Origin of the sequence: Streptomyces sp. NPDC048479, from assembly GCF_040651435.1 — a bacterium.
In the GTDB taxonomy this organism is placed as follows: domain Bacteria; phylum Actinomycetota; class Actinomycetes; order Streptomycetales; family Streptomycetaceae; genus Streptomyces.
In genome coordinates, this window is the sequence record NZ_JBEZKA010000014.1 from 112,953 (window position 1) to 226,256 (window position 113,304).

104 protein-coding genes, 2 pseudogenes and 1 riboswitch (2 of these 107 running past the window's edge) are annotated in these 113,304 nt (G+C 70.3%); of the genes and pseudogenes, 58 read left to right on the top strand and 48 right to left on the bottom strand.

Annotated elements, in window-relative coordinates; genetic code table 11:
• Positions 1-336 carry the final stretch of an ABC transporter permease gene (locus AB0D12_RS22330; protein ID WP_362685483.1) on the top strand. Its footprint begins 651 nt before the window's first position, so 336 of the gene's 987 nt are visible here — the last part of the coding sequence; its start codon lies beyond the left edge, outside the window; its stop codon occupies positions 334-336.
• Between the two features lie 92 nt (positions 337-428).
• Here the strand turns inward: AB0D12_RS22330 and AB0D12_RS22335 are convergent, their stop codons facing one another.
• Positions 429-710: a type II toxin-antitoxin system Phd/YefM family antitoxin gene (locus tag AB0D12_RS22335; RefSeq protein WP_362685486.1), complete on the bottom strand. Its 282-nt coding sequence runs from the start codon at positions 708-710 to the stop codon at positions 429-431.
• A gap of 70 nt (positions 711-780) precedes the next feature.
• Between AB0D12_RS22335 and AB0D12_RS22340 the strand changes: the two genes are divergently transcribed.
• The 3 genes from AB0D12_RS22340 (at position 781) to AB0D12_RS22350 (ending at position 2,719) form a co-directional block, all read left to right on the top strand.
• The gene (locus tag AB0D12_RS22340) at positions 781-1,416 is read left to right on the top strand and encodes an ATP-dependent Clp protease proteolytic subunit (RefSeq protein ID WP_362685489.1); all 636 of its coding nucleotides are present in this window, start codon (positions 781-783) and stop codon (positions 1,414-1,416) included.
• A gap of 7 nt (positions 1,417-1,423) precedes the next feature.
• Positions 1,424-1,732, top strand: coding sequence for a hypothetical protein (locus tag AB0D12_RS22345; protein ID WP_362685492.1), 309 nt, complete (start codon positions 1,424-1,426; stop codon positions 1,730-1,732).
• Positions 1,733-2,048: 316 nt separating this feature from the next.
• A riboswitch (cyclic di-AMP (ydaO/yuaA leader) is annotated at positions 2,049-2,233 on the top strand.
• A 3-nt stretch (positions 2,234-2,236) separates the two neighbouring features.
• The gene (locus AB0D12_RS22350) at positions 2,237-2,719 is read left to right on the top strand and encodes a C40 family peptidase (protein ID WP_362685495.1); all 483 of its coding nucleotides are present in this window, start codon (positions 2,237-2,239) and stop codon (positions 2,717-2,719) included.
• A 105-nt stretch (positions 2,720-2,824) separates the two neighbouring features.
• Here the strand turns inward: AB0D12_RS22350 and AB0D12_RS22355 are convergent, their stop codons facing one another.
• Positions 2,825-3,454 carry a LysE family translocator gene (locus tag AB0D12_RS22355; protein ID WP_362685498.1) on the bottom strand — a complete coding sequence of 210 codons (630 nt, stop codon included), beginning with the start codon at positions 3,452-3,454 and terminating at the stop codon, positions 2,825-2,827.
• Positions 3,455-3,536: 82 nt separating this feature from the next.
• Between AB0D12_RS22355 and AB0D12_RS22360 the strand changes: the two genes are divergently transcribed.
• The gene (locus AB0D12_RS22360) at positions 3,537-4,448 is read left to right on the top strand and encodes a LysR family transcriptional regulator (RefSeq protein ID WP_362685501.1); all 912 of its coding nucleotides are present in this window, start codon (positions 3,537-3,539) and stop codon (positions 4,446-4,448) included.
• A gap of 17 nt (positions 4,449-4,465) precedes the next feature.
• Here the strand turns inward: AB0D12_RS22360 and AB0D12_RS22365 are convergent, their stop codons facing one another.
• A complete protein-coding gene (locus tag AB0D12_RS22365) occupies positions 4,466-4,897 on the bottom strand; it encodes an ATP-binding protein (protein ID WP_362685504.1) in 432 nt (143 codons plus the stop codon).
• Positions 4,898-5,175: 278 nt separating this feature from the next.
• Between AB0D12_RS22365 and AB0D12_RS22370 the strand changes: the two genes are divergently transcribed.
• Both AB0D12_RS22370 and AB0D12_RS22375 read left to right on the top strand, forming a co-directional pair.
• Positions 5,176-6,033 carry a helix-turn-helix transcriptional regulator gene (locus AB0D12_RS22370; protein WP_362685507.1) on the top strand — a complete coding sequence of 286 codons (858 nt, stop codon included), beginning with the start codon at positions 5,176-5,178 and terminating at the stop codon, positions 6,031-6,033.
• A 13-nt stretch (positions 6,034-6,046) separates the two neighbouring features.
• The gene (locus AB0D12_RS22375) at positions 6,047-6,253 is read left to right on the top strand and encodes a DUF397 domain-containing protein (protein WP_362685510.1); all 207 of its coding nucleotides are present in this window, start codon (positions 6,047-6,049) and stop codon (positions 6,251-6,253) included.
• Here AB0D12_RS22375 and AB0D12_RS22380 read toward each other — a convergent pair.
• Complete coding sequence (locus AB0D12_RS22380; protein WP_362685513.1) at positions 6,246-7,391, bottom strand: 8-amino-7-oxononanoate synthase; 1,146 nt, start codon at positions 7,389-7,391, stop codon at positions 6,246-6,248. The genes AB0D12_RS22375 and AB0D12_RS22380 overlap by 8 nt on opposite strands.
• A 145-nt stretch (positions 7,392-7,536) precedes the next feature.
• On the opposite strand from AB0D12_RS22380, the gene bioB reads away from it, so the two are divergent.
• From bioB to AB0D12_RS22405, 5 genes are all read left to right on the top strand, one after another.
• Positions 7,537-8,688 carry a biotin synthase BioB gene (gene bioB / locus AB0D12_RS22385; protein ID WP_362685516.1) on the top strand — a complete coding sequence of 384 codons (1,152 nt, stop codon included), beginning with the start codon at positions 7,537-7,539 and terminating at the stop codon, positions 8,686-8,688.
• Positions 8,681-9,976, top strand: coding sequence for an adenosylmethionine--8-amino-7-oxononanoate transaminase (locus AB0D12_RS22390; protein ID WP_362685519.1), 1,296 nt, complete (start codon positions 8,681-8,683; stop codon positions 9,974-9,976). The genes bioB and AB0D12_RS22390 overlap by 8 nt, the downstream gene beginning before the upstream one ends.
• A gap of 153 nt (positions 9,977-10,129) precedes the next feature.
• Positions 10,130-10,843: a dethiobiotin synthase gene (gene bioD / locus AB0D12_RS22395; protein ID WP_362685522.1), complete on the top strand. Its 714-nt coding sequence runs from the start codon at positions 10,130-10,132 to the stop codon at positions 10,841-10,843.
• Positions 10,844-10,847: 4 nt separating this feature from the next.
• The gene (locus AB0D12_RS22400; protein ID WP_362685525.1) at positions 10,848-11,201 is read left to right on the top strand and encodes a VOC family protein; all 354 of its coding nucleotides are present in this window, start codon (positions 10,848-10,850) and stop codon (positions 11,199-11,201) included.
• A 62-nt stretch (positions 11,202-11,263) separates the two neighbouring features.
• Complete coding sequence (locus AB0D12_RS22405) at positions 11,264-11,938, top strand: class I SAM-dependent methyltransferase (RefSeq protein WP_362685528.1); 675 nt, start codon at positions 11,264-11,266, stop codon at positions 11,936-11,938.
• A gap of 19 nt (positions 11,939-11,957) precedes the next feature.
• On the opposite strand, the gene AB0D12_RS22410 is transcribed toward AB0D12_RS22405, so the two are convergent.
• Positions 11,958-12,329: a fic family toxin-antitoxin system, toxin component gene (locus AB0D12_RS22410; protein WP_362685531.1), complete on the bottom strand. Its 372-nt coding sequence runs from the start codon at positions 12,327-12,329 to the stop codon at positions 11,958-11,960.
• A complete protein-coding gene (locus tag AB0D12_RS22415) occupies positions 12,326-12,610 on the bottom strand; it encodes an antitoxin (RefSeq protein WP_362685534.1) in 285 nt (94 codons plus the stop codon). The genes AB0D12_RS22410 and AB0D12_RS22415 overlap by 4 nt, the downstream gene beginning before the upstream one ends.
• A 164-nt stretch (positions 12,611-12,774) precedes the next feature.
• Between AB0D12_RS22415 and AB0D12_RS22420 the strand changes: the two genes are divergently transcribed.
• The 5 genes from AB0D12_RS22420 to AB0D12_RS22440 all read left to right on the top strand — a co-directional run bounded on the left by AB0D12_RS22420 (position 12,775) and on the right by AB0D12_RS22440 (position 19,199).
• Entirely contained in the window at positions 12,775-13,587 is an 813-nt protein-coding gene (locus AB0D12_RS22420; protein WP_362685537.1) for an ABC transporter ATP-binding protein, read from the top strand.
• Between the two features lie 7 nt (positions 13,588-13,594).
• Positions 13,595-16,159, top strand: a complete 2,565-nt coding sequence (locus tag AB0D12_RS22425; protein ID WP_362685540.1) for an FtsX-like permease family protein — start codon at positions 13,595-13,597, stop codon at positions 16,157-16,159.
• 109 nt (positions 16,160-16,268) lie between these two features.
• The gene (locus tag AB0D12_RS22430) at positions 16,269-16,691 is read left to right on the top strand and encodes a GNAT family N-acetyltransferase (protein WP_362685543.1); all 423 of its coding nucleotides are present in this window, start codon (positions 16,269-16,271) and stop codon (positions 16,689-16,691) included.
• A 160-nt stretch (positions 16,692-16,851) separates the two neighbouring features.
• Positions 16,852-18,189, top strand: a complete 1,338-nt coding sequence (locus AB0D12_RS22435; protein ID WP_362685546.1) for a hemolysin family protein — start codon at positions 16,852-16,854, stop codon at positions 18,187-18,189.
• On the top strand, positions 18,186-19,199 hold the full coding sequence (locus AB0D12_RS22440) for a hemolysin family protein (RefSeq protein ID WP_362685549.1): 1,014 nt from the start codon (positions 18,186-18,188) through the stop codon (positions 19,197-19,199). Before AB0D12_RS22435 ends, AB0D12_RS22440 begins: the two co-directional genes overlap by 4 nt.
• Here AB0D12_RS22440 and AB0D12_RS22445 read toward each other — a convergent pair.
• Together AB0D12_RS22445 and AB0D12_RS22450 are read right to left on the bottom strand one after the other, a co-directional pair.
• Positions 19,196-19,447, bottom strand: coding sequence for a holin (locus AB0D12_RS22445; RefSeq protein WP_362685552.1), 252 nt, complete (start codon positions 19,445-19,447; stop codon positions 19,196-19,198). The two genes, AB0D12_RS22440 and AB0D12_RS22445, sit on opposite strands and share 4 nt — an antisense overlap.
• 50 nt (positions 19,448-19,497) lie before the next feature.
• Complete coding sequence (locus AB0D12_RS22450; RefSeq protein WP_362685555.1) at positions 19,498-20,502, bottom strand: maleylpyruvate isomerase family mycothiol-dependent enzyme; 1,005 nt, start codon at positions 20,500-20,502, stop codon at positions 19,498-19,500.
• Between the two features lie 58 nt (positions 20,503-20,560).
• Between AB0D12_RS22450 and AB0D12_RS22455 the strand changes: the two genes are divergently transcribed.
• From AB0D12_RS22455 to mug, 3 genes are read left to right on the top strand one after another with little or no spacing between them, the layout of a single operon-like run.
• A complete protein-coding gene (locus tag AB0D12_RS22455; protein WP_362685558.1) occupies positions 20,561-21,340 on the top strand; it encodes an SGNH/GDSL hydrolase family protein in 780 nt (259 codons plus the stop codon).
• Positions 21,341-21,399: 59 nt separating this feature from the next.
• A complete protein-coding gene (gene purB, locus AB0D12_RS22460) occupies positions 21,400-22,842 on the top strand; it encodes an adenylosuccinate lyase (RefSeq protein ID WP_362685561.1) in 1,443 nt (480 codons plus the stop codon).
• The gene (gene mug / locus AB0D12_RS22465; RefSeq protein WP_362685784.1) at positions 22,839-23,387 is read left to right on the top strand and encodes a G/U mismatch-specific DNA glycosylase; all 549 of its coding nucleotides are present in this window, start codon (positions 22,839-22,841) and stop codon (positions 23,385-23,387) included. The genes purB and mug overlap by 4 nt, the downstream gene beginning before the upstream one ends.
• Position 23,388: 1 nt before the next feature.
• Here mug and AB0D12_RS22470 read toward each other — a convergent pair whose 3' ends face one another.
• On the bottom strand, positions 23,389-23,808 hold the full coding sequence (locus AB0D12_RS22470; protein WP_362685564.1) for a hypothetical protein: 420 nt from the start codon (positions 23,806-23,808) through the stop codon (positions 23,389-23,391).
• 209 nt (positions 23,809-24,017) lie between these two features.
• On the opposite strand from AB0D12_RS22470, the gene AB0D12_RS22475 reads away from it, so the two are divergent.
• Together AB0D12_RS22475 and AB0D12_RS22480 are read left to right on the top strand one after the other, a co-directional pair.
• Positions 24,018-25,307 carry a bifunctional GNAT family N-acetyltransferase/ATP-binding protein gene (locus AB0D12_RS22475; protein WP_362685567.1) on the top strand — a complete coding sequence of 430 codons (1,290 nt, stop codon included), beginning with the start codon at positions 24,018-24,020 and terminating at the stop codon, positions 25,305-25,307.
• Between the two features lie 91 nt (positions 25,308-25,398).
• Entirely contained in the window at positions 25,399-26,556 is a 1,158-nt protein-coding gene (locus tag AB0D12_RS22480; RefSeq protein ID WP_362685570.1) for an ROK family protein, read from the top strand.
• A gap of 85 nt (positions 26,557-26,641) precedes the next feature.
• On the opposite strand, the gene AB0D12_RS22485 is transcribed toward AB0D12_RS22480, so the two are convergent.
• Entirely contained in the window at positions 26,642-27,406 is a 765-nt protein-coding gene (locus AB0D12_RS22485) for a GntR family transcriptional regulator (RefSeq protein ID WP_362685573.1), read from the bottom strand.
• Between the two features lie 249 nt (positions 27,407-27,655).
• Entirely contained in the window at positions 27,656-28,540 is an 885-nt protein-coding gene (locus AB0D12_RS22490) for an RNA polymerase sigma-70 factor (RefSeq protein ID WP_362685576.1), read from the bottom strand.
• Between the two features lie 170 nt (positions 28,541-28,710).
• On the opposite strand from AB0D12_RS22490, the gene AB0D12_RS22495 reads away from it, so the two are divergent.
• The 6 genes and pseudogenes from AB0D12_RS22495 to AB0D12_RS22520 all read left to right on the top strand — a co-directional run bounded on the left by AB0D12_RS22495 (position 28,711) and on the right by AB0D12_RS22520 (position 34,350).
• Complete coding sequence (locus AB0D12_RS22495; protein WP_362685579.1) at positions 28,711-29,541, top strand: alpha/beta hydrolase; 831 nt, start codon at positions 28,711-28,713, stop codon at positions 29,539-29,541.
• 52 nt (positions 29,542-29,593) lie between these two features.
• Positions 29,594-29,917, top strand: a pseudogene (locus tag AB0D12_RS22500) (PLP-dependent aminotransferase family protein); the annotation flags it as partial.
• 139 nt (positions 29,918-30,056) lie between these two features.
• Positions 30,057-31,634, top strand: coding sequence for an alkaline phosphatase D family protein (locus AB0D12_RS22505; RefSeq protein WP_362685582.1), 1,578 nt, complete (start codon positions 30,057-30,059; stop codon positions 31,632-31,634).
• A gap of 56 nt (positions 31,635-31,690) precedes the next feature.
• Entirely contained in the window at positions 31,691-32,113 is a 423-nt protein-coding gene (locus AB0D12_RS22510) for a hypothetical protein (RefSeq protein WP_362685585.1), read from the top strand.
• Positions 32,110-32,466, top strand: coding sequence for a transcriptional regulator (locus AB0D12_RS22515; RefSeq protein WP_362685588.1), 357 nt, complete (start codon positions 32,110-32,112; stop codon positions 32,464-32,466). The genes AB0D12_RS22510 and AB0D12_RS22515 overlap by 4 nt, the downstream gene beginning before the upstream one ends.
• Positions 32,467-32,940: 474 nt before the next feature.
• Positions 32,941-34,350 (top strand): GNAT family N-acetyltransferase, encoded by a 1,410-nt coding sequence (locus AB0D12_RS22520; RefSeq protein WP_362685591.1) that lies wholly within the window; start codon positions 32,941-32,943, stop codon positions 34,348-34,350.
• On the opposite strand, the gene AB0D12_RS22525 is transcribed toward AB0D12_RS22520, so the two are convergent.
• On the bottom strand, positions 34,286-35,485 hold the full coding sequence (locus AB0D12_RS22525; RefSeq protein WP_362685594.1) for a PLP-dependent transferase: 1,200 nt from the start codon (positions 35,483-35,485) through the stop codon (positions 34,286-34,288). The two genes, AB0D12_RS22520 and AB0D12_RS22525, sit on opposite strands and share 65 nt — an antisense overlap.
• Positions 35,486-35,544: 59 nt before the next feature.
• Here AB0D12_RS22525 and AB0D12_RS22530 point away from each other — a divergent pair, with 59 nt between their 5' ends.
• Positions 35,545-36,039 carry an Lrp/AsnC family transcriptional regulator gene (locus AB0D12_RS22530; RefSeq protein ID WP_362685597.1) on the top strand — a complete coding sequence of 165 codons (495 nt, stop codon included), beginning with the start codon at positions 35,545-35,547 and terminating at the stop codon, positions 36,037-36,039.
• 81 nt (positions 36,040-36,120) lie between these two features.
• On the top strand, positions 36,121-37,803 hold the full coding sequence (locus AB0D12_RS22535) for a DUF885 domain-containing protein (protein ID WP_362685600.1): 1,683 nt from the start codon (positions 36,121-36,123) through the stop codon (positions 37,801-37,803).
• Between the two features lie 445 nt (positions 37,804-38,248).
• On the opposite strand, the gene AB0D12_RS22540 is transcribed toward AB0D12_RS22535, so the two are convergent.
• A complete protein-coding gene (locus AB0D12_RS22540) occupies positions 38,249-38,731 on the bottom strand; it encodes a rhodanese-like domain-containing protein (RefSeq protein ID WP_362685603.1) in 483 nt (160 codons plus the stop codon).
• A 94-nt stretch (positions 38,732-38,825) separates the two neighbouring features.
• On the opposite strand from AB0D12_RS22540, the gene AB0D12_RS22545 reads away from it, so the two are divergent.
• The gene (locus AB0D12_RS22545; RefSeq protein ID WP_362685606.1) at positions 38,826-39,272 is read left to right on the top strand and encodes an Lrp/AsnC family transcriptional regulator; all 447 of its coding nucleotides are present in this window, start codon (positions 38,826-38,828) and stop codon (positions 39,270-39,272) included.
• On the opposite strand, the gene AB0D12_RS22550 is transcribed toward AB0D12_RS22545, so the two are convergent.
• The 3 genes from AB0D12_RS22550 to AB0D12_RS22560 are packed head-to-tail and all read right to left on the bottom strand — an operon-like array spanning position 39,262 to position 44,348.
• Positions 39,262-42,516, bottom strand: a complete 3,255-nt coding sequence (locus AB0D12_RS22550) for an SMC family ATPase (RefSeq protein WP_362685609.1) — start codon at positions 42,514-42,516, stop codon at positions 39,262-39,264. The two genes, AB0D12_RS22545 and AB0D12_RS22550, sit on opposite strands and share 11 nt — an antisense overlap.
• The gene (locus tag AB0D12_RS22555; protein ID WP_362685612.1) at positions 42,513-43,679 is read right to left on the bottom strand and encodes an exonuclease SbcCD subunit D; all 1,167 of its coding nucleotides are present in this window, start codon (positions 43,677-43,679) and stop codon (positions 42,513-42,515) included. The genes AB0D12_RS22550 and AB0D12_RS22555 overlap by 4 nt, the downstream gene beginning before the upstream one ends.
• 42 nt (positions 43,680-43,721) lie before the next feature.
• Positions 43,722-44,348 carry a YigZ family protein gene (locus AB0D12_RS22560; RefSeq protein ID WP_362685615.1) on the bottom strand — a complete coding sequence of 209 codons (627 nt, stop codon included), beginning with the start codon at positions 44,346-44,348 and terminating at the stop codon, positions 43,722-43,724.
• A 62-nt stretch (positions 44,349-44,410) separates the two neighbouring features.
• Between AB0D12_RS22560 and AB0D12_RS22565 the strand changes: the two genes are divergently transcribed.
• Together AB0D12_RS22565 and AB0D12_RS22570 are read left to right on the top strand one after the other, a co-directional pair.
• The gene (locus AB0D12_RS22565; RefSeq protein ID WP_362685617.1) at positions 44,411-44,818 is read left to right on the top strand and encodes a CoA-binding protein; all 408 of its coding nucleotides are present in this window, start codon (positions 44,411-44,413) and stop codon (positions 44,816-44,818) included.
• A 26-nt stretch (positions 44,819-44,844) separates the two neighbouring features.
• Entirely contained in the window at positions 44,845-45,045 is a 201-nt protein-coding gene (locus tag AB0D12_RS22570; protein ID WP_362685619.1) for an AAC(3) family N-acetyltransferase, read from the top strand.
• 20 nt (positions 45,046-45,065) lie between these two features.
• Here AB0D12_RS22570 and AB0D12_RS22575 read toward each other — a convergent pair whose 3' ends face one another.
• Together AB0D12_RS22575 and AB0D12_RS22580 are read right to left on the bottom strand one after the other, a co-directional pair.
• A complete protein-coding gene (locus tag AB0D12_RS22575) occupies positions 45,066-45,629 on the bottom strand; it encodes a YbaK/EbsC family protein (RefSeq protein ID WP_362685621.1) in 564 nt (187 codons plus the stop codon).
• A gap of 44 nt (positions 45,630-45,673) precedes the next feature.
• Positions 45,674-46,246, bottom strand: a complete 573-nt coding sequence (locus AB0D12_RS22580) for an XRE family transcriptional regulator (protein WP_362685623.1) — start codon at positions 46,244-46,246, stop codon at positions 45,674-45,676.
• Between the two features lie 93 nt (positions 46,247-46,339).
• Between AB0D12_RS22580 and AB0D12_RS22585 the strand changes: the two genes are divergently transcribed.
• The gene (locus tag AB0D12_RS22585) at positions 46,340-47,206 is read left to right on the top strand and encodes a DMT family transporter (RefSeq protein WP_327322091.1); all 867 of its coding nucleotides are present in this window, start codon (positions 46,340-46,342) and stop codon (positions 47,204-47,206) included.
• A gap of 8 nt (positions 47,207-47,214) precedes the next feature.
• Here the strand turns inward: AB0D12_RS22585 and AB0D12_RS22590 are convergent, their stop codons facing one another.
• Positions 47,215-47,955, bottom strand: coding sequence for an acyltransferase (locus AB0D12_RS22590; protein ID WP_362685625.1), 741 nt, complete (start codon positions 47,953-47,955; stop codon positions 47,215-47,217).
• Between the two features lie 222 nt (positions 47,956-48,177).
• Here AB0D12_RS22590 and AB0D12_RS22595 point away from each other — a divergent pair, with 222 nt between their 5' ends.
• Complete coding sequence (locus AB0D12_RS22595) at positions 48,178-48,708, top strand: gamma carbonic anhydrase family protein (RefSeq protein WP_362685628.1); 531 nt, start codon at positions 48,178-48,180, stop codon at positions 48,706-48,708.
• Positions 48,709-48,730: 22 nt separating this feature from the next.
• Here AB0D12_RS22595 and AB0D12_RS22600 read toward each other — a convergent pair whose 3' ends face one another.
• Together AB0D12_RS22600 and AB0D12_RS22605 are read right to left on the bottom strand one after the other, a co-directional pair.
• On the bottom strand, positions 48,731-49,393 hold the full coding sequence (locus tag AB0D12_RS22600; RefSeq protein ID WP_362685631.1) for a DedA family protein: 663 nt from the start codon (positions 49,391-49,393) through the stop codon (positions 48,731-48,733).
• Between the two features lie 95 nt (positions 49,394-49,488).
• The gene (locus AB0D12_RS22605; RefSeq protein WP_327328217.1) at positions 49,489-49,926 is read right to left on the bottom strand and encodes a DUF4442 domain-containing protein; all 438 of its coding nucleotides are present in this window, start codon (positions 49,924-49,926) and stop codon (positions 49,489-49,491) included.
• A 110-nt stretch (positions 49,927-50,036) separates the two neighbouring features.
• Between AB0D12_RS22605 and AB0D12_RS22610 the strand changes: the two genes are divergently transcribed.
• A complete protein-coding gene (locus AB0D12_RS22610; protein ID WP_362685634.1) occupies positions 50,037-51,062 on the top strand; it encodes a hypothetical protein in 1,026 nt (341 codons plus the stop codon).
• Positions 51,063-51,188: 126 nt separating this feature from the next.
• Here AB0D12_RS22610 and AB0D12_RS22615 read toward each other — a convergent pair whose 3' ends face one another.
• The 5 genes from AB0D12_RS22615 to tuf form a co-directional block, all read right to left on the bottom strand.
• A complete protein-coding gene (locus tag AB0D12_RS22615) occupies positions 51,189-51,416 on the bottom strand; it encodes a hypothetical protein (protein WP_362685637.1) in 228 nt (75 codons plus the stop codon).
• A gap of 20 nt (positions 51,417-51,436) precedes the next feature.
• Positions 51,437-52,363: a trypsin-like peptidase domain-containing protein gene (locus tag AB0D12_RS22620; protein WP_362685640.1), complete on the bottom strand. Its 927-nt coding sequence runs from the start codon at positions 52,361-52,363 to the stop codon at positions 51,437-51,439.
• A 654-nt stretch (positions 52,364-53,017) separates the two neighbouring features.
• Positions 53,018-53,863, bottom strand: a complete 846-nt coding sequence (locus AB0D12_RS22625) for a fused MFS/spermidine synthase (protein WP_362685643.1) — start codon at positions 53,861-53,863, stop codon at positions 53,018-53,020.
• A 4-nt stretch (positions 53,864-53,867) separates the two neighbouring features.
• Positions 53,868-54,707 carry a patatin-like phospholipase family protein gene (locus tag AB0D12_RS22630; protein WP_362685646.1) on the bottom strand — a complete coding sequence of 280 codons (840 nt, stop codon included), beginning with the start codon at positions 54,705-54,707 and terminating at the stop codon, positions 53,868-53,870.
• A gap of 65 nt (positions 54,708-54,772) precedes the next feature.
• Entirely contained in the window at positions 54,773-55,942 is a 1,170-nt protein-coding gene (tuf, locus tag AB0D12_RS22635; RefSeq protein ID WP_362685649.1) for an elongation factor Tu, read from the bottom strand.
• Between the two features lie 532 nt (positions 55,943-56,474).
• On the opposite strand from tuf, the gene AB0D12_RS22640 reads away from it, so the two are divergent.
• The 5 genes from AB0D12_RS22640 (at position 56,475) to AB0D12_RS22660 (ending at position 59,955) form a co-directional block, all read left to right on the top strand.
• The gene (locus tag AB0D12_RS22640; protein WP_362685652.1) at positions 56,475-57,254 is read left to right on the top strand and encodes a TVP38/TMEM64 family protein; all 780 of its coding nucleotides are present in this window, start codon (positions 56,475-56,477) and stop codon (positions 57,252-57,254) included.
• Positions 57,255-57,392: 138 nt separating this feature from the next.
• Positions 57,393-58,268 carry an undecaprenyl-diphosphate phosphatase gene (locus tag AB0D12_RS22645; protein WP_362685655.1) on the top strand — a complete coding sequence of 292 codons (876 nt, stop codon included), beginning with the start codon at positions 57,393-57,395 and terminating at the stop codon, positions 58,266-58,268.
• 54 nt (positions 58,269-58,322) lie between these two features.
• Positions 58,323-58,496, top strand: a complete 174-nt coding sequence (locus AB0D12_RS22650; protein WP_362685658.1) for a hypothetical protein — start codon at positions 58,323-58,325, stop codon at positions 58,494-58,496.
• A gap of 57 nt (positions 58,497-58,553) precedes the next feature.
• A complete protein-coding gene (locus AB0D12_RS22655; RefSeq protein WP_362685661.1) occupies positions 58,554-58,769 on the top strand; it encodes a hypothetical protein in 216 nt (71 codons plus the stop codon).
• 28 nt (positions 58,770-58,797) lie between these two features.
• Positions 58,798-59,955: a methyltransferase gene (locus AB0D12_RS22660; protein WP_362685664.1), complete on the top strand. Its 1,158-nt coding sequence runs from the start codon at positions 58,798-58,800 to the stop codon at positions 59,953-59,955.
• A gap of 18 nt (positions 59,956-59,973) precedes the next feature.
• Here the strand turns inward: AB0D12_RS22660 and AB0D12_RS22665 are convergent, their stop codons facing one another.
• Positions 59,974-60,588: a flavin reductase family protein gene (locus AB0D12_RS22665; protein ID WP_362685667.1), complete on the bottom strand. Its 615-nt coding sequence runs from the start codon at positions 60,586-60,588 to the stop codon at positions 59,974-59,976.
• A gap of 145 nt (positions 60,589-60,733) precedes the next feature.
• Between AB0D12_RS22665 and AB0D12_RS22670 the strand changes: the two genes are divergently transcribed.
• Both AB0D12_RS22670 and lnt read left to right on the top strand, forming a co-directional pair.
• On the top strand, positions 60,734-61,192 hold the full coding sequence (locus AB0D12_RS22670) for a nuclear transport factor 2 family protein (RefSeq protein WP_327322130.1): 459 nt from the start codon (positions 60,734-60,736) through the stop codon (positions 61,190-61,192).
• Positions 61,193-61,286: 94 nt separating this feature from the next.
• On the top strand, positions 61,287-62,924 hold the full coding sequence (gene lnt, locus AB0D12_RS22675; RefSeq protein ID WP_362685669.1) for an apolipoprotein N-acyltransferase: 1,638 nt from the start codon (positions 61,287-61,289) through the stop codon (positions 62,922-62,924).
• Here the strand turns inward: lnt and AB0D12_RS22680 are convergent.
• Together AB0D12_RS22680 and AB0D12_RS22685 are read right to left on the bottom strand one after the other, a co-directional pair.
• Positions 62,848-63,753 (bottom strand): Gfo/Idh/MocA family oxidoreductase, encoded by a 906-nt coding sequence (locus AB0D12_RS22680; protein ID WP_362685672.1) that lies wholly within the window; start codon positions 63,751-63,753, stop codon positions 62,848-62,850. The two genes, lnt and AB0D12_RS22680, sit on opposite strands and share 77 nt — an antisense overlap.
• Entirely contained in the window at positions 63,750-64,199 is a 450-nt protein-coding gene (locus AB0D12_RS22685; protein ID WP_362685675.1) for an FAD-dependent oxidoreductase, read from the bottom strand. The genes AB0D12_RS22680 and AB0D12_RS22685 overlap by 4 nt, the downstream gene beginning before the upstream one ends.
• Positions 64,200-64,313: 114 nt before the next feature.
• Here AB0D12_RS22685 and AB0D12_RS22690 point away from each other — a divergent pair, with 114 nt between their 5' ends.
• The gene (locus tag AB0D12_RS22690) at positions 64,314-64,907 is read left to right on the top strand and encodes a TetR family transcriptional regulator (protein ID WP_362685678.1); all 594 of its coding nucleotides are present in this window, start codon (positions 64,314-64,316) and stop codon (positions 64,905-64,907) included.
• 40 nt (positions 64,908-64,947) lie between these two features.
• The gene (locus AB0D12_RS22695; protein WP_362685681.1) at positions 64,948-65,457 is read left to right on the top strand and encodes a DinB family protein; all 510 of its coding nucleotides are present in this window, start codon (positions 64,948-64,950) and stop codon (positions 65,455-65,457) included.
• A gap of 551 nt (positions 65,458-66,008) precedes the next feature.
• Here AB0D12_RS22695 and AB0D12_RS22700 read toward each other — a convergent pair.
• From AB0D12_RS22700 to AB0D12_RS22730, 7 genes are all read right to left on the bottom strand, one after another.
• Entirely contained in the window at positions 66,009-66,482 is a 474-nt protein-coding gene (locus AB0D12_RS22700; protein ID WP_362685684.1) for a hypothetical protein, read from the bottom strand.
• Positions 66,483-66,631: 149 nt separating this feature from the next.
• Positions 66,632-67,315, bottom strand: a complete 684-nt coding sequence (locus tag AB0D12_RS22705; RefSeq protein ID WP_362685687.1) for a uracil-DNA glycosylase — start codon at positions 67,313-67,315, stop codon at positions 66,632-66,634.
• A 68-nt stretch (positions 67,316-67,383) separates the two neighbouring features.
• Positions 67,384-68,964 carry an ABC transporter substrate-binding protein gene (locus AB0D12_RS22710; RefSeq protein ID WP_362685690.1) on the bottom strand — a complete coding sequence of 527 codons (1,581 nt, stop codon included), beginning with the start codon at positions 68,962-68,964 and terminating at the stop codon, positions 67,384-67,386.
• Between the two features lie 127 nt (positions 68,965-69,091).
• The gene (locus AB0D12_RS22715) at positions 69,092-69,853 is read right to left on the bottom strand and encodes an SDR family oxidoreductase (protein WP_362685693.1); all 762 of its coding nucleotides are present in this window, start codon (positions 69,851-69,853) and stop codon (positions 69,092-69,094) included.
• 17 nt (positions 69,854-69,870) lie between these two features.
• On the bottom strand, positions 69,871-70,632 hold the full coding sequence (fabG, locus tag AB0D12_RS22720; RefSeq protein WP_362685696.1) for a 3-oxoacyl-ACP reductase FabG: 762 nt from the start codon (positions 70,630-70,632) through the stop codon (positions 69,871-69,873).
• A 187-nt stretch (positions 70,633-70,819) separates the two neighbouring features.
• Complete coding sequence (locus AB0D12_RS22725; protein WP_362685699.1) at positions 70,820-71,203, bottom strand: DUF3037 domain-containing protein; 384 nt, start codon at positions 71,201-71,203, stop codon at positions 70,820-70,822.
• The gene (locus tag AB0D12_RS22730; protein ID WP_362685702.1) at positions 71,200-72,051 is read right to left on the bottom strand and encodes a HipA family kinase; all 852 of its coding nucleotides are present in this window, start codon (positions 72,049-72,051) and stop codon (positions 71,200-71,202) included. The genes AB0D12_RS22725 and AB0D12_RS22730 overlap by 4 nt, the downstream gene beginning before the upstream one ends.
• 558 nt (positions 72,052-72,609) lie before the next feature.
• Here AB0D12_RS22730 and AB0D12_RS22735 point away from each other — a divergent pair.
• The 5 genes from AB0D12_RS22735 (at position 72,610) to AB0D12_RS22755 (ending at position 77,590) form a co-directional block, all read left to right on the top strand.
• A complete protein-coding gene (locus AB0D12_RS22735) occupies positions 72,610-73,266 on the top strand; it encodes an isochorismatase family protein (RefSeq protein WP_362685705.1) in 657 nt (218 codons plus the stop codon).
• A gap of 67 nt (positions 73,267-73,333) precedes the next feature.
• On the top strand, positions 73,334-74,368 hold the full coding sequence (argC, locus tag AB0D12_RS22740) for an N-acetyl-gamma-glutamyl-phosphate reductase (protein ID WP_362685708.1): 1,035 nt from the start codon (positions 73,334-73,336) through the stop codon (positions 74,366-74,368).
• On the top strand, positions 74,365-75,516 hold the full coding sequence (gene argJ / locus AB0D12_RS22745; protein WP_362685711.1) for a bifunctional glutamate N-acetyltransferase/amino-acid acetyltransferase ArgJ: 1,152 nt from the start codon (positions 74,365-74,367) through the stop codon (positions 75,514-75,516). The genes argC and argJ overlap by 4 nt, the downstream gene beginning before the upstream one ends.
• A 29-nt stretch (positions 75,517-75,545) precedes the next feature.
• Entirely contained in the window at positions 75,546-76,409 is an 864-nt protein-coding gene (gene argB, locus AB0D12_RS22750; protein ID WP_362685714.1) for an acetylglutamate kinase, read from the top strand.
• Positions 76,406-77,590 (top strand): acetylornithine transaminase, encoded by a 1,185-nt coding sequence (locus tag AB0D12_RS22755; RefSeq protein WP_362685717.1) that lies wholly within the window; start codon positions 76,406-76,408, stop codon positions 77,588-77,590. The genes argB and AB0D12_RS22755 overlap by 4 nt, the downstream gene beginning before the upstream one ends.
• 66 nt (positions 77,591-77,656) lie before the next feature.
• On the opposite strand, the gene AB0D12_RS22760 is transcribed toward AB0D12_RS22755, so the two are convergent.
• The 6 genes from AB0D12_RS22760 to AB0D12_RS22785 form a co-directional block, all read right to left on the bottom strand.
• Positions 77,657-78,178 carry a GNAT family N-acetyltransferase gene (locus AB0D12_RS22760; RefSeq protein ID WP_362685787.1) on the bottom strand — a complete coding sequence of 174 codons (522 nt, stop codon included), beginning with the start codon at positions 78,176-78,178 and terminating at the stop codon, positions 77,657-77,659.
• A gap of 465 nt (positions 78,179-78,643) precedes the next feature.
• Complete coding sequence (locus AB0D12_RS22765) at positions 78,644-78,874, bottom strand: hypothetical protein (protein WP_362685720.1); 231 nt, start codon at positions 78,872-78,874, stop codon at positions 78,644-78,646.
• Positions 78,871-80,448 carry an amidohydrolase gene (locus AB0D12_RS22770; RefSeq protein ID WP_362685790.1) on the bottom strand — a complete coding sequence of 526 codons (1,578 nt, stop codon included), beginning with the start codon at positions 80,446-80,448 and terminating at the stop codon, positions 78,871-78,873. Before AB0D12_RS22770 ends, AB0D12_RS22765 begins: the two co-directional genes overlap by 4 nt.
• A 13-nt stretch (positions 80,449-80,461) precedes the next feature.
• Positions 80,462-81,307, bottom strand: coding sequence for an ABC transporter ATP-binding protein (locus AB0D12_RS22775; protein ID WP_362685723.1), 846 nt, complete (start codon positions 81,305-81,307; stop codon positions 80,462-80,464).
• Positions 81,304-82,272 carry an iron chelate uptake ABC transporter family permease subunit gene (locus AB0D12_RS22780; RefSeq protein ID WP_362685793.1) on the bottom strand — a complete coding sequence of 323 codons (969 nt, stop codon included), beginning with the start codon at positions 82,270-82,272 and terminating at the stop codon, positions 81,304-81,306. The genes AB0D12_RS22775 and AB0D12_RS22780 overlap by 4 nt, the downstream gene beginning before the upstream one ends.
• Before the next feature lie 185 nt (positions 82,273-82,457).
• On the bottom strand, positions 82,458-83,528 hold the full coding sequence (locus tag AB0D12_RS22785; RefSeq protein WP_362685796.1) for an iron chelate uptake ABC transporter family permease subunit: 1,071 nt from the start codon (positions 83,526-83,528) through the stop codon (positions 82,458-82,460).
• Positions 83,529-83,748: 220 nt separating this feature from the next.
• On the opposite strand from AB0D12_RS22785, the gene AB0D12_RS22790 reads away from it, so the two are divergent.
• Together AB0D12_RS22790 and AB0D12_RS22795 are read left to right on the top strand one after the other, a co-directional pair.
• The gene (locus AB0D12_RS22790) at positions 83,749-85,446 is read left to right on the top strand and encodes an ABC transporter ATP-binding protein (RefSeq protein WP_362685726.1); all 1,698 of its coding nucleotides are present in this window, start codon (positions 83,749-83,751) and stop codon (positions 85,444-85,446) included.
• A 56-nt stretch (positions 85,447-85,502) separates the two neighbouring features.
• Positions 85,503-87,311 carry an ABC transporter ATP-binding protein gene (locus AB0D12_RS22795; protein WP_362685729.1) on the top strand — a complete coding sequence of 603 codons (1,809 nt, stop codon included), beginning with the start codon at positions 85,503-85,505 and terminating at the stop codon, positions 87,309-87,311.
• Positions 87,312-87,779: 468 nt separating this feature from the next.
• Here the strand turns inward: AB0D12_RS22795 and AB0D12_RS22800 are convergent, their stop codons facing one another.
• The 4 genes from AB0D12_RS22800 to AB0D12_RS22815 all read right to left on the bottom strand — a co-directional run bounded on the left by AB0D12_RS22800 (position 87,780) and on the right by AB0D12_RS22815 (position 106,237).
• Positions 87,780-87,989 carry an MbtH family protein gene (locus tag AB0D12_RS22800; protein WP_362685732.1) on the bottom strand — a complete coding sequence of 70 codons (210 nt, stop codon included), beginning with the start codon at positions 87,987-87,989 and terminating at the stop codon, positions 87,780-87,782.
• Positions 87,986-103,522 carry an amino acid adenylation domain-containing protein gene (locus tag AB0D12_RS22805; protein ID WP_362685735.1) on the bottom strand — a complete coding sequence of 5,179 codons (15,537 nt, stop codon included), beginning with the start codon at positions 103,520-103,522 and terminating at the stop codon, positions 87,986-87,988. Before AB0D12_RS22805 ends, AB0D12_RS22800 begins: the two co-directional genes overlap by 4 nt.
• Before the next feature lie 232 nt (positions 103,523-103,754).
• Positions 103,755-104,792 (bottom strand): iron-siderophore ABC transporter substrate-binding protein, encoded by a 1,038-nt coding sequence (locus AB0D12_RS22810; protein WP_362685738.1) that lies wholly within the window; start codon positions 104,790-104,792, stop codon positions 103,755-103,757.
• A gap of 92 nt (positions 104,793-104,884) precedes the next feature.
• Positions 104,885-106,237 carry a lysine N(6)-hydroxylase/L-ornithine N(5)-oxygenase family protein gene (locus AB0D12_RS22815; RefSeq protein ID WP_362685741.1) on the bottom strand — a complete coding sequence of 451 codons (1,353 nt, stop codon included), beginning with the start codon at positions 106,235-106,237 and terminating at the stop codon, positions 104,885-104,887.
• A gap of 250 nt (positions 106,238-106,487) precedes the next feature.
• Between AB0D12_RS22815 and AB0D12_RS22820 the strand changes: the two genes are divergently transcribed.
• From AB0D12_RS22820 to AB0D12_RS22840, 5 genes and pseudogenes are all read left to right on the top strand, one after another.
• On the top strand, positions 106,488-107,435 hold the full coding sequence (locus tag AB0D12_RS22820) for a methionyl-tRNA formyltransferase (protein ID WP_362685743.1): 948 nt from the start codon (positions 106,488-106,490) through the stop codon (positions 107,433-107,435).
• Positions 107,436-107,463: 28 nt separating this feature from the next.
• A pseudogene (locus AB0D12_RS22825) lies at positions 107,464-107,910 on the top strand (amidinotransferase); the annotation flags it as partial.
• Between the two features lie 63 nt (positions 107,911-107,973).
• A complete protein-coding gene (locus AB0D12_RS22830; protein ID WP_362685799.1) occupies positions 107,974-108,498 on the top strand; it encodes a hypothetical protein in 525 nt (174 codons plus the stop codon).
• Between the two features lie 51 nt (positions 108,499-108,549).
• Positions 108,550-110,670 (top strand): prolyl oligopeptidase family serine peptidase, encoded by a 2,121-nt coding sequence (locus AB0D12_RS22835; RefSeq protein WP_362685746.1) that lies wholly within the window; start codon positions 108,550-108,552, stop codon positions 110,668-110,670.
• A gap of 71 nt (positions 110,671-110,741) precedes the next feature.
• A complete protein-coding gene (locus tag AB0D12_RS22840) occupies positions 110,742-111,191 on the top strand; it encodes a Rieske (2Fe-2S) protein (RefSeq protein WP_362685749.1) in 450 nt (149 codons plus the stop codon).
• Here the strand turns inward: AB0D12_RS22840 and AB0D12_RS22845 are convergent.
• Positions 111,178-111,828, bottom strand: a complete 651-nt coding sequence (locus AB0D12_RS22845; protein WP_362685751.1) for a cysteine hydrolase — start codon at positions 111,826-111,828, stop codon at positions 111,178-111,180. The genes AB0D12_RS22840 and AB0D12_RS22845 overlap by 14 nt on opposite strands.
• Before the next feature lie 137 nt (positions 111,829-111,965).
• On the opposite strand from AB0D12_RS22845, the gene AB0D12_RS22850 reads away from it, so the two are divergent.
• On the top strand, positions 111,966-112,433 hold the full coding sequence (locus AB0D12_RS22850; protein ID WP_362685754.1) for a pyridoxamine 5'-phosphate oxidase family protein: 468 nt from the start codon (positions 111,966-111,968) through the stop codon (positions 112,431-112,433).
• 63 nt (positions 112,434-112,496) lie between these two features.
• Here AB0D12_RS22850 and AB0D12_RS22855 read toward each other — a convergent pair whose 3' ends face one another.
• Positions 112,497-113,304 carry the 3' portion of a LysR family transcriptional regulator gene (locus tag AB0D12_RS22855; protein WP_362685757.1) on the bottom strand. 173 nt of this gene lie beyond the right edge of the window, so only the last 808 of its 981 coding nucleotides appear in the window; the start codon falls outside the window, past its right edge; it ends in the stop codon at positions 112,497-112,499.

A 113,304-nucleotide genomic window follows, 5' to 3' on the forward strand; every position in this document is an offset into this window, starting at 1 on the left:
GCCGTGGCCGGACTCGCCGCCCTGATCGGTACGCCGGGGCTCGCCCTCGGAGGACTTCTGATGGTGCTCATCGGCAACCCGTTCTCGGGTGCCGCGAGCGCACCCGAGCTGCTGCCGGAGCCTGTCGGACTGATCGGCCAGTGGCTTCCGCCGGGCGCGGGCGGGACGCTGCTCCGGTCGGTGGCGTACTTCGACGGCAACGCCGCCGGGGCCGCGGTCCTCACTCTCTCGCTCTGGGCCGCACTCGGACTGGCCGCGGTTCTGGCGAGCGGGCGCCGTGGCGGACGACCGGTCGCCGCCGCAGAACGCGAGGCCGTACCGGTACCCGTCGGCTGAGCCCTTCTAGGCCCATCGAGGCCCATCGACCGGCCGCGTGCCCCCGCTGTAGCGGACGGGGGCGCGCGGCCTCTTCGCGTGGTGACGTGCGGTCAGCCGCGCCGGTCGGGACGGCGGTGCTCGGCGCCCAGACCGAAGCGCCCCCGTTCGCCGGAAGCGGACGCGACCGAGCCGAGCGAGGAGACCGAGCTGATCACCTGCTCCTCGGCGGCCTCCTGGTCCCTCTCGAGTCGTTCCAGGTCAGCGGCTGACACCAGCGCCACGAGCGGCTTTCCGTGCCGGGTCACGACGACACGCTCCCCGCCGTAGACAACGCGGTTGATCAGTTCGGCGAGCTCTGCGCGGGCTTGCGTCACCGGAATCTCGTAGGCCATGCTCCCCATCATAACGGCCTGTACGTCCTGTACATTTTTTACAGAGGCCGCATCCGAGGAGAGGTACGCCATGAGCCGCCCTGCCGCCCGCTACGTCCTGCCCGAGTTCACCGAGCGCACCAGTGAGGGATCCCGCACCCGCGACCCGTACTCGAAGCTGCTCGAGGAGCGGATCATCTTCCTCGGGACCGCCGTCGACGACACCTCCGCCAACGACGTGATCGCGCAGTTCCTGCATCTCGAATACGCCGCCCCGGACCGGGACATCAGCCTGTACATCAACTCCCCCGGCGGTTCGCTCAGCGCCATGTCCGCGATCTACGACACGATGCAGGTGGTCACCTGTGACGTGGAGACGACCTGCCTGGGCCAGGCCGCCTCAACCGCCGCACTGCTGCTCGCCGCCGGCACCCCGGGCAAGCGGATGGCGCTGCCCGGCGCCCGGATCGTCGTCCGGCAGCCCGCCGCCGAGGAGCAGTTGTGGGGCAGCCCGTCCGATCTGGAGATCCAGGCACAGGAGTTGCTGCGGTTGCGTGCCCAACTCGCCGAGATGCTCGTACGTCACACCGGCCAGACCCCGGAGCGGATCGCCGCCGACCTGGAGCGCGACAAGATCTTCGACGCCGGGGACGCCAAGGCGTACGGACTGGTGGACCACGTCATCAAGAACCGCAAGACCTCGCTCATCAACCCCGGTGCGCGGTGAGCGCCCGATGCTGCCACCCGAACTGCCGTCGCTGCCCGCACTGACCCGCGCCGAGGCCGACTTCATCGACAGCTATCTCGAGGTCGTCGATCTGCTGGGGCGGATCAACCCGGCCCGCGCCACGCACACCTACGGCGCACTGCGCGCGGCACAGGCCCTGCTCGGCCGGGCCGCCGCGCTCAAGGACGCGCTGACGCTGATGCATATGCGCGGCGAGAGCGAAGTACACGCGGCAACGCTCGCCGAAGCGCTCAGGGTGCTCGACGGCGAGCGCAGGGCGGGCCGGGTGACGATGCCGCCCGCTTCCATGAGTTGACGGATCCTCCACTCCCGTCTACCGCCATCGGGGTACCGCGTAGCCTCCCTCGTTCGGTGTAGTCGCGATCCAATCGGCGGTACCGCACAACTTGCGCAACCCGACTACCGATCTAGCGGAATAAGCCGTTCCGCTGCTGGTAAGGCGTTCGTCAGGCGTCGCGGACCGATCACCGAAACGGCCCTGTCCACCCGAACAGGTCAGGGGTGACGAGACTCACATACCGTCGTTTCGCACGGAAATCCGGCATGGCATGAGTCAAGATCCCTGGGACGACAAGCCCCCGCCACCTCGGCGGGGCGGTCCGGGCGGACGCTGAGTCCTGCCGCCGCTCCGGATGTCTGGTCGACAGAAGTGCATCGGCAGGAGTGGAGGACCCAAGCAGGACGGGGTGGCCGGGCAGTCCGGTCGTCCCTAGGGGTGAAGCCGCATCAGCGGCCGGGCATCTTCGTCCGTCCGAACCCGACAGGTCATCCTTCACAGGCGGTTGACGAAGGGTTGCGCATGATTGCGCAGATTCATGTCCCGTCTCTGACCATGATGTCCCGGGCGGGTGCCGTATCGGCCCTGACTCTTGCCGCCGTCGGCGGCACACTGGTGGCGCCGGGCGCCACTACCGAAGCCAACGCGGCCACGGCCTATGCGAGCAAGGCACTCAAAGTGGCCGCATCGAAGAGGGGATCGCCGTACAGGTACGGCGCCTCGGGCCCGCACCGGTTCGACTGCTCGGGCCTGACGTTCTACTCGTACAAGAACGTCGGCAAGAAGCTGCCACGCACCGCCCAGCAGCAGTACAACAGGACCAAGCATGTCTCGGCCGCCTCCCGGCAGCGCGGGGACCTGGTCTTCTTCCACTCCGGAAGCTACGTCTACCACGTGGGGATCTACGCCGGCGGCGGCAAGATCTGGCACTCGCCCAAGACCGGCACCGTGGTGCGGCTGGAGAAGATCTGGACGAAGAACGTCTGGTACGGCCGCGTGCGCTGACGACCGGCGGCTCACCGCTCACGTCTCGCCGCTCTCGGCTGATCGCTCACGGTCCGCCGGTCGTCGACGGTTGTCGGCGACCGGCGTACCGGGCCGGCCAACGGCTCAGTGCGCCAGCGGCTCGGCCAGCAGCGTCACGCCCAGCGCAGTGAGGGCCCCACCGGTGACGCCTTCCACGGCCCGGGTCGTGCGCGGGCGGCGCAGCCATTGACCGAGGCGGTCCACCAGCAGTGCCACCAGCGGGAACCAGAGCAGAGCCAGTACGACGACGATGGCGGCGAGCAGGAAAGTGCGCGTCAGCACCGGAACGCCGTCCGGCACGAACTGCGGGAGCAGGCTGAGAAAGAGCACCGGCGCCTTTGGATTGAGGACGTTGGTGAGGAAGCCCTGCCGCAGACTGCGCCCCGTGCCGCCGGCCGGCTGCCCCTCCGGGTCCTGCACGGCGAGCTGCGGACGCAGTGCGCCGCGGACCGCCCGTACACCCAGATAGAGCACATAGGCCCCGCCCGCGATCTGCAGCGTCCGGTACAGCACCGGCACGGCGACCAGCACAGCCGCGAGTCCCGCGACCGCCAGCGCGGTGTGCACCAGCAGTCCCCCCGCGACACCGACGGCGCAGGCCACACCCGCACGCCGGGAGGCGAGGGCGTTGCGTACGACGACGGTGAAATCCGCGCCCGGCATGGCGACCATGCCCGCGGCGACCCCGGTGAAAGCAACCAGTTGTGCGTCCATGCCCGCCATCCTGGACCCGCACAGGCCTTAACGTGTACTTGCAATCTTCATGGTCTGCCTAAAGCAATGCTTAAGAGGTGACATGTACGACCCGACGCGGCTGGCGGCGCTGGTGGCGGTCGCGGAGGCCGGTTCGATCACCCGCGCCGCCGCCCGACTGGGCTACACCGCACCCGCGCTCTCCCAGCAGCTGGCCAAGCTGGAGCGGGAGGCGGGGGCGCCCCTGCTGGTACGGCACCATCGCGGGGCACGATTGACGGCCGCGGGCGAGCTGCTGGCAGCACGGGCCCGCCGAGTGCTGGACGAGATGGACCGGGCACGGCACGAGCTGGCGCGGCTGGCCGGTCTCTCCGGCGGACGCCTGCGCGTCGGCACCTTCACCACGGTCGGCATCCATCTGCTGCCGCCGGTTCTGAGCTCCTTCCGCCGGGCCCATCCGGATGTGGAACTGACCGTCGCGGAGTACGAGCCGCCGGGCGGGGTCCTGGCGGTGGCGGCCGGCGAGGTCGATCTTGCGCTGACGCATGCGTACGAACCGGCCGAGCCGGCTCCACCGCCGTCGGGGGTGATTCTGGAACCACTGCTCGTGGAGGAGTTGGTGCTGGTGACGGCGCCCGGTCATGCGCTGGCGGGCGGCTCGAGCAGGCTGCCGGTGGCCGATCTCGCAGGGCAGCCGCTGATCAGCAGCGCACCCTCGCATCCGCCGCGCAAGGGCGTGGAAGGAGCGTTGGCGCGGGCCGGGGCGACTCCCGCTGTGGTGGTCGAGTCACCCGGCTATGCGCTGGTGTGCGCACTGGTCAGTGCGGGACTCGGCGTGGCGGTGGTGCCGGAGATGGTCGCCGCGATGGCCGCGACGCCGCTCGGTGTACGGCAGTTGGAGCCGGCGGACTTCCGACGGACGATCTCGGTCGCGCACCGGGGCGAGGAATCGTCGCCCGCAGCAGATTCGCTGCGGGCTCTGCTGCGCGGCGCGTTCGGCCGCGCAGGGAGCTGACAGCCGGACACTGGTGGTCAGTTCTGGACCGGGACAATCCACGGCAGGGCGATCCACACGGTCTTGCCGCCCTCGGGGGTCGGTGCGACGGAGAGTTCTCCACCGCACTCGGCGGTCAGGCTGCGGATGATCACCATGCCGCGGCCGTTGTCCTGGCGTACGGCTGCGGGCAGCCGCTGCGGCCAGCGCGGGTGGCTGTCGGTGACGCCGATACGAAGCTGCTCGTCCCGATCGAGACGGAGGTCCACGGTGAAGGTCGGCGACTGGCCGAAGGTGTGCTGGACGGCGTTGGTGGCGAGTTCGGACACGATTAGCCGCACCGTGTCGACGGCCTCGGTCTCGATGGGCAGACCCCATTCGGCGATGACGTCTGTGGCGTATCTCCGGGCGGCGGAGACCGAGGCTGGATCGCTCGGCAGGGTGACGGAGGCTTCCTGATGGTCTGCCATGGCGACGCTGTCCCTTTCCCACCGGGCCGGCTCCGACTCGTAGCGGATGAAATGCGAGGGCGGCCACGGATTGCGCTTCGCGCCAGAGTGCCACTGATCGTGCCGTCGAGGGCGGCGATCCACCAAGATATGCATATATCTGTCGCTCGAAGCAGTGAACTCTGCTACGCGAGACCGTATTTGGGCAGAGACTCGCACTTTGGTCCCGGCCGGAAGATCAGTGCGACGGAAGTACAGCTGGAAGGACAGCATGCCGGAAGGACGGGAAGGAGCGGGCGATGCAGCACGGTCCCGCGGTACGGCGCCGCAAGCTCGGCGCGGAGTTGCGGAGGCTGCGTCTGGCCGCGGGCCTCACCAGCCGGGACGCCGCACGGCTCGCCGGCTGGCACCAGTCGAAGGTGAGCCGGATCGAGACCGGCATCAGCGGGGTCAAGGCGTCGGATGTGACCCTGCTGCTGGATGTGTACACAGTGGCTGACCCTCAACTGCGCACGCTGCTCGAGACCTTGGCGGGTGCGGCCGACGGCATGGGCAACGGCTGGTGGCATGCGTACCGCGGGCTGCTCCCGCCCGAGTACCGGGACTTCATCAGTTTGGAGGACCAGGCTTGCGCCGCACGGACGCTGGAGACCTCGGTGGTGCCCGGGCTGCTGCAGACCCCGGACTATGCGCGCGCGGTGACCCGGGCGGCGCTGGCGGCTCTGCCCGCCACGACGGTGAACTCGCTGGTGGAGGTGAGGCTGACCCGCCAGTCGGTACTCCGCGCGGAGAAGCCGTTGGAGCTGAGCGCGGTGCTCGACGAGGCGGTGCTACGGCGCGAGGTCGGGGGCCGACGGGTGATGCGCGAACAATTGCGAGGGCTGACGGCGACGGCACAACTGCCCCATGTGCGGCTGCAGGTACTGCCGTTCTCGGTCGGCGGCTATGTCGGCCCCACGGGTCCTTTCGTTATTTTCTCTTTTCCGAACACTTCTGATCTGGATGTGGTCGTTCTCGACCACTTGACGAGTAGCCTCTACCTCGAGCGGAAGGAAGACCTCGAGGTGTACTGCGCCGCCTTCCACGCGATGCAGGCGCGGGCCCTTGCACCCGAGGACTCATTGGATCTCATCGCCCGGATCAGTGACGGCTCGTAGGGAGGCACCCCCCATGTCCGACTGCCTCGCACAGGACGGCTCAACGTGGCGGCGCAGCAGCCGCAGCACGGGAATGAACAACTGCGTCGAGGCGGCCCGGCTGCCCGACGACACTCTCGCCGTACGGGACTCGAAGAACATCGCGCGTCAAGCGCTGTGCTTCTCCCCGGCGGCCTGGTCGCGCTTCCTCGGCGCGCTCCACGAAGGGAGCGTCAACTGACCGGCGCGGTCCCGGTGATCGTGGCGATCGCCGACTCGACCTGCTGATCCGTCAGATCCGCCCGTGCCGTGAGCCTGATCCGGGAGATGCCGTCGGGCACCGACGGCGGCCGGAAGCAGCCCACGACAAGCCCGGCGGTACGGCAGTCGGCGGCCCAGCGCAGAGCGGCCTCCGGTGACGGCGCCCGCACGGAGACCACCGCCGCGTCCGGACGTGCGGCGGTCAGACCGGCCTCCGTCAGCCTGCGGTGAAGCATCCCGGCGACCGCGCGGGCCCGGCCGGCCAGCTCGGGCTCGCGACCCAGCAGCCGCAGGCTCGCCAGGGCGGCTCCCGCCGCGGCGGGAGCCAGGCCCGTGTCGAAGATAAAGGTGCGCGCGGTGTTGACCAGGTGGTCGATGACCCGCGCCGGGCCGAGGACCGCTCCGCCCTGGCTGCCGAGGGATTTGGACAGGGTCAGCGTGGCGACGACGCCGTCGTGACCCGCGATGCCTGCGGCGTCCAGCGCTCCGCGGCCGCCATCGCCGAGTACACCGAGACCGTGCGCGTCGTCGACGAGCAGCGCGGCGCCGTGCTCGCGGCAGGCGGCGGCGAGGCCGGGCAGTGGCGCGGCGTCGCCGTCCACCGAGAAGACCGAGTCGGTGACCGCGAGGGCCCGCTGCCCGGAGTGCGCGTCGAGTGTCTTGCGTACGGCATCGACATCGGCGTGCGTGACGACCGCGGTCTCCGCGCGCGAAAGCCGGCAGCCGTCGACGATCGAGGCGTGGTTGCCCGCGTCGGAGACGATCAGTGAGCCGCGACCGCTCAGCGCGGTCACGGCGGCGAGGTTGGCGGCATACCCGGAGGACAGGACGAGGGCGGCCTCGAATCCGCAGAAGGCGGCCAGTTCCCGCTCGAGCTCGGCGTGGAGTGCGGTGCTGCCCGTGACAAGCCGGGAGCCGGTGGCCCCCGCGCCCCAGCGGCGGGCCGCCTCGGCCGCCGCCTCGGTGACCTCCGGGCGGCGGGTCAGGCCCAGATAGTCATTGCTGGCGAGATCCAGCAGCTCGGAGTCCGCGGCGCGCGGCCGGAGCGTACGCACGAGGCCGGCGCGCTCACGGCGGCGCGACTCGTCGTCGATCCACTCGAAAGGATCCTGGGGCATGGTGGTCCGGTCCTTTTGTAGGCAGCGCACAGACCCTAACCGGACCGGCTCGAGGAACGGATGTGGCCATGCACACACCTCAAACATGCTCTGTTGTGGAGTTCCTCCTTGGCCGCGGCATGTGCCATACGTCAGGATCTGGACCATGGACCTGCTGAACACGCTGGTGGAGAAGGGGTTGCGGCGCGAGCTGCCGACCCGTGAAGAAGCGCTCGCCGTGCTGGCGACCTCCGACGACGATCTGCTCGAAGTGGTGGCCGCGGCCGGCAAGGTGCGCCGACAGTGGTTCGGACGGCGGGTGAAGCTGAATTATCTCGTCAATCTGAAGTCGGGACTGTGCCCCGAGGACTGTTCGTACTGCTCCCAGCGGCTCGGGTCCAAGGCGGAGATCCTCAAGTACACCTGGCTGAAGCCCGATGAGGCCTCGCAGGCGGCGGCCGCCGGTGTGGCCGGGGGCGCGAAGCGGGTCTGCCTGGTCGCGAGCGGCCGTGGCCCGACGGACCGGGATGTCGACCGGGTCTCGAAGACCATCGAGGCGATCAAGGAGCAGAACGAGGGCGTCGAGGTCTGTGCCTGTCTCGGGCTGCTCTCCGACGGGCAGGCGGAGCGACTGCGGGACGCGGGCGCCGACGCGTACAACCACAACCTCAATACGTCCGAGGGGACATACGGGGACATCACCACCACCCACACCTACGCCGACCGGGTGGACACGGTGCACCAGGCGCAGGCCGCTGGTCTCTCCGCGTGCTCCGGGCTGATCGCGGGCATGGGCGAGAGCGACGCGGACCTGGTCGACGTCGTCTTCTCGCTCCGCGAGCTCGACCCGGACTCGGTGCCGGTGAACTTCCTGATCCCCTTCGAGGGCACGCCACTGGCCAAGGAGTGGAACCTCACCCCGCAGCGCTGCCTGCGGATTCTCGCGATGACGCGGTTCGTCTGCCCCGACGTCGAGGTACGGCTCGCGGGCGGCCGCGAGGTGCATCTGCGCTCGATGCAGCCGCTCGCGCTGAACCTGGTCAACTCGATCTTCCTCGGCGACTATCTGACCAGCGAGGGCCAGGCGGGCAAGGCCGACCTCGACATGATTGCGGACGCGGGCTTCGAGGTGGAGGGCACGGACACGACGACGCTGCCCGAGCACCGGGGCGGGGGCTGTGCGTCGGTGTGCGGTGGCGGTGACGCTGCTGCCGCCGAGACTCCGGCGGAGACCTCGCCCGAGGTCCCGGCAGCGCGTACGGACCTGGTGGCGGTACGCCGCCGGGGCGCCGGTACGGATCTCGCGCCCAATGCCTGAGTCCGGTTACGGCCCCCGCGAGCTGCTGGCGCTGGACCGGGCCCATGTCTGGCATCCGTACGGCCCCATGCCGGGCCGTACGGACCCGTTGATCGTGGAGTCCGCGTCCGGCGTACGGCTGCGGCTGGCCGAACCGGTGCACGGGCAGCGCGAGTTGATCGACGGCATGTCGTCCTGGTGGTCGGCGATCCACGGCTACAACCACCCGGTCCTCAACGATGCGGCGCACGGCCAGCTGGAGCGGATGAGTCATGTGATGTTCGGCGGGCTCACCCATGAGCCCGCCGTGCGGCTGGCCACCCGGCTGGTCGAGATCACGCCCGAGCCGCTGCGGCATGTCTTCCTCTGCGACTCGGGCTCCGTGTCGGTCGAGGTCGCGGTCAAGATGTGCCTGCAGTACTGGCGCTCGGTGGGCCGTCCGGCCAAGCAGCGGCTGCTGACCTGGCGCGGCGGCTACCACGGGGACACCTGGCAGCCGATGTCCGTGTGCGACCCCGAGGGTGGGATGCACGGGCTGTGGTCGGGGGTGCTGCCGCGCCAGATCTTCGCGGAGGCGCCGCCGGCGGAGTTCGAGGAGTCGTACGCGGCGGGCCTTCAGGACCTTGTCGCGCAGCACGCGGACGAACTCGCCGCGGTGATCGTGGAGCCGGTGGTGCAGGGCGCCGGCGGGATGCGGTTCCACTCCTCCGAGTATCTGAGGGTGCTGCGGGAGGCCTGCGACGAGCACGGAGTACTGCTGATCTTCGACGAGATCGCGACCGGGTTCGGACGTACGGGTGCGCTCTTCGCGGCGGAGCACGCCGGTGTCTCGCCGGATGTGATGTGCCTGGGCAAGGCGCTGACCGGCGGCTACCTCACGATGGCGGCCACGCTGTGCACCTCACGGGTGGCCGAGGGCATCTCGCGCGGCGAGGTCCCGGTCCTGGCGCACGGCCCGACGTTCATGGGGAACCCGCTGGCTTCGGCGGTCGCGTGCGCGTCGATCGACCTACTGCTCGGCCAGGACTGGCAGAAGGAGATCAAACGGCTTGAGGCGGGCCTGCGGGACGGGCTGGCCGGGGCCGAGGCGCTGCCGGGCGTGAAGGAAGTGCGCGTGCTGGGCGCGATCGGTGTCGTACAGCTGGACCACGAAGTGGACATGGAGGCGGCGACGGCGGCGGCAGTACGGGAGGGCGTGTGGCTGCGGCCGTTCCGGGACCTGGTCTATGTGATGCCGCCGTATGTGACGGGGGACGAGGACTTGGCCCGGGTCTGCCGGGCCGTGACCGCAGCAGTGTCCGCGGGCTGACCGGAGCCGGGGCTCCACCCCGGACCCCGGGAAAGGGTTGCGGGGGCTGACGCCCCCGCAACCCCTCGGGCGCCGGCCGCGGCAGCCCCGGGCTCGCGGCGCGGGGCCGGAGCCGCAGGGCGTGCAGGTGAACAGAGAGACAGAGGCGTAGCAATGGCAGTCATCGTCGTCACCGGGACCGGGACCGAGATCGGTAAAACCGTCGTCACCGCCGCCATTGCCGCGGTGGCGCGGGGGCGAGGCGCGTCCGTGGCCGTGGTGAAACCCGCGCAGACCGGGGTGGCTCCCGGCGAGGCGGGCGACGTGGACGAGGTGGTGCGGCTCGCCGGACGTGTCAGCGGGGTTGAGATCGCGCGGTATCCCGAGCCGCTCGCTCCCGCGACCGCCGCGCTGCGCGCCGGGATGGACGCCGTCCGGCCGCGGGACATCGTCCAGGTCGTGGAGAAGCTGACCACGGAGCACGACCTGGTCCTGCTCGAAGGGGCCGGCGGCCTGCTCGTGCGGCTCGACGAGGAGGGGGCGACGCTCGCCGATGTCGCGGGGCTGCTCCGCGCGCCGCTGCTGGTCGTCGTACCCGCCGGGCTGGGGACGCTCAATACCACCACGCTGACCGGGGAGGCCCTGCGCGCACGGAAGTTGGAGCAGCTCGGGGTGGTCGTCGGCAGCTGGCCCACCGAGCCGGATCTGGCCGCGCGATGCAATCTCGCGGAGCTGCCCGAGGCAGCCGGGGCGCCGCTCCTCGGGGCCGTGCCGCAAGGGGCCGCAGCGCTGGCTCCGGCCGAGTTCCGGGCGCGGGCCGCCAGTTGGCTCGCGCCCACGCTCGGCGGCGACTGGAACGCCGACGCGTTCACCGCCGCCGTACGCTGACCCCATGCGCGCACGGATCGACGAGATCGTCTTCGACTGCCACGACCCCGCGCGGCTTGTCCGCTTCTGGGCGGAGCTCCTGGGCGGCGATCCGGTGGACCGCAGCGCCGACTGGTCGTACATCGAACCGCCCGGTTTCGTACGGGTCGCCTTCCAGCGCGTACCCGAGGGCAAGTCCGTCAAGAACCGGCTTCACCTGGATCTCGACGCGGGCGACGTCGACGCCGCGGCCGTCGAGGCGGTACGGCTCGGCGCCGTACGGGTGGGGGCGGTCGTGACCGACGACCAGGGACGGTTCCAGGTTCTGCGGGACCCGGAGGGAAACGAGTTCTGTTTCGTCGGCGGCTCGAGCGGCTGACTGGCGCCGTACGGGGGGAGAATGGCGGTGTGACCGGCTCGTCCGTCCCAAGGAGGCCCGCGATGCCTGTGCGCAGCACCAAAGTGCCCCGGGACGCCGTCCACCATCCCGTCTTCTCGCGCGTCTACGCCAAATTCAGTGTGCCGGCGGACGTCAGAGCGGGAATCGCGACCTACCGCCATGAGCTGCTGGCCGGTCTCTCGGGCCGGGTGATCGAGATCGGCGCGGGCAACGGTCTGAACTTCGCGCACTATCCGTCGGCGGTCTCCGAGGTGGTGGCGATCGAACCCGAGCGCACCCTGCGGAAGTTGGCGGTGGACGCCGCGCAGCGCTCCGATGTCCCGGTGGACGTGGTGCCGGGCGCGGCCGAGGCGCTGCCGGTCAAGAGCGAGGCGTTCGACGCGGCCGTGGTGTCCCTGGTGCTGTGCTCCGTACGGGATGTGCGGCGGGCGCTCTCCGAGATCAGACGAGTCCTGCGGCCCGGCGGTGAACTGCGGTTCTTCGAGCACGGGCTGGCCGATGGCCGGACCATGGCGAAGACCCAGCGCGTCCTGGACCGTACGGTCTGGCCGCTGCTCTTCGGCGGCTGTCACACCGCGCGGGACACCATCGCCGAGATCGAGGCCGCCGGCTTCGATCTCGGGATGTACCGCAGGCTGCGGGTGCCGGAGAAGGGGCCGAGGACGCCTGCGTCCTCCTGCGTCCTCGGCGTGGCACGGCGGCCCGTCGGTGATTGAGCCAGGCCTGGTCAGGCGCTCACCCGCGCCACTGCCGCAGCTCGTCGGCGATGGCCCTGACGTCCGCCTTGCCCTGCTTGACCAGCCGTGCCAGGTCCCGCACCTGCTCCGGCGAGGTGACCACCTTCAGCCCGCTGGCGACGAGATAGCCGTAGGCGACGGCCGAGGCGAACATGGCGTTGGAGTGCTCGAGCGCGGGCACATGGAGCAGCAGCTGAAGCAGCGCGGCGGCCCTGGCATGCGGGTCGCTGTAGACGGCGATGCCGAATATCTCCGCCTCATGACGGCTGACGGCGGCGACGAGCGCGCCCCAGTCGGTGACCTGTGGATCGCCGGGGGTCTTGTGCTCGGCGACCATGAGCAGCCAGGCGAGGTCGATCGAGAGGTTCAACGCTTGCCTGCGCGGCCGGTGCCTGTGTCCTTGTCCTTGCCCGCGCTTTTACCCGAGCCGTCACCCGCGCCGAACTCGCCGAACTCCTCCGCGAACACGGACTCGTACTGCTTCATGAAGTCGGACGCCGCCTCGACAAAGGTACGTCCCACCTCACCCGCGTCCTGCTTGACGAGTTCCTCGATGTAGCGGTTCACGCTCATCCCGCGCTGAAGGGCCCGCTGGCGCGCTGCCTCGGCGGTGGTCTCGTCCACGCGTACATTCAACTGAGTCTTCGCCACACCATCACGCTAGCGCCAGAGCGCTAGCATCGGCAAGGGGGCCGTCAAGTGCCCCTTACATGGACCCCGAGGACCGAACCTCCGGGGGATACCGACACCCGCACACCCCCTCTACTCTCGCCTCCTGTACGGGAGTTGGAGCGGCCACGACCCGGGAGGCAGCCTTGTCCACACCTGCCATTGCACCCACCCACGACCACGCCGCGGATGTGCCACTCGCCGCCCGGGCGCGGGCCCTGACCAAGGCGTACGGCACGGGCGAGACGACCGTGCGCGCCCTGGACGCGGTCGATGTCGACATCGCGCGCGGCCGGTTCACCGCGGTCATGGGCCCGTCCGGCTCGGGGAAGTCCACGCTGATGCACTGCCTCGCCGGGCTCGATACCGTCTCCGCCGGCCAGGTCTGGCTGGGCGACACGGAGATCACCGGCCTGAAGGAGCGTGAGCTCACCAGGCTGCGCAGGGACCGGATCGGCTTTATGTTCCAGGCGTTCAATCTGCTGCCCACGCTCACCGCCGCCGAGAACATCACGCTCCCCATGGACATCGCCGGGCGTAAACCCGACCGACAGTGGGTGGATCAGGTCATCGACACCCTCGGGCTGCGGGACCGGCTCAAACACCGGCCTGCCGAGCTCTCCGGCGGGCAGCAGCAGCGGGTCGCCTGTGCCCGTGCGCTCGCCTCCCGCCCCGAGCTGATCTTCGCCGACGAACCGACCGGCAATCTCGACTCGCGCGCGGGCGCGGAGGTGCTCGCCTTCCTGCGCGAGGCCGTCGACCGGCTGGAGCAGACGGTGGTGATGGTGACGCACGACCCTGGCGCGGCCGCCCATTCGGACGTGGTGCTGTTCCTCGCGGACGGACGGATCGTGGATGTCATGCCGGACCCGACCGCCGAGGCCGTGCTGGAGCGCATGCGCCTCTTCTCCGGGGCGTCGCCCCAGACCCCGGGCTCCGACGCCCTGCACAAGAGCTGAGGCCACGATGCTGAAGGCGACGCTGCGGAGTTTCTTCGCGCACAAGGGACGGCTGCTGCTGTCGGCGCTGGCGGTGCTCCTGTCGGTGGCCTTCGTCAGCGGCAGTCTGATCTTCTCGGACACTGTCTCCCGTACCTTCGACCGGCTCTTCGCCTCCACATCGGCGGATGTGACCGTCGCGGCGAAGGAGGGCGTCGACGAGCGTCTGCCGACCGGAGTCGTACGGACGGTCCCGGCCGGTCTCGCGGACCGTATCGGCTCGGTCGACGGGGTCAGGGCCACCCACATCGACGCGGCCGTGGAGAACATCACCGTCGTCGACTCCACGAACAAGGCGGTCGGGCCGACGACCGGCGCACCCACCATCGCCACCAACTGGTATGTCACCGAACGCAGTCCGGTGAAGCTGACCAGCGGGCGCGAACCGAAGGGTCCTGGCGAGGCGCTGCTCGACAAGGACACCGCCGACAAGAAGAAGGCGCGCATCGGGGACACGCTCACCGTGCTCGCACAGCCCGGCTCGTTCAAGGTCGAGATCGTCGGCATCGCGACCTTCACCACCACCAACCCCGGTGCCGCGCTGGTCTTCCTGGACACTCCTACGGCCCAGACCAAGTTGCTGGGCCGGCCCGGCGTGGCCTCCTCGATCTCGGTGGACGCCGAGGAGGGGGTGAGCGATGCGACGCTCAAGCAGCGGATCGCCGCCGAGCTGGGTAATGCGTACGAGCTCAAGACCGCCGACGAGCAGGCCGAGTCGGCCGCCGCACAACTCGGCGGATTCCTCGATGTCATCAAGTGGGTGATGCTCGGCTTCGCCGGTGTCGCGGTCCTCGTCGGCATCTTCCTGATCGTCAACACCTTCTCCATGCTGATCGCGCAGCGCACCCGTGAGCTGGGTCTGCTGCGGGCGCTCGGCGCCGACCGCCGCCAGGTGCGCAGGTCGGTCCTCACCGAGGCGCTGCTGCTCGGCCTGGTCGGCTCGACGCTCGGGCTGGCCGCCGGGATCGGGCTCGCGGCCGGGCTGATCGAGCTGATGGGTCTGCTCGGGATGAACCTGAGCGCCGCCGAGATGGTGGTCGGCGTGGGGACGCCGGTGTCCGCGTACGCGGTCGGGGTGGGTGTCACCTTCGTGGCCGCGTATCTGCCGGCCCGGCGAGCGGCCCGGGTCTCCCCGATGGCCGCGCTCGCGGATGCCGAAGTCGCCGGTGTGGGGCGGCCGTTGAGGGTCCGTGCGATCGTGGGGACGGTGGTCGCCGCGGCGGGCGCGGCCGCGCTCGCCGGATGCGCGGTGAGCGAGAAGACCGCCACCGCGTCCTCGCTGCTGGGTCTCGGCGTGGTGCTGACCCTGATCGCCACGGTGGTGGCGGGGCCGCTGCTGGTACGGCCGGTGATCCGGGTGCTGGGCGGGGCGTTCCCCAAGATCTTCGGATCGGTCGGCCGGATGAGCCAGCGCAACGCGCTGCGCAATCCGCGGCGCACCGGCGCCACCGCCGCCGCGCTGATGGTGGGCCTGGCGCTGGTGGGCGGGCTCTCGATCGCCAGCGCCTCGATGACCAAGTCCTTCGACGACCAGATCGACAAGACGCTGGGTGCCGACTTCGTCGTACAGAACAGCAACTTCATGCCGTTTCCGCAGGAGATCACGGAAAAGGTGCAGGGCGTCGAGAGCGCGGGCACAGTCGTGCGGCAGCGCTTCGCGCCGGTCGCGCTGAACCTTCCGGACGGGAAGCGGGTGGAGTCGACGGCTTCGGGCTACGACCCGCAGCTGGACGAGGCTGCCAGGATCACCTACGCGAGCGGGGACACGGCGGCGGCGCTGGCGCCGGACAGCATCGCCATGGACCGGAAGTACGCGGCGGACCACACGGTGCGGATCGGCTCCGTACTGCCGGCCGAGTTCCCTGGCGGGCAGAAGGCCCGGCTGACGGTCGGGGCACTCACCGACATGGACCAGAGCGGCGGCCCCGGGATGGAGGGCGGCCTGTTCATGGGCCTCTCCACCGTGGCGAAGTATCTGCCGGGCGGGCAGGACGCCGCTCTGTACGTCAACGCCGCGAGCGGCAGCGACGTGAAGGAGCTGCGCAAGGGCCTGGAAACGGCGCTCGACCGCTATCCGCAGGTGCAGGTCAGGGATCAGGCCGACTACAAGGAACTGATCCGGCAGCAGATCGCCGTGATGCTGTATCTGGTGTACGCGCTGCTGGGTCTGGCGATCGTCATCGCGGTGCTGGGTGTGGTCAACACCCTTGCTCTGTCGGTGGTGGAGCGGACCCGCGAGATCGGACTGCTGCGCGCCATCGGGCTCTCGCGGGTCCAGCTGCGACGCATGATCCGGCTGGAGTCCGTCGTGATCGCGGTCTTCGGAGCACTGCTCGGGCTGGCGCTGGGCATGGTGTGGGGCGTGGCGGTGCAGCAAGTGCTGGCACTGGAAGGGCTGAAGGCGTTCGCCGTGCCGTGGGGCACGATCATCGCGGTCGTGATCGGCTCGGTGGTGGTCGGACTCGCAGCGGCGGTACTGCCGGCTCTGCGCGCCTCGCGGATGAATGTGCTGGCCGCCATCGCGCACGAATAGGCAGCTACGCGAGGGTGACCCGCAACATCTGACCGGCGGCATCGCGCGGGGTGTCTCGAACGCTGAAAGTCGGTGACAGGCCCACCCCGGCCGTGCTTGGCTCCGGATCATGACCGACCTGTATATACGCACCGCGGCGACGGACGAGGCGGAGACCATCCTCGCCTTCTGGAAGGAAGCGGCGGAGGGCACGAGCATCACGGACGACGTGGACGGGGTCACCCGGCTCATCGAGCGTGACCCGGAGGCGCTGATCCTCGCCGAGTCCGACGGCGTGGTGGTCGGCTCGGTGATCGCCGGGTACGACGGCTGGCGCTGTTCGCTGTACCGGCTGGCCGTACTGCCCTCCCACCGCCACCGGGGGATCTCGACGGCACTGCTCGCAGCGGCCGAGAAGCGATTTCTGGCCGTGGGCGGCAGGCGCGGCGACGCCATGGTGCTGGAGGCGAACGAGCGGGCCCAAGGTGCGTGGGCCGCGGCCGGGTACCACCGCGAGGACCACTGGCGCCGCTGGGTGAAGCCGTTCGCGTAGGCGGCCGCCGCCACACCGACCCACTTTGCCGGTCCTTTACCATGGGTGAACCATTCACCCCGTACGAAAGGTGTGAGCGTCCGTCCATGGGCGAGCCTCCCAGTAGCCGACATCGCGCATTCCTCCTGCCCCTGCCCGATCATGGGACGGAGGTGAACCGATGACCGAAGTGCTCTTGCTCCTCGTGGCGGTACTGCTCTCGGTCGCCTGCGGAGCCTTCGTCGCGGCGGAGTTCTCCCTCACCACGGTCGAACGCGGCGACCTCGAACGGGCCGCCGAGCGCGGCGAGCGCGGGGCGGCGAGCGCGCTCAAGGCCGTACGCAGCCTCACCTTCCAGCTCTCCGGGGCCCAGCTCGGCATCACCGTGACCAACCTGGTCGTCGGCATGCTCTCCGAGCCGTCGATCGCCAGGCTGATCCGCGGACCGCTGGAGGCACTCGGCGTCTCCCCCTCCGTGGCCTCGTCGGCGGCCCTGGTCATCGGTACCGCGCTGTCCACCGTCGTACTGATGGTCGTCGGCGAGCTGGTCCCGAAGAACTGGGCCATCTCGTCGCCGCTCGCCGTCGCGAAGGTGGTGGCCCCTCCGCAGCGAGTCTTCACCGCTGCCTTCAAGCCCTTCATCAGCCATCTCAACAACACCGCCAACCGCATCCTGCGCCGGCTCGGCATGGAGCCGACCGAAGAGCTGGCCTCCGCCCGCAGCCCGCAGGAGCTGGTCGCCCTGGCCCGCCACTCCGCGAAGGAGGGCGCGCTGGAGGCGGACACCGCCGAGCTGTTCGTACGCACCCTCAAGCTGGCCGAGCTGACCGCCGAGAACGTGATGACCCCCAGGGTCCAGGTCACGGCCCTCGAAGTGCAGGCCACCGCCGAGGACGTCGCCAACGCCACGCGCGCGACCGGGCTGTCCCGCTTCCCGGTCTACCGGGGCAACCTGGACACCGTCGTCGGCATAGCGCACATCAAGGACGTCCTTGCGGTGCCGGCCGAACGCCGTCCGCGTCACCCGGTCTCCAAGCTGATGCGCGAGCCGCTGCTGGTGCCCGAGACGCTGACGGTGGACCGGCTGCTGGACCGGCTTTCCGGCAAGAACACGATGGCCGTCGTCATCGACGAGTACGGCGGTACGGCCGGTGTCGTGACGCTGGAGGACATCGTGGAGGAGGTCGTCGGCGAGGTGCGCGACGAACACGATCCGCACGAGACACCGGACCTGGTTCCGGCGGGCGAGGACGCGGACGGACGCTCCCTCTGGTCGGCGGACGGAGCGGCCCGGACCGACCAGCTGGAGCGGATCGGACTCCGGGTGCCGGAAGGACCGTACGAGACGCTCGCCGGTCTGATCGCCACCGAGCTGGGGCGCATCCCCGCCGAGGGCGACCGGATCGATCTGGAGGGCTGGCGGCTCGACGTCGTCGACGCCTCCGGGCGGCGGGCAGCACGCGTGCTGCTGCACGCGCCGCTCCCGTCGGCCGACGAGACCGAGGAGGCCGGACGATGACCGCGATCCAGCTCCTCATCGGCCTGCTGACCCTGGTGGTCAACGCCTTCTTCGTCGGCGCCGAGTTCGCCCTGATCTCGGTGCGCCGCAGCCAGATCGAGCCGTCGGCGGAGGCCGGGGACCGGCGGGCGCGCAGCGTCATCTGGGGCCTGGAGCATGTCTCGGCGCTGCTGGCGGCGGCCCAGCTCGGCATCACGCTCTGCACCCTGGTGCTGGGCATCGTCGCCGAGCCCGCCATTGCGAATCTGCTGGAGCCGGTGTTCAACGCGGTGGGTGTGCCGCACAGCCTGGTCCACCCCATCTCGTTCGTGATCGCGCTGACCGTGGCGACGTATCTGCACATGCTCCTGGGCGAGATGGTGCCGAAGAACATCGCACTGACCGAGCCCACGCGGTCCGCGCTGCTGCTGGGCCCGCCGCTGGTCACGCTGGCCCGGACACTGCGCCCGGTGATCTTCACCATCAACACCTTCGCCAACGGTCTGCTGAAGCTGCTGCGGGTCGAGGCGAAGGGCGAGGTGGCCGCCACCTACTCGGACGCCGAGCTGGCACGGCTGGTGCGCGACGCCGGCGATGCCGGGCTGCTCGACGACCGCTCGGCCGAACGGCTGCGCGATGCGCTGGAGCTGGGGCGCAGGCCGGTGCGGGACGTCGTGGTACCGGTGGAGCAGGTGGTGTACGCCCGGGTCGGGACCACGCCCGAGCAGCTGGAGCGGCTGGCGGCGGAGTCCGGGTTCTCCCGTTTCCCTGTGGTGGACTCGAACAACCGGATCCTCGGCTATCTCCATGTGAAGGACGCGCTGGACGCGACTCCGCGCGACCAGCCGTTTCCGGTCACGGCGATGCGTCCGATCGCACGGGTGCGGGCGACGACGCCGCTCGACGATGTGCTGACCGCGATGCGGCGCAGCCGTACCCACCTGGCGGCCGTCGTGGACGACAACGGCACTCCCGTGGGGCTGGTGACGATGGAGGACGTACTGCGCGAGCTGGTCGGCCGGCCTCGCTAGCGCGCCTCTGTGGCCTTGGCGGCCCGCTCCGTGGTCTCGGTGAGACCCGGGCCGGGCCGTCCTGCTGTGGCGGCGCCGATCGCGGTGAGGACAGCGAGGAGGGTGGCCAGGCCCGCGGTGGCGAGGGCGGCGAGCCAGTCGACGTCGAAGAGGTTCGTCGCACCGGCCGTCAGGACGGCGACAAGGGACTGGGCGAAGGTGCGGACGGCGCGTTCCGCCGTGGCCTTCCAGAAGTCTGCAGTGAACATGCTCTGGACATACTGCGGAACGCACCGTACCGACAGCCCTCGCGTCAGATCTAGAGCGCGGTCGCGCCCAGCCAGGCGTCCAGAACCGCTCGATCGCCCACGACACGGAAGCGCTCGTCGTCCGCGCGGAGGCGCCCGTGGACGAGCAGCAGAAGATCGCCCGCCGCCGCCTCGACGCCGACGGCGGCCTCCGCCGCGCTCTTCGTCCAGCCGAAACCGGCCTGCCCGAAGGTGATCGTCCAGCTGGCGCCGGTGTCCGTGGCCGACAGCCGGACCGAGCCGTCCCCCAGGACACCGACGGGCCCGGCGAGCCAGGAGAAGTACGGCAGATTCTCCAGGAACTCTTCTATGCCGTCGGCCGCCGTGCCCGCCGCGATGCGGGGTTCGAGGCCCAGGGCCAGTTCGGCGTCGGCGAGATGGACGACGGCCTCGAAGTACAGCCGGCGCGGGAAGAAGCGCACACGCTGGTCGGCGCCGTGGGACCACATCGGCGTTTCGGGATCGACGGTACGCAGGGTGCGCAGCGTGGCCTCGGCGCTGTGGGCCAGCCACTGCGGGTACGCCTTCGGGTCGTCGGGAAGTTCGAGTGGCACATCCCGCGACCAGACCCGCTCGGCGGCCCGGGTCCGTACGAGATGTTCCATCCAGCGGTGCGTGGTGCCGTGGTGCCTGACGAGGTCGGCGAAGGTCCAGCCGGGGCAGCTGGGCACGGGCGTGGCGGGGTCCACGTCCCGTACGGTCTCGACGAACCGGCGCGCCAGCTGTTCGACGGCGTCGCAGTACAGCTCGTGCTGATCGTCGTCGAGGCCGAATCCCTCGGGTATCCGCAGCAGGTCCTCCCGCCAGGCCCCGTCGGGCTGCCGCGCTGCCGCGCGGCGCAGGAGTGCGGAGAGGGCACGGCGGTCGGCGGGCGAGAGCCGGTCGAGCAGATACCCGGTCGTCTCCAGCCATTTCACCGCGATGTCCGGGTCGAGCACATCTTCGTCGCAGGTGTCGATCGTGGTCACAACGTCGGCCAGCGCCTCGGCCAGCGCGTTCAGCAGCGCGTCACTCACGGGGCTCCCTCCTGGTACGGAACCGGGGGACCTTACCGCGCGGTAGGATCACTCCGCCATGGAGATGAATGCCAACTACACCAGTTTTGTCGCGGTAGGCGATTCCTTTACCGAGGGCATGTCCGACCTGTTGCCCGACGGCTCGTACCGTGGCTGGGCGGATCTCCTCGCGGGCCGGCTTGCGGCACGCGGCCCGGGTTTCCGCTACGCGAATCTCGCCGTGCGCGGAAAGCTCATCGGGCAGATCGTCGACGAGCAGGTCGACGTGGCGGCCGCGATGCAGGCGGACGTGGTCACGCTGGTCGGTGGGCTCAATGACACGCTGCGGCCCAAGTACGACATGGGACGGGTGCACGGGCTCCTGGAGGAGGCCGTGGAGAAGCTCGCGCCGTCCTGCAAGCAGCTGGTGCTGATGCGCAGCCCCGGCCGCAACGGGCCGGTGATGGAACGGTTCCGCCCCCGCATGGAGGAGCTGTTCGCGTACGTCGACGAGCTGGCCGCCCGGCACGGTGCGCTGGTGGTGGATCTGTACGGGTCCGAGGTGCTCGGCGATCAGCGGCTGTGGGACGTGGACCGGCTGCATCTGACGGCCGAGGGGCACCGGCGGGTCGCCGAAGCCGTCTGGCAGAAGCTGGGCCTGGAGGCGGAGGACGACTGGCAGGCTCTGCTGCCGTCCGTGGTGCGGACCGGCTGGGCCTCGCGGCGGGTCGGCGATCTTCGGTTCGCGCGCCAGTACTTGGGGCCGTGGATCGGGCGGCGGCTGACAGGGCGCTCCTCGGGGGACGGCCGGCCGGCGAAGCGGCCCGAGCTGCTGGCGTACGAGCCGCCCCTCTCGTAGCAACCTACAACCGGGGCCGCGGCGCTGGCCTGCAGAAACCGCCAGTAGAATCTGGTCACGTGACTGCTGTGTCTGCGAAGCCTCGCATCCCCAATGTCCTGGCCGGCCGCTACGCCTCTGCGGAGCTGGCCGTCCTGTGGTCCCCCGAGCAGAAGGTGAAGCTGGAGCGTCAGCTCTGGCTCGCGGTGCTGCGCGCCCAGAAGGACCTCGGCATCGAGGTGCCCGAGGCCGCGCTCGCCGACTACGAGCGTGTGCTCGACCAGGTCGACCTGGCGTCGATCGCCGAGCGCGAGAAGGTCACCCGCCACGACGTGAAGGCGCGGATCGAGGAGTTCAACGCGCTCGCGGGCCATGAACAGGTCCACAAGGGCATGACCTCCCGCGATCTGACCGAGAACGTCGAGCAGCTGCAGATCCGGCTCTCGCTGGAGCTGATGCGCGACCGCACCGTCTCGGTGCTGGCGCGCCTGGGCAAGCTTGCCGGCGAGTACGCCGAGCTGGTCATGGCCGGGCGCTCGCACAATGTCGCCGCGCAGACCACGACGCTCGGAAAGCGCTTCGCGACCGCGGCCGACGAGCTGCTGGTCGCGTACGGACGGCTCGAGGACCTGCTCGGCCGCTACCCGCTGCGCGGCATCAAGGGCCCGGTCGGCACCGCGCAGGACATGCTCGACCTGCTGGGCGGGGACGCCGCAAAGCTTGCGGAGCTGGAGCAGCGCATTGCCGGGCATCTGGGCTTCGCGCACGCCTTCACCTCGGTCGGCCAGGTCTACCCCCGCTCGCTCGACTACGACGTCGTATCCGCACTGGTGCAGCTGGCCGCCGCGCCGTCCTCCATCGCCAAGACGATCCGGCTGATGGCCGGGCACGAGCTGGTCACCGAGGGCTTCAAGCCCGGCCAGGTCGGCTCCTCCGCGATGCCGCACAAGATGAACACCCGCTCCTGCGAGCGCGTCAACGGCCTGATGGTCATCCTGCGCGGCTACGCGTCGATGACGGGCGAGCTGGCGGGCGACCAGTGGAACGAGGGCGATGTCTCCTGCTCGGTGGTGCGCCGGGTGGCGCTGCCCGACGCGTTCTTCGCCTTCGACGGGCTGCTGGAGACGTTCCTGACGGTGCTCGACGAGTTCGGCGCGTTCCCTGCCGTCATCGCCCGTGAGCTGGACCGGTACCTCCCGTTCCTCGCCACGACCAAGGTCCTGATGAGCGCGGTGCGGGCCGGGGTGGGCCGCGAGGTGGCACACGAGGCCATCAAGGAGAACGCGGTCGCCTCGGCGCTGGCGATGCGCGAGCAGGGCGTCGAGCGCAATGAGCTGCTCGACAAGCTCGCCGCTGACGAGCGGATCCCGCTGGACCGCGCGCAGCTGGACGAGCTGATGGCCGACAAGCTGTCGTTCACCGGCGCGGCCGGCGATCAGGTGGCGGCGGTGGTCTCCCGTATCGAGGAGATCGTCAAGCAGCACCCGGAGGCCGCCGGTTACACCCCGGGGTCGATCCTCTGACCCCCGACGAGCTCGAGGCCGCCCGCGACCGCATCGTTCCGGATGTGGTCGCGGGCGGCCTTTCCGTGCTCTTCTGCGGCATCAACCCCGGCCTGATGACGGCGGCGACGGGCCATCACTTCGCCCGGCCCGGCAACCGGTTCTGGCCCGTGCTGCATCTGTCGGGGTTCACGCCGTATCAGTTCAGGCCCGCGGAGCAGGAGAAGCTGCTCGACCACCGTCTCGGCATCACCAATGTCGTCGCGCGGGCCACGGCACGCGCCGACGAGCTGAGCGACGAGGAGTTCCGCGAGGGCGGGCGGCTGCTCACCGCCAAGGTGGAGCGGCTGCGGCCGCGGTGGCTGGCGGTCGTCGGCGTCACGGCCTACCGCACGGCTTTCGGCGACAAGAAGGCACAGATCGGGCGGCAGGAGCGCACGATCGGTGAGACGAGGATCTGGGCGCTGCCCAACCCGAGCGGGCTCAATGCCCACTGGACCGCGCAGACGATGGCTGAGGAGTTCGGCAGGCTGCGGTCTGCCGCCGAGACACCCCAGCTGTATTGACCTAGCGCGGGTCTGTCGCGGTCACGACCGCCAGCAGTTGTGTCTCGGAGGCGCCTATCGCGATCCAGCGGTCGTCGATCCGCCACAGATGCAGGTACGACAGCAGCGCACTCAGCCGGAGCCACGGTTCCGGCACATCGTCGTCCGCGTCGGCGCGCAACCCGGTACCGATGAGACTGAAGTAGTCGGGCTCGCCCCAGCGTTCCGTCAGCGCGTCCAGCAAGGCCTCGTGTTCGGCCGCGCGCTGCTCCGCGTCCGTCTCCCCATCCGCGTCGTTGTCCGCGCCGTCTCCGACATCCCCGTTCAGCTCCGCGATATGGAATCCCGGACCTTCGGTGCCGACGTCCGACGGGCCGGGCTCCGCGGGGAACCCCCGGGAGCGCAGCAAGTCGATCGTGTCGAGGTGCTGTGCCGTGGTCATGCCTCCAGTAAACCGGCAGGCACTGACAACTGGCAGTCCGTCAGGCCGCCGCAGCGGGCCTGCGGCGCAGGATCCGGCCACCAACGGGTGCGGCCCCGGCCAGAGACGGAACGTCGAGTTTCCCGCCCGGGTTTGTGCACAGTGGCGCAGGACCCGTCGCATCGTCGCCCCTAGCCTCACCGGAACAGCACGAACGAGGGGCGGTACCGATGAACTGGCTCATCCACGACTACCGCGAGAGCGATCTCGCGGCAGTGGTCCACCTGATCGACACCACGGCCGAACTCGGCCAGGAGTCCGTCTTCTCACTCGCCGAGTGCATCGGTGCGCTCACCTCCCGGCAGCCCGCCGTCGTCGCCGTTCACCAGGGCGTCCCCATCGGGGCGGCGCTCGCCTGTGTGGCCGGTGAGCGTGCCTGGGTGATGCGCATCGCCATTTCCTCGGCCTGGCGCGGCCGGGGACTGGCCAGCGCACTCCTGGTGGAGCTGGAGCGGCGGCTCGTCGCCGCCCGGGTGGGCCGTATCGCCTATGTGCTCCCCGAGGAGGAGCTCCTCGGCGAGGGGCTGCTCAACGCGGGCTACACGCGGCAGCCCGCCGTGGCCTACTTCGAGAAGGTGGAGCCGCTGCACGGCCCCGCAGCCAGTCTGCTGGAGGACCTCGGCGGACGGTTCCTGCCTAACGACCTGTGGGCCAAGGTGGCCGGCATGGAGGCGGAGAAAGACCTGATCGAGCGACGGGTCGTCCTGCCGCTGGCGGAGCCGGAGCGAGCCGCGCGGCACGGGGTGCGGCCGCCGCGGGCCATCGCGCTGTTCGGTCCGCCCGGGACCGGGAAGACCACGTTCGCCCGGGGCATCGCCTCCAAGCTCGGCTGGCCGTTCGTGGAACTGCTGCCTTCCCGGCTGGCCGACGAGGGCAATCTCGCTGCGGCGCTGCGCAGCGCGTTCGCACGGATCGCGGAGCTGGAGCGGGTGCTCGTCTTCATCGACGAGGTCGAGGAGATCGCACCGGTCCGCACGGAGCCCGCGCAGCCCGGCGGGATGCACGGTGTGACCAATGAACTGCTCAAGCTCATACCGGGCTTCCGGGAACGGGACGAGCGGCTGCTGGTGTGCGCCACCAACTCCATCCGCTCGCTCGACCCGGCCTTCCTGCGGCCCGGCAGGTTCGACTATCTGATCCCGATCGGCACCCCGGACGAGGCGGCGCGGGCGGCGATATGGTCCCGGTACACGGACGGCCGGTCCGACGTGGATGTGACGGTACTGGTGGCGGCGACCGACCTGTTCACTCCGGCGGACATCGAGCATGCGGCCCGGATCGCCGCCCAGTGCGCGTTCGAGCGGGATCTGGAAACGATCGGCAGGGGTACGGGCGGTCAACAGGCGCTCGGCGCGAGCACAAAGGACTATCTGGCGGCCATCGCCCAGTGCCGGCCGACCGTGACGCCCGCGATGATCGAGCAGTTCGGCGCCGACATCAGCGCCCACGCCCGGTTCTGAGGCGAGTCAGCCGCCCCGTACACCACTCGCCGCCTCTGCTGTCAACGAGTACGATCCGGCCAGACACGTGCTCGGGCTGGGAGGACACACGGTGGGGCGGCTGACCGGCGGAGATCCGTCGCTGCTGCGGCGAATCAACTCCGCGGTGGTACTCCATGCACTGCGGGGCGCTGACTGCCCCACGCTCACAGATCTGACCCGCATCACAGGGCTTTCCCGGCCAACGGTCGAAGGTGTCGTCGAGGGCCTCATGGAGACCGGACTGGTCGTCGAGAGCGTCCTCGAGGAGGGTGGCGCGCGCCGTCAGGGACGTCCGGCCCGGCGGTTCAGGTTCCGGGCCGAGGCCGGTCATCTGCTGGGCGTCGAAATCGGATCGCACCGGGTGGCGGCACTGCTGTCGGGTCTGGACGGGCGCGTCATCGGCGCCGGGTCCCGGGATGTGTCCGAGACGGCCTCCGAGGACGAACGGCTGGAACGGGTGCGGCTGGTCGTCGCCGATGTACTGCGGCGCGCCGGTGTCGCACGCAGCAGCCTGCGCGCGGTCGGGGTCGGTTCCCCGGGCATCGTGGAGGCCGACGGCACCGTACGGCTGGGGACCGCGCTGCCGGGCTGGACCGGCCTGGCGCTGGGCGAGCGGCTGCGCAGGTCGTTCCGCTGTCCGGTGCTGGTGGAGAACGACGCCAATGCCGCCGCGGTCGCCGAGCACTGGAAGGGAGCCGCGACCGAGTCCGACGACATCGTCTTCGTGCTGGCGGGGCTCAGCCCGGGCGCCGGTTCGCTGATCGGCGGACGGCTGCACCGCGGCTTCGGCGGCGCGGCCGGCGAGATCGGGGCGCTGCATCTGCTGGGCCGCGAAGTGACCCCGGAGAAGCTCCTGTCCACGACGGACGAGCCGCTGCATCCCCTCGACGAGCAGGCCGTGGCCGATGTCTTCGCCCTGGCCAAGCGGGGCGATTCCCGCGCGCAGGCCGCGGTCCAGCGGTTCATCCAGCGTCTGGTGCACGATGTGGCGGCGCTGGTGCTGGCGCTCGATCCGGAGCTGGTGGTGATCGGCGGCTGGGCGGCCGGACTCGACGGCGTACTCGATCCACTGCGCGACGAGCTGTCCCGCTACTGTCTGCGCCCGCCGCGGGTGACGCTCTCACTGCTCGGCGAGGCGGCCGTGGCGACCGGCGCGCTGCGCCTGGCGCTGGACCATGTCGAGGAGCAGCTCTTCGCCGTCGAGGGAACGGTGACGGCCCGCCGCTGAGCGCGAGCTCGGGCGACGGGCCGTATGAGGACGGGCGTACGAAGCGACGGGCGTACGAAGCGACGGCCCGTATGCGCGGTCGGACTCAGGAAGCGCGGCGTTCCTGCTCGTGGTGGCTGATCTCCAGATCGCCGGAGTCCCCGAAGGTGAGCCGGCAGGTGTCGGCCCGGTAAGTGGCCACCGAGACGGCCGCGGTCCTGCCCTTGGAGAAGTAGCGGGTGGTGACGACCAGGACGGGCGCGCCCGGCAGCCGGTCGAGCTCCTTGGCGTCGTCGGCGCGCGCCGAGCCCAGTTCCACCGCGCGGTCCTGGCCCTCGAGCTCGAGGCGCTGGAGTTCACGCAGTACGCCACGGGCGCGGGCGGGTCCGGACGGCGCGTCGATCGCCGAGAGCTCGGGCACGGACGAGACCGGCACATACAGCAGCTCGGCCGCGACGGACTGGCCACGGCTGACGCGCAGCCTGCGCACCGTGTACGTCTCTTCGCCGGTGTCCGTCTCGAGCAGACGCGCCACCGCCTGGGGCGGCACCACTGTCGTGCAGTCGACGGACTGCCAGGCGTCCTGGCCGGTGCTGGGCCAGGCGGGCTCGGTGGTGGAGACGTCGACGCCCATGCGCGGCGGTGCGACGGTCGTGCCGACGCCCCGGCGTCGCTGCAACCGGCCTTCCAGCTCGAGCTGTTCGAGCGCCTGCCGGAGTGTGGCGCGGGCGACTCCGAAGCGAGCGGCGAGATCACGCTCGTTCGGAAGGATCTCACCGACCTCGAAGTCCGAGTCGAGCGCTTCGCCGATCACGGTCCTGAGGTGCCAGTACTTAGGCTCCGGCACTGTTTCCAGCTGCGTGGTCCCCACCCTGATCCTCCGCAATCGCTGTGTCAGCAGCGGCTATTCCGCGCCCTTGTTTATTAAAGGTTCCTGCACTATCCCTGCGACCATAGGACGGCCCACCCCCTTGGTCAAGACCAATCCTGCGCCAGTTACGCAGTGGAACGGACCGGATTCGCAGAGCGTTCACAGGACGTTCGTCGCCCTGTGAAACGCAGGCAGCACAAAACCCCGCGTCCGATATGGACGCGGGGCCTGACGTGCGACGCGACGGTTCTACGCAGAACCGAGCGAGACGAGTTTGTCAGGGTTGCGCTGGATGTAGACGCATTGAATCCGTCCGTCCAGAACTTCCAACTGGAGGACGGTGTCCGGCTTTCCGGCGGACAGGACGAGAAGCGCCGGGCCTCCGTTGAGCTCGACGAAGCGGAGCTCCATATCCTGGATCGGCTGCTGCGCGACGGCGAAGAGGAAGCGTCCGACCTTGTCCACGCTCTGCATGACGCGCAGCGGCGCCTTGGACTTGCCGCCGCTGTCGCCGACCAGCCGCACATCGGGCGCCAGCAGGGACAACAGCGCCTTCAGGTCACCGCCTGACGCGGCGTCCAGGAAGCGCTCGGTGAGATCGCGGCGTTCGGTGGGGTCGACGTCGTAGCGGGGCTTGCGCTCCTCGACATGCTTACGCGCCCGGCCGGCGAGCTGCCGTACCGCCGCCTCGGTCCGGTCGAGGGTGGTCGCAATCTCGCCGTAAGGGAATCCGAAGGCCTCGCGCAGCACGAAGACCGCGCGCTCCAGCGGCGACAGCGCCTCCAGGACGACCAGGACGGCGAGTGATACGGATTCGGCGAGGACGGCCCGCTCGGCGGTGTCGGGGACTGTGTCCCCGAAGTCGGTGGCGATCGGCTCCGGCAGCCAGGGGCCGACGTACGCCTCCCGCCGCGACTGGACGTGCCGCAGCCGGTCGATGGCGAGGCGGGTGGTGGTCCTCACGAGATAGCCGCGCGGCTCCAGGACGTCGCCGCGCTCCTCGGCCGACCAGCGCAGCCAGGCCTCCTGCACCACATCCTCGGCGTCGGCCACCCGGCCGAGCATGCGGTACGCCACGCCGGTCAGAACGGGCCGGTGCTCTTCGAATACGTCAGTCACGGTGTCTGCTGCCACCCGTCCATCCCAACCGACCTCGCACCGGCTGTCCAGGCGGTTCGGGTGCGTCGCACGGCACAGTCCTCGGTCGGCCCAGCCTGCCCACTTGAACTCGAAGCTACTGAGCGGTAATTGTTACTGACGGGCTGTCTAAAACAGGCGCCCGGGCGACAACAGGGAGCAGCAGCATGGCCGCAGAGATCTCATTCTCCATCAAGTCCCCCCGGGGCAGCCGCACGCTGTCCGTCGCGTACGAGCGCTCCGGGGCGGGTGAGCCGCTGCTGCTGCTCCACGGCATCGGGCACCACTGGCAGGCCTGGGAGCCGGTGCTGGGGATCCTGGCGGCCGAACGCGATGTCATCGCCGTCGACCTGCCCGGCTTCGGCACCTCGCCGGCGCTGCCCGACGGCGTGTCCTACGACCTCACCACCGTGGGCTCGGTGCTCGGCTCGCTCTGCGAGGAGCTGAAGGTCGAGCGCCCGCATGTCGTGGGAAACTCCCTCGGCGGACTGCTCGCCCTGGAGCTGGGGCGCGAGAAGCTCGTACGGTCGGTGACGGCGCTGTCGCCCGCCGGCTTCTGGACCGAGGCCGAGCGGCGCTACGCCTTCATGACGCTGCGCGCGATGCGGCTCGGCGCACGGTCGATGCCGCTGCCGCTGATCGAGCGGCTGTCCCGGACGGCCGCCGGGCGGGCGGCGCTGACCAGCAGCATCTATGCCCGGCCCGGCCGGCGCTCACCCGAGGCGGCCGTCGCCGAGACTCTCGCGCTCCGCGACGCCACCGGCTTTCATCAGACACTCGCCGCCGGCCGCTACGTCCTGTTCACCGACGATGTGCCCGACGTGCCGGTCACCATCGGCTGGGGAACGAAGGACCGGCTGCTGCTGCGCCGCCAGGGCATCAGGGCCAAGCAGGCCATCCCGGGGGCGCGGCTCGTGCGGCTGCCCGGCTGCGGCCATGTCCCCATGAACGACGACCCCGCGCTCGTCGCGCGCGTCATCCTGGACGGCAGCCGCTGACCGCCCCCTGAACACGCCCGAGCCGAGCGCAGCGCCCGCTCCGACCAGCACCCTCCGTCGCTGCCAGCGTGCCTACCGGGAGCGGCGCGACGCGCTCGTCGGCGCCCTCACGGACCACGTGCCCGGCACCGAGGTCAGCGGTATCGCCGCCGGTCTGCACATCATCGCGCGGCTGCCCGAGCGGTACGGCCCCGAGCCGCGATTCCTGGACTCGGCGGCACGGTCCGGGGTGGCGGTACGCCCGCTGGCCGACTACATGGCGGCCGACGAGGGGGACGCCGCAGTGCGGCTGGTCCTCGGGTACGCGCATCTGGCGCCGACCGATATCGAGCGCGGCGTGCGGCTGATGGCGGAAGCGGTGCGGAAGGCGCTGTGAAGTGCCTCGTTCCTGCGGGCCGTTGGACGGTCCTCGTACGCCGCGCAGGGCCGGTTGTTCCCGGGGTTCGCGTGGCGGCCGCAGCCGGGCAGTAGGCATGGCACGGCACACCGGCCCGAGCTGCCCTGGAGGCACAGCGATGTCACACAGCCCGCGGATACCCTCCCCCGACCGCCGTTCCGTTCTGCGCGGCACGGTCGCCGCCTCGGCAGCACTGGCTCTGCCCGCGGTGGGAGCGGCGCCCGCGCTCGCGCTGTCCGGCCGCCCGCGCGCCGCATGGGGTGTGCAGACCGGCGATGTGACCTCCTCGTCCGGTCTGGTGTGGGTGCGCTCCGACCGGCCCGCCCGGATGATCGTGGAGACGTCCGCGACTGAGTCCTTCCGGCACACGCACAGATGGCACGGCCCGCTGGTCGGGGCCGACACCGACTTCACGGGACGGACCGCGCTGCGCGGACTGCCCGCCGGTGAGCAGGTGCACTACCGGGTCACGCTCGCCGACCCGGAAGACCCCCGCCGCACCGGGGAGCCGGTCTACGGGACCTTCCGTACGGCGCCCGCCGAGCGCCGTGAAGGAGTGCGCTTTCTGTGGTCGGGCGATATCGCGGGGCAGGGTTGGGGCATCAACCCGGACATCGGCGGCTATCGCGCGTACGACGAGATGCGCCGTCTCGACCCGGACTTCTTCCTCTGCAGCGGGGACACGATCTACGCGGACGGCGTGATCGAGCCGAGCGTGACGCTGCCCGACGGCCGGATCTGGCGGAACATCACCACCGAGGAGAAGTCCAAGGTGGCGCAGACGCTGGCGGATTTCCGCGGGAACTTCCGCTACAACCTGCTCGACGAGAACGTCCGGCGCTTCAACGCGCAGGTGCCCACGGTCGTGCAGTGGGACGACCACGAGGTGCGCAACAACTGGTACCCGGGCCAGATCCTCGACGATCCGCGCTACACCGAGAAGAACGTGGATGTGCTCGCGGAGCGCTCGAGCCGTGCCTTCAGCGAGTATTTCCCCGTCTCGACGCTCGCCGCCCCCGGGCGCGACGGCCGTGTGCACCGGGTGGTGCGTTACGGACCGCTGCTCGATGTGTTCGTCCTCGACATGCGCTCGTACCGCAATGCCAACTCCCCCGGCCGGCAGCCCGATGACGCACAGGGCATCCTCGGCGCCGAGCAGCTCGCCTGGCTCAAGCGTGAGCTGTCGCGGTCCCGCGCGGTGTGGAAGGTGATCGCCTCGGACATGCCGCTCGGGCTGGTCGTGGCGGACGGGACGGCGAACTTCGAGGCCGTCGCACAGGGGGATCCAGGAGCGCCGCTCGGGCGTGAGCTGCAGATCGCCGAGCTGCTGCGGTACATCAAGCACCGCCGGATCACGGGCACTGTGTGGCTCACCGCGGATGTGCACTACACCTCGGCGCAGCACTACGACCCGTCGCGGGCGGCTTTCAAGGACTTCGCGCCCTTCTGGGAGTTCGTCTCGGGGCCGCTGGCCGCCGGCGGCTTCCCGGCCAACGCGCTCGACGCCACCTTCGGTCCTGAGCGGGTCTTCGTCCGGGCGCCGGAGCGCGCCAATGTCTCGCCGATGGAGTCGCCGCAGTACTTCGGCGAGGTCGACATCGACGGCGGCAGTGGTGAGTTGACGGTCCGGCTGCGGGCAGAGGGCGGAACGGTTCTGTTCAGCAAGGTGCTTCAGCCCGGGCGTGTGGGGCAGTAGGACACGCGCCCAGCACTTACTTGCCGCTTTGGAAAGTAAGTGCCATCCTCGCAAGTATGAGTGAACAGAGGGACGCCGCGGCGGCGTTGAAGCGCGCGAACCTCGCGGAGAGCGCCACACGCCGCCGCGGCAGCGGTTGGTACGCGCGGTATCTCGTCGTCTTCGCCGCCGGTCAACTGGTACTGGTACCGATGGCGGTGCTGTGGCAAGGGCGGTCCGCGGCACTCGTCTTCGCGGTCATCAATGCCATGCTCGTCGGGGGGCTCAGCATGTACGCAGCCCGGCAGCGCGTCATCCGCCGGGGGTTCGGCGCCCGGCACGGCGCGCTGATCGGCTCCTGGGCGGTGGCCTACTCCCTCACCGTCGCGCTCAGCGTCTCCGCCTTCGAGGGCAGCGTGCTCTTCGCGGTGATCGGAGCCCTGTGGTGCGCGCTGCCGCCGGCGGTCGGTGCCTGGCAGGAGACGCGGCGGTCGGCATGACGAAGAGCACGCAGCAGACCGGGAACGACGAGAAGGCCGAGAACGCCGGGAAGGAGACGGGTACGCATCCGCGCCACGCGCTCGCCCCGCTGCTCACCTCGCCCGTCCGGCTGTCGATCGTGGCGGCCCTGGCACCGCTGGACAAGGCCGAGTTCGGGATTTTGCGCGACCTGGTCGAGGTCACCGACTCAGCGCTGTCCAAGCAGGTCGCGGCTCTCGAGGAAGCCGGCTGGGTCGGGGTGGACAAGGGCAGGGTGGGGCGGCGGGCGCGGACCTGGCTGTCTCTGACGGACGAGGGGCGCGCCGTATACCGGCGGCATCTGGACGCACTGCGGGCCATAGCCGGCTCCTGACCGACCGCCCCGGCCCAAGGAGGTGGCCGAGGCGGTCCCGCTCGGCACGGTGAAGCCCAACCGGCCGGCCGAGTCCGCCCGTACGACCGCCGCGAACGGCGCGTAGGCGACGACCTGGTCCTTTCTCGCCGCCGCGCTGTCGGGACTGATGACCGCCGGGGCACCCTCGCGCGAGTCGGGATACGTGCCGTGCGCAGACTGCGTCGAGCTCTGCGGCGCGGCGGTCACGACGGCAGCGGGGCCGGAGCCGGCGGCGGAAGGGCGGAGATACCTGGGCTTGCGGCCTCGCCGGTCGCGGTGGCTCATCCCAGCTGGTCACCGGCGCATCCCGGCCGATGGCCGCGTTGCGACAGGGAAGCGATCACTCCACGCCAGGAACGGCGAAAATCAGCCTATAGCCGTCCAGATTGATGCTTAACCCGTCAGTCACAAAGCGTTCGTGATCACGCAACACCGTTCGGTCACAGTGATGGCATGACAGATGTGACTTCTGCGAAGAGTGCCCGCCGCCCACACCACTGGCGGCGGGATCTCGTCGAACTGGCAGCCATGTTCACCGCCGTCGCGGTCGCCGACGCCATCGCGAACATGATCGGGCACGGGCCGGACGGCCCGTTCCTGCTCATTGCCTCAGCCGTGGCCCTCGTCGCCACGGCCGCTTTCCACACATGGTGGGCACGACACCACAGTCATGCCCCTCCGGCGGACAGTACGGACAGCATCGACGTCACGGGAGATGCCGGGGTGGCGGTGTCCTCCGCGACCGGGGCCGCGGCACGGGGAGAGCTGTACGAGACGGCGCTGTGGCGGATGCGGACCACTGTGCGGGACACACCCGGCAGCCTGGCCGCGCTGTGCATCGCCCTCGCACAGCACCGGGTCGACATCCTCACCCTCCAGACCCATCCGCTGGCCGAGGGCACGGTGGACGAGTTCCTGCTGCGTGCCCCCGCGTCCCTGCAGGCGCAGCAGCTCACGCGGGAGATCTCCGGGGCGGGCGGCAGCAACACCTGGATCGAGCGGGCCGACGCCCACGATCTCGTCGACATCCCCACCCGGGTGCTGGGCCTCGCCACCCGTACCGCCCTTGACACGGCCGAACTCCCGCTGGCACTGCGCCAGTTGCTCGGCCGCTGCACGATCCACTCGCTGCCCCCGGTCTCGCTGACGGGCCGGCCCACCGGAGAGATCCCGCCGGTGGAAGGCGTGCTGGAGGAGACGGTGATGCGGCTGCGCGACCCGAACGGTGGAGCCATCACCGTCGAACGGCCCTATCTTCCGTTCACGCCCACCGAGTTCGCACGGGCCCGAGCCCTGGTGGAACTGGACGCGCGCCTCGGCCCCCGTATCCCGCGCAGCCACGACGTCCTCACCCTCCCCGAGGGCAACGAGATCACCGTGCGCCGCGTCGACCAGGGCGACGTCGAAGCCGCCGTGGCCATGCACGACCGCTGCTCCGAGCGCACCCTGAGCATGCGCTACCACGGCCCGGTCGGCGACGCCGACCGCTACCTCAACCACCTGCTCAGCCCGCGTTTCGGCCGCACCCTCGCTGTCCAGACCGCCTCCGGCCGTCTCGTCGCCCTCGGGCATCTCCTCTGGGACGGGGACGAGACCGAGGTCGCGCTGCTCGTCGAGGACGAATGGCAGGGCCGCGGCATCGGCTCGGAACTGCTCGGCCGACTGGTCGCCCTCGCTGTCGAGGCGGGCTGCGGCAGCGTCTACGCCGTCACCCGTTCCTCCAACACCGCGATGGTGGCAGCCATGCGCGCCCTGAACCTGCCGCTCGACTACCAGATCGAGGAGGGCACGCTGGTCATCACCGCCCGACTTGACGCGACTCCCGTACGCGCGCTGTTTCCGTACGAACAGGCTGAGCGCTGAGGGCCTCGGTCAGATCACGCCATAGATCCTCCACGTCCTCAAGACCGACCGACATCCGCAGCAGCCGGTCGCTGACGCCCGCCGAGCGCCGGTCTCCCTCAGCCACGATGCGGTGGCTGATGGAGGCCGGGTGCTGGATCAGGCTGTCGACGCTGCCGAGACTGACCGCCGGCGTGATCAGCCGCACGGCCGAGATCACGCTCCGCGGGTCCCCGTACACCTCGAAGGAGACCATCGCCCCGCCCACGCTCGGATAGTGGACCCGGGCGATCCGCGGGTCGGCGGCCAGCCGGCAGGCCAGGTCGGCCGCCGTGGCGGAGGCGGCCCGTACCCGTACCGGCAGCGTGGACAGTCCACGCAGCAGCAGATATCCGGCCATCGGATGCAGGACGCCGCCGGTCGCGAACCGCACCTGCCGGAGGCTGCGGGCGAACTCCTCGTCGCAGGCCACCACACCGCCCATCACATCGCCGTGCCCGCCCAGGTACTTGGTCGCGCTGTGCAGCACGATCCGCGCCCCGTGCTCCACCGGCCGCTGCAGCACAGGCGTGGCGAAGGTGTTGTCGACGAGCAGCGGCACGGAGCCGCAGGCGTGCCGAACGGCTCGCAGATCGACCTCGGCGAGCGTCGGGTTGGCGGGCGTCTCCACCATCACAAGGCCGGTTTCCGGCCGGATCGCCTCCGCGATGCCCGCGGGGTCGGTCCAGGTCACCTCGGTCCCGAGCAGCCCCGCGTTCAGCAGATGGTCGCTGCACCCGTACAACGGCCGGACCGCGACCACGTGACGCAGCCCGATGCTCGCCCGTACCAGCAGTACGGCGGTGAGCGCGGCCATCCCGCTGGCGAACGCGACCGCGCTCTCGGCTCCTTCCAGCCTGGCGAGCGCTGTCTCGAAACGGGCCGTGGTCGGGTTGTCGAGCCGGGCGTAGACCGGCGGTCCCTCCAGTCGCGCGCCGGTGGCGGCGAAGCCGTCGATGCGCTCGGCCTCACCTGCGGCGTCGTACGACGGGTAGGTGGTGGACAGGTCCAGCGGCGGGGCGTGCACGCCGAGCTCTGCGAGGTCCTCGCGTCCGGCGTGTACTGCTTCGGTGGCCAGGGCCCGGGGTGCGGGGGTGACCGAGGCTGCGTTCTCCATGTCCGCACTCTGAACACCTACCGGGAGGTAATGGCCAAGGGTCGTGTTACGTTCGGCGAATGGCTGAATCTGTCGCACTCGACCCGGTGGATCTGCACATACTCCGCCTGCTGCAGAACGACGCCCGGACCACCTATCGCGAGCTGGCCGCGGAGGTCGGAGTGGCGCCGTCCACCTGCCTGGACCGGGTGACCAGGCTGCGCCGCTCCGGCGTGATCCTCGGGCATCGGCTGGCCCTGGATCCCGCCCGGCTGGGGCGTGGGCTGCAGGCGCTCCTCTCCGTGCAGGTCCGGCCGCACCGGCGGGAACTGATCGGTCCGTTCGTGGAGCGGATCCGCGCGCTGCCCGAGTCCCGGGCGCTGTTCCATCTCACCGGTCCCGACGACTATCTGGTGCATGTGGCCGTGACGGACACGGCCGATCTGCAGCGTCTGGTGGTGGACGAGTTCACCTCACGGCGAGAAGTCGCCAGGGTCGAGACGCGACTGATCTTCCAGCAGTGGGACTGCGGCCCGCTGCTGCCTCCGATGCCGGTCGGCGCCCAGGATCATTGACAGGCCACTGACAGGCCACCGACAGGCGACTGAGATCCAATGATGGTGACGCGGAGGCCTCAGTCGTATGAGGATGTGCGCATGCCAGTCACTTCCAGCAGCGCGCTGCCACGACAGGTCGCCGACTCCTACGTCGACGCACTCATCGAACTCGACCCGACCATCGGCACGTATCTGGGACTCAAGGAGAGCTCGGGCCTCCTTCCCGACTACTCACCAGCCGGTCAGGAGGCTTTCGCCGAACTCGCTCGCGAGACACTCGCCAGGCTGGACGATGCCGAGAAGCTGCCGGCCGCGGAGAGCGATGCGGAACGGCGCTGCGGCCGGCTGTTGCGAGAGCGTCTGACAGCGGAACTCGCCGTGCACGAAACCGATGAAGGTCTGCGCACGGTGAGCAATATGCGCTCGCCGGTGCACACGGTGCGCGAGGTGTTCACCGTGACGCCGACGCAGACCGATGAGGACTGGTCGGCCGTGGCGCAGCGGCTGCGGGCGGTGCCGCGCGCTCTGGAGGGCTACCGCGCCTCGCTGGCGCTGGGACTCGAGCGGAAGCTGCTGGGCGGCCCCCGCGCGACCCGGACCAATATCGACCAGATGACCGAGTGGCTCGGCACGGATCGCAGCTGGTTCGAGGAGTTCGCGGCGGGCGGCCCCCTCACGCTCCGCACCGAGCTCGACGAGGCGGCCCGCAGTGCGACCGGGGCACTTGCGGAACTGCGCGACTGGATGCGCGATGTCTACGCCCCCGCCGTGGCGGACGCGCCCGACACGGTGGGCCGCGAGCGCTACGCCCGCTGGTCGCGCTACTTCAACGGCACCGACCTCGACCTCGACGAGGCCTACGCATACGGCTGGTCCGAGTATCACCGGCTGCTGGCCGAGATGAAGACCGAGGCGGACAGGATCCTTCCGGGCGCGGGGCCCTGGGAAGCGCTTGCGCACCTCGACGAGCACGGTGAGCACATCGAAGGCGTCGAGGAGGTGCGGGCCTGGCTGCAGAAGATCATGGACGAGGCGATCGAGGCGCTGGACGGCACGCACTTCGAACTGGCCGAGCGGGTACGGAAGGTGGAGTCCCGGATCGCTCCGCCGGGCGGCGCGGCGGCGCCGTACTACACCGGCCCGTCCGAAGACTTCAGCCGCCCCGGCTGTACCTGGCTGCCGACCATGGGCGCCACGCGTTTCCCGGTGTACGACCTGGTGTCGACCTGGTACCACGAGGGCGTTCCCGGCCACCATCTGCAGATCGCGCAGTGGGTGCATGTCGCGGACCAGCTCTCCCGCTACCAGGCGACGATCGGCGGGGTCAGCGCCAACGCCGAGGGCTGGGCGCTGTATGCGGAGCGGCTGATGGACGAACTGGGCTTCCTGCCCGACCCGGAGCGCAGGCTGGGCTATCTGGACGCGCAGATGATGCGGGCATGCCGGGTGATCGTGGACATCGGCATGCATCTGGAGCTGGAGATCCCGGCGGACTCGCCGTTCCACCCGGGCGAGCGCTGGACACCGGCTCTGGGGCAGGAGTTCTTCGGCAGCCACAGCGGACGGCCGGCGGACTTCGTGGAGAGCGAGCTGACGCGGTATCTGTCCGTTCCGGCACAGGCGATCGGCTACAAGCTGGGTGAGCGGGCGTGGCTGCTGGGCCGGGAGAACGCGCGCAAGGCACACGGCGACGCGTTCGACGCGAAGGCCTGGCACATGGCGGCCCTCTCGCAGGGCTCGCTGGGCCTGGACGATCTGGTCGACGAGTTGTCGAAGCTCTGACAGCGGACGGCCGGAGTCGCGTACGGCCCGCCGCGGCGGCCGGGTTCAGCCGAATGGCATGAGCCGGCCACCGTCGGCCCGTGCGGCGACGACGGGGAGCCGGTACGCGGTGGGCGCATCGCTGGACGTGGCGCCGCCGGCGGACGCCCCGCGCCGGGGCGAGGTGGCTGGAGTTCGCCGCGCGTGTGGAGGCGGCGGACCTGCCGAGCGCGATCGTGGTCGACGTCGCGGGGCCGTGCGAGCGGCGACAGCGGCGGTGACGGCTGGGCGGTCGTCGAGGGCGGTACGGCCCGGGCGAGCGGGCATTACGCGTGCGACAACGATGCCGTACTCGATGTCATCCTGCGGGCGGCAGTCCGGTGCCGACTCCAGCGCATCGGACGCACTGTTCCTGCGCCCGTACCCGTCCGTCGTGCGGTAGCGGATTGCGGGTGGCGGGTCCGGATCAGCAACCGCAGTCGTCCGAGTCGAGAGGCGCGGTCAGCGGGTCGGCGTCGCGCTTGCGGCTGCCCTCCCAGGTCTCGAACTCGAATCCCTCACGGGCCCAGTACTCGAAACCGCCGAGCATCTCCTTCACCTGGTAGCCGAGTTCGGCGAGGGCCAGAGCCGCGCGCGTCGCTCCGTTGCAGCCGGGGCCCCAGCAGTACGTGACGACCGGCACCGACTTGTCGAGCAGCTGCTCGGCCTGTTCGGCGATCAGCGCGGTCGGCAGATGGACCGCACCGGGCACGTGCCCCTGGTCCCAGGACTCGGTGGAGCGGGAGTCGAGGACCACGAAACCCGGGTCGCCGCCGGCCGCCAGCGCCGAGGCGACATCGGAGACATCGGCGTGAAAGACCAGGCCGGCCGCGAAGTAGGCGGCGGCTGCCGCGGGCGAGGCCGGCGGCACGCGGAGGACGGGGTTCGTGGCGAGCTGCGTCGTAGTCATGACCGAAAATCTACGGTCGGGGATCGTTTCCCTGAAGTGAGATTTCCCGGAACATGTCTTGATCGGCCGGGGATTTCCCTGCTATTTCTCGAGCATGACCGGATATTCACCGGACGCCACGGATTGGCGCATCCTCGAAGCCCTGCAGAGCCGGGGCCGGGCCAGCTTCGCCGAGCTGGCCAGGGTCGTCTCCATGTCGTCGAGCGCCGTGACCGAGCGGATCCGCAGGCTGGAGGAGGCCGGGGTGATATCCGGATACACCGCGGTGGTGGAGCAGGAGCAGCTCGGTCTCCCCATCCTCGCGTTCGTACGACTGCGCTATCCGAACGGCAATTACAAGCCGTTCCACGATCTGCTGGAGAACACACCCGAGATCCTCGAGGCCCACCATGTGACGGGCGACGACTGCTTTGTACTCAAGGTCGCCACCCGCTCGATGAAACACCTCGAGGAGGTCTCCGGGAAGATCGGCGCGCTCGGCTCGGTGACGACGAGCGTCGTCTACTCCTCACCGCTGCCGCGCCGGGCGATCAGCCGCTGAGCGGCGCGGCATGCAGGCGCACCGCCGAGCCGTGCCGTTCCTTGACGACCTCCAGCTGGGCGGGGATCCGTCGGCGCAGATCGGCGACATGGCTGACGATGCCGACGCTGCGATCCCGCTCGCGCAGCGAGTCGAGCACGTCGAGCACCTCGTCCAGGGTCTGGTCGTCCAGGCTGCCGAAGCCCTCGTCGATGAAGAGGGTGTCCAGCTGTACGCCGCCGGCCTCGCCGGTGACGACGTCGGCGAGACCGAGCGCGAGCGCGAGCGAGGCGAAGAAAGTCTCGCCGCCGGAGAGGGTCGCCGTGTCACGCTCACTGCCGGTCCAGGCGTCGACGACATGCAGTCCGAGCCCGGAACGCTTGCCGCCGGCCCGGGCGTCGGAGTGCACCAGGGTGTAGCGGCCGGACGACATGCGCTGCAGCCGTACGGTGGCGGCGGCCGCGACCTGCTCGAGGCGGGCCGCCAGGACGTACGACTCGAGGCGCATCTTGCGCTCATTGTCTGCGGAGGTGCCCGCGGTGAGTCCGGCGAGGCGGGCCACCCGGTCGTACTCCTCGCGCAGCGGGCCGAGCCTACGGACTTCCAGCACAGCCTGCCGGGAGAGCCGGGCGAGCTCCGCGCACCGGTCGCGGGCCGCGGCGAGCCCGGACGCGGCGTCGCGCAGAGCACGCTCGGCGGCGTCATGGGCGGCCCGAGCGGCTTCGGGGTCGGCGGCGCTGTGCTCGGCGGCGCTCCGGGTGTCCGCTTCGGCCAGCCGGTCGGCGACCGCGGCGGCCTCGGTCTGCCAGGCGTCGATCCGATGCTGGAGGTCACGCTGCTGCGCGTCGCCGAGCAGCGCGGCGGCCGCGGCGCTCGGTGTGTCGAACCCGGCCCGGAACGCCGCGTCGGCCAGCCGGTCGTCGGCCTCCTTCAGTCGCTGCTCGGTGGCGTCGGCAGACCGTACGGCCTCGGCCGCCTCGACGAGCAGCCGCACACGGCGCTCCAGCAGCGCGGAGTGCTCGGCGACGCTGCCCGCGCCGCCTCTGGCCCGCGCCAGTTCGCTTTCCAGCGCCGCCTGTTCGCGGTCGAGGGCCTCCCGCTGCGAAGTCCGCGCGGCGGCGCGCCGCTCGGCCTGCTGCTGCGCGCCAAGCCGCTCCTCACGCTCCCGCTCGGCTCGGTCGAGCGCCTCGCGGGCGGCGTGCATACCGGAGGCGAGGCTGTGCGCGTCCGTGTGCTCGCGCTCCAACTGCTCGACGAACAAACGCAGTTCACCGGCGTCGGGGTCGTCGCCGTCGGCCGCCACGCCGGAACGCCGCACAGAGTTGCCGACCGTGTCCCGCACATCACCGGTCGCGGCCTCGGCACGCCCCACCCCGCCGCTCGTCGCATCGAGCTCCACGTCGCCAGTCCTTGGTCCGGCCTTGGGCCGGTCGAGCGCGTCGCCGGACCTCACCTCCGGGACCTCCGACCCCCAGGCCTCGGCAGCCCGGCTCCCCGCGTCGCCCCGCGTCCCAGCCCCCGTCGGCCTGAGCCGCGCCGCCTCCCGCGCCGTCGTGAACGCCTCGCGTACCACGGCCAGTTCACGTTCGGCGTCCGCCTTCGCCCCGTCCGCCCGTGCTGAGTCCTGGTACGACGCTTCCTCCGCCGTACGGTCGACATGCCCGTCCCCGGCGCGGGCCGGCGCAGGGTGTTCTGCCGAGCCGCAGACCGCGCACGGCCGGCCCGGCACCAGCCCGGCTGCCAACTCCGCCGCGATGCCCCGCAGTCGGCGCTCCTTCAGGTCGAGCCAGCTCTCGCGCGCGCTGTTCGCTCGGTCCCGGGCTGTACGCAGCTGCTCGTCGGCCTGCTCGGTGCGCGCCCTGAGCCGGTCCCGTTCACTTGCCGCCCGCAGCCTTCGGCGGGCCGGTTCGAGCTGTCCGGTCAGGTTCTCGGCGCGGGTGGCCGCCTCCTGCGACGCCACGATCCGCTCCTGGTGGCTTCGCCGGACGCCCTCCCAGCCGGACAGCCAGCCCGCCGCGTCCTGGATGATGTCGTCGTCCGCCCGGGCCTGGCGGTCCAGGTCCGCGCGTTCGCGGGCAATCTCCGCGCTGCGGCGCTCCGCGCGCCGGGCGGCTTCGAGGCCGCCCAGGTCCTGGCGCAGCTTGCGTTCGAGCCCCGCCAGCTGTTCCGCGCCGGCCTCCGCGAGGTCCGGCGGAAGTACGGACCGCGCACGCTCCCGTTCGGCGTCGGCGCTGCGGTGCTCCCGTTCGGCGTCGTCGCGCAGCCTCAGCGCGGGCCCCACCAGCTCCGCCTTGCGGGCCCGCTCCAGCCGGGCCGCCAGTTCTTCGCGTTCGGGGCGCCGCACTTCGAGCGCCTCGGCCCGCTGACGTGCGTCCTGGTACCGCTGCTGCAGCCGGGCGAGTTCACGCCCGGCGTCCAGGGCGTGCCGGGCGGCGGCCTGCCGGCTCTCCGTCGCGGCCAGCGCCCAGTCGGCGATGTCCAGCATCTCCCGCGCGCCCGCGCGGGCGACGGCCGCCCAGGCGAGGACGGCCGCGGCGAGCCCGGGGTCGCCCGGCTGCTGTTGCGGCGGCGGCCAGTCGCCGGCCACCGCGCCCGCGGCCTGTTCCATCCGGTGGGCGATCGCGAGCAGCCGCTCGTCACCGGCGCGTACCTGCTGCTCGGCCACGCGCCGCTGTTCGGCGAGGCGTTCCTCGACGGCGGCGAAGCGGCGGGTGTCGAAGAGCCGTCCAAGTAGCTTGCCGCGCGCCTCGGCGTCGGCGCGCAGGAAGCGCGCGAAGTCTCCCTGGGGCAGCAGCACCACCTGGCAGAACTGGTCGCGGCTCATCCCTACCAGCTGAGTGATCTCCTCGCCGATCTCCTGGTGGGAGCGGCTCAGCGACTGCCACTCGCCGATCCCGGCGTCGTACTCGCGCAGCCAGCTCTGGGCCCGTTCGGTGGTGAAGCCCTTGCCGTTCTTCTTGCGACGCGGCTGGGCCGGACGGCGTTTGATCTCCAGTCGCCGTCCGCCCACGGTCAGTTCGACGCACACCTCGGTGGGGGTGACGGCCGGGGCGTGGTCGCTGCGCAGAGACGCGCCAGGGCTCTGTCGTGCGCCCGGCACCGCCCCGTACAGCGCGAAGCAGACCGCGTCGAGGACGGAGGTCTTGCCGGCGCCGGTCGGTCCGTGCAGGAGGAAGATCCCGGCGGTGGACAGCGCGTCGAAGTCGATCTGCTGGCTGGAGCCGAAGGGGCCGAAGGCGGTGAGAGTCAGCTGATGCAGTCTCACCGGGCCACCTCGCGCACACCCTCGTCCACCCGTACGTCGTCGAAGGCTCCGCGCAGTACGGTGCGTTCCCGGTCGTCGGGCCCGCTGCCGCCGCGCACATGAGCCACGAAGTCCTCCGCGATCTGCTGGTCGCTGCGTCCCTTCAGCCGCTGTGCGTACGAGGTGGCGGTGTGCTCGCCGGGGCGCTCCGGCTCGAAGACGAGGCTCAGGGTGTGCGGGAACCGCTCGGTGAGGCGCGCCATCGGTTCTGCCGGGCGCACCGGATCGGTGAGGGTCGCCTCGACGAACGACTGCTCGTGCCGGACCAGCGCCGGATCGTCGAGCAGTGCGTCGAGCGTGCCGCGCAGCCGGGCGAGAGCGCGCGGCACGGGGCAGTCGATGCGCTCGGCGGTGAGTTCGCCCCGCGCCCCGAGGTCGATGAGCCACATCGTCTTGCGGTGATGGGCCTCCGAGAAGGAGTAGGCGAGCGGTGATCCGGAGTAGCGCACGCGCTCCGTGATGGTCTGGCAGCCGTGCAGATGTCCGAGTGCGGCATAGTCGACACCGCGGAACACGGCGGAGGGCACGGCGGAGACTCCTCCGACGGTGATGTCCCGCTCGCTGTCGCTCTCTTCGCCGCCGGCGACGAACGCATGCGCGAGGACAACGGACCGGGTGCCCTCCTCACGCGTCGCGAGATCGGCCCGTACGCGCTCCATCGCCGCGCCGAGTACGGCTTCGTGGCGTGCCTTCTCCGTCTTGAACTCTCCCCTCACCAGGGAGGGTTCGAGATACGGCAGCCCGTAGCAGGCCACCGCGCCGTGCGCGTCGCTCAGCAGCACGGGCGTGCCGCACCCCGCCGGATCGGTGCGCAGATGTATGCCGGCGCGCTCGATCAGCCCCGCGCCGACGCCGAGCCTGCGCGCCGAGTCGTGGTTCCCGGAGATCATCACGGTCGGCACGCCTGCGGCGGCCAGCCGGTGCAGCGCCTCGTCGAAGAGTTCAACTGCCGCCAGCGGCGGCACGGCACGGTCATAGACATCTCCTGCGACCAGCACCGCGTCCACGTCGCGCTCGCGCACCGTCGCCACCAGGCGGTCCAGGAACGCGGCCTGGGCGTCGAGCAGGCTCACCCGGTGGAACGACCGCCCCAGGTGCCAGTCCGACGTATGCAGGAATCTCATGATCCTCGAGAGTAACGGTGGGGTCGGACATCACAGGCGGCTTCAGGCATCTCCGTACGCTTCACCGCCGAGTTCCAGTACCGCCGTCCCCGCCGTCGCGTCGGCCAGCCAGGAACGGAAGTCGTCGATGTCGGCGTCCGGCAGCCCGATCTCCATGGTGACGGACTCCGCGTACCGCACCTCGCGCACATCCCGCCCGGTCGCCCGCAGATCGTTCTCCAGCTTGCCCGCCCGCTGGTGGTCGACGGTGACGGTGGCCAGCCGGAAGCGCTGCCTGGTGAGAGTGCCGAGCGCGTCCAGGGCTTCGCCGACCGCTCCCCCGTACGCCCTGATCAGCCCGCCCGCACCGAGTTTCACACCGCCGTAGTAGCGGGTGACGACAGCGACGACATAACGGACTTCTCGCCGCATCAGCATCTGCAGCATGGGTACGCCCGCCGTACCGCCCGGTTCACCGTCGTCGCTCGCCTTCTGCACGGCGGCGTCGGCACCGATGACGTACGCGAAACAGTTGTGGGTGGCGGTCGGGTGCTCCTTGCGGATGCGTGCGACGAAGGCCTGCGCCTCCTCCTCGGTGGCGGCGGGGGCGAGCGCGCAGATGAAGCGCGATCTGTTGATCTCGGTCTCGTGCACGCCCTCGCGGGCGACCGTCCGGTACTGCTCCTGCATTCCGCCACCCTATGCGCCGCCCGGAGGGGAATGCTCCGCGCCGGCCGCCCGTTGTGCCGGGCATGTACGCAGACGCAGAGACGATCCGCAGGATCCTGACTTCGACGGGTGACACCTGGGCGGTGGTCGGCCTGTCCAGCAACGAGACGCGGGCCGCGCACGGCGTCGCCGATGTCCTCCAGCGCTATGGCAAGCGCATCGTGCCGGTGCACCCCAAGGCCGAGACGGTCCATGGTGAGCAGGGTTACGCCACGCTCGCCGACATCCCCTTCGAGGTCGATGTGGTCGATGTCTTCGTCAATTCCGGCCTGGCGGGTCCGGTCGCGGACGAGGCCGCCGCGATCGGCGCGAAGGCGGTCTGGTTCCAGCTGGGTGTGATCGACGAGGATGCCTACGGGCGCACCCGCGCGGCCGGTCTCGACATGGTCATGGACCGCTGCCCGGCCATCGAGATCCCACGGCTCGGCTGAGAACCCACCAGCGGGGTGGAGCCGCATTGGAGTACGAGGACGTGGATCTGGACGACAGCGATTTCGCCGCTCTCGGGGCGGACTTCGAACGCGGCGCGAGCGGCGGAAGTGTACGGACGGGTCGGGTGGGTTCGGCGCACAGCCGACTGCTGGGGCTGGTCGACGCCGTCGACTTCGCGCAGGGGTGGCTGCGGGAGCACCGGACGGCGCAGGCGGTGCCGGAGTGAACACCGCCGCGCCGGGGCTTTCAAGAGGGCCCGACTCCCAGTCCCTCGACGAGGACGGCGTTCGGCAGGCCGGCGAAGGCCTTGCCCGGAAGGATCAGTTTTCCGCGCCGTCGCCCACTGCCGATCAGGACCCACTCCGTGTCGACGACGGCGGAGTCCACCAGGAGTGGCCAGTCGGCCGGCAGCCCGATCGGCGTGATCCCGCCGTACTCCATACCGGTCTCGCCGGTCGCTGTGTCCATGGAGGCGAACGAGGCTTTGCGCGAGCCCAGTTGTCGGCGTACGACGCCGTTGACGTCGATCCGCGTGCTGGAGAGGACGACGCAGGCGGCCAGCGTGGACTCGCCTCCCCGCTTGCCCGCGACGACCACACAGTTCGCCGACACGTCGAGCAGCTCCTGCCCGTAGTGCTCCACAAAGACCGCGGTGTCGGCGATCTCCGGGTCGGTGTCGACGTAGATCAGTTGCTCGACGGGGACATCGCCGCGCCGGCCGCGGACCGCGTCGGCGACCGGCGGGGGCAGTAGGCCGAGGCTGTCGTCGGCGGGCCGGGCGTCGTCGAAGTTCCCGATGGGGGCGCGCATGCGCGCAACGCTAACAGCCGTGCCCTCGCCCGCGATTGATCGTCTCAGCGTACGGGCGGGATGGAGACCGCCATGGTCATGTCGACGCTCTCGTCGCCGTCGTTGCGATAGGCGTGCGGAACGTTCGCCTCGAAGGTCGCGGAGGTCCCGGCCGGTACGGAGTGAGGCTTGCCGTCGACGACGAGGGTGAGCTCGCCCGCGGTGACATGGAGCAGTTCGACCGTCCCGTCGGGGTGCGGGTCGGAGGCGCTTTCGTCGCCCGGCATCAGCCGCCAGCCCCACAGCTCGAGCGGCCCACGGCGCTCGGTGCCGACCAGCAGGGTGGTGTAGCTGCCGGTCGAGGTGGACCACATGCGTACGGCCTGCTCCGGAGGTACGAGGCGGACCTGCGGCCCCTGCTCGTAGTCGAGGAGCGTGGTGATGCTGACGCCGAGAGCGTCGGCGAGTTTCACTGTCGTCCCGACACTCGGATTCGTACGTGCCTGCTCGATCTGAATGATCATGCCGCGACTGACCCCCGCCCGAGCGGCGAGAGCGTCGAGCGTGAACCCCCGCTCGCCGCGCCAGCGTTTGAGATTACGGGCGAGCGACTGCGTGAGCTGGTCGAGGTCCGACACAATCCGTCCAATATATTGGATGACAGAGTTCAATAGACTGTACTACCGTGTGGTGCACCCAAACGTTCACTGCACTGTACTGCGAGGCTCGTCATGACCGCACTGTTCGCCCTGGCCACCAGCTTTCTCTGGGGGCTGGCCGACTTCGGCGGCGGACTGCTGACGCGACGTACCCCGGCACTCACGGTCGTCGTCGCCTCGCAATCGATCGCGGTCGTGGTGCTGGGCTCGATCGTCCTCGCGACCGGCGGCTGGCAGGAGGCAGGTCCACAGCTCTGGTATGCCGTCGCGGCGGGCACGGTCGGCCCGGTGGCGATGCTGAGCTTCTACAAGGCACTCGCGCTGGGCCCGATGGGCGTGGTCTCGCCGCTCGGATCGCTGGGCGTCGCCGTGCCCGTCAGCCTCGGGCTGATCATCGGCGAGCGGCCGGGACTGCTCCAGTTCGCCGGTATCGCGGTGGCCGTGGCCGGCATCGTGCTGGCGGGCGGACCCCAGCTGCGCGGTGCGCCGGTGCAGCGGCAGGCGATCCTGCTGACGCTGCTCGCCGCCTTCGGTTTCGGCGCGGTGATGTCACTGATCGCCGAGGCCTCGACCACCATCACCGGGCTCTTCCTGGCGCTCTTCGTCCAGCGCGTCACCAATGTCACGGTCGGCGGCGCGGCACTGTACGTATCGGTGAAGCGCGGCGCCCGGGCGCTGCCGGAGGACGGCGGGATGCGGGTCATCCGGTCCTCGCTGCCCGCTCTCGCCTTTGTGGGACTCGCCGACGTCGCGGCCAACGGCACCTACTCCATCGCCGCGCAGCACGGCCCCGTCACCATCGCCGCCGTACTCGCGAACCTCTACCCGGTGGTCACGGTGCTCGCCGCACTCGTGATCCTCAAGGAGCGGCTGCGCCTGGTCCAGGCGACCGGCGCCGGTCTCGCACTGGTGGGCACGGTGCTGCTCGCGAGCGGCTGAAACACGCGCTAGGAGTCCGGCTCCAGGTCCGCGAGCGCCACCAGCTGCTCCGGAGTGACGCCTTCCGGAATCGGTACGGGAGCGGGCGTACGCAGCGGAGGCTCCCAGCCGCGGACCGGATCCCAGCTCCGTACCACCCGGGCGGGGGCACCGGCCACCACCGAGTGGTCGGGCACCTCTCCTCGTACCACCGCGCCTGCGGCCACCACCACATTGCGGCCGAGCCGCGCGCCGGGCAGGACCACCGCGCCGGTCCCCAGCCAACATCCGGGACCGATCTCCACCGGCTCGGTGCGGGGCCACTGCTTGCCGACCGGCTGGTGCGGGTCGTCGTAGCTGTGGTTGGTCGAGGTGATGTAGACGTACGGACCGCAGTACGTGTCCGAGCCGATGGTCACCCTGGTGTCGGCGATGACATGGCTGCCGCGGCCCAGGACCACACCGTTGCCCAGGGTCAGAATCGGGTCGGCCCCCAGGTCCAGGCCCGGCATCATCCCGGCGGTGAGGGTGACCTGCTCGCCGATGATGCAGTGGTCGCCGAGTTCGATCCAGGCCTCACCGAAGACGGTGCCCTGCGGGAAGGCGAGACGGGTGCCGGAGCCGAGCCGGCGGAAACGCAGCCGTCCGGGGTGCTCGGCGGTGACGGCGCCCGCCTCCTGCACCCGGCGCCAGCCTCGGTGGACGGCGGACGCGAGGACGCGCCGCCGCCAGGCGGTGAGCGATGAGAACGTGTTTCTGTTCTTCGGCACCCGCATACGGTAGTCGGCCGCACCTGGGTTGATCATCGCGGTGTGCTGTGATGTTCGCCCCACGTGTCGTCCGACGTGGCGGACGGCCGAATCGGGTGCCCTCGCGCCATGGCGTACGCAAGTGCCGACCGAGCACCGGCCGAGTACCCCCTCCCGTGAGTCCCGCCCGGCCGGTCGCCTACGGTTCACCTACGCGCGACCGGTGAGCACCGAGGAGAAGGCATGGCGGAGCGGGCTTTGATTTCAGGCGTGGGCGGCAGGACCCCGAAGGTCGATCCCGGGTCGTTCACCGCGCCGACGTCCGTGGTCGTCGGCGATGTCACCCTGACTGCCGGGTCGAGCGTCTGGTACCAGACCGTGCTCCGCGCCGACTGCGGGCCGATCGTCATCGGCGCCGACAGCAACATTCAGGACAACTGCACCGTGCATGTCGACCCTGGCTTCCCCGTCACCGTCGGTGAGCGCGTATCGGTCGGCCACAACGCCGTACTGCACGGCTGCACCGTCGAGGACGACGTACTGGTCGGCATGGGCGCCACCGTCCTGAACGGCGCGCACATCGGTGCCGGTTCGCTGATCGCGGCTCAGGCGCTGGTGCCGCAGGGGATGCGCGTCCCACCAGGATCGCTGGTCGCGGGCGTACCCGCGAAGGTCAGGCGGGAGCTGACCGAGGAGGAGCTCGAGGGCATCAAACTCAACGCCGCGGTCTATGTGGATCTCGCCAAGGAGCACCGCGCGGCGCACGAGGCCTGACCGGTCCGGCCGTGAGAGCAGCTCAGTCGGCAGTGGGGACGGGCTCCGGCTCGGTCCCCGCCGGCTGGGTCTGCGACTGCGCGGCGGCCTTCTTGGCGCGGCTCTTCAGGACGAGCATCGAAGTGAGCCCGATCAGGACTGCGAGGACCAGCCCCAGCCAGGAAAACCGCTTGAGCCAGGCTTCCGCGACGACGCCGACGGAGTAGATGACGGCGGTCGTGCCGCCGGCCCAGAGGATCCCGCCGAGGACATTGGCGATGAGGAATTTCCAGTACGGCATGCGCAGTACGCCCGCGAGCGGCCCCGCGAAGATGCGCAGCAGCGCGACGAAGCGGCCGAAGAAGACGGCCCACATGCCCCACTTCTCGAACGAGCGCTCCGCCATGGCGATCTGGGCCTCGCCGAAGTGCTTGGGGAATTTCCGGCCGAGCCGGGCCAGCAGAGGCCTTCCGCCCTTGCGGCCGATGGCGTACCCGATGGAGTCACCGATGATCGCGCCGGCCGACGCGCAGCCGCCGAGGATGTACGGATTGATGTGGCCGTGCTGGGAGGCGAGCAGCGCCGAGCTCACAAGGACGATCTCGCCCGGCAGCGGGATGCCGAGGCTCTCGAGGCCGATGACCACCCCCACCAGGAGATAGACGCTCACCGCAGGGACGGTCTCCAGCCACTCCTGGACGTGCAACGCCGGTTCCTCCCGAGTTCGCGGGGCATCAGCTGCCCGGCGTGCGCCCCGTCGGCGCACGCCGGGCAGCCTACCTGGTCAGCCCCTGACCGGTTTCAGGCGTTGGGGCGCAGCGTCCAGACAATGGTCATCTCACCGGTCACCGCGCCATCCTCGCGCTGGATGGCGATGACGACCGGGAACTCGGGGCGTTCACCCGCGTCCAGTTCCGCGACGACGTCCGCGATGGGGCGGCCGAGGGTGGCGGTCGCCGTGACGACGCCCATCGCCAGCTTCTTGTAGCCGATCTCCGCTTTGACAGCGAGCGGTACGGCGCGGGTCATCTGGTCGCCGAAGGCGGCGATGACGATGGCTCCGCTCGCGGTCTCGGCGAGCGTGAACATCGCTCCGGCGTGCGGTCCGCCGACGTGGTTGTGGAAGTCGGCCTGGTCCGGCATACGGACGACGGCGCGCTCGGCGGTGGTCTCGAGGAACTCCAGGTTCAGGGTCCTGGCCATGGGAACCGTGGCGGCGAGCATCTCGCCGACGGACATCTGATCAGTGCTCATGGAACGCGATGTTACCCACGAGTAGCGCGGCTTGGCCATCCCCTGTCGGGGGTGGACGTGGCAGCGGTGAGGCGGCACCTCTATCGTTGCTCGCCATGTGGCCAGGACAGCAGCCGCCCGGGGGCGAGCAGAACCCGCAGGACCAGAACCCGTACCAGCAGCCGGGGTACCAACAGCCGAATCCGTATCAGCAGCCGGGGTACCAGCAGCCGGGGTACCAGCAGCCCAACCCGTATCAGCAGCCGACCGCGCCGCAGTACGCCGTGCCCGGGCAGCCGCCCGGTGGGCCGCAGCCGCCGCTGGACAACAAGAAGACGACGACGATCGTCGCGATCGTCGCCGCCACCGCCGTCGTCGCGGCCGCGGTGATCACCGGTGTCTTCGTGCTGAACGACGAGGACAAGGGCACGACCGACGAGAGCGGCAAGGAGGCCGGCGCCTCCAAGACGCCGGGGCCGCAGAAGCCCAGCCAGGCTCCCGCTTCGCCGACCGAGAATCCGCGCGGCGGTGAAGACGCCAAGCCCACCATCGCGGGCTGGAAGGTCGTCACCAACCCGACGCGCGGTACGCAGTTCGACGTCCCGCCCACCTGGGAGGTCGCCGGGTCGGGCACGAGCACGTTCTTCGAGGACGAGAAGAAGAAGGACGGCTCTCCCGTCGTCGTCATGTCGTCCCCGGCGCACTACAAGAGCAAGTGGTGCACGTTCGACACGGACAAGGACGGCAAGCTCGACCAGTGGGGCCTGGGTACCGTCGGCACCAAGGGCGGCAAGGGTGCCACCGACAGCGCCACGGCTGCCTACAACGAGGCCGGCAACTGGGTGTGGGCCGGCTATGCGCAGACGGAGCCCAAGGGCACGGTCAAGATCACCAAGGCCAAGCCCTACACCTCCAAGTCCGGTCTCTCCGGCAGTGTCGCGACGGCCACCGCCCTGGGCGTCAAGAAGGACAACAAGTGCGAGACCGACGGCAAGTCGGTCGCCTTCAGCTTCAAGAACAGCAAGGGTGACTTCACCAGCTGGGTCCTCTACGCCAACACGGGCGTCCCGGACGAGGTCCCGGAAGCGACCATCGCGCAGATCCTGAGCACCGTGCGGCTGGCGGGTACTCCTACCGGGTAAGTCGTCCGGAGCCGGTGGCGGACCGAGGTCCGAACGGGCGCGAGGGTCGCGGGACTTGCCCGCACCACCCGCGCCCGCCACGGCCCGGCCGGACCGGTCGGTCCCGACCGGTCCGGCTCTGCGTCCTCAGCCGTCTTCCGGCATGGGTGCCGGCCGGGCCTCCTTCGTCCGTTCCGGCGTCCAGTAGTCACGTACCTCGTCGGGGCTCTGCCGCACATCGCTGCCGGTGGTCCCGGAGTCCGGCTGCGGCTCGGGGTCCGGGGCGGCCGCGGCGGTACGCCATGCGGCCACCGCCACGACAACGGCGAGCAGAGCAGCGGCGGTTCCCCATCGGCTCAAGCTACTGCGACGCATCGACAGCTCCTGTCGGGTTGTCAGGTGACGCCGCCCTGGGCGTCGAACATCGCCTTGACGGCGTCATCGAAGTACGAGCTCCGGTTCCAGCCGCCTGCGGCGAGCGTGCTCATCGCCCCGTTGACGGACCCCAGGCCGTTGGCATCGTTGAACTCCCGCAGCCACGGCCCGCCACTCGATCCACCGCCGAAGTCACACTGGATTTCGATACGGCCGTCGCTGACCGCTCGCGTGGTGCCCTGGCATGCCCACTGGAGCTCGCCGTTGTCGCGGTTGCCCGGGTAGCCCATCACGGTCACGGCCTGGGTGCGCGAGAAGTTCCAGCTCAGTCCGTGACCGCCGGTGACATTGACGATCTTGTTGCCGTTGAGCGGCCAGGTGGTCACCATCGCCACGTCCCGGCCGAGGTCGCTGCTGCTGATCCAGGTGTTGAAGGTGCGGAACTGCTTGGCGGCGAAGGTGCCGAAGGGACGGGCGCCGGAGCGGTAGCGCGGCGCATAGGTCCAGTTTGTCATCCACGTGCCACCGCTGCCCCCGTGTACACAGTGCCCGGCGGTGATCAGCATCTGCTTGGAGGCGCTGTTGAGGGCACTGGCCGAGCAGGTGTAGTTGAGTCCGTTGCTGGGGTTGGTGAAGAACACCTTGCCCACCGCGGCGGATTCGTTGATCAGCGGCCTGACCGTGTCCGACCTTCCCTGGGCGGGCGGGGTCGATCCCGGCCGGCCGGTGGGTCCGGCCTTGCTCTGGGCGGCACGCGGCGACCCGGCCACCCGGTCGAGCGAGATGGCTGTCCTCATCCGCTCCGGTGTCCAGTAGCGAGCCAGCGCGGCGGCGACCGGCGAGTCGACCGGCGCACCGCCGGCGAGCCGTGCGGTGGCGGTGGCGGTCGTCGCGGCCGCGGCGGGGACGGCGGCGGATCCGGGCCCGGTGGGGGCGGGTTCCGCCATGGTGGGACCAGCCCCGGCCAATGCCAGCAATGCGGCAGTGGCCAGCGGTAGAAATACGTGTCTCAGACTGCGCACGAGTGATACCCCCAATGGTCGATTCGGACGCACATTGCTGGAATTCGCCAGTCAACGCGCGGAGCAGTAGCGACCGTAGGTCTGGCAAGTACCCAAGGGATAGTCAGAAATCAGTCCCTCCGCTATTCGTAGCCGTGCCGCGTATTTCAGTCAGTCCGGGTCCACCGCTTGTTTGCCGAATACTTTTGTGCGGGGTATTGACGAGTGCAGGTGCCGTATGGCGCCTTGACACGGCATCAGCAGACGGGGCGGGCGAACTCGCCTGCCTTCGCCGCACCTTGTGAAATACGGCAGCCGTGCGCGGCATTCCTGTGATGAGCCGCCGGGCGCCGCGGCCGGCTGGACGCAGAATTTGTCTGCATCTCCGCCGGAAAGCGAGGCACTTTTCCGGCGGAGTGATTAAGGCATCGCGCGGCCTTTCATCAGCCCCGTACTGTTCGACCTTGAGCCACTTAATTGATCGTCGCCGCGGGCCCGGCCGCGCCGTGCCCAGGTGCGGCTCCTGGACGGCCCTTGGGGGCTTCATGCCCCGGCATGCCTCATCGTCGAAGCATGGCCGCAGCGGCAGCCCCGACGCCCTCAGCCGATACTGAAGGCGTCGTCGGGCGGCTCGGGTGAGGCCACCGCGTCGGCGTCCCGTACCGCCGTCGCGTCCCCGATGAGCCGCTTCAGCGACGGGCCGTGCTCGACCCGGGCCGGGAAGGCGTCGGAGGCGGTGCGGCGCGCCAGGTCCGCCGTGTCGATGGGGAAGTGCGAGGCGAGCAGCACTGCGTTGCCGAAGCGGCGGCCGCGAAGTACGGCCGGTTCGGCGATCAGCGCGAGCTCCTCGAACACGGCCGCAAAGGTGGCCAGTTGGGAGCGGAGGAAGGCAAAGGGCGCGCCGTCGGCGAGGTTGGCGGCGTAGATACCGTCCGGCCGCAGCACCCGTTCCGCCGCGCGCGCGTACTCGACCGAGGTGAGATGGGCGGGCACCCGGGAGCCGCCGAAGACATCGGCGATCAGCACGTCGGCGGAGTCCTCAGGAGCCGCTTCGACCCAGGTGCGGGCGTCCGCCCCGTGCACCTCGATGCCCGATCCTTCCGGCAGCGGCAGCCGCTCTGCGACCAGCGCCAGCAGCCCATGGTCGGCCTCCACCACGTGCTGGCGCGAGCCGGGCCGGGCCCCGGCCACATAGCGGGGCAGGGTCAGTGCCCCGCCTCCCAGGTGGAGCAGATCGAGCGGAGCGCCGTCGTCCGCGACGGAGTCGACGACATGGGCGAGCCGCCGTACGTACTCGAACTCCAGATGCGTGGGGTCGTCCAGGTCGACGTAGGACTGGGGCGCGCCGTCGACGGTCAGCAGCCAGGCCCGTTCCCGGTCCACATCGGGCATGAGCTTGGCGGTGCCTCCGTCGACATCGCGGATGACGGGTATCTGCTCGTTCACACTCTCATTGTGCCCAGAGTGCGGCGACGGCCTCGGCGTGCGCGGCGGCCTGGGCCAGCCCCGCGCGGGCGGCGGGCGCCCGGAGAGCGGGGTCGCTCAGGTGACGCCCGAAGACCTTCCTGGCAGCGGCGTCCGGGGTGATGACCTCGACACGGGCGCCGGCGGCGGCGAGCCGGGCGGCCTGGGCGCGCGGCGAGACGACCACCTTGTTGCCGGAGGCGATGGGCGCGATGATGACGACCCGCTCGTATCCGGCGGCGAGATGCGCGTTCGCCGTGGAATGGACTCCCCCGTCGATCCACTTGCGGCCGTCGATGGTCACGGGCGGCCAGACACCGGGGATGGCGCAGCTGGCGGCAACAGCGTCCACCAGCGGCACACCGCTCTCCTTGTCGTAGGCCTTCAGCTCGCCCGTGACAGCATCGACCGCGGTCACGAGCAGTCGGCGCCCGGGCCATGGGTGCGAGACGAGCCGCCCGGCGATCACCTCGCGCCGCGTGGCTTCGTCGACGGTGCCGGCGGCGAGCGCCATCCGGCCGAGCTTCCGGCCGTACGCCTCGGGCGTACGGGAGGTGAGGATGGCCAGGACGTACTTGAGCAGCGGCAGAGCGAGCCGGCCGCCGATCTCCCCGTCAGGGGCGGCGAGTTGACGCTCGTACAGCTCAGCGATGCCCAGTTTCCCGGACATGAGCTGCGCGCCGACGACCGAACCGGCCGAGCTGCCGATGACGAGGTCGGCGGTGGAGAGGTCCACTCCCGCCTCGGCGAGTCCGTGCAGAATCCCGAACTCCCAGCCCACGCCGGTGATTCCGCCCGCTCCGAGTGCCAGTGCCGTGTCTGCCATCCGGTCAGTCTGGCGCACAGCACCGTGCCCGCCTCCCGTGGGTTACGGGAGGCGGGCACGGCAGGTCAGACCAGCTCGGTCACCGTGCCGGCGCCGACGGTGCGGCCGCCCTCGCGGATCGCGAAGCCGAGCCCGGCCTCCAGCGGCACGTCACGGCCCAGCTCGACGGTCATGGTGACCGTGTCGCCGGGGCGCGCGACGGCCGTCTCGCCGAGGTCGACATCGCCGACGACGTCCGCCGTGCGGATGTAGAACTGCGGCCGGTAGCCGGTGGAGACCGGCGTGGTGCGGCCGCCTTCCCGCGCCGACAGGACGTACACCTGCGCGGTGAAGCGGCGGCTCGGTACGACGCTGCCGGGCGCGGCCACCACATGGCCGCGGCGCGCCGCGTCCCGTGGCATCCCGCGCAGCAGCAGCGCGACGTTGTCGCCTGCCTCGGCTGACTCCATCGGCTTGCCGAACGTCTCGAGCCCGGTGACCACCGTCTCCGTGTCCGCGCCGAGTACCTGTACGCGGTCGCCGACGCGGACGGTGCCGCGCTCGACGGCGCCGGTGACGACCGTGCCTCGCCCGGTGATGGTGAGGACGTTCTCCACCGGGAGCAGGAACGGCGCGTCCGTGTACCTGACGGGCATCGGCACATAGGTGTCGACGGCGTCGAGCAGCGCCTCGACGGCGGCGGTCCAGCGGGGGTCGCCCTCCAGCGCCTTCAGCCCGGAGACCCTGACGACCGGTGCGGCGTCACCTCCGTAGCCATTGGCCGTCAGCAGCTCGCGGACCTCCAGCTCCACCAGGTCGGTGAGCTCGTCGTCGCCCGCGTCCGCCTTGTTGAGGGCGACGACGATGTGGTCGACGCCCACCTGGCGGGCGAGCAGGACATGCTCGGCGGTCTGCGGCATGACGCCGTCGAGCGCGGAGACGACGAGGATCGCCCCGTCCAGCTGGGCGGCTCCCGTCACCATGTTCTTGACGTAGTCGGCATGGCCGGGCATGTCCACATGCGCGTAGTGCCGGGTGTCGGTCTCGTACTCGACGTGCGCGATGTTGATGGTGATGCCGCGCAGGGCCTCTTCGGGGGCCCGGTCGATCCGGTCGAAGGGCACGAAGGTGCCGGTCCCGCGCTCGGCGAGGACCTTGGTGATGGCGGCGGTCAGCGTGGTCTTGCCGTGGTCGACGTGGCCCATGGTGCCGATGTTGAGGTGCGGCTTGGTGCGTACGTATGCCGTCTTGGGCATGGCTGATTCCCTCGGTCTTCCTCGGAACTCGAAGCGTGATGGGACCCCTGGGCCTTGCCGACCCTCCCCCTGTGGGGTCCGCCGGACGATCCGGGAAGGGTCAGCTTCGGGCGCCGTCGAGGGGCGCTGCGGCAGCGGCTGCGACCGCTGCGGGGAATGCGGCAGCCTTCGGCGCGTCCGCGACTGCGGACGGCGCTGCGAGGAAGGCGTACCGGAACATGTCGTTGATATTCGCCTACGGCCGTGGCCGCGTCGAATGGTTTTCCGCGTACGGGAGTTCAGCAGGTCAGAGGCGCTTCGTGGCTTCTCGGGCGGACAGTCGAGAGCCGGTCGCGGGCGCCGTCGACGAAGTCGCTCACCGCGTCCGCATCACCAGCGGGCCGTCGACGTGCGAGGCGAGCGCGTCGACGGTGTCCCACCGGGTGACTGTGACGACGGGCCGGCGGGCACCGGCAGCAAGCCGGACGAGCAGCCCGGGCCCATCAGGCTCACATTACGGCGATCACATCCCTGTGTCGGTTAGTCTCCCCGGATGCTCGAGCCCGTCCCCAGGCCGTCCGCCGGCCTCGCCATCCGCTGTACCAGGGCGCTGTTCTCGCCGTGGTCGCGGCTGTCGCTGCTCGTGGCCGTGCTTGCCGCGGCGGCGGTGACGGTGGTGCTGTACGAGCCGCAGCGGCTGCTCTCGGCAGGCTGGCCGCCGCAGTTGAGCGGCGGCGCCGCGGTCGTTATGTTCGGTGTCGCGTACGGGGCGTGCACGGCGGCGTTCGTACCGAGGCCGCTGCTGAACCTGGCGGCGGGAGCGCTCTTCGGCTCGCAGGCCGGTTTCGTCTCGGCGCTGGCCGGGACGGTGCTGGGGGCAGGTATCGCGTTCATGCTCGGCCGGGTGCTGGGCCAGGACGCGCTGCGGCCGCTGCTGCGGGGCCGCTGGCTGAAGGCCGCCGACAGTCAGCTGAGCCGGCACGGCTTCCGTTCGATGCTGGCGCTGAGGCTCTTCCCGGGTGTGCCGTTCGCCGCGGCCAACTACTGCGCGGCCGTGTCCCGCATGGGCTACATGCCTTTCCTGCTGGCGACGGGCCTGGGCTCGGTCCCGAACACAGCGGCTTATGTGGTGGCGGGCAGCCGGGCGGGTTCGCCGACGTCACCGGCGTTCCTGATCGCGATGGGTTTCATCGTGCTGACCGGGGCGGGCGCGGCCGTGATCGCCTGGCGCAAGCGTCACGGGCTGCGCGGCGCGGCTACCGCTGAAGACCACCGAGCCACGGGCGCAGCCGCCCCGGAAGCGTCGCGGCGGACGGGGCCGGACGCCAACTGAGGGTGCCCCCGTGGGATCCCCCAGGGGCTGCGGCATTCCGGTTCACCCAAGGACGCTACGCTGCCTCACAACTGGCGCATGATCGGGAACGCTACGCGCCGTCAGACCGTGATCATTTCTTGGGTGGCGTAGTTTTCGATGTCTTGGTTCGAATCATTCATCCTCGGGCTCGTCCAGGGGCTGACCGAGTTCCTTCCGATCTCCTCCAGCGCGCATCTGCGGCTCACGGCCGCGTTCGCCGGCTGGCACGACCCGGGCGCGGCGTTCACGGCTATCACTCAGATCGGGACGGAAACCGCTGTCCTCATCTACTTCCGCAAGGACATCGTCCGGATCATCTCCGCCTGGTCCCGTTCGCTGATGAACAAAGAGATGCGCAGCGATCACGACGCCCAGATGGGCTGGCTCGTCATCATCGGCTCGATCCCGATCGGTGTGCTCGGCGTCACATTCAAGGACCAGATCGAGGGCCCCTTCCGTGATCTGCGGCTGATCGCAACGACCCTGATCGTGATGGGCATCGTCCTCGGCATCGCCGACCGTCTGGCCGCCCGTGACGAGACGGGCGGCAAGCACCGCGCCAGCAAGGAGCGCAAGACCCTCCAGGAGCTGAGCGTCAAGGACGGTCTGATCTACGGCGTCTGCCAGGCGATGGCCCTGATCCCCGGCGTCTCCCGCTCGGGCGCCACGATCAGCGGTGGTCTGCTGATGGGCTACACCCGTGAGGCGGCGGCACGCTATTCGTTCCTGCTGGCCATCCCGGCCGTCCTGGCCTCCGGTGTCTTCGAGCTGAAGGACGCGAGCCAGAGCGGGCATGTGTCCTGGCCGCAGACGATCTTCGCGACGATCATTGCCTTCGCGGTGGGCTACGCGGTGATCGCGTGGTTCATGAAGTTCATCACTACGAAGAGTTTCATGCCGTTCGTGATCTACCGGATCCTGCTGGGAATCGTGCTGTTCATCCTGGTCGGCACGGATGCGCTGAGCCCGCACGCGGGTGAGTCGGCCGGTTGATGCTTCCGGTCGCGGTGAAGACGGCCGTCATACCGAGACCGTACCTTGGTGGGCATGTCCCCCTCTCCCCGCGAGTCGGAAGCTGCGTTGTCCGCCACCGAGCTGAACACCCGGATCCGTGAGCTGTGGGCGGACGGGGAGCTCCCCGACGACCGGCGGCAGGAGTACGAGGCGCTCGTGGTGGAGTGGGCCGCGGCGGCACTCGAGGACGTCCAGCCCGCCGCCTGAATGCGGACCCGTACCCCTCGACCTGCGGTCCCGGCGGCACCGGGGCACTCTGGGGACATGGCCTGGCAGGCACCGATCGTCGTGGATCCGCCCTCTCCCGGAGGCGGGCGGCGTGTCACCGTGCGCGGAGAGATCGTCGGCCTCGCGCACAGCGACAGGGACCTCATCGAGTTCCTGCGGCGGGCCGGGCTCGAGGACGCGGACATGATCCTCGACGACCCCCACCTCGTCGAATGGCGCGGCGGCCGCGCGCACCAGGGGTACGCGGCTTGAGGAATCACTCGGCTAGCCTGAGCGCACAATGAACCGTTTGACGACGTCATGGGGCGAGTTCGACCTCGCCCGCTTCCCCGAGGATCCTCGCGACCAGCTCCGGGCCTGGTCCGCGGCCGATGAATACCTTCTCCGGCGGCTCAAGGGGATCGACGACGCCGGGCCCACGGACCTCTCCGGCACCGTGGTCGTCGTCGGCGACCGGTGGGGCGCCCTGGTCACCTCGCTCGCGGAGCACCGTCCCGTACAGATCACCGACTCCTTCCTCGGCCAGCAGGCGACCCGGGCGAATCTTGCCCGCAACGGGATCGACCCGGACTCGGTGCGGCTGCTGTCGGTCAGGGAGCTGCCGCCGGAGCGGATCGACGTACTGCTGATCCGGGTGCCCAAGAGTCTCGCGCTGCTGGAGGACCAGCTGCACCGTCTCGCGCCCGCCGTCCACCCGGACACCGTCGTCATCGGTACGGGGATGGTCGCCGAGATCCACACCTCCACGCTGAAGCTCTTCGAGCGGATCCTCGGTCCGACCCGGACCTCACTGGCGGTGAAGAAGGCGCGACTGATCTTCTGTACGCCCGATCCGCAGCTCGCCCAGGTCCCCAGCCCCTGGCCGCTGCGGTACGCGCTGCCCGCCGATGTCGGCGCGCTCGCGGGCCGGAAGGTCACCAACCACGCGGGCATCTTCTGCGCCGAGCGTCTCGACATCGGTACGAGATTCTTCCTCCGCAGCCTGCCGGAGCGCAGCGGCGCCGAGCGGGTTGTGGATCTGGGCTGCGGCAACGGGGTGATCGGCACGGCCGCCGCGCTGGCCAATCCGGAGGCCGCGGTGACGTTCGTCGACGAGTCGTTCTCCGCGGTGGCCTCGGCCGAGGCCACCTACCGGGAGAACGTCGCTTCGGACGCCAAGGCGGAGTTCGTGGTGGGAGACGGACTCTCCGGCGTGCCGGACGGGACCGTGGACCTGGTGCTGAACAATCCGCCGTTCCACTCGCACCAGGCGACGACGGACGCGACGGCCCGCCGGATGTTCGGCGGATCGCGCCGTGTGCTGCGTCCCGGAGGGGAGCTGTGGGTCATCGGCAACCGCCACCTCGGCTACCACGCGAAGCTGCGCCGCCTCTTCGGCAACTGCGAAGTCGTCGCGAGCGACCCGAAGTTCGTCGTCCTGCGAGCGGTCAAAAGCTGACGGACGCGGTCGGCCCGGTCAGCGGGCCGCGTCCTCCTGCCACTGCTCGTAGGGGACACGGGCGATCTCGCGTACGCCGCCGAACGTGCCCCACTCGTTCTTGCCCAGCCGGGTGAGCGGCGCGAGCCTCGTCACCTCCGGGTGCCCGTGCGCCATGACCTCCTCGCTGATCGCCGCGTGCACCACCCGGCCGAAGACGACGGTCGAGTCGCCCAGCAGTACGGTGCTGTGCAGCTCGCACTCGAGCGCCACCGGTGAGGCCGCGACGCGCGGCGGCTTCACGCGCAGGCTCGCCTCCCGGGCGACGCCGACCGCGTCGAACTCGCTGATACCGCGCGGGAAGTCGGTGGCCGTCGCATTGATCTGCTCGAAGAGCGGTTCGGGCGCGAAGTTGACCACGAAGGCGCCGGTGTCCTCGATATTGCGCAGCGAGTCCTTACGGCCGACCGAGGTGAACTGCACAACCGGCGGCGATACACAGGAGATGGTGAAGAACGAGTGCGGGGCGAGGTTGTCCGTTCCCTCCGCGGACGTGGTGGAGACCCAGGCGATCGGCCTGGGGACGACGGTGGCGGTGAGCAGCCGGTAGAAGGTGTCGCGGTCGCACTGGGCGGGGTCGTAATCGATGCGCATGGGGGCAGTATGGCGGCCGACGGGCGGATCCGTGGGTCCGCGAGGCTCCGCCGAACTGACGGAGATCGACCGTTTGCTGACCAAGAGCGGGTGACTGGCGTGCACAGCCCTTGGCGTAAGGCCCGCGCTGCCCGAAACTGACCGGATGACGCAGCGCGTGGATCTCGCGACCGTGATGGACCGGCTGACCATCGATGAATTGATCACCAGTTACGCGGTGGCCGTGGACGATGCCGACTGGGGTGCCTACCGGGCTCTGTTCACGCACGAAGGGCGCGCGGACTACCGCAGCTCGGGCGGTATCGAGGGCCCGGCCGCCGAGGTCGCCGACTGGATGGCGGAGACAATGCGGCTCTTTCCCGTACGCCAGCACCTCATCGTCAACCGGCGGCTGCACATCCAGGACCTGGGCGGCTATCCGGGCGACCGTGCCGAGGTGCAGGCCGACTATGTGAACCCGATGCGGCTGGAGTCGGGCGACGACTTCGTCTCCGGCGGACGGTATGCCTTCAGCCTGCTGCGTACGGACGCAGGCTGGCGGCTGCGCACCGTGGTGATCCACGAGAAGTGGCGGCGAGCCGTCGGGGCACTCGCCGGAAGCTGACACCCCGGGGCGCACTGTCGGTGCCGGTCCCGCTCCCGCACACTGGAGGGGACACTGCCCGCGGGCCCTTCGAGGCAGGACGAGGAGGCGCGGCATGCGGATTCCGGGCGCCCGGCGGGAGCTGCGCGACGGGCGCGATCGGTGGGAGCGCTCACGGCAGAAGCTGTCGTCTCGCTGGTGGCGCGGCGCAGCCGCGGTGGCGGCCGGGGCACTGCCGGTGCTCGCCTTCCCGGAGCCGTCCCTGTGGTGGTTCGCGTATATCGCGCTGGTGCCGTGGATGCTCCTCGTCCGGTCCGCGCCCACAGCTCGCCGTGCGGCGGTCGACGGTTGGCTTGGCGGCATCGGTTTCATGATTGCCGTCCACCACTGGCTGGTGCCGAGTCTGCATGTGTTCATCGTGGTGCTGGCGGCGCTGCTCGGGCTGATGTGGGCGCCGTGGGGGTGGCTGGTGCGGTGGCTGCTCGGCGGGACGCCGTCGCCGGCCCGCGCAGCCGCTGCCCTCGCCGCTGTCCCCTCGGGCTGGCTCATGATCGAACTGGCCCGCTCCTGGGAGGGTTTGGGCGGCCCCTGGGGTCTGCTCGGAGCCAGTCAGTGGGAGGTAACTCCTGCTCTACGGCTCGCGTCGGTGGGTGGCGTGTGGCTGGTGAGCCTGTTGGTACTCGCGGTGAATACGGCGTTCACCGTGCTGGTGGCGGTACCGAAGGCCCGTACGGCGGCGGTGGGCGGATGCGTCGTCTGCGCGCTCACCACAACCGCGGTCTGGATGTGGGCCCCGCACCCTGAGCAGTCGGGCCGGGCCCGGATCGCGATCGTGCAGCCGGGGGTCGTCGACGGCATCGGCAGCGTCGACCGACGCTTCGCCCGCAGCGAGGAGCTCACCCGTCAACTGGCGGGCCAGGACGTCGATCTGGTGGTCTGGGGCGAGAGCAGTGTCGGCGCGGATCTGCGCGAACGCCCCGATCTAGCGGCACGGCTCGCCGTGCTCTCGCGCGCCGTCGGCGCCGACGTGCTGGTCAACGTGGACGCCCGGCGCGAGGACCCCTCGGGCCGGGCGGGAATCTTCAAGAGCTCTGTCCTCGTCGGTCCGCAGGGTCCGACGGGCGACCGCTACGACAAGATGCGGCTGGTGCCCTTCGGTGAGTACATACCGGCCCGTACGCTGCTGGGCTGGGCGACCTCGGTGGGCAAGGCCGCAGGCGAGGACCGCCTGCGGGGCAGCCGCCCGGTGGTGATGGTGCTGCCCGGCGACGGGGAGGGCGGACTGCGGCTCGGGCCGCTGGTCTGCTTCGAGTCGGCGTTCCCCGATATGAGCCGGCGGCTCACCCGGGACGGCGCGCAGCTGCTGATCGCGCAGTCGGCGACCTCGTCGTTCCAGGGGAGTTGGGCGCCGGAACAGCACGCCTCGCTGGCGGCGCTGCGGGCGGCGGAGAGCGGGCGTCCGATGGTCCATGCGACGCTCACCGGCGTCAGTGCGGTGTACGGTCCCGGCGGTGACCGGGTCGGCGGCCTCCTCGGTACGGACAGCAGCACCAGCGCCTTCTACGACGTCCCGCTGGCCCGCGGCACGACGCTGTATGTCAGGTTCGGCGACTGGCCGGTCTACGCAGCGCTCGCCGTCCTCGCGGCCGTGTGCGCCACCGAGGGTACGCGGGCCCTCAGGCGGCCTGCTCCAGGGCTTGCCGCACCACCCGTTCACACAGCTCATGAGTCCGCAACGCATCCTGCGCGGTGAGCAGTTTTCCGGCCCGTACGGCGTCGAGGAAGGAGACCACTGACTGTTCGATGCCGCGCTGCCTGGCGACGGGCACCCAGTCGCCGCGCCGCCGTACGCTCGGCTGACCCTTGTGGTCGACGATCTCCGCGAGGTTGCGGACCTCCCGCTTGCTGTCGTGTCCCGACACCTCGAGGATCTCCTCGGTGGAGCCGCTCTTACGGTTCATCGTCCCGATGGCGGTGAATCCGTCGCCGGAGAGCTGCAGCACGACATGGTGCATCAGTCCGTCGACGATCCGCGCCCTTACGTCGGTGTGGTCGACCGGTCCCGGGACCAGGAAGCGCAATGTGTCGACTACATGGATGAAGTCGTCGAGGACGAGGGTGCGCGGGTCCTCGGCGAGGCCGACACGGTTCTTCTGCATCAGGATCAGCTCGCGCGGGTGCTCCAGGCACTGGGCGTAGCCGGGCGCGAGACGGCGGTTGAAGCCGACGGCCAGGCTGGTGCCGCGCTCCTCGGCGAGGCCCACCAGTCGCTCGGAGTCGGCCAGTTCGTACGCGAGCGGTTTGTCGACGTACGTCGCCACTCCGGCCTCCAGGAGCCGGGTGACGATCTCGGCGTGGGTGGAGGTCGGAGCGTGCACGAAGGCGGCGTCCAGGTCCTCGGCGAGGAGGGAGCCGAGGTCCGTGTGGCACCGCTCGGCGGGGATGTGATGGGTCTCGGCGACCCGTGACAGGGTGGCCGGCGTGCGGGTCTGCAGATGCAGTTCCACCCCGGGCAGGGTGGTGAGCACCGGCAGATAGGCCTTCTGCGCGATGTCGCCGAGCCCGATGCAGCCGACCTTCACAGGGGCCTCCCTTGGCGCTGTGCCGATTGTGCTTCTGGTACGTCCTGTGCTCCGGCAGCATACGTGCGCTGCGGCGGCTGCCAGTCGGCGATGCCGTCGAAGGTCCGCAGGACGAGGCCGGGGCCGAACCGGGAGACCGCGGACATCAGGGTGTTGCGCACCGCGACGGCCGGAGTGCTGGTCAGGGACATCAGCCTGGCGATCTGCGCGGACTTGCGGACGACGGCGGCGGTGCGCGGCAGCCGCTCGGCCCTGTATGCGGCGAGGCCGGCGGCCAGGTCGCCGTCGGGCGCCGCGTGGTGGGCGAGGCCGATGCCGGCGCCGACCGGTTCAAGGGATGCGGCGCGCTCCAGGACGGTGACCTGCCAGCCGGACAGGCGCAGGGCCACGGCGGCGGTCAGTCCGCCGATTCCGCTTCCGATGACAACGGCTCGTGGTCCGGACATGACGCCTCCTCGATGCGTTGAAGCACTGCCGCACGTGATGCCTGATGCGGCAACTACATCTGTAGTGACACGCTCACCGTACTACAGCTGTAGTTGAAGCGGTAGGTTGAGCTCATGGCCGCACGCACCCCCACGAGCACCTCCCGTGCCGAACTGATCGCCGACGCCGCGCTGAGACTGCTCGCCGAGCGCGGGATGCGCGGGCTCACCCACCGGGCGGTGGACGAGGCCGCCGGGCTCCCGCAGGGCTCGACGTCCAACTACGCGCGCACCCGGCAGGCGCTCCTTGAAACCGCGGTACGGCGGCTGGCGGAGCGTGAGGCGGCCGTCCTGACCCCGGACGAGCTGCCCGTACCGGACGGCGGCATGGACGGCCTGGTCGACGCACTCGCGCTCGCGCTGCACCGCTATCTGACCCGCCATCGCGAACTGCTCGTCTCCCGCTACGAACTGGCCCTCGAGGCCACCCGCCGGCCGGAGCTGCGAGAGTTCTACGACGCGACCGGCAGCCAGTTCCGCGAGCCGCTCAAAGCGCTGATGGCCGCGGCAGGCTCCACCGAACCGGAGCGCCACGCACTGTCGTTGGCGGCCTGGTGCGAGGGGTTGATGTTCTCCTGCGCGGCGGGGTCGTACCACGCGGCCGTCCCGGAACCGGCGGAGCTGCGCACCGGATTCCGTGAGCAACTGCGGGGGATGCTCGGCGGATAAGCCGTGGCGACACCGCGTCGCGTGGTTCAGGATGATCGCCATGACGACACCTGAACGCACCGAACCGTCCACCACCGCGGGCGAGCGCGACATGTTGGAGGGCTGGCTCGAATACCACCGCGAGACCCTGGAAATGAAGTGCGCCGGCCTGAACGACGAGCAGCTGCGGCAGCTGTCCGTGCCGCCCTCCGAGATCTCGCTGCTCGGACTCGTACGGCACATGGCGGAGGTCGAGCGTGGCTGGTTCCGCAACATCCTGGCCGGGGAAGGCCTCGAGTACCTCTACTCCAACGACGACCGCGACGGCGACTTCCACGCCACGGAGCAGGACACCTATGCCGAGGCGTACGCGGCCTGGCAGGCCGAGATCGTACGGGCCCGTGAGCTCGCCGCCTCCCGGACGCTCGACGATGTGGGTACGGGCAAGCACCGCAGCGGAGAGACCTTCAACCTGCGGTGGATCATGACGCACATGATCGAGGAGTACGCGCGCCACAACGGCCACGCCGACCTCCTCCGCGAGCGGATCGACGGAGCGACCGGCGAATGACAGCGAATGACGCCGGCCGACGGCACACCACCGGCAACTGACCGGCGTCACCCGTGCGGGCCATTATGAGCCGGTACGCCGGTGAACGTGCCCCCGTGCACAGCAGAGTTGCGCGGGTGCACCGAACAAGAACCGCCGCAAAGGTCCTGGTAGGAGTGGCCGCCTGGGCCGTCACCGGCTGTGTTGCCGTCGAGCCGCCGCGCGCGCCCGCACCACCGCCTGCGCCGGCCGGCAGGCCTGCGCAGGTCGTGGAGCCGCAGATTGTGCAGGGCCCGGCCCGCGAGGTCCTTGAGCCCCCTTCTGCGGCCGGGTCGCTTCCGGCCGGGACCACCGCTCCCCCGTCGCCGCCCGCCATCGGACATGTGCCGCGCGTGCGGCCAAGGCCGTGGCCGCCGAAACCCCGGACCGTGAAGCCGCCCGCCCCGGCGCCTGTACCACCGGTCCTGCCGGCCGCCCGGCCCGACATCTGCGCCTTGGGCGAGGAGTACGGCCGGTTGCCGCCCGACGGCCAACAGGCCCGGATCTGCCGCGATATCTACGGGAATTGAGCCTCACTCGCCGCGCAGTCCGCGCTCCAGCCGGTCGATAGCGGCACGGACGCCGTTTTCGTATCCGTCGTCCCCCAGGGCATCCGTCGCCGCGCGCGCCCGGTCGAGATGGACCCGCGCGGCCTCGGGGCGCTGCAGTTTCACGTAGTCGGCCGCGAGATTGAGATGCAGCGAGGGAAAGAAGGCCCGCACCGCGAGCGCCTCCTGGTGCTGGGCCAGCCGCTCGTGGCTCAGACCCTCGGCCGCCGACAGCGCCCGCAGGTCCCAGGCGAGCTCGTCGCCGGGGTCGTCCTGGGTGTCCGCCATGTAGTGCGCGAGCGTGCAGCGGTGGAGTGGATCACCGGCCTCGCCGATCTCCGACCAGAGCGCGCCGAAGCGATTGCGCGCCTCCTCGCGGTCCCCGCCGTGCAGCAGCATGATCGCTTGCCCGATCCGGGTCATGACGGCGTCCCCCGACGCCTCCTGCTGCTCCATCACTGCGGCCTCCCACGTCCGTGCGGCGAATTGCGACCCGCGGCGTCAGCCGCTTGTGCTGACGCCACAGATCACGACGCTAGCCGCCGCCACTGACATTGCCGCACAGGCTCGGGCACCTGCCCGAGCCTGTCAGCCGGGTGCGCGAACGCTCAGCCGAGGTCCGGGATCCGCCAGTCGATGGGCTCGTGCCCCTGGGCCGCGACCGCCTCATTGATCTGTGTGAACGGACGGGAGCCGAAGAACTTCTTCGCGGACAGAGGCGAGGGGTGCGCACCCTTCACCACCACATGCCGCTCCTCGTCGATCAGCGGCAGCTTCTTCTGCGCGTAGTTGCCCCAGAGGACGAACACTGCCGGGTCGGGCCGGGAGGCAACGGCGCTGATCACCGCGTCCGTCACCTTCTCCCACCCCTTGCCCTTGTGGGAGTTGGCCTCACCGGCCCGCACCGTCAGCACCGCGTTGAGCAGCAGAACACCCTGCTCGGCCCACGGCATCAGATAGCCGTTGTCCGGGATGGGGTGGCCCAGCTCCTCCTTCATCTCCTTATAGATGTTCCGCAGGGAGGGCGGGGTCCTGACGCCCGGCCGCACGGAGAAGCAGAGGCCGTGCCCCTGCCCTTCTCCGTGGTACGGATCCTGGCCGAGAATCAGGACCTTGACGCGGTCGTACGGCGTCGCGTCGAGGGCGGCGAAGACCTCCTCGCGCGGCGGATAGACCGGCCCCTTGGCCCGCTCCTCCTCGACGAACTCGGTGAGCTCCTTGAAGTACGGCTTCTGCAGCTCTTCGCCGAGGACGCCGCGCCAGGACTCGGGCAGCATGTCGGTGTCGGTCACGTCAACAACCTCCGGAATGCGATCAGTTCTCGACCACAGAACCTACCGGGGGCCACTGACAACGGGGTCTACCAGCTGGCCTTGCGGTACAGCTGCCACATCTGCATGAATGTCTGCGGGTTGATCGCGAGTTCGCCGCCGCCGATCTCCTCGCTGGAGGCGACGTACATCTTGCCCTGCCACAGCGGCAGCAGCCGAACATCGTCGCCGAAGATCTCCTGCGCCCGCTCGAACTCCTTGGTCACCGCACCGCGGTCACTCTCGCGCCGGGACGCGGGCAGCAGCTGGTCGGTGATCTCGGGGCTCTGGTACGGAATACTGAGCGCGTTCTTCTCGCCGACGAACGGCGCAACAAAGTTGTCCGGGTCCGGGAAGTCGGGGAACCAGCCGCGTCCGAAGACGGGGTACTCGCCGGCCTTGTAGGCCTTCTGGAAGTCCTTCTCGGGCCTGCCCTCCACCGTGATCTTGAACAGACCGGAGGCGTCGAGCTGCCGCTTGAGCTCGGCGAACTCGGGCTTGGAGGCGGAGCCGTAACGGTCGGAGGAGTACCCGAACGTCAGCGGCACCGGCTTGGTGATGCCGGCGTCCTTGAGGATGGCCCTCGCCTTGTTCACATCCGGCTCGCCATAGCGGTCGAACAACTCGGTGGTGTGGCCGAAAATGCCCTTGGGGACCATGGAGTACAGCGGCTCGGCCGTGCCCTGGTAGACCTTGGCTACCAGCGCGTCGCGGTCGACGACCTGGGCGATCGCACGGCGTACGGCGAGCTTGCCCGCCATGGGGTCCTTGGAGTTGAAGACGAGGTAGCGGATGTCGGCGCCGACCGTCTCGACGAGCTGGAGGCGGTCGTACTCCGGCTGCTTCGACTGAAACTTGACGACCTCCGCCGCGGTCAGACCACGGTAGATCGCGTCGATCTCCTTCTTCTTGAGGGCTCCGACCATCACGTCGGAGTCCTGGAAGTAGCGGATGTCGACGGCGTCGTTCTTGAGCTTGGCGAACCCGTTGTACTCGGAGTTCTTGGTCAGCTCTGCCCGGTCGCCCTTCTTGTACGAACTCAGGACGTACGGCCCCGAACCGGTCAGCCCGCCGTCCTCGCGGAGCTTGTCCGCCGGGTACTCCTTGGGCGGGACGATGGACATGGCGGGCGTGGCCAGGATGAACGGGAACGTGGCGTCCGCCGTCTTGAGGCTGAACTTCACGATGCGGTCGCCGGCGGTCTCGACCTTGCCGAGAGAGCCGAGCAAACCGTTGGGGCCACCCTTCGCATCGATCTTCTGGATCCGCTCGATGGAATACTTGACCGCCGCTGCGTCGAGCTTGTCACCGTTGGAGAAGGCAAGGCCAGGCTTCAGCTCGCACTCGAAGACCTTGTTGCTGGGGTTGGTGAAGCGGCAGGATTGCGCGGCGTCGGGCTGCGGCGCTGCGCTGCCGGACGGGAAGCTGACCAGCGTCTGGAAGACATTGCTCAACAATTCCCATGAGCCGTCCCAGGCTGCGGCCGGATCGAGGGTGGTGGGCTCACTCATCGTACCGACCGTAATCTTCTGCTCGCGCTCGGTGCTCTCACCCGAAAACAGGCTGCATCCGGCCAGCAGAGATATGGACGCTAGGGCTGCAGTGGCCTGCAGACAGGTCCGGTAGAACACGTGCACGCTCCTCGTTCAGCCATGGGTCGGCCGACCATACCGCAGCACCCCGCCGGGTCAACCTGGTGGCCCGGCGGGGCACTTGGCTCAATCAGGAACAAACCGGCTCAGTGCGCCTCTGTGCGCGTCAGTGCACACCGGCATTCAGGAAGATACCTCCATCGACCACCAGTGTCTGCCCTGTAATCCAGTCCGACTGGTCGGAGGTGAGGAAGGCGGCCGCTCCGCCGATGTCCTCCGGCACTCCGAGCCGGCCCAGCGGGTAGGCCGCGGCCGCCTCCGCCTCACGGCCCTCGTAGAGCGCCTGGGCGAACTTGGTCTTGATCACTGCGGGTGCGATCGCGTTGACCCGTACGACCGGGGCGAACTCGTGCGCGAGCTGCAGGGTCAGATTGACCATGGCCGCCTTGCTCATGCCGTACGCGCCGATGAAAGGCGAGGCGGAGATGCCGGCGACCGAGGCGATGTTCACGATCGCACCGCCGTTCTCCTTCTGCCAGGCCTTCCAGGTCTGCTGCGCGAAGCCGAGCGCCGAGATCACATTGGTCTCGAAGACCTTGCGCGCCACATTCAGGTCGAGCTCGGCGATCGGGCCGAAGACCGGATTCGTGCCGGCGTTGTTGACCAGGAAGTCGACGCGGCCGAACGCCTCCATGGTGCGCTGGACGGCGGCCGCCTGGTGGGCCTCGTCATGGGCCTTGCCCGCGACGGCGATCACCCGGTCCGAGCCGAGCTGCTCCACGGCCTCCTTGAGCGCGTCCTCACCGCGGCCGGTGATGCACACCCGGTCGCCGCGGGCGACGAGCGCCTCCGCGATGCCGTAACCGATACCGCGGCTCGCGCCCGTGACCAGGGCGACCTTTCCGCTGTCCTGTACCTCTGCGGTCATGTTCGTCGTCTCCCGATTCAGTTGAGCGGTCCGCCGGCCACGTACATGACCTGGCCGGAGACAAAGCCGGCCTCCTCGTCCGTGAAGAAGGCGATGGCGTTGGCGATGTCCTCGGGCCATCCGACGCGCTGGACCGGGATCTGGGTGGCGGCGGCGGCCTGGAACTCCTCGAAGCCCATGCCGATGCGGGCGGCCGTCTGAGCCGTCATCTCGGTGACGATGAATCCGGGGGCGACGGCGTTGGCGGTGATGCCGAACTTGCCGAGCTCCTTGGCGAGGGTCTTGGTGAGGCCCTGCAGACCGGCCTTGACGGCGGAGTAGTTGGCCTGGCCGCGGTTGCCGAGCGCCGAGCTGGAGGAGAGCGAGACGATACGGCCGAATCCGGCGTCCACCATGTGCTTCTGACAGGCCTTGGCCATCAGGAACGCGCCCTTGAGATGCACGTTCATCACGATGTCCCAGTCGGACTCGCTCATCTTGAAGAGCAGGTTGTCGCGCAGCACCCCCGCATTGTTGACGAGGATCGTGGGCGCGCCGAGCTCGGCGGCGATGCGCGCCACGGCGGCCTCAACCTGGGCGCTGTCGGACACGTCGCAGCCGACCGCGAGGGCCTTGCCGCCCGCCGCGGTGATCTTCTCGACGGTGTCCTTGCAGGCCGCCTCGTCGAGGTCGAGCACGGCTACAGCGCGGCCTTCCGCCGCCAGCCGTACCGCGGTGGCGGCGCCAATGCCGCGCGCGCCCCCGGTCACGACGGCGACGCGCTGCTCGGTGGTGGACATGCTGGTTCTCCTCGCCCTGGAAACTCTGGAAACCCTCTGCCGTCGGCCCTCGATCGCTGAGCGACCGCTTAGTACCTTCAGCAGTCGAGACGCTAGAAGGCCTGGCACGCGGTGTCAACGGCACCGGGGACCAACGGCGCATGTCACATCCTGGCGAGCCGTCCCTCAGCACACCACTGGTGCACCGTCAGCGCACCAGCAGGTCGAGCAGCCGCTCCACCTCGGCCTGGGGATCGGCCGTGAGTCCAGTGTGGACCGGGCCCGGCTGTACGACGGTGGAGCGCGGTGCGATCAGCCACCGGAAGCGGCGTCCGGCATCGTCCCGCGCGGCCTGGCCCGCGTCCTCGCCGCCGCGGCAGACGCCCTCGACGGCATGCAGCGCGGCACGCACACCGGTGACATCGGCGCGGGGGTCCAGCGCCTTGAGTTTCTCCTCGTCCAGATGGGTACGGGCGGCCACGAAGGACTTGGCACGGCAGTAGACCACCACACCCGCGTTGAAGCATTCGCCGCGCTCGACGCGCGGCACCACGCGCAGCAGCGCGTACTCGAAGACATCGCGCTCACTCACTTGACGCCGCCCCGGTCCTGCTTGGTGGCGTGCGGCCACGGCGTGAGGTGATCGGTCAGCCAGCCCGGGGCCTGCGAGGGCCTGTCCTTGGTCGGAGCATCCAGGCTGATGCGCGTGTGGATCGTCGCGGCGCGCGGCAGCAGCGCCTCGACATAGGCACGGCGCACCTCATCGGTGGACTCGAAGCCCGGCTCGTCGACCAGCCACTCGTCGGGGACGTCGGCGGCGACCTCGGTCAGCAGCTCTTCGGTGACGAGCGGAGCGAGCTCGGCGGCGGCCGACGCGATATCGGGGCGGAAGGGAGCGAGGGCGTGGTCCGAGGCGTCGTAGGGCTTGGCGGCGGAGGCCTGGGCGCCCGGCCAGTTGTGATGCCAGATCATGGTGGCGCCGTGGTCGATGAGCCACAGGTCGCCGTGCCACACCAGCATGTTGGGATTGCGCCAGGAGCGGTCGACGTTGTTGATCAGCGCGTCGAACCAGACGACTCTGCCGGCCTCGGCCGCGTCCACCTCGTAGGCGAGCGGATCGAACCCGAGCGAACCGGGCAGGAAGTCCATCCCGAGGTTCAGCCCGCCGCTCGCCTTCAACAGCTCCTGCACCTCCTGGTCGGGCTCGCCGAGACCGATGACCGGGTCCAGCTGGATGCTGACCAGCTCGGGAACCCGCAGCCCGAGCCGACGGCCCAGCTGTCCGCAGATGACCTCGGCGACCAGCGTCTTGCGGCCCTGTCCCGCGCCGGTGAACTTCATGACGTAGGTGCCCAAATCGTCGGCCTCGACAATTCCAGGCAGTGATCCGCCCTCCCGTAGGGGTGTGACGTAGCGGGTCGCGGTGACTTCCATGAGCATTTTCCCAGGTTATCGGGTCCAGCGCCCGGTCTTCACGAGCAACGGTGCGGGCCGAAGCACACTCCTCCACCAGAACCTGGGATGAACAGGGGGGAGAATCCGGGGAGTTTCGGCTCCGAACCTCACTCTCCTGCTGCCCGGCGGACGTTCGACGGCCGGCACCCCCGGCAGCGCTCCCGAGGATCACGCAGCACAACTGACGCCCGGTGATTGACCGTCGCCGTCACCCGCACCACCGCCGTTACGAGGTGGCTTTTATCTGCAGCGTGCGCAGTCGTACATGTCCCGGACACCGTGCAGCAATCGCGGGCGAGACATGGTTACGGGGAGCGGTTGCGCGCGCCGGGTTACTGATGCGCGGCTTGACCGGGCAGCCGAGGCCGGCCCACGGATGCTTAGGTTAGGCTAAGCTAAGTGCCCGACGGAGTGGGTGGAGTCCTGCCTCGGCCGCCGCGCCCTGCCTACGCCAGGCCTCGATTCAGGGGTTCGCACGGCACCGAGGCGCCGCGCGCCCGTGGCCCGGACCAGGCGCACATGTCATCAGGGAGGAGATCGCCCATGGGCTTGCCGGTCATCGGCTCCTATCCCATGCCCGACCGCTCCGCGATCCCTCCGTCGTGCGTTCCCTGGACCATCGATCCGGCACGGGCCGCGCTGTTGGTCCATGACATGCAGAACCACTTCGTCCGGGCGTTTCCGGCGGGACGCTCCCCCGTGGTGGAGCTCGTCGACAACATCGCCGCCCTGCGCGAACTCGCGGGCACGCTCGGCATGCCGGTCGTCTTCAGCGCCGAACCGGCTGCTCAGCCTCCCGACCAACGCGGACTGCTGACCGACATCTGGGGTCCGGGAATCGGCCCGGAGCCCGACGCCGCCGCGATCGTCCCGGCGCTGACTCCCCGACCCGGCGAACATCTGCTGGCCAACGTGCGCCACAACGCCTTTCTCCGCAGCCATCTCGGCCGATTGCTGCGATCCACGGGCCGCGACCAGCTGATCGTCTGTGGTGTGTACGCGCATCTCGGCGTCCTGCTGACGGCAGCGGATGCCTTCATGAACGACATCCAGCCCTTCGTCGTCGCCGACGCGATGGCCGACTTCTCCGCCGAGGAACACGCCATGGCGCTGCGGTGGGCCTCGCGCAGTGGCGTGGTGTCCACCACCGACGGACTGCTGCGCGACCTCCTGATCGGCAGGGCGACACACGGCGCATGACGGTTCATCAGAATTCACGGCCGGGAATCGGCCAGGTGTCGAGCAGGCACGAGGAGAGACGGAGAACATGACGGTACGGGTCGCGGTGGCCGGAGCGAGCGGCTACGCAGGAGGGGAGATCCTGCGCCTGCTGGTGTCACATCCCGGCGTGGAGATCGGGGTGGTGGCCGCGCACAGCAGTGCGGGCCGCACGCTCGGAGAGGTACAGCCCCACCTGGCCGCGCTCGCGGACCGGGTACTCGTGGAGACCTCGGCCGCGTCGCTCGCCGGGCACGACGTGGTGTTCCTGGCCCTGCCACACGGCCAGTCGGCAACGCTCGCCGATCAGTTGGGCGCCGAAAGGCTGATTGTGGACTGCGGCGCGGACTTCCGGCTGCGCGACCCGGTCGACTGGGAGCGGTTCTACGGCTCCACTCATGCCGGCACCTGGCCTTACGGACTGCCCGAACTCCCGGGGGCGCGTGCAGAGCTGAAGGGCGCGACCCGGGTCGCCGTACCCGGCTGCTATCCGACCGCGGTGACCCTGGCGCTGTACCCGGCCTTCACCGCGAGCCTCGTGGAGCCGGAGGCGGTGATCGTCGCGGCGAGCGGAGCCTCGGGAGCCGGCCGCGCGGCCAAACCCCATCTGCTCGGCTCCGAAGTGATGGGCTCGATGAGCCCGTACGGAGTCGGCGGCGGCCACCGGCACACACCGGAGCTGACGCAGAACCTGTCGCGAGTTGCGGGCGAGCGGGTGGCCGTGTCGTTCACGCCGACCCTGGCACCGATGGCCCGAGGCATCCTCGCCACGTGCTCGGCGCGCCTGCGTCCGGGAGCCGGCGCCGGTACCCGCGAGGTGCGGGCGGCGTACGAAGCCGCCTACGCCGACGAGCCGTTCGTCCGGCTGCTGCCGTCCGGGCAGTGGCCGTCGACCGCCGCCGTACTCGGCTCCAACACCACGCAGGTGCAGGTGGCGGTGGACGAGCAGACCGGTCGCCTGATCTCCGTGAGCGCGATCGACAACCTTACCAAGGGCACCGCGGGTGGCGCGGTGCAGAGCATGAATGTCGCCCTCGGCCTGCCGGAACGGCTGGGCCTGCCCACGAATGGAGTGGCTCCGTGACCGTGACTGCTGCACAGGGATTCCTCGCGAGCGGTGTGGCCGCCGGGATCAAGGAGTCCGGTGAGCCCGACCTGGCCCTGGTGGTGAACCGCGGTCCGTCGCGCGCAGCTGCCGGGGTGTTCACCTCCAACCGGGTCCAGGCCGCTCCGGTCCGCTGGTCCCGGCGGGTGCTGGCCGGCGGCCGGATCTCCGGGGTCGTCCTCAACTCCGGTGGCGCCAACGCGTGTACAGGACCCGCGGGCGCAGAGGACACGCGGGTGATGGCCGAACACACAGCGCGGGCCGTGGGGGTGGGTCCGGACGAGATCGCGGTGTGTTCCACCGGACTCATCGGCGTCCCGCTGCCGATGGACCGGGTCACGGCGGGAGTTGACGCTGCCGCCGGGCGGCTGTCGCCCGAGCGGGGCGTGGAGGCGGCCGTCGCGATCAGGACGACGGATTCGGTGCACAAGACGGCGGTGGTCGCCGGACCGGGCTGGACGGTGGGCGGTATGGCGAAGGGCGCCGGCATGCTCGCGCCCGGGCTGGCCACCATGCTTGTGGTGCTCACGACGGACGCCGATGTGACCGGGGCGGCGCTCGACTCCGCGCTGCGGGAGGCGGTCCGTACCACATTCGACCGGGTGGACTCGGACGGCTGCATGTCCACCAACGACACCGTGCTGCTGCTCGCGTCGGGCGCCTCCGGGGTCGCGCCCGATCCGGACGCCTTCGCCGATGCGGTGCACAGCGTATGCCTGGATCTGGCACGGCAGTTGGTCGCGGACGCGGAGGGCGCCTCCAAGGAGATCGAGGTTGAGGTCATCTGCGCGGCCTCGGAGGGGGACGCCGTGACGGTGGGCCGGTCCGTGGCCAGGAACAATCTGCTCAAGTGCGCGCTGCACGGGGAGGACCCGAACTGGGGCCGGGTGCTGTCGGCGATCGGTACGACGTCCGCCGTGTTCGACCCCGACCGCCTGGATGTGGCCATCAACGGCGTCTGGGTGTGCCGGGACGGCGCGGCGGGCGAGTCCCGCGACAAGGTCGACCTGTCGGGGCGTCGGATCACGATCACGATCGATCTGCGCTCCGGGGACGCATCAGCGGTGATCTGGACCAATGACCTCACCGCCGAGTACGTCCACGAGAACAGCGCGTACAGCTCGTGAGCGGGGTCGCGGCAGATGTCGCAGCACAGGTGAAGCCACGCGTCGCGCCCCACGCGCCGGAGGAGTTCCGGGGCCGGACGGTCGTGATCAAGTTCGGCGGCAACGCCATGGTGGACGAGAACCTGAAGCGGACCTTCGCCCAGGACGTGGTGGCGCTGTGGCACGCGGGGCTGCGCCCTGTCGTCGTACACGGCGGCGGGCCGCAGATCAGTGCGCTGCTGGGCCGGCTCGACCTGGAGGTCCGCTTCGAGGCGGGGCTGCGGGTGACCACTCCGGAAATCATGGACGTGGTCCGGATGGTGCTGACAGGTCAGGTCCAGCGGGAGCTGGTCGGACTCATCAACAGCCATGGGCCGTTCGCGGTGGGGATGTCGGGCGAGGACGCGCACACCATGACGGCCGTGCGGCGGCCGGCCTGGGTGGACGGCGAGCCGGTGGACATCGGGCTGGTCGGCGACATCGTCGAGGTGAACCCGCACACCGTGCGGGCGCTGCTGGAGCAGGGCCGTATCCCGGTGGTCTCCCCCGTTGCGCGGGGTGCGGACGGCGAGGTCTACAACGTCAACGCCGACCTCGCGGCGGCGGCCATGGCGGTGGCCCTCGGCGCGGAGAAGCTGCTGATGCTCACCGATGTCGAAGGGCTGTACGCGAACTGGCCGCACAGCACCGAGGTGATCGACCGCCTGACGGCGGATGAGCTGGAGAAAATGTTGCCGGAGCTGGCGGGCGGGATGCTCCCCAAGATGGAGGGATGCCTGCAGGCCGTTCGAGCGGGCGTGCCCATGACACACGTGCTGGACGGCCGGGTGCCGCACACACTGCTGCGGGGGGTCTTCACCGGCGACGACCACTCCGGCACCACCGTGGTTCCGGACGAGGAAGGCGACGCATGACCGCCGAGACAGCGGACCGCCCAGTCCTCACGGATCGCTGGCGTGCCGTGATGATGGACAACTACGGCACTCCGCCGCTGGCTCTGGTCAGGGGCGAGGGCAGCACCGTATGGGACGAGTCCGGGCGCGCATACCTCGATTTCACCGGCGGGATCGCCGTGAACACGCTGGGGCACGCCCACCCCACTGTGGTGTCGGCAGTGAGCGCCCAGATCGCCCGGCTGGGTCACGTCTCCAATCTGTACGTCGCCGAGCCTCCGGTCGCGCTGGCCGAACAGCTGTTGCGGCTGATGGGAAGGCCGGGACGGGTGTTCTTCTCGAACTCCGGGACGGAAGCGGTCGAGGCGGCGTTCAAGATCGCCCGACGAACGGGGCGGCCGCGTCTGGTCGCGACCCGGGGCGGCTTCCACGGCCGCACCATGGGCGCGCTTGCCCTCACGGGGCAACCCGCGAAACGTGGACCGTTCCTGCCGCTGCCGGGCGAGGTGTCCCATGTGCCGTTCGGTGACGCGGCGGTGCTGCGGGCGGCGGTCACTGAGGAGACGGCGGCCGTCTTCATCGAGCCGGTGCAGGGTGAGGCCGGTGTGCTCCCGGCACCCGAGGGGTATCTGCGCGCGGCCCGTGAGATCACCCGGGCCACCGGCACGCTGCTCGTACTGGACGAGGTCCAGACCGGGATCGGTCGCACCGGTCGCTGGTTCGCACATCAGGCGGTGGAGGGCGCGGACCCGGATGTGGTGACGCTGGCCAAGGGGCTGGGCGGGGGGCTGCCGATCGGCGCCACCGTGGCGTTCGGCGCGGCAGCCGACCTGCTGACACCGGGTCAGCACGGCTCGACCTTCGGCGGCAACCCGGTGGCCTGCGCGGCCGGGATCGCCGTACTGGAGACCATCGAGACCGAGGGGCTCCTCGCCCATGTCGCGCGCGTGGGCGAGCGGCTGCGGTGCGGCGTCGAGGGTCTGAAGCATCCCCTGGTGAGCCATGTCCGGGGCGCGGGGCTGCTGCTCGGCGTTGTCCTCACCGAACCGGTCGCACCACGCGTACAGAAGGCGGCGCAGGACGCCGGCTTCCTCGTCAATGCCACCGGCCCCACGACGGTGCGGCTGGCTCCGGCGCTGACGGTCCGCGAGACGCAGGTGGACGAGCTGATCGCGGCGCTGCCGGGCATCCTCGACGCCTGAGAGCGCATCGGTCGGCGGGCTGGTCCGGACGCAGGTTTCCGGACCAGCCCGTCGGCCACGGCGTGGTCAGAGCATGCGGGCAAGGACCCGCGAATTACGGTGGGGGTCCAGGGAGTTCGCCCAGGCCGCTGGTGCGAGACCCGCAGAAGCGGGCGCGAAGCCGAACCGGATGAACAGGTCGCCACCACCGGTCGTCGCGGTGAACAGGGCACACAGCGATTGGGCGGTCGCTTGGGCCAGCGCCGCGCGCAGGAGCTGAGCTCCCACCCCACAGCCCTGCCTGCGCGGCGAGACGCAGAAGTTGTACAGCACGCCCGTGGGCCCGCGGCCGCGGGCCGGATCGGCGGGGTGAACACGCAGGCCCAGACAGCCGTCGAGGGTTCCGCCGTGGGCCTCCACCACCAGGAAGTCGGTCGCGTCCGAAGCGTAGAGGGAAAGGGATCGCTCACGCAGCGCTCCCGAGCGTACGAACGGCCGGGACAGTGCCGCGAGGGCGGCGGCATCCCCGCGGCGCGCGGACCGTACACGGAGCGGGGCAGGCAGGTTGGTGCGTGACGGCACTGCGCCGAGGCGCGGGGTGGCCGTGATCAAGGGATTCCCTTCCTTCGGTCCCACCGTGCACGGAGGGCGGCTCGGCCACCGCGGCACCCGGGAAGAAACAGATCACTTAAGGTTAGCCTCACCTAAGTTCCCTGCCAAAACGAGTACGCCCAACTTTCCTTGCGGGTGCGTCACGACCGCTGCTCCGAGCCGATCCTCCGTACGAAGGCTCGGGCCCGCGCCTGTTCGTCGCCGTCGAGCAACCACTCGTCGGCGGCGGCTCGCTCCGCGTACTCGGTCACGCGCACGGACCACAGGTGCGGCCCAGCCCAGCCCCGCCCTTGCAAGGCGCCGGCAGCGGATCCGAACCCACACGAAGGGGGACCGGCGTCCCAGCGCCCGACACGCCGCTGCTCGGGGCACGCGTGAGCATGCCGTGGGCGGTCATCGTTCCATCTCCCCGGAGCAGAGGCGTCAGTTCGGGGTGTGGAGTCAGGCGCGGCCAGAACCGTCCTACGCGCAAGGCCGGCCCGGATAGTCGTCGCTCTCCGGTACTCCTGCCTCACGCATTCTGCGCAGGACCTCACGCAAGGTCGCCTCGTCGTCGATGTACACCGGGGAGTTGATCTCCCTGTCGAAGACCATGCTTTCTCCGGCGGTGTTCCAGATGGCCCACTGATGCGGGTACGAGGACGCTTGCCACAGATGGGCATAGCGCTCGATGCCGTCCGCCTTCGTACTCACAGTGCCGACTTCTCGTTCTCGCGGCCATCGACGAACGCCGCGACCACTTCGATGTCTCCGATGTGCGAGGTGCTGACGCGCCGTGGGTCATCTCCCAGCACCACCAGATCGGCGCGCTTTCCCGGGGCGAGACTGCCCGCGCTGTCGTCCCAGTGGCAGGCGTAGGCTCCGCCGACGGTGTAGGAGCGCAGGGCGTCGTCGACCGTGATGCCCTCGTCCGGGCCGATCACCTGGCCCGACTCGGAGGCACGCTCGACCATGAACTGGATGGCCCGCAGCGGCGAGCCGTCCGTGACGGGACGGTCGGAACTGCCCACCAGCGTGATGCCGTGGTCCAGGAACCCCTTGCCCCGGTACAGCCAAGGGGCCCTGTCCTCCCCCATGATCGACGCGTAGTCGTCGCCGAAGTAGCGCAGAAAGTTCGGCTGGATCACCGCGATCGCGCCGAGTCGCGCGAAGCGGGGGAGCTGGTCGGGCCGGATCAGGCCGGCGTGTTCGATGCGGTGCCGTGCGTCCGGGCGCGGCCGGATGTGCTGTGCCCGCTCCAGAGCGTCCAGTGCGAGGTCGGCGGCGCGGTCCCCGATGGCGTGGACGGCGAGCTGCCATCCGGCGAGATGGCCGTCCACGATGGTGTCCGCGATGCGCTCCGGGTCGTCCTGGAACTGTCCGGTCTGGTCCATCCCGCGGTACGGGCGGCTGAGCGCGGCGGTACGGGCCATCATGCCGCCGTCGGTGTAGATCTTGAGCGCGCCCATGGAGAGCCAGTCGTCGCCGAACCCCGTGCGCAGGCCGAGATCGAGGGCGCGGGGTATGCCGTCGGCGTCGTGCGAGGCGACGGGGCGCAGCGTGTCCGCGGCTGCCATGAGCTGCACCCGCAGGGGCAGCCGGCCCTGGTCCCTGAGGAGTTGATAGGCCCCGAGCTCGACCGGGCTGTTGCCCAGCAGGCCGCCGCCGATGCCCGCCTCGGCGCAGGCCGTCACCCCCTCCGCGAGACAGGTCCGGGCCGCACGCTCGATCGCGTCCGCGAGCTCCCCCTGGGAGTACGGCAGACGCAGTCGTCGTGCGGCGGTCATGGCGCTCTCGGCGAGAAAGCCGTCCTGATGTGGAATGTCGGCGGGGAGCAGGTCCAGGACGGCGCTGTTGACCACGCAGGCGTGTCCCGAGTCGTGCATCAGGAACACCTTGCGCCCATAGCTGACCCGGTCGAGCTCGGCAGCGGTCAGATGGCGCCCCAGGGCCCGCTGGTCGTACCCGGCGATGTCCACCCAGGCGCCCCGCGAACACTTCCGGGAGACGGCCTCTTCCACGACGGCGAGCACGTCCTCGACCCGCCGGCAGGGTGCGACGCTCGGGGTACTCGCCCTCAAACCGGTCCAGGCCAGGTGCACATGGCTGTCGATGAAGCCGGGCAGCACGGTCGCGCCCTGTAGGTCGATCACCTCACGTGCGGGAAGCGAGGTCACCGCGTCGTCCAGGCCCACGATCCGGCCGCGCCAGATGCCCAGGTCGTGGGCGACGGGGTGGTCCGGGTCCATGGTGACGATGTGGGCGTTCGTCAGCCTCGTACAGAGCATGGGCAGTCCGTCCCTAGGGGGTTTCTGCACGGGCGTCGCCTGCCATGGCAGGGCGCTTGCGAGCCGTGGGCACCATCAGCGGCGTGCCGGTCTCCGGGTCGTCGATGATCCGGCAGGGCAGGCCGAACACGTCCTCGATCAGCTCGGCGGTCATGACCGTGGCCGGGTCGCCTTCCGCGGCGACCGTGCCGCCGGCCCGCATCACCACCAGATGGCTGGCATAGCGGCATGCCTGATTGAGGTCGTGCAGCACAGCGACGATCGTGTGCCCCTTGTGCTCATGCAGATCGGCGCACAGGTTCAGCACCTCGACCTGGTGTGCGATGTCCAGGTAGGTGGTCGGTTCGTCCAGCAGGAGGATGTTCGTCTGCTGCGCCAGCACCATGGACAGCCATACCCGTTGCCGTTGGCCGCCGGAGAGGTCATCGACGGGCCGCTCGGCGAGCTCGAGTACGCCGGTCTGCCGCATCGCCTCGGCCACGGCGGCCTCGTCCTCCGCGGACCACTGCTTCAGCATCCGCTGGTGCGGATAGCGGCCACGGGCCACCAGGTCTCCCACCGTGATGCCACCCGGCGCGGTCGACGTCTGCGGGAGCAGGCCGAGCCTGCGCGCGACTTCGCGGGAGCGATAGGAGGAGATGGCGGCCCCGTCGAGATAGACCTCTCCCGCCTTGGGCTTGAGCATGCGTGCCAACGCCTTGAGCAGGGTGGACTTGCCGCAGGCGTTCGGTCCGACGATCACCGTGAACGAGTGGTCGGGTATGACGACACCGAGGGAGGTGGCCACGGTCCGCTGATCGTAGGAGAGCGTCAGGTCTTCGGCCCGCAGCCGGGCTGTCGGGGGGATCGTTCCTGTCATGCGCGGCTCTTTCGCGACTCGATGACCAGCAGCCAGATGAGATACAACCCGCCGATGGTGCCGGTCGCCGTACCCACCGGGAGGAGAGCGGGTGAGAAGATCCGCTGAACCGCGAGATCGCTCCCGGCCAGCAGTACGGCGCCCATGAGGGCGGCCGGGACCAGCGCGGGGCCGGACGACCGGGTCAGCCTCCGGGCGATCTGCGGCGCCGCCAGTGCGATGAACCAGATGGGACCGGTTACCGCGGTGGCGAACGCGGCCAGCGCGACGCTGATACCGAGCAGGACCAGTCGGCTGCGCGCCACGTCGACGCCGAGTGCCATCGCCGTGTCGTCGCCCATTTCCACCATGGACAGTCTGCGAGCGAGGAAGAAGGCGAGGGGGAGCAGGATCGCGACCGGGATGCCGACCGCGGACGCTTGGTCCCAGCTCCGGTTGCCAAGGCTGCCGATCAGCCACGCCTGCGCCTCCAGCGCCTCCTGCCAGCTCGCCCGGGTGATCAGGTACGAGTTGACGGCGAGCAGCAGGGCGCTCACACCGATCCCGATGACGACGAGCCGGAACCCCTGCAGGCCGCCGCTGAACACCAGCAGGTAGATCACGGCGGCCGTGGCCAGCCCGCCGACCAGTGCCCCGAACGCGATCTGGGTCATGCTTCCGTGCAGCACGACAATGACCACCAGCGCTCCGGTCGCCGACCCGCTCGTGAAGCCGACGATGTCCGGGCTGCCCAGCGAGTTGCCGGTCAGGCTCTGCAGGATCGCCCCGCTGACCGCCAGCGCCGCGCCGACGCACAGCGCGGTCAGCAGTCGTGGCATGCGAATGGTGTTGACGATGAAGTCGGCGCCTCCCGAGCCCTTGCCGGCCAGCGCCTGGAGCACCTCGGCGACCGACAACTCGAAATCCCCGGTGGTGAGGGTGATCCCCATGACCGTTGTGAGTGCGACCAGCAGCGCCACCGTCACAGCCACGGCACGGCCGTGAACCCGTAGCGAGAGACGCCCGTTCCGGGTGCGGATGACCCGACCGCTGACCACGCGGGGCTTCTGGGCGTCCACGGAATCGGCCGCACGGGCGGCATGGCTCGCGGAGGTTCCGGCCTCCCGTCGGGCGGCATGGCTCGCGGAGGTTCCTGCCTCCCGTACTGGGCTCACAGCATGACCAGCTTTCGACGGCGGCACAGCGCGATGAACAGCGGTGCACCGAGAAGCGCGGTGACGATGCCGACCTGGACCTCACCGGGGGCACCGAGCACCCGGCCAAGGACGTCCGCGCCGATCAGCAGAATCGGCGCGAGCAGCATCGAGTACGCCAGCACCCACCGCTGGTCGGGGCCCACCACGAGACGGGCCACGTGCGGCACCGCGAGGCCGACGAAGCCGATCGGTCCTGCCGCGGCGGTGGCGGCGCCGCAGAGCAGCATCACCGCGACGACGCCGAGCACCCGGGTCCGGCCGACGTTGACACCCAGCGCGCGTCCCACCTGGTCGCCCATGGCCAGCGCGTTCAGCGAGGGGGCCAGCCCGAGGGCGATCACCAGGCCCACCACAACGAAGGGCAGGATGACGTAGACGATGTCGAGGTTCCGGCCGGAGAGCGCACCCACGGTCCAGAACCGGAACTGGTCGAACGCCCGCGGATTGAGCATCAGCACCGCCGAGTTGAAGGCGTACAGCACTGCCGTCACCGCCGCCCCCGCCACGACCAGCCGGTCGGGCGTGGCCAGTGTCCGTCCGGACGAGCCGAGCAGATAGACCACGACGGACGCGATCGCCGCGCCGAGGAAGGCGAACCACACATAGCCGAGGGCCGAGCCCACGCCGAGAAACGCGATGGCCACGACCACGCCGGTGGAGGCGCCCAGGCTCACGCCGAGCAGACCGGGATCGGCGAGCGGGTTGCGGGTCAGCGCCTGCATCAGAGCGCCCGAGAGTCCCAGCGCCATGCCCACCAGAAGGCCGAGCAGGGTCCGGGGTATCCGGTAGTCGTGGATGATGACCGCGGTGTCCGACCCGTCGTTGTGCCACAGCACGTTCCACGTCGAGGTGAACGGGATGTCCCTGGTGCCCAACCACACGCCGAGCAGGGCGATCAGGACGAGCGCGCCGAGTGCCACGAGGAGTCCCAGGCCACGCAGTGCCGCCGCTGCGGCCCGGCGCGTCGAGGGCGCGGCCGGCCCGTCGACACTGCTCTTGGATGCCGCCTGGGCCTCGACCGACAACAAGGACTACCCCCCGGCGGCAGATCGCGCTTCACGCAAGAAATATGACGTACACACAGGAACTAACTTAGGTGAGGCTAACCGAATGTGCGGCGCAGGGTCAACGCCGCCCGCACCCTGCCCGGTCCGGGGCGGCACGCAGGCCGACGCGGGACCTTGGCGCGAGCCTTGATTAGAGTAGCCTTACCTAACTATCCCACCGTCTCCGCGGAGGTACCGCATGCTCGATGGAGGACCGACGGGGGGCCACGTCCTCCGGAGGGCGATCGGGGGGCAGCGTCGCCACGTCGCCGGGGCATCGCTCCTCGGCATGGCCCACCAGGGTTGCGAGGCGATGGTTCCCGTCGTCATCGGCCTGATCATCGACGAAGCGGTGGCGACCGGCTCCTCCGGCGCACTGCTGCGCCGGCTGCTGGTACTCGCCGCGCTCTTCTTCGTTCTGTCCACGTGCTACCGCACCTCTGCGAGGATCACCGACGGGGCCGGCGAACAGGCCGCGCACCGGCTGCGGCTCGACCTCGGCAGCAGGGTGCTCCACCCCGGCGGCGGAGCCGACGCGGGCCGGCTCCCGGGCGAGCTGACCGCCATCGCCACCGGCGACGCCAGCCGGGTCGGCGCGGTCGCGGCCGCACTGCCGTACGGCATATCGGCACTCGCCGGACTGGCCATCAGCGCGGTGGTCCTGCTCCGGATCTCGGTACCGCTCGGCCTGCTCGTACTGTTCGGAATCCCGCCCCTGCTGTGGCTCGGTCACCGGATCAGCCAACCCCTCGAACGGCGCAGTGAGGTCGAGCAGGAGCGTGCCGCGCACGCCTCCGGCGTCGCCGCCGACCTGGTCGCGGGCCTACGGGTGCTCAAGGGGATCGGAGCCGAGTCGGCCGCAGTGTCCCGGTACCGGCGGACCAGTCAGGACTCGCTGGCGGCGGCGCTGCGGGCCGCCCGTAGCCGGGCCTGGCACGATGGCGCGATCCTCGCCCTGACGGGGATCTTCATCGCGGTCATCGGGCTGGTCGGCGCCCATTTGGCGATGCGCGGCGCGATCAGCGTCGGCGACCTGGTGGCTGCGGTCGGACTCGCACAGTTCCTGCTCGGGCCGTTCCAGCTACTCACCTACGTCAATGGCGAATTCGCCCAGGGCCGCGCGTCCGCCGACCGGATTGCGGAGGTGCTGGCGTCCTCCCCCGCCGTGGCGGCGGGATCGGCCGCGCCGCCCGATGAGGTCGCCGGACGGCTCCGGCTGCGCGGCGTCACACACGGCGCACTGCGCGGGGTCGACCTGGACATCGCCCCCGGAAGTCTGGTCGGCGTCGTCGCCAAGGACCCGGCTGCGGCGGCCGACCTGCTGCTCTGCCTGGGCAGGGAACTCGACCCCGCCGAAGGGGCGATCGAGCTCGACGGCGTATCTCTGGCCGAGCTCGAACCCGACGGCGTCCGCCGCGTGATCCTGGTCGCCCATCACGACGCGGCCCTGTTCGAGAGCAGCCTGCTCGACAACGTACTGGCCGGAACGGACAGCGGTGTGGCGGATGTTGAGCCGGCGCTGACAGCCTCGGCGGCGGACGACGTCGCGCGTGCCCTGCCCCAGGGGGTGGACACCATGCTCACCGAGCGCGGGCGTTCGCTGTCCGGCGGGCAGCGTCAGCGGGTCGCGCTGGCCCGGGCGCTCGCCGCGGATCAGCCGGTGCTGGTCGTCCACGACCCGACCACTGCCGTCGACACCGTCACCGAGTCCCGGATCGCCGCCCGCCTGAGGGAGCTCCGCCGTGGCCGCACCACGATCCTGGTCACCACCAGCCCCGCCCTGCTGGCCGTGACCGATCGCGTGGTCGTGCTCGACGACGGAGCCGTGACCGCTGACGGCCGCCATCCGGACCTCGTCGCCACAGACGAGGCGTACCGCTCGGTGGTACTGACATGACGGCTGTGACCGACGAAGGCGCGCACCCCCATGACATGAACGACGAAGGACGGACGATGAGCGGAACCAGCGCGCCGGATCGCGAACTCCTGCCGATCGCCACCGGCGCCCAGACCCTCGCCGTCGTCGGTGCGTTGCTGCGCCGCCACCGGCTGCAGGCCGTGTCGGCGGTGACCGTACTGGTCGTCGGAACGGGCATCGGTCTGCTGACCGCCCCGCTGCTCGGCCGTATCGTCGACCTGGTCGTCGAGCAACGGGGCCCCGGCTCGCTGACGCTGCCGATGGTCCTGCTCCTCGCGGTGGCCGTAGCACGGGGCGTCGCGACCGCGGCCGGCACCTCCCTCGTCGCCCGACTCGGCGAGACCGTCCTCGCGAGCCTGCGCGAGCGGTTCATCGATCGGGCACTGCGACTTCCGCTCGAACGCGTCGAACACGCCGGCTCGGGCGATCTGACCTCCCGCGTGACCGGCGATGTGACCCGTATAGCGAAGGCGGTACGCCAGGCGCTGCCCGAGTTCAGCAGTGCCCTCCTGACCATCGCGCTGACGCTGGTCGGGCTCGCCGTGCTGGACTGGCGCTTCCTGCTCGCCGTCCTGCTGGCCATGCCGCTCCATGTCCTGACCGTGCGGTGGTACATGCCGCGCGCCACCCCCGTGTATGCCAAGCACCGGGTGGCGACCGGCGCCTTGCAGCACCAGCTGCTCGACAGCTTCGGCGGCGTCCGGACCGTACGCGCGTTCCGGCTGAACAGCCGGCACGCGGATCTGCTGGAGCGACGGTCGCAGGAATCCGTCGACCTCGCGCTGCGCGGCATCCGGCTCGTTTCGGGGTTCTTCTCGCGGCTCAACCTCGCCGAGTTCGTCGGTCTGGCGGCGGTGCTGGTCACCGGATTCGTGCTGGTGGACAACGGTTCCGTGAGTATCGGTACGGCGACCGCGGCGGCGCTTTACTTCCACAGCCTGTTCAATCCCATCAACGCCGCGCTCTTCCTCATCGACGACGCGCAGTCCGCCGGCGCCAGCCTCGCCCGCCTGGTCGGCGTGACGAACCTGCCCGGTGAGCGCGAGCCGGATCGGCCCTCCGTGCCGGTGGACGGTTCCGTCAAAGTCGCCTCCCTCAGCCACGCGTACGTGTCCGGGCACCTTGTACTGCGCGAGGTCGACCTGGAGGTGCACAGCGGGGAACGGGTCGCCCTGGTCGGCGCGAGCGGGGCCGGCAAGACCACCCTGGCGAAGCTGGTCGCCGGCGTCCACCAGCCGTCCGACGGTGTCATCACTCTCGGCGGTGTCGACGCCCGGGAGCTCGGACCCGCCGGCATCCGGCGGGCGGTGACGCTGATCAGCCAGGAAGTCCATGTGTTCGCCGGGCCGCTGGCCGAGGATCTGCGGCTGGCCCGGCCGGAGGCCACCGACGAGGAGCTGCGCGGCACGCTCGCCCGGGTCGGTGCCCTGGCCTGGGTGGAGGCGCTGCCCGCCGGGCTCGACACGGTGGTCGGCGAGGGCGGGCACCGGCTCACGGTGACCCAGGCCCAGCACCTGGCCCTGGCCCGCCTCGTCCTCGCGGACCCTCCGGTCGCGATCCTGGACGAGGCAACCGCGGACGCCGGAAGCGCAGGCGCCCGCACCCTGGAGACAGCTGCCCTTCAGGCACTGGAAGGACGAACAGGTCTGATGGTGGCCCACCGGCTGCCCCAGGCCGCAACCGCGGACCGCATCGTCGTCCTCGACCAGGGCCGGGTCGTCGAGACCGGCACGCACGAGGAGTTGGTAGCCGAAGGTGGGCGCTACGCCGCTCTGTGGGCCGCGTGGTCCGACACCCGGCAACATCCCGGGGACGCGGTGCCGCTGGTGGCCGCGGAGGCCTGACCGCAGGCACCAAGGATGCGAGGCCCCCGGGGGTACCCGGGGGCCTGCGCAATGAGTGGGTCACGCCCACGGTGATGTACCGGTCGCGCATGCCCAGGGCGTGTCCAGCGGATCTTGGGCGTCTGCGGCGGGCCTTTCTCCACCCCGCCCCTTCCCGTAACTGGGGGCAAGCCCCCAGACCCCCGTATGCCTCAGGGGGTCCCCGCACGCCCGCAGGGCGTAGGGGGAATGTGCTCAAACGCTGGACGGGCTGGATATTGGCCCCCTGGGAAACTTTCAGCCCCTCCGGCGTTTGAGGAGCGGGGTCTGGGGCGGAGCCCCGGTTCGGGAAGGAGCGGCGTGGGGGAGATTTCGCCGCAGGCGCCCAAGATCCGAGCACGGCCAACACCGTCGGGTGGGTGAAACGCGCGTCGCCGCCTGCGGTGAGGAGACGTCCTCACCGCAGGCGGCGACGTGGTTCCAGGAGGGTCAGCCCTGCTGCGCGATCAGGCTCGTGGGCCGCAAATCGGTCCAGTTGGCCTCCACGTAGGCGAGGCAGGCGTCCCGGGTGTCCTCACCGAAGACGGTCCGCCACCCCGCCGGCACCTCGGCGAAGGACGGCCACAGCGAGTGCTGTTTCTCGTCGTTGGTCAGGACCTTGAAGCGGCCCTGCGGGTCCTCGAACGGGTTGGTGGTCATGCGTTCTCACTCCTCATGGACATTACGGTGAACAGCTCCGAGAGCGGCTGTTCCGGGTCGGCTGCCACCTTCCGCAGCAGCACCTGAAGTTCGTCGGCGAGTCGGCGCGCCTTGGCGCGGCCGAGCAGCTCGGTGGCGTGGATCAGCTCGCAGTGCACGGGCCCGTCGCCGCGCGGCTCGTAGAAGCTGAGCGTCAGCTCCGCCTTCGCCGAGCCGGTGGGCACGGCGTGGAACGAGCCCATGCCGCCCTCGAGTTCGTCGAGGTCGGCCTGCTCATGGTGGATCACCATGACCTGCGGTCCCTCCGGGGGCAGTCCGGTCACCCGTACGACCTCGTCGAACGGCACGTCCTGCCGGTCCAGGGCGCCGAGCGTCGTCTCCCGCACCCGGGTCAGCAGCTCCGTGAAGGTCGGGTCCCCCGCGGTGTCGGTGCGCAGCACCACGGTGTTGAAGAAGCAGCCGACCAGGTCGGCCAGTTGGTCGTCGGCGCGGCCGGCGACCATGGTGCCGATGGGCAGGTCGGTGCCCGCACCGTGGGCGGTGAGCAGTGCCGACAGCGCCGAGTGCAGGACCATGAACATGCTGGTGCCGGTCGCCCGGGCGAGCTTGTCCACGTCGGCGTGGAGGTGCTCGTCGAGCACGAATCCGACGTAGTCACCACCACTGCCGGGCAGGCCGGGTGCGGCCGGACGCGGCCGGTCCGTCGGCAGCGCCAGCTCCCGCGGTAGGTCCTTCAGCGTCTGCCGCCAGTACGCGAGCTGCCGCCCGCCCAGGCTGTCGGGGTCGGCGAGATCGCCGAGCACCTCGTGTGCCCAGTGGGTGTAGTCGGCGTATGTGACCGGCAGTGGCTCCCACCCGGGCTCCCGGCCGACCGTCCTGGCCTGGTACGCCGTGGTGAGGTCGCGGAACAGGGGCACCACGGACCATTCGTCCACGGCGAGGTAGTGCATGGTCAGCAGTACCGCCTGCGTGCCGTCCGAGCCGGTGAGCAGCCGGACCCGCAGGGGGGGTTCCTGCGACAGGTCCGGGGCCTGCGCGGCGAGTTCGGCGAGCCGTGCGTCCAGGTCGACGCACTGCTCCCGCTCCAGGGCCGGGGGCTGCGCGGCCTGCTGGTGAACGGCTCCGTCCCGTTCGGTGAAGACGGTGCGCAGCGGCTCGTGCCGTGCCACCACGTCGCCAAGCGCGGCCGCGAGCGCGTCGGCTTCCAGCCCTCCGGGCGAGCGCAGCACAAGTGCGTGGTCGAAGCCGGAGTGCCGTCGGTATGACGACCACTGCCACCGCTGTACGGGGGCGACCGGCAGCGGAGCACCCTCCACGTGCTCGACCGGGCGCAGCGGCGGCCGGGCGGCCGACGCTCCCTCGAGCTTGGCGGAGATACCGGCGACGGTCAGCGCGTCGAAGACGTCCCGGATGCTCAGTTCGACCCCGAACTCGGAGCTGATCCGGCCGAGCAGCCGCATCGAGGCCATCGAATGGCCGCCCAGCGCGAAGAAGTTGTCGTGGATACCCACGTCTTCCAGCTTCAGGATCTCGCCGAACAGCTCGGCCAGGCGGGCCTGCGTTTCGGTGGCCGGGCGGGCGTCACCGGTCATCCCGGACCAGTCCGGTGCGGGCAGCGCCTTCCGGTCCAGCTTGCCGTTGGGGGTCAGCGGCAGCGGGCCGTCCAGCGGCACCACAAGGGCGGGCACCATGTACTCGGGCAACAGCCCGGCGACGTGCGTACGCAGCGCCTGCGGGTCGAGCTCCCCGCTCTGGGGGCCGCTCTCCGGGACGGCGTAGGCCACAAGACGCACGATGTCGCCCACACGGTCGGGCACCACGGCGGCCTGGCTGACCGCCGGGTGGCCGGCGAGCGCCGCCTCGATCTCGCCGAGCTCGATGCGGAAACCGCGGATCTTCACCTGGTTGTCGACCCGGCCGAGGAAGTCGATGTTGCCGTCGGTGCGCCAGCGGGCGCGGTCACCGGTGCGGTACATCCGGCTGCCGGGCGGGCCGAACGGGTCGGCGACGAACCGCTCGGAGGTCAGTGCGGACTTGCCGAGGTAGCCGCGGGCGAGCCCGCGTCCGGACACGTACAGCTCGCCCACCACGCCCTGTGGGACCGGGCGCAGGCTGGCGTCCAGCACGTAGCAGACCGTGTTGGGGTCCGGCCGGCCGATCGGCACGCGCCCGGTGGGCCGTCCTCCCCCTGGCCTTCGGCTGGGGGAACCCCCAGCCTGCCGGGCGGGCCACAGCGTGGAGTTGACCGTCGCCTCGGTGAGCCCGTACGCGCAGATCAGATTCGCCGTGGCGCCGAAGCGGTCGAACAGGTCCGGCGGCACGGTCTCGGTGCCCACCAGGATGGTCGACCCTTCGGGCAGCTCGCAGCCCGCCGGCAGCGCCGACACGAGGGACGGCGGAAGAATCATGTGGGTGATCCGCTGGTCCGCGAGGAAGTCGGTGAGCGCCGGTCCGGCGACGCGTGCCTCGTCGGATATGAGCACGAGCCGGCCGCCGTGGCACAGCGCCATCGACAGTTCGAACACGAAGACGTCGAAGCCGATCGAGGCGAACTGCAGTACGCGGCTGTCGCGTTCCAGGCCCATCCGGTCGACCGCGGTGGCGACCAGACTGGAGATGCCTTCGTGCGGGACGACCACGCCCTTGGGCCGGCCGGTCGAACCGGACGTGTAGATCACGTACGCGGCCTGGTCCAGGCTCACCGGCAGACCATCCACCTCGGACTCTGCCGGCCGGTCGAGTTCAGCCGTGGCCTGCGGTGCGTCGAGCAGCACCGTCGGTACGCCCGCCACTTCGGGGATCTTCCCTGCCACCTGCTCGGTGCCGACGACGAGGGCGGCCCTGGAGTCCTCGATCATGTAGGCCAGCCGGTCGGCCGGGTGGACCAGATCGAGCGGCAGGAAGGCTGCGCCGAGCTTGAGCGCGGCGAGCACGGTCGCGACCATGTCGGCCGACCGGGGCATGGCCACGCCGACCACGCTCTCGGCGCCCACCCCGCGCGCGGCCAGCAGCCGTGCGATCCGGTTGGATCGGGCGTCCAGCTGTGCGTAGCTCACCGACCTGGACCGCTCTACGACGGCAACAGCGTCGGGCCGCTCGGCAAGTCGCTGGGCGAACAGGGCCGGCAGCGAGGACTCGTCGACCACCCGCTCGGTGGCGTTGAAGCCTTCCAGGACCAGCTGCCGCTCGTCGGCAGCGAGTACATCCGCCCGGGAGACCGGGGCTTCCGGTTCGGTGACCACCGCCGTGACCAGTCGCCTCAGGCGGTCGCCGAGCCGCTCGGCGGTCTCCTGGTCGAACAGCTCGGTGGCGAACTCCAGGCGGCAGCTGAGCGCGCCCTCGTCCCCGCCGGCGCCGACCTGCTCGCTGAAGCTGAACACGAGGTCGAACTTGGCCGACTTGATCCGGAACGGCACGTACTCCACACCGAGCCCGGGCAGCTCCAGCTCGTCGCCCGTGCGGTTGTGGTAACCGACCATCACCTGGAACAGCGGGTTGCGGGCGAGCGAGCGCGTCGGGTTCAGCTTCTCGACGACGGACTCGAACGGCACGTCCGCGTGGGAGAACGCGGCCAGGTCGGTGTCGCGGACCCGCGCCAACAGTTCGGTGAAGCTCGGATCGCCGCTGAGGTCGGTCCGCAGTACGAGTGTGTTGACGAAGAAGCCGACCAGATCGTCGAGCGCCTCGTCACTCCGCCCGGCGATGGGCGAGCCGAGGGGGACGTCCGTACCGGCGCCCATGCGGTGGAGCAGCGCGGCGACTGCCGCGTGCACCACCATGAACATGCTGGCGCCGCTCTCCCGGGACAGCCGCTTCAGCCCCTGGTAGACCGCGGTGTCGAAGTCGATGTCGAGCTCGGCTCCGGAGAAGGCCGGCCGGGCGGGCCGGGGCCGGTCGGCCGGCAACTCGATCTCCTCGGGAGCCCCCTGAAGCGTCGTACGCCAGTACTCCAGCTGGCGGGCGGCCAGGCTCTGCTGGTCGGCCTGGTCACCGAGCAGCCGCTGCTGCCACAGCGCGTAGTCGGCGTACTGAACGGGCAGCGGCTCCCACTCCGGCGCCGAGCCGGACCGGCGGGCGGCGTAGGCGGTGGCCAGGTCGCGCAGGAAGGGCCGGTCCGACCACTCGTCGGTGGTGATGTGGTGCAGCAACAGGACCACGACGTGGTCCTCGGGCGCCACCTCGACGATGGTCGCCCGCAGCGGCAGCTCTGCGGCGAGATCGAACGGACGGTTGATGGCGGCGTCGACGATGCCGGCCACCTCGTCCTCGCCGGCGCGGACGCACTCCACCACCGGGTGCGCCTGCCCGATGGGCAGAACGCGCTGGAACGCCTGGCCGTCGCGCTCGGCGAAAACCGTGCGCAGCGCTTCGTGACGTACCGTCACATCGGCCAGCGCCGCCCGCCACGCGTCCACATCGAGGGTGCCGCGCAGCCGCATCACCAGCGGGAAGTTATAGGCGGCCGAGGTGCACTCGATCTGCTGGATGACCCACAGCCGCTGCTGGGCGTGGGACAGCGGAAGCTCGGCGGGCCGCTCGCCGGCCGTCAGCGTCGGTCGGTCGGCGGTGGGCGAGCCGGTCGCACGCTCCACCAGCTCGGCGACGGTAGGCGCCTCGAACAGGTCGCGGATCGCCAGCTCCGCCTTCAGCGCGGTGCGGGCGCGGCTGATCAGCCTGGTGGCCAGCAGCGAGTGGCCGCCGAGCTCGAAGAAGTTGCTGTCGATTCCTACGCTGCCCTCGGCGAGTCCGAGGACTTCGGCGAAGAGCGCGCAGAGCGTCTCCTCCTGCGGCGACCTGGGCGGGCGGCTGGTGCTCGGCCCTGCGAAGTCCGGGGCGGGCAGGGCCTTGACATCGAGCTTGCCGTTGACGGTCAGCGGAAGTGTCTCCACCGCCACCAGCGCGGCGGGGAGCATGTAGTCGGGCAGGCCGGCCTTCAGGTGCTCGCGCAGCCGCTGGAGCAGCGCGCCATCCTGTGCTTCACCCTCCTCGAGTACGACATAGCCGACCAGGCGCTTCGTCCCGGCGGTCTCCGCCACGACGACCGCGGCGTGCGCGACCTCGGGGTGCGCGGACAGGACCGAGGAGATCTCGCCCAGTTCGATCCGGTATCCGCGGATCTTGACCTGGTCGTCGGTACGGCCGAGGAAGTCGATGAGGCCGTCCGGGCGCTGCCGGACGAGGTCGCCGGTGCGGTACATCCGCTCGCCGGGGGCACCGAACGGGTCGACGACGAACCGCTCCGCCGTCAGGCCGGGCCGGTTGTGGTAGCCACGGGCGAGGCCGGTTCCAGCGATGTACAGCTCGCCGGGGCAGCCCGGCGGGACGGGGCGCAGCATCGCGTCGAGCACATGGGCCCGGGTGTTACGGATGGGCATACCGACCGTCGGAGTCGGGCTGTCCGTGGTGGAACCGCCGAGCGTGTTGATCGTGTACTCGGTCGGCCCGTACAGGTTGTAGCCGTACGTGCCCTCGGTGCGGCGCAGTCGCGTCCACACCGTGTCGGACACGGCCTCGCCGCCGAGCAGGACGAGTGCGGGCCGGTGCTTGCCTGCGGACTCGTCCTGGTCGAGCAGGCCCTCCTCGATCAGCAGCTGGGCATAGGTGGGCGTCACGTTGACCACGTCGACGCGGTGCTCGTCGCAGTACGCCACAAGGGCTTCGGCGTCGCGGCGCAGCTCCTCGTCGCAGACATGGACCTCGTGCCCCTCGACGAGCCAGAGCAGCTCCTCCCAGGACATGTCGAAGGCGAAGGAGACGGTGTGTGCGATGCGCAGCCGTCGTCCACCCGCCGAGGCGATCGCCGGGTCGAAGATTTCCTTCTGGTGATTGAGCTGCATGTTCGTCAACCCGCGGTACGGGGTGACGACGCCCTTGGGCTTGCCGGTCGAGCCGGAGGTGTAGATGACGTAGGCGGGGTACTCCAGCCGGTTCTCCACACCGTGCGCGAACGCGGGCCGCTCGGCGTCCGTGACCTCCCCTGACGGGAGACCGGCGAGCTCTGCGGCCACACCCGGGTCGTCCAGCAGGAGTTCGGGGGCGAGGGCTGTCTCCTCCCCTCGCAGCGTCGGGGCGACCGCCGTCGTGGACAGCAGGCACAGGGGCCCGGTGTCCTCGACCATCAGGCGCAGGCGGTCGGCGGGGTGGTCGAGGTCGAGGGGCAGGTAGGCGGCGCCGGTGCGCAGCACGGCGAACAGCGCCACGACCATCCCGATCGAGCGCGGCAGCGCCAGTGCCACCGCCTGCTCGGGTCCCGCGCCACGGGCGAGCAGCAGCCGGGCGAGCCGGTTGATCTGCGCGTCCAGCTCCACGTAGGTGAGTGCGCGCTCGCCGAACACCAGCGCCACGGCGTCCGGGGTACGGGCGACCTGTGCCGCGAGCATGTCGGCGACGGTCTCGTTCGGCACGGAGTCACGGCTGTCCGCCCACTCGGCGGCGAGGGCTTCCCGCTCGCTGGTCAGCAGCAGGTCCAGGGAACCGACGCGCGCCGACAGATCGCCGATCAGGCGTTCCACGAGCGTGCCGAAGCGCTCCAGCGTGGCTGCGGCCTGCTCGTCGTCGACCAGGTCCGGGCGGTACTCCAGCTTCGCCTGAACGACCTCGGCCGGGTTGACGATCAGGGTCATGGGGTAGTGGGTGGCGTCCACGCTGCCCACGCCGGTGATGCCGTGACGCTCGGTCAGTTGCCGGAACGCGCCTTCGTCGGCGAAGTTCTGGAGTACGTACAGGGTGTCGAAGAGGGTGTTGTGGCCGCCGGCCCGCTGCAGCTCGGCCAGGCCGAGGTACTCGTGGTCCATCAGCGCGACCCGCTCGGACTGCATACGGCGCAGCAGATCCGCTACCGGCTCGTCGGGGTCGAACGTGACCCGCAGGGGCACCGTGTTGAGGAACATGCCGATCGCCGTGTCCACACCGGACACGTCCGCAGGCCGTCCGGCGACCGTGGCACCGAATACCACGTCGTCACGGCCCACGGTCGCGGACAGGACGAGCGCCCACGCGGCGGACAACACCGTGTTGATCGTCAGTCCGTGCTCACGGGCGGATGCCCGCAGGCGGTCACTGAGCTCCGGGGAGAGATCGAAGGTACGCCGCCGCGGGATCGTCGGCTCGTCCCCTCGGTTCCGCGCCACCAGCGTGGGCTCGTCGAGTCCGGCCAGGGCGTGGCGCCACGTTTCACGGGCCGCGTCGAAGTCCTGCTCGGCGAGCCAGCTCAGATAGTCACGGTAGCTGCCGGGTACGGGCAGCGCGGTGTCGTCGCCCGCCGCGGCGTAGAGCCCCAGCAGTTCGTCGAGGAACACGGACTGCGACCAGCCGTCCCAGGCCACCAGGTGGTGGCTGAGCATCAGACGGTCGGTGTTCTCGGTGAGCCGGATCAGCTTGAGCCGGAACAGCGGGGGCGCGGCCAGGTCGAACCGCTCCCGTCGGCCGGCCTCGGCGATCTCGGCGAGGCGTACCTGCCGCTGCTGCTCGCTCAGGCCGGTCAGATCCACCTCGGTCAGTGGCACCGGCACGTCGGCCGCGGAAGAGACGAACTGCACGGGACCGGGCAGGCCGTCACTGGTGATACCGGCGCACAGGCTCGGGTGCCTGCGCAGCAGCGTCGCGCAGGCCGTGCGGAGCCGCTCGGCGTCAAGGCGGTGGTCGAAGTCGAAGGTGTCCTGCGCGGTGTAGACGTCCAGCGCGGAGGTGTCGTAGCTGGCGTGGAAGTGGATGCCTTCCTGCAGCGGTGACAGCGGCCAGATGTCGGCGACGGTCACCGGGCTGACGCGCTCGACCAGGTCGATGTCGGCCTGGGTGAGCTGGACCAGCGGCACGTCCGACGGCGTGAGAGCCCGTGCCGCCGGGCCGGACTGCGACGCCTGCGCGATGAGTTCGCACAGTGCCACCGCCCACTCGCGGCCGAGCGCCTGTACGTCCTCCTCGGTCAGCGCGTCGCCCGCCGGCCAGGTCCAGGTGGCGCGCAGCTCGGGGCCGTGGGGGGTATCGGCGCACACCGCGTTGACCTGAAGCGGGTACGGCATGGCCAGGTCGGCGTCGGGTTCCACGGACAGTGCGTCGGTCTCGGCCGCGGGCGCCCAGTCACGGATCTGCTCGGCGGGGAGCCGGCCGAAGTAGTTGAACAGCACCTGGGCGCTGGACAGTTGGGTGAAGACGGGCGCGAGCTGCGGGTTGAGGTAGCGCAGCATGCCGTACCCAGCGCCCGAATCCGGTGCCGACCGCACGGACTCCTTGACCAACTTGAGCACGTCAAGTGCGCCGTCGGCGGCGGGGAGCCGTACGGGATGCAGGCTGGTGAACCAGCCCACGGTGCGCGACAGGTCCATGTCGGCCCCGTCGCGTCCGTGCCGTTCGAGATCCACCAGCAGGTCGCCGTCCTGCTCGCCGTCCCGCTCGCCGCGCCAGCGCGACACTGCGAGGCGCAGTGCGGTGAGCAGGACTTCGGTGACATCGGCTCCGGCTGTGGCGGGTACCGCCGTGAGCAGCGCCTGGGTGTCCTCGGCGGACAGGGACACGACGTGTTCCCGCGCCGAACCGGCTGTTCCGGTACGGGTGGCACCGGCGACCAGTTCGGCTCCCGGCGCCAGGGTCTTTGCCCAGTACGGCAGTTCGGCCTGCCGCTGCGGTGAGGTCGCCTGCTCGGCGACGTCCCGTGCGAACCGCCGCAGTGACGAGGGCACCGGCTCCAGGACAGGCCGCTCCCCCTGCGAGACGGCGTCCCACGCGGCGGCGAGGTCGCCGAGCAGCACACGCCAGGACACGCCGTCGATCGCCAGGTGGTGGACGACGAGCAGCAGTCGGCCCGGCCGGTCGCCGCCGGCGTCGAGCCAGACCGCCTGCAGCATGGTGCCACCATCAGGATCGAGCCGGGAGGCCGCACCGTCGGACTCGTCGGCGATCACCGTGCGGAGTCCGACGTCGTCGAGGTCACGTACATCGACGCGCCGCAGCAGCGCAGCCGCGTCCACCGAACCCACGGCAAGCGTCCGGGCCGACCACAGCGCGGGAATCGCCGGACCCAGATCCATGCGGGAGAGCGTGAGCCGCAGACCGTCGTGGTGGTCCAGGATCGCTTGCAGGACCCGCGTCAGAGAGTCGGTGTCGGCTGCGGCGGGTGCCTGGAGCAGCATCGACAGGTTGAAGCGGTTGACCGTTCCGCCGTCCTCGCGGAGCTGGTGGACGATGGGCAGCAGCGACACGTCGCCCACACCGTCGGAATCGGCAACGACCGCGGGTGCCGCGGCCTCCTGCGTGCCGACGACGGTGGCCGCCAGCGCGGCCGGCGTGCGGTGTTCGAATACGTCGCGCGGGCTGATCGCCAGGCCGGCCTTGCGGGCGCGGCCGGAGACCGACATGGACAGGATGCTGTCCCCGCCGAGCACGAAGAAGTCCTCGTCCGCGTCGACCCCGTCGATCCCGAGCACGTCGGCGAAGATCGCGCAGAGCTGCCGCTCGCAGCCCTCGCGCGCCGTACGTCCCTGCCGCCTGCTCCGGACCTCGGGGGCGGGAAGGGCCTTGTGGTCGATCTTCCCGCCCGGGGTCAACGGCAGCGCGTCGAGTTCCACGAAGTGGCTGGGAACCATGGGCGCGGGCAGCGAACCGCTGAGCGTGCTCCGTACGGCGGCGACATCCAGAGCCGCTCCGGTAGCGGGGACCAGGTAGGCCACCAGCCGCTTGACTCCACGGTCGTCTTCCCGGGCCACGACCACCACGTCACCGATGGCCGGCTCATCGCGCAACCGTGCCTCGATTTCCCCGAGTTCCACCCGGTTTCCCCTGATCTTGACCTGGTGGTCGGTGCGCCCGAGGTAGGTGAGCACACCGTCTCCACTGAACTGGACCATGTCTCCGGTGCGGTACATCCGCTCCCCCGGCCCGCCGTACGGATCGGCGACGAAGCGCTCCGCGCTCAGCGCGGTGCGTCCGTGGTAACCGCGGGCCAGTTGCGCGCCCGCGATGTAGAGCTCGCCGGACTCCCCCTCCGCAACGGGGCGGAGGTACCGGTCGAGTACGTAGAGCCGGGTGTTCCACACCGGACGCCCGATGGGTACGGTGCCCTGCTCACCCGCTTCGGAGCCCGAATCCCAGCTGGTCACCTGGATGACGGCCTCAGTCGGCCCGTACACGTTGAACAGGGGCACCCCGGTGCGCTCCCGCCAGCGCCGCGCGAGCGGAACCGGCAGCGCCTCTCCCCCGCTGAACGCCCTGCGCAGGCTCGCCCACCACTGACCGGCTTCTTCCTCCGCGAGCAGCGCGCCGTACAGGGACGGCACCAGATCGACGTTGGTGACCTGCTCGCGGCGGATGAGCTCGGCAAGATACGCCGGATTGCGGTGGCCGTCCGGCCTGGCGATCACGACGGTCCCACCAGTCAGCAGCGGAGCGAAGATCTCCTGCACCGACGGGTCGAAGCTGGTCGAGTACTGGTGCAGCACTCGCTCGCCCGGACCGAATCCGAACTGCTCGGCCGTCCAGGCCAACTGGCCGACGACCGCTCGATGCGTCACCACAACGCCCTTGGGCCGACCGGTCGACCCCGAGGTGTACATCAGATACGCGGCGTTGTCCGGATGGACGAGTACGGTGCCGCGCGCGGCGGGAGCCGGATCAGCTGCCCCGTCGTGGCCCTCGCCGAGGAGGACCCGTGTCACGTCTGCCAGTTCGGGCAGGCGCGCCCAGGACTCCTCGGTGGCGACGACCGTTCGTGCCCCGGAGTCGGCGAGCATGTAGCGAACCCGGTCGGCCGGGTAGTCGACGTCGACCGGCAGATAGGCCGCACCCGCCTTGAGCACACCGAGCAGGGCGACCAGCGTCTCGGCCGAGCGGGGAACAGCGACGGCCACGATGGACTCGGGGCCCACGCCTTGGGCCGACAGCCGGTGGGCCAGTGCCTCGGCCCGCTCGTCCAGTTGGCCATAGGTCGTCCGCTCGCCGTCGTGGTTCAGAGCGGTCGCGTCAGGGGTGCGGCGGACCTGCTCGGCGAATGCTCCGTGCACCGTGCCGGTGGGCAACGCGTGTTCCGCTCCGGTCAGGCGGTCGAGCGTGCTCCGCCGCTCTTCGGCCGACTGCGCGGCCAACTGCGCGACCGGGAGCCGGGGGTCGGCGATCACCTGGTCGAGCAGCGCCCGCAGCCGGGTGACGAACCGCTCTGCAGCCGTGGCGTCCAACCGGGAGGGGTCGTGTTCGAGCCGCAGCTCAAGTCGCTCACCGGGGAGCACGGTGAGCGCGAGCGGGTAGTGCACCGCGTCGCGGATGTGCGATCCGACGATGCGGACCTGGCCCGCCGGATCGGTCGGCTCGCCCGCCTCGGGCACGTTCTCCACCACGACCAGCGCGTCGAACAGTTCGCCCCGGCCGACGGCCCGCTGGATGCCCGCGAGTCCGAGGTGCTGGTGGTCCAGCAGGTCGGCCTGGGCGTCCTGGAACCCCGCCAGGAGCTCGGCGACCGGTTGCTCCGGACGCCACCGCAGCCGGGTGGGCACGGTGTTGATCAGCAGGCCGACCAGCTCTTCGATGCCCTCGACGGCGGCCTGCCGTCCGGAGACCGTGGACCCGAAGACCAGGTCCTGGGAGCCGACCACATCACCGAGCACCAGGCCGAACCCGCCCTGCACGATGGTGCTCAGGGTCAGCCCGAGCTGCCGGGCCCGAGCCGTGAGCGCCGTCGTGGCCTCCGCGGAGAGCTCAAGGGTGATCCCGCCTGCCTCGGCAGGGCTCGCGTCCCCGGCACGGACGGGCAGCCCGGCCGGGGCGTCGAGGCCCGCCAACGCGTCGCGCCACGCGCCGAGCGCCGGCTCCCGGTCACGGCCGGCGAGCCACCCCGCGTACGCCCGGTAGGTCGCCATCGACGTGACCGGCGCGGACGGTTCAGCCGAGGCGCCGGGGCGGTAGCCGTCCAGTAGTTCACGCATGATGAGCGAAACCGACCAGCCGTCCACGACGATGTGATGCATGGTCAGCACCAGCAGGGACCGCTCAGCGCTGAGCCGGATCAGCGCGGCCCGCATCAGCGGCGGGACTCCGAGGTCGAATCGCTCCGCCCGCTCCGCCGTCGTGACCTCGTCGGCGGCCGTGGACTGCTCTGCCGCGTCGAGTTCCGACAGGTCGGCGTAGCGCCACGGCAGCTCGACACGCTCGCCGATGAGCTGCACGATCTGACCGTCCGAGCGCTGGCGGAAGGCGGCCCGCAGCAGTGGATGGCGGTCGAGCAGCCGCTGCGTGGCTGCCCGCAGGGCCTCGGCGTCCACGTCACCGGCGAGTTCGAGGGTGTCCTGCACGGCGTAGCCGTCCGACCCGCCCTCGTCGACGGCGGCATGGAAGAAGAAGCCTTCCTGCAGCGGAGTGGCCGGTACGACGTCGAGGAGATCCGGGACGGCGGATTCGAACTCGGCACGCTCGGCATCGGTCAGCGGGACCAGGGAGAACGGCTCGGGCACCGCACCGGAATCACGTGGCGGCGTGTCCGCACCGTCAGTGATGCGCGCGAGGGCCGCCACCGTACGGTGCCGGAACACGTCGCGCGGGGTGATCGCCAGTCCGCCGGCACGGGCGCGGGAGACCAGCTGGATGGCGACGATGCTGTCTCCGCCGAGTTCGAAGAAGCTGTCGTGGACGCCCACCGACGGAAGGTCGAGGAGCTCGGCGAACAGCGCGGCGAGAGCCGCCTCGGCCGGCGTCGTCGGCTTGGCGTCACCGGTCATCGCCGTCCACTGCGGCTCGGGCAGCGCCCGGGTGTCGAGCTTTCCGTTGGGCGTGAGCGGCAGAGGTCCGTCCAGTACGACGAGGGCCGACGGCACCATGTAGTCCGGCAGCGCCTCCGCCGCCTGTACCCGCGCCGCCGCAACGGAAGCGTCGGCATCCGCGCCGCCGTCACCCACCAGATAGGCGACGAGGCGCTTCACACCCCGGTGGTCCTCCCGTACGAGGACGGCGGCCTGGGCGATACCCGGGCAGGCCATGAACGCGCTCTCGATCTCGCCCGGCTCGATCCTGTGACCGCGGACCTTGAGCTGTCCGTCCGCGCGGCCGAGGAACTCCAGGTTGCCGTCGGCACTCCAGCGCACCCGGTCGCCCGTGCGGTACATCCGCGCACCCGACGGCCCGAACGGGTCGGCGACAAACCGCTCCGAGGTCAGCCCGTGCCTGCCCAGGTAGCCGCGGGCCAGGCCGCGCCCGCCGACGTACAACTCGCCCTCGACACCCACAGGAACCGGACGCAGCGCCGAATCGAGCACGTAGGCACGCGTATTGGGGTCGGGTCGGCCGATCGGTGCCGGGCCCTGCCAGTCCGGCTCGGCGAGCCACAGCGTCGAGTTGACCGTCGCCTCTGTCAGGCCGTAGGCGACGACGACCCGCAGCCGCCCGCCCCAGCGGGCGATCAGCTCGCTCGGCACCGCCTCGGTGCCGACCACGAGCACCGCGCCCTCGGGCAGCTCACAGTCCTGCGGCAGCGCCGAGACGAGCGACGGCGGCAGGATCATGTGGGTGGCCAGGTGCTCCTCGATGTAATCCGTCAGGGCGGGCCCGGCGACCCGACGCTCGGTGGGGACGATGATGATCCGACCGCCGACGCACAGCGACATGATCAGGTCCCAGACCGTCACATCGAAGCCGACCGAGGCGAACTGCACGACGCGGCTGTCCGCGTCGATACCGATTCGGTCCGTGGCGGTGGCGACCAGGCTGCCGACCCCGTCGTGCGAGACCACAACGCCCTTCGGGCGGCCGGTGGAGCCCGACGTGTAGATGACGTACGCGGCCTGGTCCAGGGCGATCGGCAGGCCGGGGTCCGAGTCGTCCAACGCGGCGTATTCGGCGGCCACGGACGGGTCGTCGAGCAGGACGTGCTCGACGCCGGGTGCCTCCGGGAGTTCGCCGGCCGGCTCGCGCATGGTAACGACGGTCCGCGCGCCGGCGTCGGACAGCATGTAGGCAATCCGGTCCTGGGGGTGGTCGGCGTCCAGCGGCAGATATGCCGCTCCCGCCTTCATCACCGCCAGCAGTGAGACCACCAGCTCGGGCGAGCGGGGCACGGCCACGGCGACGACGTGCTCCTCGCGCACGCCCCGGGCGATCAGGAGGCGGGCGAGGCGGTTCGCGGCGGCGTTGAGCTCGGCGTAGGACAGTTCCCGGTCCTCGTACACGAGCGCGACGGCATCCGGCGAACGGCGCACCTGCCGCTCGAACGCGGCGGGCCAGGACAGTTCGGGCACCTCGCGTGGCGCGGCTCCGAACGCGTCGAGCAGCTGGGCCCGCTCCGCACCGGACGTCAGCTCGATGTGGCCGATGGGGCGGTCCATTCCCTCGACAAGGGCATCCAGCAGCATGAGGAAGCGGCGCTTGTGGTCGTCCAGCGTCCGCCGGTCGCACACGTCCGCGTCCGCGTCGAAGTGGATACGGATGCTCTCGCCCGCCCGGGACTCGTCGACGGTGACCGCCAGGTCGCTGACCGGGCCGAGCCAACCGGGCTTGAGGTCGGCCTCGTGATCGCCGAAGCGCAGCCCCTCGCCGCCGGGCAGGATGTTGACCGTGGGGCCGACGAGTTCCGGTACGCCGTCGACCAGCCCCAGGTCCCTCGCCAGGTCCTCGGCACGGTAGCGGCCGTGCTCGACCGTCCGGGCGATCGCGCATCGCACCGCCTCCACGAGCTCGGAGCCGGTCATGCCCCCGCGGACGGCGACACGCAGCGGGAGCACATTGGACACCATGCCGGGGACATCCCCCGACTCGGCGCCTTGCCGGGCGGTGACCGGCAGGCCGAGCACCAGGTCCTGCTCGCCGGTGGCACGGTGAAGGTAGACGGCCACGGCCGCCACCAGCAGGCGGGACAGGCGACTGCCCGCGCCCGCCGCGGCGACCCGCAGCCGGGCGGTGTCCTGTGGTGACAGCTCCGCCGTGCGCCGCAGGCGCCGCGTCATCTGCGCCGACGCGCGCTCGACAAGGCGTACGGGCTCCGGCCGGTCGGCCAGTCGGCTCAGCCAGTACGCGCGATCCGTCTGGTACTGCTCGGACGCACGGTACGCCCGGTCGGAGTCCACCAGCCGGGACAGCGCCCATTCGGTGTCACCGGCCGCCTCACCGGCGGTGTAGAGCTCACCGGCCCGGTTGGTGATCAAAGCGATGCCTGTGCCATCGATGACGATGTGGTGGTAGCGCTGGTACCAGAGGACGCGGTCGTCGGCGAGCCGGAGCAGTGCCTGGGCGAACAGCGGACCGCGCTCGAGGTCGGCGGGCCGGTCGCGGTCTGCTTCCGTCCACTCCGCGGCAGCGCCTTCGGGATCCGGTTCGTGCCGCAGGTCGACAGTGGGGACGTCGACGGGGAACCGCATGGGCGTCTGGCGTGGTTCCCCGTCCTCGGCACTGACGCTCACGTGCAGGGACTCGGCCTCCTCGACGGCGTGCTGCACCGAGGCGGCCAGGCGGTCGATGTCGATGTCGCCGCGCAGTTCCAGGACGAACGAGATGTTGTAGGCCGAGCTGTCCGGCTCGATCTGCTGGGCAAGCCAGATGCCGGATTGCCCACCAGTGACGGGCATCCCGGCAGCGGATGTCCGGTCCGACTCGGCGTCAAACATCGTCGAAGGGCCTTTCCCTGGTTGTGCGTCAGTGATGAGTAGTTACTTGGCGTCAGCCAGAAGCGGCACGATCACGTCGATGGCGTACGGCACTTCCGGCACCGTGCGCGTCACGCCCGCCCTGCGGGGACGGCCACCGGGCAGGCGCGACCGTGAGAGGTCGCCGCACAGGAAGGAGCTGCGCTCTCCGCTTCTACTTGATGGCCTCAAGCATCGGCACAACCTGGTCAATGGCGTACGGGATGCTCAGCACGGTGTTGAAGGACAGCGCGGCGCCGATGTCCGGGCTGTCGTACGGCAGGAACAGGTCCCGCTTCTCCTGGTGGACCTTGGTCTTCTTGTAGAGCGGATCGGCCTTCATGGCCTTCTCCGTCTCAGGGGTGCCCAGCCACACCGTCCGGTCGGCCTCCATGACGTCGAGGCGCTCCGAGCTGAGGTCCGCGATGTTCTCCTTGCCCAGCGCCTTGCGGTACGTCTCGGACGTGGTGAAGCCCATCTCGGACAGGAAGATGACCTTCGGGTCCTTGGGCGAGAACGCGGAGAACTTGCCCGGCTCGTAGGGCTCGCCGACGGTGACCGTCTTGCCCTTCCACTCGGGGTGCTTGTCGCGGACGGCCTTGAAGCGCGCGTCGATGCCGGCGATCAGCTTCTCGGTCTCGGCGTCCTTGCCCAGCGCCTTGCCGATCTGCTTGGTCATGTCCTGCCATGGCGCCTGGTAGTCCTCGTGGCCCTTGGGCTGGGCGACCACCTTGGCGATCTTGGACAGCGTCTCGTACTGCTCCTTCTTCATGCCGGAGTACTGAGCGACGATCAGATCCGGCTTGAGCGCCGCGATCTTCTCCATGTTGTACTCATCACGCTCACCCACGATCTGCGGCGGCGTGGAACCCCACAGCTCCTTGGCCCACGGCCACTTGCCGTACGGCTTCTCCTTGAACCAGTCGACCGAACCGACCGGCTTGACCCCGAGCGCCAGCACCGCGTCCTGGTCGGACAGGCCGAGGGTGACGACCTTCTTCGGCTCCGCATCGATGGTCGTGCTGCCGTACTTGTGCTCGATGGTGACCGGGAATGCCGCGGACTTGGCGCTCGCCCCCTCGGACGGCTTGGACTCGGTCTTCTCGGCCCCGCCCCCACAGGCGGTCAGGGCGAACGCGGCGACAGCGGCGACGGCCACGCGGGGGATGTTTCTGACGATCCTCGTCAGCGCGGGGCGTGTACCAGTGGACACGGTGTTTCCTTTCACGGGGTTTCACAGGGCGTGCCACACCCGCCCGGCACGATTCGGCCACCGGGCAGGCTCGACTGTGGGGGGAGGCTGGACTAGAGGGGGGTGCCGATCTCGTCGGCCGTCTGCCGGGCCTGGCCGGAGGCGGGCTCCTGGCTCCGGTCCACGATCGACTCCAGGATCTCGCCCACCCTGATCGCGGTGTTCGACAGCAGGGACGACGTGATGCCATGCGTGTGCTCGGTGCCGCCCTGCAGGTAGATTCCGCACCGCAGTTCGGCATCGGTCGCGACGCGGTAGTCGCGCTCGACGCGGACGCGTCCGTCGTCGTCACGGTGGCAGTGCTCCCCGACCTCGCCCAGGAGCCCGAGGGCGTCGGCGGGCCGGTAGCCGGTGGCGTAGACCACCACATCGGCGTCCAGTGGAGTCTTCTCTCCGGTGACCAGCGACTCGACCGTCGTACGGACCTTGTCCGGGGTCTCGACGACGTCGGTGAGCCGGGACACGTTGAGGAACCGAAGGCGCTCGGTGCCCAGGACCTTCTCCTGATACGCCTGGCGGTACAGGTCGTCGATCAGGTCGATGTCCACCACGGCGTAGTTGGTGTTGCCGTGGTAGTTCATCAGCTTGTGCTTGATCTCGTCAGGGGCCGTGAAGTACTCGTCGACCGCTTCGGGGTCGAAGATCCGGTTGGCGAAGCTGCTGTCGTCGGCGGGGCTGTAGCCATAACGGGAGAAGACGGCGCAGACCTCCGCCTCGGGGAAACGGCGGTGCAGGAAGGCCACGTTCTCCGCGGCGCTCTGCCCGGCCCCGACCACGATGAAGCGGGACGGCTGGGCGTCATCCAGGCCATCCACCCGTGCCAGCAGGTCGGAGTTGTGCCAGATCCGGTCCGTCCGGTCGACGCCCTGAGGCATCTGCGGCCGCAGACCCGTGCCGATCACGAGGTTGCGTGCCCGGTGGACCACCACCTCCGACCCCGACCGGGCCGTCACATCGACGTACTCCACCACTCCGTCGCGTACGACGGGCCGCACGGCGACGACCTCGTGCCCATAGGACACCATGTCGTCCACCTGGGCCGCGGCCCACTCGAAGTAGTCGTGGAACTCAACCCGCAGCGGGAAGAGGCTCTTGCCGTTGACGAAGTCGACCAGCCGCCCCTTGCTCTGCAGGTAGCACAGGAAGCTGAACTCACTCGACGGATTCCGAAGCGTCACCAGGTCCTTGAGGAAGGACACTTGCATGGTCGCGTCGTCGATCAGCATGCCGCGGTGCCAGCCGAAGCGCGGTTGCCGCTCGAAGAAGTGAGCAGTGACCGCCTCCTGCCTGCCGACGCGTGCGTTGTGCTCGCTGAGCGCTATCGCCATGGCCACATTGGACGGCCCGAAGCCGATTCCTATGAGGTCGTGGATCGGTGGTGCGTCGTCAGGAAGAGCCTGTGACATGTCACTCCCATCGTGCGGGGCAGCCGCTTGTCAGGCGTTTGGGGAAAGCGGGAGCAGGGCACACCGAGGAGCGGCGGCCGAGCGGAACTTAGGTAAAGCTAACCTCATCTGGCAGGCCTGTCGACGGGGCAAAACGGACAAGCGGTGGGTCATGGATGCAAACACAGCCCAAAATCTTGCCTCGTTGCGCGCTTAGGTAAGGCTTGCTTTACTTATGCGCCGGTCCATCGCCACACTGAGGAGGAACCCCATGCGGGTCGTCATGTTCGGTTATCAGACCTGGGGGCACCGCACCCTGCAAGCTCTCCTGGACTCCGAGCACGACGTGGTGACGGTCGTGACGCACCCCAAGAGTGAGCACGCATACGAGAAGATCTGGAGCGACTCCGTCGCCGACCTCGCCGAACAGCACGGCGTTCCCGTACTGATCCGCAACCGCCCTGACGACGAGGAGCTGTTCGCCGCCCTCAAGGAGTCCGCCCCCGACATCATCGTGGCGAACAACTGGCGGACGTGGATCCCTCCGCGCATCTTCGACCTCCCCCGCCACGGCACGCTGAACGTGCACGACTCGCAGCTGCCCAAGTACGCGGGCTTCTCCCCGCTGATCTGGGCTCTGATCAACGGCGAGCGTGAAGTGGGCGTCACCGCGCACATGATGGACGAGGAGCTCGACGCCGGCGACATCGTGGTTCAGCGCGCCGTGGCGGTCGAGCCGACGGACACGGCCACCGACCTGTTCCACAAGACGGTCGACCTCATCGCCCCGGTCACGGTCGGCGCACTCGGCCGCATCGCCGCCGGCGAGACCGAGTTCACCAAGCAGGACCGGTCTCAGGCCAGCTTCTTCCACAAGCGGTCCGCCGAGGACATCCGCATCGACTGGAGCTGGCCGGCCGAAGACCTCGAACGTCTGGTGCGCGCCCAGTCGGCTCCGTATCCGAGCGCCTTCACCTACCACAAGGGCAAGCGCCTCGAGATCCTGGCGGCGGTCGTGTCCGAAGGACGCTACGGCGGCACGCCCGGCCGCATCTTCTACCGCGAGGGCGACGGCGTGGTGATCGTCGCCGGAGCCGACGCCCGCAACGGCCGCAACCACGGCCTCGCCATCACCCGCATACGCACCGAGGACGGCGAGGAGATTCCCGCGACCGACTACTTCCGCTCCATGGGTGGCTACCTCACCAGCCGTCCTTGAGACCAGGGGATCAACACCCATGCATAAAGTGCGTACGGCACGGCCGCGCCACTACCTCATGTGCCGGCCCACCCACTTCGACGTGGTCTACTCCATCAACCCTTGGATGGACCCGAAGAAGCCCGTCGACACCCAACTGGCCATCACCCAGCGGGAACAGTTGCGCGAGGTTTACCTGAGCCTCGGCCACACCGTCGAGACGATCGACCCGCTGCCCGGCCTGCCCGACATGGCCTTCGCCGCCAACGGCGCCACCGTCATTGACGGACGGGCCCTCGTGGCGCGCTTCCGCAACGCCGAGCGCACCGGCGAGGCCCCGGCCTACCACGACTGACTGCGCGACCACGGATTCAGATCCCTGCGCACCGCCCGCTACGTCAACGAGGGCGAGGGGGACTACCTCGTCACAGACAACTGGCTGCTGGCGGGCACCGGCTTCCGCAGCGACCCGCGCTCGCACACCGAGGCCCAGGAGTTGCGGTCCGTCGAGGACAGCCGCATCGACTGGAACCTGCCCGCCGAAGGCCTCGTACGCCTCGTGCGCGCCCGGTCCCACGCCGGCCCGAGCGCCGACACCCACCACATCGGCAAGCGCCTCGAATTCCTGGCCGCCACTGTCTCCGAAGGCCGATACAGCGGCACCCCGGGCCGCATCTTCTACCGCGAGGACGACGAAGTGGTGATCGTCGCCGGAGCCGACGCCCACATCAGCCGCACCACGGCCTCGCCATCACCGCATACGCACCGAGGAGGGCGAGGAAATGCCTGCGGTCGACTACTTCCGTTCAAGAGGCGGCTACGTCACCACCCACAACTGCCCGAAGGCGCCTGCCTTCGCCGCGGGAGGGCAGGGCAAGCGCCTGTGTCGGCAGCATGGACCTGCGGCCCCCGGCAGCTCAGCCCTCGGGTCAGTTCTCCGGCCGCTCGCTCGTGGGAACCGGCTGCGGCCCTCCGGGCGGCGACGAGGTCACGGCCGACTCGGCGACCCGCGCCGACGAGGGCAGAAGCAGGCAGCGGCGAGCAGTGCCTGTGCCCCACAGGCCCTTCGGGCGGGCTCGGGTGATCACTCCGATATTCGCTTGGCATGGCCTTTGCGGGATGGCAAGGATGCCCCATGGAAGACCACCTCAACGCCCAAGGATTCCCCCGCCAATTCGCCCGCACCAGGCGCTTCTCGCTCGGTGTCCCGCAGCGGTTCACGGTCTCGCCGGACGGTGCGCGCGTGCTGTTCGTACGCAGCACGGGCGGCACGGACCCGGTGAGCCGACTGTGGCTGTACGAGGCGGGCGAGGAGCGGATACTCGCCGACCCGCCAACGCTCGGCGGCTCCACGGAGGAGGAGATTCCGGAGGCGGAGAAGGTCCGCAGGGAACGCGCCAGGGAGATGTCGTCGGGTGTGGTGGCGTACGCGACCGACCGGGAGGCCCGGGTCGTTGCCTTCGCACTGGGCGGTGAGCTCTGGGTCGTCCGCACGGACGGCGGAGAACCGCACAGGATCGCGCCCGCCGGACCGGTGGTGGACCCGCGCCCCGCCCCGGACGGTGCCTCGATCGCTTACGTCACCGGCGGCGCCCTCCATGTCGTACGGACCGACGGGACGGACGACCGGCTGCTGGCCGCGCCGGAGGGGCCCGAGGTGACCTATGGGCTTTCCGACCATGTCTCGGCGGAGTCGATCGGACGGTCGCGAGGCTACTGGTGGTCGCCGGACAGCGACGCGTTGCTGGTCGCGCGGGTCGACAACTCGCCGGTGCAGCGCCGGTACATCGCGGACCCGGCGAATCCGACGAAGCCGCCGCGGTCGATGCCGTATCCGGCGGCGGGGACGGCGAACGCGAAGGTGTCACTGCACATCGTCCGGCCGGAAGGCGAGCGGGTTGGGGTAAAGATCCCGGCCGCCGCGAACGAGCACCACTTCCCCGCGGCGTGGACCGACCCCGCCTTCGAGTACGTCACCACAGCAGGCTGGGACAGCCACGGCCCCCTGATCTCCGTGCAGACCCGCGACCAGCGCTCGGAGTACATCCTGACCGTGGACCCCGGAACCGGGGCGACGGAACTGCAGCACCACGCCCGCGACCACATCTGGCTGTCGCTGCTGCCCGGCACCCCGGTTCGCCTCCCGTCGGGCACGCCCGTCATCCCGTGGTGCCGGGACGATACACAGGGCCTGCGTATCGGGAGCACCCCCACCCCCGCCGGACTCCAGGTCCGTGAGGTCCTCGGCGCGGTCGGGGAGCGGGTCTTCTTCACCGCCGGCGAGGAGCCGACCGAGACCCACGTCTGGTCGTACGACTCCGCCGCCGGCTTCGTCCGTGTCAGCGCGGGGCCGGGCGTCCACACCGCCGCGGTCGGCGGCGACACGGTCGTGCTGAGCAGCAGGACGGACGACGGGCAGTCCGTGACCGTGCTGCACGACGGAGTGCCGGCCGGGCAGATCGCCGTGCTCGCCGAGGAGCCCCGGATCGTGCCGTGCCCAGTCTTCCTCACGCTCGGCGAGCGTCAGTTGCGCAGCCAGCTGTATCTCCCGTCCTGGTACGAGCCCGGCTCCGGCAAGCTGCCGGTACTCCTCAATCCGTACTCCGGGCACGGGATCCAGCTGGTGGTGCGGGCACGCGGCTGGTGGACGGCCGTCTCCCAGTGGTTCGCCGAGCAGGGCTTCGCCGTGCTGGTCACGGACGGCCGCGGCACTCCCGGCCGCGGCCGCGAGTGGGAGAAGTCCGTGTACGGCGACCGGCTGACGCCCGTCCTCGAGGACCAGATCGACGCGCTGCGCGAGGCAGCCGCCCACCACTCCGAGCTGAATCTGGACGCGGTGGCGATCCGCGGCTGGTCGTACGGCGGCTATCTCGCGGCCGGTGCCGTGCTGCGCCACCCCGAGGTCTTCCACGCGGCGATCGCGGGCGGCGCCCCGACCGACCGCCGGCTCTACGACACGCACTGGGAGGAGCGGTTCCTCGGCCACCCGGACGTGACGCCCGAGACCTACGAACGCTGCTCACTCGTCGCACACGCCCACAAGTTGACCCGCCCGCTGCTGCTGGTGCACGGCATCGCCGACGACAATGTGACTGTCGCCCATATGCTGCGCTTCTCCTCCGCGCTGCTTGCCGCGGGCCGACCGCACAGTGTGCTCCCGCTCTCCGGAGCGACCCATATGGTCACCCAGGAAGACACAGCCAGCAATCTTCTGTCACTCGAGGTCGACTTCCTCAAGAAATCCTTGAGAATTTGAACATCTCGCCTCCGCTCCCCGTACCACGTCACGAACCGGCCGACGAGGCCGGCCGTTGAAAGGGAGCCAGCATGACCGGATCGCAGGGGCCCGCGCGGACCGTCGCCCGCCGTACCGTCGTCGCCGCGGTGGGCGGAGCCGGTCTCGCCGTCGCGCTGACCGCGTGCGGCGGCTCGGACGACGGCGGGCAGACGGTTGGCGAGAAGCCGGCCGGCGGCGAAGCAGGCGGGGACGTCGCCGGCAAGGTTCTCGCCAAGACCACGGACATACCCGAGGGCGGCGGCAAGGTCATCGGCGATGTGGTGGTCACTCAGCCGAAGCCGGGCGAGTTCAAGGCGTTCTCGTCCAAGTGCACCCATCAGGGCTGCGCGGTGAAGGACGTCTCCAACGGCGCTATCCACTGCCCGTGCCACGGCAGCCAGTTCGACGCGGCGGACGGCAGCGTCAAGACCGGGCCGGCCACTTCCCCGCTGCCCGCCGCGTCGATCACCGTCGACGGAGGCTCGATCAAGCTCGTGTGATGCGGCGCGACCGTTTCCAGCAGGCGAGCACATCGTCGGTGGTGGTGATCGTGGCAACCAGTGCGAGCGTGTTACGGATCATCGCGGGGGTGTAGTCGGCGGGGACCCCCGCAATGGCGTCGCCGGGAACGACCGCCGTATAGCCGAGGTTGACGGCGTCGAAGACGGCGTTGGGGATGGCGATGTTCGCCGAGACGCCTGTGATCAGCAGGCTGCGGCAGCCGAGATTGCGCAGCAGGGCGTCGACGTCGGTGCCGGCGAGGGGCGAGAGGCCGTGCAGTCTCCGTACGACGAGGTCCTCGTCCGCGACCTCTATCGGCGCCACGACACGGACGGCCGTCGTGCCGGAGTGTTGCTGGACGGGCAGCCGCCCGGCAGCCCGGAAAAGCCGAGCGTTGTGGTTGGCGCCTCGCCCGTCGGGCCGCCGCTCGGCGACGGCGTGCAGCACCTGTACACCGGCTTCATGAGCGCCCGCGACCAGACGTGACACATTGAGGAGCGCGCCGGACGAGCGGGCCACAGCGGCGAGTTCGGGCAGGGCGCTGTCCTTGCCGACGACACCCTGCTGGCACTCGACGGTGAGCAGCACCGTGCTGGTCGGGTCCAGCTGTTCCGCTAGCTGTTCGAAGGACGGCACAGCTCCCCCTCATGTCACTGGAACTCTCGCTGGGACTGGGACTGGGACTGGGCGCGCGACAGTAACGGCCATTGCGTGATGAAGGAAGAGCCCCCATGATTTCTGACACTTAGTCAGCCATAGGGAGGGGGCCGCTCATGGCCGTCACACAGCGCCGGGGCCGTCGCATCATGATGACGCCCGGCGAGCTTGACGAGTTCCTGGCCGAGCAGCGCACCTGCCGGGTGGCCACCGTCTCCGCGGACGGCCGTCCGCATGTGGGCGCACTGTGGTTCGCCTGGGACGGGACCTCACTGTGGCTGTACTCCATCACGCGCAGCCGCCGCTGGGCCGAACTGCGGCACAACCCACAGCTCGCCGTCGTGGTCGACGACGGCGAGGAGTACGGCGAGCTGCGCGGCGTCGAGCTCTCCGGCACCGCCGTCTTCGTCGGCGAGGCCCCGCGTACGGGTGAGCCGTGCCCCGAACTGGAAGTGTCGGAAAGGCTGTTCGCACGGAAGAACTTCGACATGGACGAGATGCCGCACGACGGCAGGCACGCCTGGCTGCGGCTGACTCCCGACGCGATCGCGTCCTGGGACTTCAGGAAGCTGTCGGCCCTCTGATCTGCCTCACGCAGCCGACTCGCGGGATTCCCCGGATCCCTCGGATCCGCCCGATCAGGCCGATCAGGCCGACCCGTCGGATCCAGCCGAGCCGTCGGATCCAACCGAACCGTCGGATCCAACCGAACCGAAATCGGATCCCTCCGCAGCCGAAGCGGCAGCCTCGCGCAGCGCCTCGACCGCCGCCCGGATCGACGGGCGGCGGTCCGCGTCGGCCCGCCACACCGCGTAGATATGCCTGCGCATCCGCTGTCGCACGGGTACCAGCCGCACACCCTCAGGCACCCAGCCCCGCCCGAGCCTGGGCGTGACGCACACCCCGAGCCCCGCCTCGATGAGCGCCAGCTGCGTATGGTGCTCCTCCGCCATATGCGCGATCCGCGGTTCGAAGCCCTTCGAGCGCAGCGTGAACATCAGCCAGTCGTAACAGAATTCGCCTTCCGGCCAGGACACCCAGTCGTCGTCGGCGAACTCCTCGAGATCCACCTCCGCCCGGCCCGCCAGAGGATGATCCGCGGGCATGGCCACATCAGGAACGTCATCGAGGAGATGGACCTGCGCGAGCCCGCCCGACACGGGCAGCCGCCTGTTGCTCCAGTCGAGCACGACCGCGAGGTCGAGGTCCCCTCTGACCACCTCTCTGATCGCCCGCTCCGGCTCCACCTCGCGTGAGCGGACGCGCAGTTCGGGGTGGGCTGCGCGCAAAGAGGTCATTGCCGCCGGGAAGAGCCCGCGGGCGGCGGTCGGGAAGGCGCCCACTCTCACCTCGCCGACCGCCTCTCCTCGCTGCGCCTCGATATCGGACTGCGCAAGCTCGACCTGGGACAGGATGCGCGCGGCATGGTCGGCGAGCAGCCGGCCGGCGTCGGTG

Bases quoted from the DNA above. Each gene is read 5' to 3' on its own strand.
- AB0D12_RS22335 (WP_362685486.1), bottom strand. From the start codon at position 710: ATGGCCTACGAGATTCCGGTGACGCAAGCCCGCGCAGAGCTCGCCGAA.
- AB0D12_RS22340 (WP_362685489.1), top strand. From the start codon at position 781: ATGAGCCGCCCTGCCGCCCGCTACGTCCTGCCCGAGTTCACCGAGCGC.
- AB0D12_RS22345 (WP_362685492.1), top strand. From the start codon at position 1,424: ATGCTGCCACCCGAACTGCCGTCGCTGCCCGCACTGACCCGCGCCGAG.
- AB0D12_RS22350 (WP_362685495.1), top strand. From the start codon at position 2,237: ATGATTGCGCAGATTCATGTCCCGTCTCTGACCATGATGTCCCGGGCG.
- AB0D12_RS22355 (WP_362685498.1), bottom strand. From the start codon at position 3,454: ATGGACGCACAACTGGTTGCTTTCACCGGGGTCGCCGCGGGCATGGTC.
- AB0D12_RS22360 (WP_362685501.1), top strand. From the start codon at position 3,537: ATGTACGACCCGACGCGGCTGGCGGCGCTGGTGGCGGTCGCGGAGGCC.
- AB0D12_RS22365 (WP_362685504.1), bottom strand. From the start codon at position 4,897: ATGGCAGACCATCAGGAAGCCTCCGTCACCCTGCCGAGCGATCCAGCC.
- AB0D12_RS22370 (WP_362685507.1), top strand. From the start codon at position 5,176: ATGCAGCACGGTCCCGCGGTACGGCGCCGCAAGCTCGGCGCGGAGTTG.
- AB0D12_RS22375 (WP_362685510.1), top strand. From the start codon at position 6,047: ATGTCCGACTGCCTCGCACAGGACGGCTCAACGTGGCGGCGCAGCAGC.
- AB0D12_RS22380 (WP_362685513.1), bottom strand. From the start codon at position 7,391: ATGCCCCAGGATCCTTTCGAGTGGATCGACGACGAGTCGCGCCGCCGT.
- bioB (WP_362685516.1), top strand. From the start codon at position 7,537: ATGGACCTGCTGAACACGCTGGTGGAGAAGGGGTTGCGGCGCGAGCTG.
- AB0D12_RS22390 (WP_362685519.1), top strand. From the start codon at position 8,681: ATGCCTGAGTCCGGTTACGGCCCCCGCGAGCTGCTGGCGCTGGACCGG.
- bioD (WP_362685522.1), top strand. From the start codon at position 10,130: ATGGCAGTCATCGTCGTCACCGGGACCGGGACCGAGATCGGTAAAACC.
- AB0D12_RS22400 (WP_362685525.1), top strand. From the start codon at position 10,848: ATGCGCGCACGGATCGACGAGATCGTCTTCGACTGCCACGACCCCGCG.
- AB0D12_RS22405 (WP_362685528.1), top strand. From the start codon at position 11,264: ATGCCTGTGCGCAGCACCAAAGTGCCCCGGGACGCCGTCCACCATCCC.
- AB0D12_RS22425 (WP_362685540.1), top strand. From the start codon at position 13,595: ATGCTGAAGGCGACGCTGCGGAGTTTCTTCGCGCACAAGGGACGGCTG.
- AB0D12_RS22430 (WP_362685543.1), top strand. From the start codon at position 16,269: ATGACCGACCTGTATATACGCACCGCGGCGACGGACGAGGCGGAGACC.
- AB0D12_RS22435 (WP_362685546.1), top strand. From the start codon at position 16,852: ATGACCGAAGTGCTCTTGCTCCTCGTGGCGGTACTGCTCTCGGTCGCC.
- AB0D12_RS22440 (WP_362685549.1), top strand. From the start codon at position 18,186: ATGACCGCGATCCAGCTCCTCATCGGCCTGCTGACCCTGGTGGTCAAC.
- AB0D12_RS22445 (WP_362685552.1), bottom strand. From the start codon at position 19,447: ATGTTCACTGCAGACTTCTGGAAGGCCACGGCGGAACGCGCCGTCCGC.
- AB0D12_RS22455 (WP_362685558.1), top strand. From the start codon at position 20,561: ATGGAGATGAATGCCAACTACACCAGTTTTGTCGCGGTAGGCGATTCC.
- AB0D12_RS22470 (WP_362685564.1), bottom strand. From the start codon at position 23,808: ATGACCACGGCACAGCACCTCGACACGATCGACTTGCTGCGCTCCCGG.
- AB0D12_RS22475 (WP_362685567.1), top strand. From the start codon at position 24,018: ATGAACTGGCTCATCCACGACTACCGCGAGAGCGATCTCGCGGCAGTG.
- AB0D12_RS22495 (WP_362685579.1), top strand. From the start codon at position 28,711: ATGGCCGCAGAGATCTCATTCTCCATCAAGTCCCCCCGGGGCAGCCGC.
- AB0D12_RS22505 (WP_362685582.1), top strand. From the start codon at position 30,057: ATGTCACACAGCCCGCGGATACCCTCCCCCGACCGCCGTTCCGTTCTG.
- AB0D12_RS22510 (WP_362685585.1), top strand. From the start codon at position 31,691: ATGAGTGAACAGAGGGACGCCGCGGCGGCGTTGAAGCGCGCGAACCTC.
- AB0D12_RS22515 (WP_362685588.1), top strand. From the start codon at position 32,110: ATGACGAAGAGCACGCAGCAGACCGGGAACGACGAGAAGGCCGAGAAC.
- AB0D12_RS22520 (WP_362685591.1), top strand. From the start codon at position 32,941: ATGACAGATGTGACTTCTGCGAAGAGTGCCCGCCGCCCACACCACTGG.
- AB0D12_RS22525 (WP_362685594.1), bottom strand. From the start codon at position 35,485: ATGGAGAACGCAGCCTCGGTCACCCCCGCACCCCGGGCCCTGGCCACC.
- AB0D12_RS22530 (WP_362685597.1), top strand. From the start codon at position 35,545: ATGGCTGAATCTGTCGCACTCGACCCGGTGGATCTGCACATACTCCGC.
- AB0D12_RS22535 (WP_362685600.1), top strand. From the start codon at position 36,121: ATGCCAGTCACTTCCAGCAGCGCGCTGCCACGACAGGTCGCCGACTCC.
- AB0D12_RS22540 (WP_362685603.1), bottom strand. From the start codon at position 38,731: ATGACTACGACGCAGCTCGCCACGAACCCCGTCCTCCGCGTGCCGCCG.
- AB0D12_RS22545 (WP_362685606.1), top strand. From the start codon at position 38,826: ATGACCGGATATTCACCGGACGCCACGGATTGGCGCATCCTCGAAGCC.
- AB0D12_RS22555 (WP_362685612.1), bottom strand. From the start codon at position 43,679: ATGAGATTCCTGCATACGTCGGACTGGCACCTGGGGCGGTCGTTCCAC.
- AB0D12_RS22560 (WP_362685615.1), bottom strand. From the start codon at position 44,348: ATGCAGGAGCAGTACCGGACGGTCGCCCGCGAGGGCGTGCACGAGACC.
- AB0D12_RS22565 (WP_362685617.1), top strand. From the start codon at position 44,411: ATGTACGCAGACGCAGAGACGATCCGCAGGATCCTGACTTCGACGGGT.
- AB0D12_RS22575 (WP_362685621.1), bottom strand. From the start codon at position 45,629: ATGCGCGCCCCCATCGGGAACTTCGACGACGCCCGGCCCGCCGACGAC.
- AB0D12_RS22585 (WP_327322091.1), top strand. From the start codon at position 46,340: ATGACCGCACTGTTCGCCCTGGCCACCAGCTTTCTCTGGGGGCTGGCC.
- AB0D12_RS22595 (WP_362685628.1), top strand. From the start codon at position 48,178: ATGGCGGAGCGGGCTTTGATTTCAGGCGTGGGCGGCAGGACCCCGAAG.
- AB0D12_RS22605 (WP_327328217.1), bottom strand. From the start codon at position 49,926: ATGTCCGTCGGCGAGATGCTCGCCGCCACGGTTCCCATGGCCAGGACC.
- AB0D12_RS22610 (WP_362685634.1), top strand. From the start codon at position 50,037: ATGTGGCCAGGACAGCAGCCGCCCGGGGGCGAGCAGAACCCGCAGGAC.
- AB0D12_RS22615 (WP_362685637.1), bottom strand. From the start codon at position 51,416: ATGCGTCGCAGTAGCTTGAGCCGATGGGGAACCGCCGCTGCTCTGCTC.
- AB0D12_RS22620 (WP_362685640.1), bottom strand. From the start codon at position 52,363: ATGGCGGAACCCGCCCCCACCGGGCCCGGATCCGCCGCCGTCCCCGCC.
- AB0D12_RS22630 (WP_362685646.1), bottom strand. From the start codon at position 54,707: ATGGCAGACACGGCACTGGCACTCGGAGCGGGCGGAATCACCGGCGTG.
- tuf (WP_362685649.1), bottom strand. From the start codon at position 55,942: ATGCCCAAGACGGCATACGTACGCACCAAGCCGCACCTCAACATCGGC.
- AB0D12_RS22640 (WP_362685652.1), top strand. From the start codon at position 56,475: ATGCTCGAGCCCGTCCCCAGGCCGTCCGCCGGCCTCGCCATCCGCTGT.
- AB0D12_RS22645 (WP_362685655.1), top strand. From the start codon at position 57,393: ATGTCTTGGTTCGAATCATTCATCCTCGGGCTCGTCCAGGGGCTGACC.
- AB0D12_RS22650 (WP_362685658.1), top strand. From the start codon at position 58,323: ATGTCCCCCTCTCCCCGCGAGTCGGAAGCTGCGTTGTCCGCCACCGAG.
- AB0D12_RS22655 (WP_362685661.1), top strand. From the start codon at position 58,554: ATGGCCTGGCAGGCACCGATCGTCGTGGATCCGCCCTCTCCCGGAGGC.
- AB0D12_RS22660 (WP_362685664.1), top strand. From the start codon at position 58,798: ATGAACCGTTTGACGACGTCATGGGGCGAGTTCGACCTCGCCCGCTTC.
- AB0D12_RS22665 (WP_362685667.1), bottom strand. From the start codon at position 60,588: ATGCGCATCGATTACGACCCCGCCCAGTGCGACCGCGACACCTTCTAC.
- AB0D12_RS22670 (WP_327322130.1), top strand. From the start codon at position 60,734: ATGACGCAGCGCGTGGATCTCGCGACCGTGATGGACCGGCTGACCATC.
- lnt (WP_362685669.1), top strand. From the start codon at position 61,287: ATGCGGATTCCGGGCGCCCGGCGGGAGCTGCGCGACGGGCGCGATCGG.
- AB0D12_RS22685 (WP_362685675.1), bottom strand. From the start codon at position 64,199: ATGTCCGGACCACGAGCCGTTGTCATCGGAAGCGGAATCGGCGGACTG.
- AB0D12_RS22690 (WP_362685678.1), top strand. From the start codon at position 64,314: ATGGCCGCACGCACCCCCACGAGCACCTCCCGTGCCGAACTGATCGCC.
- AB0D12_RS22695 (WP_362685681.1), top strand. From the start codon at position 64,948: ATGACGACACCTGAACGCACCGAACCGTCCACCACCGCGGGCGAGCGC.
- AB0D12_RS22715 (WP_362685693.1), bottom strand. From the start codon at position 69,853: ATGACCGCAGAGGTACAGGACAGCGGAAAGGTCGCCCTGGTCACGGGC.
- fabG (WP_362685696.1), bottom strand. From the start codon at position 70,632: ATGTCCACCACCGAGCAGCGCGTCGCCGTCGTGACCGGGGGCGCGCGC.
- AB0D12_RS22730 (WP_362685702.1), bottom strand. From the start codon at position 72,051: ATGCTCATGGAAGTCACCGCGACCCGCTACGTCACACCCCTACGGGAG.
- AB0D12_RS22735 (WP_362685705.1), top strand. From the start codon at position 72,610: ATGGGCTTGCCGGTCATCGGCTCCTATCCCATGCCCGACCGCTCCGCG.
- argC (WP_362685708.1), top strand. From the start codon at position 73,334: ATGACGGTACGGGTCGCGGTGGCCGGAGCGAGCGGCTACGCAGGAGGG.
- AB0D12_RS22755 (WP_362685717.1), top strand. From the start codon at position 76,406: ATGACCGCCGAGACAGCGGACCGCCCAGTCCTCACGGATCGCTGGCGT.
- AB0D12_RS22770 (WP_362685790.1), bottom strand. From the start codon at position 80,448: ATGCTCTGTACGAGGCTGACGAACGCCCACATCGTCACCATGGACCCG.
- AB0D12_RS22775 (WP_362685723.1), bottom strand. From the start codon at position 81,307: ATGACAGGAACGATCCCCCCGACAGCCCGGCTGCGGGCCGAAGACCTG.
- AB0D12_RS22790 (WP_362685726.1), top strand. From the start codon at position 83,749: ATGCTCGATGGAGGACCGACGGGGGGCCACGTCCTCCGGAGGGCGATC.
- AB0D12_RS22795 (WP_362685729.1), top strand. From the start codon at position 85,503: ATGAGCGGAACCAGCGCGCCGGATCGCGAACTCCTGCCGATCGCCACC.
- AB0D12_RS22800 (WP_362685732.1), bottom strand. From the start codon at position 87,989: ATGACCACCAACCCGTTCGAGGACCCGCAGGGCCGCTTCAAGGTCCTG.
- AB0D12_RS22805 (WP_362685735.1), bottom strand. From the start codon at position 103,522: ATGCCCGTCACTGGTGGGCAATCCGGCATCTGGCTTGCCCAGCAGATC.
- AB0D12_RS22815 (WP_362685741.1), bottom strand. From the start codon at position 106,237: ATGTCACAGGCTCTTCCTGACGACGCACCACCGATCCACGACCTCATA.
- AB0D12_RS22820 (WP_362685743.1), top strand. From the start codon at position 106,488: ATGCGGGTCGTCATGTTCGGTTATCAGACCTGGGGGCACCGCACCCTG.
- AB0D12_RS22835 (WP_362685746.1), top strand. From the start codon at position 108,550: ATGGAAGACCACCTCAACGCCCAAGGATTCCCCCGCCAATTCGCCCGC.
- AB0D12_RS22840 (WP_362685749.1), top strand. From the start codon at position 110,742: ATGACCGGATCGCAGGGGCCCGCGCGGACCGTCGCCCGCCGTACCGTC.
- AB0D12_RS22850 (WP_362685754.1), top strand. From the start codon at position 111,966: ATGGCCGTCACACAGCGCCGGGGCCGTCGCATCATGATGACGCCCGGC.